Raw genomic sequence first — 98,228 nt, 5'->3', positions numbered from 1 at the left:
GCTGGCCGCAACCTCGACGCCCTTCTTGCAGCGCTGGCGATTGGCGAAACCGGCGACGAGAGCGCCCCTCTCCCCGTCACTATACGGGGAGAGGATGCCGGTAGGCAGGTGAGGGGCAGCGCGGACTTCGACAATTGACGGTCCAAAGCAATTGCCCTCCAATGCCTCATGCGCCGCGCTTTGCCGCGACGCCTTGGACCAGCGCCATGCCGACCGCCAGCGACGCGGCCAGCGAGCGGAAGCCGGCGAAGTCGGATTCCACCACTTCCAGCCAACTGTCCGACAGCGGGATCAGCGGGCTGAACGTGCTGTCGGTGATGGTGACGATGCGGGCCTTGCGCTCATGCGCCACCGCGACCAGGTCGGGCGTGATCGAATTGTAGGGGCTGAAGGAGACGGCCAGCACCGCGTCCCGGCTGCCGATGCAGCCGACCTGATCGAGCGCCGAGGAGCCGACATTGTCGACCAGCACGTTGCGCACGCCCTGCTGCGAGAGCGTCAGCGACAGATAGGTGGTGACGGGAAAGGCGCGCTTGGAGCCGATGACGTAGATCAGGTCGGCGCCGGCCAGCAGCGCCACCATGTTTTCGAAACTCTCGACGTCGAAGCCGGCCTCGATGCGGCCAAGCGAAGCCTGCGAGGCGCCGACCATGCCGTGCAGGAAATGCATGGCGGCGTTCGGTTCGGTCTCGGCCCGCGGCTCGCCCCGCCCTTCCGGCCACGATCCCTTGACGTGATCCTTGAACAGGCTCTGGAAATCGGAAAAGCCGGAATAGCCGAAGATCTGGGCGAAGCGCACCAGCGTCGAAGGCTGCACGCCGGCCTGTGCCGCCACCTGCGCGATGGTGCCGAGCGCCACATCGCTCGGATGCTGCCACAGGAAGATCGCCACCTGGCGCAGCCGCTTGGGGAAATGCACCGTGCCGGACGACAGCACCGCGCGCAATTCCTCATAGGTCTGCGGCTGGGTATAGCCCAACGCCGCCAGCGAGCGCCCGCGCTTGCGCGTCGCCGCCTCGTCGGCACTGGATCGCCTGGATGATTTGCCCGCCCCACGCATGATTTCAGGCTAGCGCGATACGATCGTTTTACAATATGGAAATTGGAAATCCTGTTCGATGGTGGTATCCCCCCAACGTCGTCATCCTAGGGCGAAGCAGGAGCGGAGCTCCGTCGCGAAGACCCTAGGATCCATGCCGTGGCGGTTGTCGAGGAATGCAGCGGAAGGGAAGATTCGGCACCGTCGCAACGCCTTGAAGTCACGGCATGGATCCTGGGGTCTGCGCCGCGTCGCTGCGCTCCTTGCTCCGCCCCAGGATGACGAAACCGCTCGGAGGAGACGAACATGGTCTATGCAACATCGGATGAGACGGCGGGCAAGCGGCTGAGGGTCGGCATGGTCGGCGGCGGCCGCAATGCCTTCATTGGCGCCGTGCATCGGCTGGCCATGCGCCTCGACGACCAGATCGTTCTGGTGGCCGGCGCGCTGTCGTCGGATCCGGAGAACGCCGCCGCCTCCGCCACCGAGATCGGCATCGCGCCTGAGCGCAGCTATGCCGATTATCACTCCATGGCAAAAGCGGAAGCCGCCCGGCCTGACGGTATCGAGGCGGTCGTCATCGTCACGCCCAACCATCTGCATGCACCGATCGCCACCGCCTTCCTCGATGCCGGCATCGACGTGATCTGCGACAAGCCGCTGTCGACGACGCTGGCTGACGCCGAAGCGCTGGTGGCGCTGGCGAAGGCGAAAAAGCGCCGCTTCGTCGTCACGCTCAACAACACCGGCTATGCCATGGTGCGCCAGGCGCGCGAGATGGTGGCGGCCGGCGAACTCGGCCGGATCGTGTCGGTGCACGGCGCCTACATCCAGGATTGGCTGACGAAGCCGATCGACGCCGAGGGCCAGAAACAGGCGGAATGGCGCACCGATCCGGCGCGCGCTGGGCAGTCTGCGGTGCTGGCCGATATCGGCGTGCATGCCTTCAATCTCGCGAGCTATATTTCGGGCTGCGAGGCCGAAGCGGTGTCGGCCGACCTGTTCACCGCCGTGCCTGGACGGCGGCTCGACGACAATGCGCATGTGATGATGCGCTGGACAGGCGGAGCGCGCGGCACGATCCTGGCCAGCCAGACCTCGCCCGGCCACTACAATGACCTCTCCGTGCGCATCTACGGCGACAGAGCCGGGCTCGAATGGTCGGGCGGCCGGCCGGAGGAACTGCGCTTCTCCCGCTATGGCGAGGAAACCCGCACGCTGGTGCGCGGCGGTCATGGTTCGACGGCAGAAAGCCGGCGTGTGTCGCGCATGCCGGCGGCCCACCCCGAAGGCTATATCGAGGCCTTCGCCAATTTCTACCGCGACGCCGCCGACATCATCCGCGCGCATCGCTCGGGCGGCCCGGTCGATCCGGCACGGGCTGCGCAGGTGCCTGACGTGGTCGACGGCGCGCGCGGCGTGAAGTTCGTCGCCGCGGCGGTGGACTCCAATGCGGCGGGCGGCGCGTGGACGGCGGCAAGGTTCGAGGGATGACAGCCAATCTCCCCCCTCGTGGGGGAGATGCCCGGCAGGGCAGAGGGGGCGCGAAGGAACGCCAGCCTTTCGGCATGATCCGCTTACGCGAAGACCTTCGACGGACACAGCTGATTTGGCTGAGAGGTTGGCGGGACAGCGCCCCCCTCTGGCCTGCCGGCCATCTCCCCCTCAAGGGGGGAGATCACTGGATTTCCAGCTGCCTCGTCAGATCCGCCAGCATCGGACGCTGCCCGACAAGGATCTTGACTTCGGCCTCGGGCAAGGTGAACCAGCCCGCTCTGTCGACCTCGGGAAACGCCTTCATCGATCCCGACCGCGGCGGCCATTCCATGGTGAAACTGTTGCTCTTGATGGCCGCCACATCGATCTCGGCCCTGGCCTCGACCGACCAGGCGCTGACGATCTTGCCGCCCGGCTGCTTGTAATCGCCGAGGCGCGCGTAGCGGCCGTCGATCTTGAAGCCGAGTTCTTCTTCGGTCTCGCGTTGTGCTGCCACAAGTTCGTCCTCGTTCTCGTCGACGAGGCCCTTGGGGATCGACCAGGCGCCATCGTCCTTCTTCGCCCAGAACGGGCCGCCGGGATGAACCAGCAGCACGCTGATGTCGCCATCGATTCGACGATAGACCAGCAGGCCGGCACTGCGTTTTGCCATTTTTGCATGTCCATTCGTGGCGCTGGTGCGAGGTGGCCGATTCCCAGTCGATCACGGATGCCGATCTTGCACCGGCAAATTGCGACGCTATGTCAAACGCGTCCGCATTGCACCTCATGGGCGAGTCCGGCAATCTGGCAGTATCATTTTTCGGGGCGGCGTCGAAGGTCAGGTGAGGCGTCCGAATGCAACTGGGTCTGATCGGCTACTACAGCGACTTCGTGGTCTATCCGCTGGTGATCGCCGTGTTGGGCATAGCCGGGTTGATCGAGGCTGGCGAAGAGAGCGCGCCGGAGTGGATCGGCACGGTGCTGTTCTGTCTCGGCCTCTGGACGCTGATCGAATACGTCCTGCACCGCTTCGTGCTTCATCACATCCCTTACATCAGGGATCTGCACGACCGTCACCATGTCGAGGAGCGCAGTTCGGTGGGCACGCCGACCTGGCTCAGCCTCGGCGTTCATGCGCTGATCGCATTGCCGGTTTGGATGGTTTCCGATTTCGCGACCGCCAGCGCGGTCAGCTGCGGGCTGATGCTGGGCTATCTCTGGTACATCAGCGTCCACCACATGATCCATCACTGGCACCCCAGCCATCCGAGTTATCTCTACACGCTCAAGCGCCGGCACGCGGTGCATCACCATATCGACGACACCGCCAATTTCGGCGTGACGTCGATATTCTGGGACCGGATTTTCGGCACGGCGCGGCTCTGAACCGATTCGGGCGTGTCTCGGCCTGGCCAGCAACCCGGGGATTGTCCGCCGGACGGAAACACGGCCCGATTCCCGGGCTCGAACCGCGGTTTCGCATCGGCTTGACAAAGCCGCGCTTGCCGGTTGTTACTGCTGCCAGCCGTTTGGGCGTAGGGGACCTTTGCCGTGAAGAAGACATATGAGAAGCCGGTGCTGGTAAAGCGCGAACTGCTGTCCGTGACCGTCGCGTCGGTTATATCCCGTTGATCCGGAAGCCGTGAGGCGAGGGGCCAACTCTCCCGCGCGCTCACAGCTCCTTCTCCGCCAGTTCCCTGAATTCGTCTGGCACGGAGCGCGCTGCTTCCAGCGCCACCGTGCCGTAGCCGACCGCCTGTTTGCCGAAGCGCTCACGGATCTTGTCGATCGCGCGGTCGGCGCCGAAGCGGGCGAGGCCTTTTTGGCTGCCCGGGCGGCGTTTCTCGTCGGCAAGGCCGAGCGGCAAGTCGAGCTGCAGCTCCGCGCTTTCTTCCAGGTGCGAGACCGAGATCGCCAGCAGCGAGATCGTTTTCTCCTGGGGATGGTCGGCAAGCACACCGCGCACCAGGTCGCCCGCGATCTCGGCCAGCATGGTGGTCGCCGAGATCGGCTGTTCCAGCGTGATCGAGCGGGTGACGGCGCTGAGGTCGGCAAAGCGCACGCGCACCGTGACCGTACGCCCGGGCCGCGCCTTGGCGCGCAGCCGGCTGGCGACGCGGTCGGCCAGATGCAGCAAGGTGGGCACGATAACGCGCGCCACGGCCGGCTTCTGGCCAAGCGCTGACTGGGCGCCGGCCGAATGCGCCCGGCGCTTCGTCTCCAGCTTGCGCGGGTCGCGGTTCCACGACAGGGCGGCGAGCTTTTCGCCGACGGCCGGGCCGAGCAGCCGCGTCAGTGCTCCGCTGTGCGTCCTGGCCAGTTCGCCGATGGTCTCGATGCCGATCTCGGCCAGCCGCGCTTTGGTCGCCGGGCCGACGCCCCACATCAGGGAAACCGGCAAATCGTGCAGGAAAGCAAGTTCGGTGCCGGGGTCGACCACCACCAGCCCATCGGGCTTGGCGACCTGCGAGGCGATCTTGGCCAAGTGCTTGGTGCGGGCGACGCCGATCGAGATCGGCAGGCCAAGTTCCGCCCTCACGCGGCGGCGGATCGTCTGGGCGATCTCTTCTGGTGAGCCGAACAGATGGGTGCAGCCGGCGACATCGGCGAAGGCCTCGTCAATCGAAATGCGCTCGACCACCGGCGTGAAATCGTCAAGCACCTTGATCGCCGCGTCGCCAAGCCGCTGGTAGTGGCTGAAATTGCCGCCGACGAAGATCAGCTTCGGGCAAAGCTCGCGCGCCTTGCGCCCCGGCATGCCGCCACGCACGCCGAAGGCGCGCGCTTCATAGGAGGCGGCGAGCACGACACCGCCGCCGACCGCGATCGGCTTGCCGCGCAGCGAGGGGTCAAGCAGCTGCTCGACCGAGGCATAGAAGGCATCGAGATCGGCATGCAGGATGGTGGCTGTCGTTTCCATCCGACCGCTCATCCGCAGTTGCTGATAGATGTGAACATATAGAGAACAAAGGGTGATTGTTGTCAAGGAGGGGCGGTGGAATGCATTCAATGGCAATTGCTTCCGAATCGAAATGCTCGCTTAAACCTTCCGGGATTGGCGCTGCCCCTCATCTGGCTGCCGCCATCTTCTCCCCGTAAACGGGGAGAAGGACGCTGTCGCCGTTGGTTTCGCCAATCGCGAACGTTGCAAGGGAAGCGGTGGCGCTGCGGCCAGCTTCTTTCTCCCCGTTTACGGGGAGAAATGCCCGGCAGGGCAATGAGGGGCGGCGCCGACCTTGCAGACGAGAAGAGCGGTTCCGCTTCTCCTCCAACAGCCCCCTCAAACAATATGCTCCGCCCGCAGCGCCGCCTTCATCCGTTCCAGCGCCGGCTCGCCGCCGGCCGCCAGCTCGTCAGCGATCCGCGCCAGCTTATCGTCGGCCTTGCGATGCCTGCTGCCCCAGGCGCCGAGCGTGGCCAGCACCGGCAGAAGGTCGATGCCGGCCTCGGTGAGCCGGTAGATCGCCTTCAGCCCGTGGGTCGGGTCGTCGCTGCGGGTGAGGATGCCCTCGTCTTGAAGCGTCTGCAGCCGCTCGGCCAGCGTACGCGAGGAGATGCCTTCGTCGGACTGCAGGAATTCGCGAAAATGCTTTTTCCCGGCGAAGACCAGGTCGCGGATGATGAGCAGCGTCCAGCGATCGCCCAGCAGTTCGAGCGACAGGCTGATCGGACAGCCGGATCTTTCGCGCGTCGACATCTCAAAGGTTCCATTTTTAAATCACTTTACTATTGACATCATTTTCCTCTGATATCAATGGTTCCAAATGTAAACCAATTAATGCCGGGGCTGGCCGGACACGGGATTTCGCGGCGCCCTTCGATCACAACCGGAGAACGATGATGAAGAAGCTCATCCTTCAGATGCAGATGTCGGTCGATGGTTTTGTCGGCGCCAATGCCGACCATCACTGGCAGCTCTGGGAATGGGGTGACGACAGCCAGTGGGACGACGAGTTGAAGCGCGATTTCAACGCCGTCTTTGCCGGCATCGACACCATCCTGCTCAGCCGCAAGATGGCCGAGGAGGGCTATCTCAGCCATTGGGGCAATGCGGCGAAGAAACATCGGGCCGATCCGTTCTACGCTTTCGCCCAGCGCATCGTTGAGGCACGGAAGGTGGTGCTGAGCGACCGGCTCAAGGTTTCGCGGTGGGAACGCACGAGGGTGGCCAGCGGCGACCTGCCCCGCGAAGTCAAGGCGCTGAAGTCCGAAGGTGGCGGCGACATGGCCGTGTTCGGCGGCGCCGGCTTCGCGTCGGCGCTGATCGCGGCAGGGCTGGTCGACGAGTTCCAGCTGTTCATCAACCCGGCGGTGCTGGGCGCGGGGCGCCGCATCTTCGACCAGGGCGGCTTCCGAAACCTGCTTCTGCTCGGTTCGAAAGCCTATGCCTGCGGCATGGTGGTCAATCGCTACGCGCCGGCCGGCTGAGGCCTCGCGTTGATAAAAAGATGTTTGGGCAGAATCCTTTGCCCTGGTCTCTTCGTCTTCAAGGTGCGGTTGCCCGGCGTGGCAGCCGCGGCAATCCAGACGGAGAAAAAGCTGATGATCCTGGTGACGGGCGCCACGGGCCTGAATGGAAAAGCGATCGTGCGCGAGTTCGCGCGGCAGAAGCATGCGGTGCGGGCGCTGGTGCGCGATCTGGACCAGGCTTCGGCTGCGGGACTGGGCGAGCTGGCCGGAGTCGACCTGGTCGAGGGCGACATGAGCCGGGCGGAAACGCTGAGCTCGGCACTCGACGGCATCGATCGCGTGCTGATGATTTCGACCGCGGCCGACGACATGACGGAAACGCAGTGCCGTTTCATCGACGCCTGCAGAACGGCCGGCGTCGAGCATGTGGTGAAATTTTCCGGCGCCGAATCCAACATTGGCTACGACGCGACGAAGTTCCGCTTCACGCGCATGCATGAAGAGGTCGAGCGCTATCTGGAAGCGGCCGGCATGGCGTGGACGCATCTGCGCCCCAGCCAGTTCATGCAGGTCTATCTGCGCGACGCGCCGACCATCGCCGCCGAGGGTGCCTTCTATCTCGCGCTCGGCGAGACCGAGCTGTCGCCGGTCGATGTCGAGGACATCGCCAAGGTAGCTTTTCGCCTGCTGAGCGATGGCGGCCACGAAGGCGAGAGCCTCGACATGACCGGACCTGAGGCGCTGACGATGACCGACATCGCCGCGCGAATATCGCAAGCGATCGGCAAGCCGGTCCGCTATGTCGACATCAGCCCCGAACAGCGGCGGCGCAACCTGCTGGCCGCCGGCATTCCGGCCGGCTTCGCCGACGCGCTGGACGAGCAACTGGCGGAGCGGCGGCGGCGGCCGAAATCGCGGGTGCATCTGGCGACGCACGAGATGTTCGGCGTCAAGCCGACGCCGTTCGTCGAGTTCGCCCAGCGCCATGCGGCGATGTTCGGCGGCGTGGCCTGAGCACTCGGAAGAAAAGCGAGCGCTGCGACGTATCCTTTTTGCCCGCCCGTCCGTCCTTGGCTTTGAAGGATCGCGCAGCCTGCGATCCGCAACCAAGGGAGACCATGATGGCGAGCACCGAGAGCGAGGCAAACAAGATCCACTACGAGACGATCGCTGCCAATGCCGGCAAGCTGACCAGCCCGCAAGCGATGATCGACTTCAACGACACCCACTGGACGGCGCTGACCGGCGAACCGCGCGGCGTCGACTATATCGAGGTGGATGCCGGCGGTGTGCCGGCGATGTGGATCGCGCCGAAGGGCGCCGACGAGCAGCGGGTGTTGTTCTACGCCCATGGCGGCGGCTTCATCGGCGGCTCGATCTACACGCACCGCAAGCTGGCCGGCCATCTCGCCAAGGCCGTCGGCTGCCGGGCGCTGCTCTACGATTATCCGCTGGCGCATCAGGCGAAGCATCCGGCCCAGCTCGAGGCGGCGATGACCGCCTGGAACTGGCTCATTGACCAGGGTTTCGACCCCGGGAGCATCGTGATCGCCGGCGATTCCTGCGGCGCGGTCTTGGCCTATGGCGTCCTGCAGCGGCTGCGTGCGCAGGGGAGGTCGCTGCCCGTCGCCACGCTGATCATCTCCGGCTGGTTCGATATGGCGTTGACCGCCGCCAGCTTCGAGACCAACCGCGACAAGGACCCGGGCTTCGCCAAGGCCGGCGTCGACTGGCTGGCGGCCAATTTCATCGGCGATGCCGACCGGCGCGATCCTGAGGTCAGCCCGCTCTATGCCGACCTCTCCGGCTTTCCGCCTGTCTTCCTGCAGGCTGGCGCCGACGAGACGCTGGTCGACGAAAGCCGCATGTTCGCCGAGCGTGCGCGGCAGGCCGGCGTCGAGACGCGGCTGGATGTCTTTGACGGCATGCTGCACTCCTTCCAGATGATGGCCGGCCGGGCGCCCGAAGCCGACGATGCGATCGCTCGCCTCGCCGCCTGGGTGCGGCCGAAGCTTGGGCTCCCGGATGCCCGCAACACGACTGCGGGCGCCAAGGCGGCGTGACATGCGGCGGCTGATCGTGTCGAGTTTCGTGCTTGTGGAAGCGGTGTGCTTGCGCGATGCTGCGGTGACGCTGAGCGACGTGCCGCTATGAACCAGCAGATCCGCAGATCTCGTGAAATGGGGCAAGGCATGCAGCCGCGCCTTGACCCCGAAGGCCTGTTCGACCTGCGTTACGCCGCCTTCCTGGAGACGGTTTCGCATCTGCGCGTGCGGCTGCATCGTTATTGCGCCCGCATGACCGGTTCGGCTCTCGATGGCGAGGACGTCATGCAGGAGGCGCTGTTCGAGGCCTATCGCAAGATCGAACAGCTCGACGATGCACAGGCGTTGCGGCCCTGGCTGTTCCGCATCGCCCATAACAGGTGCATCGACTTCATCAGAAGCCGCCGCGCGCGAATGCAGGCCGAGGCCGGCTATGCCGGCGACGATATCGTGCTGCCGGTCGAGCCTGCCGGGCCGGGCGCCGGCCGCGCCATCGAGCGGCTGGTCGTGCACCTGCCGCCGAAGGAGCGCGCCTGCGTGCTGCTCAAGGATGTCTTCGACCATTCGCTGGAGGAGATCGCCGAGCTTGTCGGCTCGACGACAGGCGGCGTCAAGTCGGCGCTCAACCGCGGCCGCGCCAAGCTCGCCGCCCTGCCGGCGCAACCTGTCGCGGCGCCCGCGCACGACCCCGAACTGGAGCGGCTGCTCGGCCGCTATGTCGAACTCTTCAATGTCAGGGATTGGGACGGGGTGCGCGCGCTGACCAGCGCCGATGCGCGCCTGCGCGTCTCGGATTGCTACAACGGCCTGCTCTCCAGCTCGCCCTATTTCGTCGAGTACGAGCGCAGCGAACTGCCCTGGCGGATGCGGCCGGATGCGATCGATGGAGAGATCGTGCTGGTCGTCGACAGGCTGTATGGCGATGTCTGGCGGCCTGCCTATCTGGTGCGGATCCATGCCGATGGCGGGGTGATCGACCGCATCGCCGATTACTATGCATGTCCGTGGATCCTGGAGATGGTAGCTGCCGATGCGGAACCACCCCACCACACTCACTTGGCATCGTGAAAAATAATGCCGACGGTGTGGCGCATGCCTGAGCGTAGGCGGCTGACGCCGTGGCGCAAATTGACGCGGTAATTGCCTTTCGTTCCCTGCACCGGCCGGTTGTGGACGGCGAAGGCGGCGGCGTCGCCCTGGCGCAGCGGCACCACTTCGACCCGGCTCTGCATGCGCGGCCGCTGTTCGGTCAACGCAAACTCGCCGCCGGTGAAATCCTTGCCAGGTTCGGAGAGCAGGATTGCCACCTGCAGCGGGAAGGCGAGGTCGCCGTAGAGATCCTGGTGCAGGCAGTTGAAGTCGCCGGGGACATATTGCAGCAGCAGCGGCGTCGGCCGGGTCTGGCCGGCAGCATGGCATTGTTCGAGAAACTCGCCATGCGTGGCGGGATAACGCATGGCGAGCCCCATGCGCTCGTTCCACCGGTTGGCGACCTCGGCCAGCCTGGGGTAGAGCGCGCTGCGCAGGCCACCGATGAGATCGGGCAAGGGATAGCGGAAGTAGCGGTACTCGCCCTTGCCGAAACCGTGCCTGGCCATGTGGATGTGACTGCGGAAATGTTGTTCGTCGGGGTAGAGGCCGGCGATCTGCCGGCATTCCTGCGGCGAGAGCAGCTTTTCCATCACCGCGCAGCCGAAGCCGTCGAGTTCGGCGGTCAGAGCTGGCCAGTCGTAAGCGGCGACGCGTCTCTCGGCGGCTTCCACCGCCGATGCGGCAACCTTGGCGTGGGCGTTCATTACAGGGCCTCCTTGTCGAGCAGTGCGCGCTTGCATTCGATGCCCCAGCGGTAGCCCGACAGCGTGCCATCGGCGCGGACAACCCGGTGGCAGGGAATGCCGAGCGCGATGGCGTTGGCGGCGCAGGCCGTCGCCACGGCGCGGGCGCCGCCGGGCTGGCCGAGGCGCCGGGCAAGCGCGGTGTAGGTGATGGTGGCGCCGCGCGGGATGGCGCGCAGCACCCCCCACACCCGTTGCTGGAACGGCGTGCCATGGCTGACGTCGAGCGGCAGGTCGAGGCCGGCGGCGGGTGTTTCGACGAAGCGCTCGATCGCGGCGAGATCGTCGCTCAAAGCAGGTTCGTCTTCGATCAGAATCCTGCCGGGGAAGCGGTCGGCGAGATCCTGCTCCAAAGTTCCGGTGTCGGAGCCGATCAGGATGGCGCAGACGCCAACGAGGCTGCGCGCCGCCAGGATGTTGCCGATCGCGGATTTGCCGACGGCATAGGTGATGGTATCGAAGGCGGCAGCTCTGGAGGCTGACGCCGGCACTTGGGTTTGCATGAGGTTCATTGGCTTTCTCCTTCTGTGTGCCTGAACGCTAGTTCCCTGCCTTTGGTCCCTCACTCCGATGCTTGCTTTCAAATTCAAATCTCCTGAACAGGCGAAGTAAGCGCTCTACGGCGCCCCCCTCTGTCCTGCCGGACATCTCCCCCACGGGTGGGGAGATTGGCTGTCATCGCGGCCTTCGCCAATTTCCAACGTTGCAAGAATAAATGGGGCGCCGAAGTTGCCAATCTCCCCCCTTGAGGGGGAGATGTCCGGCAGGACAGAGGGGGGCGTCGCAGGGTGCTGATTTTTCAATGGTAGCCCGGGATGATGCTCATCCAACACGCGTCACGGACACCTCGCCCAGCACGAACACCTCGCCGGTCAGCATCCGCAGTTCGATCTCGCCGGTGGCGGCGTGGTTCCACTCAGCTTTACCCTCATCGACAAGCTCGCTCATGGCGGCCATAACCCAGGACTTCGCCTCTTGAGCGCGGTTGCCGGCGGCGGACGTGCGGGCTGTCCCATCAGTAGTGACATGAGACCTTGCCATCGCGCGCATGCTGGTGCCCGTCAGCTCCGCGCGGATTGATAAGCGCTGTCGGGCGCGTTCGATCCACCCGCCTCGCGGTCGAGCAGCGCGCGCTTGCGCTCGGCACCCCAGGCGTAGCCGGACAGCGCGCCGTCCTTGCGGATCACGCGGTGGCAAGGAATGGCGATGGCGAGATTGTTGGCGGCGCAGGCGGCGGCGACGGCGCGGGTCGCCTTCGGCGCGCCGATGCGTTGCGCGATTTCGGCATAGGAAACCGTGCCGCCGACCGGGATGTCCCGCAAGGCCTGCCAGACGCGCTGCTGGAACGCCGTTCCGCGCACGTCGAGCGGGAGGTCGAGGCCGAGCCGTGGGGCCTCGACGAAGCCGACCACGCGGGCGACCAGCGCCTCGTAATCGCGGTCGCCGCCGATCAGCCGCGCCTTGGGGAAACGGTCCTGCAGGTCACGCACCAGCGCGTCGGGGTCGTCGCCAAGCAGGATCGAGGCAACGCCCTTCCGGCTCGACGCCACCAGAATAGTGCCGAGCGAGGATTCGCCGACGGCGAAGCGGATTTCTTCACTGGCACCGCCGGCGCGGTAGCGCGTCGGCGTCATGCCGAGCATGCCGGTGGACTTCTCGTAGAACCGCCCGCTCGAATTGAAGCCGGCGTCGTAGATGGCGGACGTCACGCTGGCGCCGTCCTCAAGGCCCTGGCGGACCTTGGCGGCGCGGTGCGCGGTGGCATAGTCCTTCGGCGTCAGTCCGGTGATCGCCTTGAAGATACGATGGAAATAGCCGGCGCTGCGGCCGGCGGCGTCAGCCAGCTCGGCGAGCGACGGCTCTTCCTCACTCTGCTCGATCCTGCGGCAGGCATCGGCGACCATGGCGGCATTGCCGGCCTCGAGCGAGGGGCCGTCCGGATTGCAGCGCCGGCACGGGCGGAAACCGGTCGCTCTGGCGTGATCCAGCGTGTCGTGCAACTGCACATTCCCGGGATTGGCGCGGCGCGACGGACAGGATGGCCGGCAATAGACGCCGGTCGTCGCCACAGAATACCAGAATTCTCCATCGGCCGATTTGTCGCGTGCGACGATGCGCGCCCAGCGCGGATCATCGGTGACCGGCAGCGGCGTGGATTTCAGATTTTTGGCCAGAGTGATGAACATGGCCGCATTGAAGCCGCTAGAAGCCGGTCCCGCCACCCGTTTCCTGCCAAGTGTCAGGAGGGGGAAGCTTGACCTACGTTCGAGATGGTAAACCAGCGCGGGCTGAGAATGGCTCTGCGCGTTCTTTTCCCAATTTGGGAATTGCCTCTTGTTCCCAATTTGGGAAGTTGTTATATCTGGCCATGCAGATAATTGCCAAGAAAGCGCTGAAGGACTTTTGGGCCAAGCACAATCAGGCCGAAGCTCCTTTGACGGCTTGGTATGTGGCTGTCGGTAATGCCGATTGGAAGACTCCGACCGACATCAAGGACGCATTTGGAGCGACCGTCGATTTCGTGGGCGACAATCGCGTCATTTTCGATATTGGCGGCAATAAGTACCGCTTGATTGTCCATGTCGCGTACAAATTTCACCGCGTTCTGATCAAATTCGTCGGGACACACAAAGAGTATGACAAGATTGATCCGGAGAAAGTGTGATGGAAAACATTCGACCCATTAAGACCGAAGCCGATTACGATTGGGCGATTGCCGAAATCACCAGATATTTCGAGAATGAGCCGGAGGTCGGCTCTCTCGACGGTGACCGCTTCGACGTTCTCGCAACTCTGATCGAGGCTTATGAGGATAAGCACTATCCCATTGAAGCACCCGATCCCGTTGAAGCCATTCATTCGCACATGCAACTGTTCAACCTGTCGCGAAAGGCCCTGGCGGAGGTGATCGGGTCGTCGCCCCGGGCGACCGAGGTGCTGAACAGAAAGCGGGCTCTCACCCTCGATATGGTCTTCAAACTGAACAAGGAATGGCACATCCCTGCCGACATCCTCGTGCAGCCCTATCACCTCGCAAATGACGGGAGCCGCAAGCGGGCCTGAGCCGTTTCGCAGCGACGGGGAAAGCTGCGCGCTTTGGCGACATGCACGGGCTCTCCTACGCCGCGCGTTTAGGCTCCACCGCGAACGGGCTGAGGCCGAGCCAGGTCTGCATCTTCCTGCCGATCGCCTGGTCGCCGGTCAGGGTGACCTTCGCGCCGGCCTTCTCGACCGTCAGCACCCCCATCCAGATCGCCGTCATCGTGTGCAGGTCGGTCGAGACGTAGAGGTCGACGTCGAAGCCCGGATCGTACCAGCACAGATCGACCTCGCCGTGCTTCTCGACGATCAGCCACCACGAACGTTTGGACACCGGAAGCTCCTGATACAGGAATTGTATCACCGTGCGGCCCTCGGGTAGTGGCGAGGGGTTCAGATTGCGCCGCATGTCCCACATCAACAGCGACGGATCGAGGTTCTTGAGCGACAGCCGGGATTCGACCCATTTCTGCCCCCAGAAGCCCATCGCCTCGACCACGGGGCGCAAATCGCGGCCGGCCTCGGTCAGCTGGTAGTCGAAAATCCCCCGCTCGCCCGGCACTTCCTTGCGTTCGACGATGCCGGCCAATTCAAGCTCCTTCAGCCGTTGCGACAGAAGGCTTGGTGACATTTTGGGGACGCCGCGGCGCAGGTCGTTGAAGCGGGTCGAGCCGGCCACAAGCTCGCGCATCAGCACCATCGTCCAGCGGGTGCACAGCACCTCGGCGGCCATCGATAGCGGGCAGAACTGTTTGTATCCGTGCTGGGCCATGATCGGTGTCTCTCCCTCGAAGCTGGGGCGAACATTAGCCCTTCGCGAATGAAGCGGCGAGTACAGAAACTGTACCGGCCCAGTACAGATCGCGGACTGGTTGGCGGAAGCCGTGTCGTGCGAGCCCTTTGGCCGGACGCACCGGGACACCTCGGTGCGCCGCAACCAGGAGACTCCCTATGACCGCATACGTCATCGCAGACATCAAGATAAACGACCCGCAATGGGTGCCGGCCTACGCCGCTTCGGTGCATGACCTCGTCCACAAGCATGGCGGCAGATATCTGTCGCGCAGCGGCAATGTGAAGACGCTTGAGGGCAAGCCGCTCGACACCACGCTGATCGCCTTGATGGCGTTCCCGTCGGAAGCCGAGGCGCGCGCCTTCACCAACGATCCGGCCTACGCGCCTTTCGTCTCGGCCCGTCAGGACGGCAGCGACAGCCGTTTCCAGCTGATCGACAACACCGATCTGGCCGGAACGATCCCATATCTGCCGAAGGGATGACCCGTCCCGGCATTCGTCGCATCGGGATTTTCGAGCAACAACAGCCACAGCCCTTGCCTGCAGGGCCTCCGTGTTTTCGGCGGCCTGCCAGCTGTGCCTTTTCAAGAAGAATGGAATCGATATGACATCAAACTTTCGCAACAGGCTCCTCATGGCGGGGGCCATGCTTGCCGCCTGCGCCACCTTCGCGCAGGCGCACCAGGAAGCGGCCGACGCCGCGTCCGGTCCCAATCCACTGGCCGACAAGGTGCGGGCCGCCAACAGCCGGTTTCTCGACGTCAAGGCGGCGACAGCCGAGGGCTATGCGCCCATTCCCTGCGCCAGCGGCATCACCGGCGGCGCCATGGGCATCCACTACGTCAACGGCCAGTATCTGAAGGACGACAAGATCGACATCGCCCGTCCCGAAGCGGTGATGTACGAGCCGATGGCCGACGGCACGCTGAAGCTGGTGGCGGTCGAATACATCACCTCGAAGGGGCCGGCATCGCTGGATGGCCAGCTGTTCAACTTCAACAGCGCGCCCAACCGCTATGGCCTGGGTGAATTCTACGAGCTGCACGTCTGGGCCTGGAAGGGCAACCCGACCGGCACCTTTGCCGACATGAACCCGAAAGTGTCGTGCGAGCACACGATGGCGCCGAGCCAGTAGGCAATGTGGCCAGGCGGCGCCAAGGCCGCCTGGCCATCTCCGAAGATTGCCGGACGCGGGCTCTCGGCCCCCGGCGTCAGTCGGATACGGTCATGCTGCGGTCGGGTCGGGAAGCGTCTGGCCGGCATCGACGGGATCCCGGCTCTCCCGCGGCAGGACGAAACGCCCGGTCAGATACCAGAGCGCGGACACGACGAGGATCGAGAGGTAGCCGTCCACGGCATAATGCCAGCCGGTATAGACCGAGCCGAACAGGATGAGCGCGGCAAAGGACCAGCCGGCGACGGCCCACCGGCGCCCGAAGCCGGCGAGGAAGAGGGCGTTGAGCGTGACGAAGGCGACATGCATGCTTGGCATGGCCGAGATGCCGCCGCCCAGTTCGGGGCGGCCGCTTTCGTAGGCCGCGAGCAGATAGGTGGCATAGAGATGGACCGGCGCGGCGAAGCCGTTCCGCGCCAGTGCGGCTTGCAGTGCCGCAAAGCGGTCGCCGCCGTAGAGCTGGTCGTGGAAGATCGGGCCGGCGGACGACAGCGCCGTGGCCAGAACGGTTCCGCACAGGATCGTGGTCAGTGCGAATGCCCAGAGATAGCGCAAACGCCTTGCCTTGTCGTTCCAGAAGGCGACGAACAGCAAAGTGCCGAACCATTGCAGGTGCCAGCCATACCCATAGCCGATGAAAATGAGGGCCGAGACCGGTCCGGGAACGATGCTGTGCGTCCATGTCCAGGGATCGGCGCCATGCAGCCGAAGATCAAGCTCCGCCAGCATGCGGTCGGCATAGAACGGGACGATCTCCGGGATGGCGATCTTGAAGGCGGTGAAGGCGGTGAGGCCGAGAAAGAACAGGAGGATCACCGGGGCGGCGCCCAGCCAGCGCTGCCTGAACATATCGAGCATGAACCTGGTCGGGCTATGCCTGGCAAATGTCAGCGCCACCAGGCCGAGGCCGGCGCCAAAAAGCGTGGGCAGGAAGAAGACGAACGGCTGGGCGTAGGATTGCGCCAGGTGCAGATAGCGGCCCGGCTGCAGGCAAAGCGCGGCCAGGGCATAGGCCAGGCACAGAGCAGTCAGCAGCCAGCCGCTCCTGGTCGCGGCGATGTCCAGGTCAAAAACCGCAAGCGAGCGGCGATCGCCACCCCGCTGCCCCGCGCGCACACTCATCGAACGACATCCCGCCCATAGGACTACTAGGGGTATTTCGCAGATGGAGTATTACTTTTCAGTTACATTTCTAGGAGGCAAAGTTTTTTGAAATATTAGACGTTTTTAATTCTTCCTTTTTCATCAAGGAATCGTTGACGAAGATGTCATCGTGCAATGCATAGGTATTGACAAGGCGGTTGCCTATCTCGAACCCGAAAGGCCGCCAGGCTTCGGCGAAGCGGGCCACCGCCTGGACGGCGATGGCCCTGCAAATCAGCCGGCCTTGATCAGGCCGAGCTGGGTGAGGGCGGCGACGCCGTCATCGAGGCCGATCTCCTCGACGATCCTGCCGTCGATCACCTTCAGCACGGTGGTGCCGGTGAAGCGCATGGCCCGGCCGGTGGCGGCTGGCAGCGAACCGGCGAGGAAATCGCCGAAGGCCGGACCGGTATGCGTGCCGCCGCCTTCCCACTGGCCGACGACATAATCGCCCTCGGCGATGAGATCGGCTGTGGCCCAGAAGTTGAGGTCCGGGAAAGCGGCGCGGAAATCGGTCATGAAGGCCTTGATGTCGTCGCGGCCCCGGCGCGGCTCATGCAAGGAATATTTGAGCAGCATGTCGGGTGCCGCGATGTCGTCGACCACCGACAGGTCGCAGGTCTCACCCCAGAAGTCGGTGAACCATCTGACGACGACGGCCTTGTTGTCTTCCTGTTTGGTCATTGCGAGGTTCCTTTTGTGTTTGCCAAGGTGCGCCGGATTGACAGGCGACCTGGGGCAATCACTAGGACGATAGGCGGCGCGCAAAACTCCGGTTCTTGCCGGCCAATCGAAAGACGGGAGGAAAGTGGCCGGCGCGGGCATTTCCCCTTGCCGGCTATTCGCCCAGGGCGATCGCATATGACTGGCTGGCGCTCTATGATTACCCCCACCCCAACCCCTCCCCAGAAGGGGGAGGGAGACTTAGGTAGGCGCTGATTTCCGTGGCAGCGTTCCCTCCCCCTTGTGGGGAGGGTTAGGGTGGGGGTCCTCTTCGTAAAAAGAGCCCATATGCGATCCTCCCTGTTGGCCCATCACGCTACCTTTCAGCACAACGCAGCTTGTTCGCGGTCGAACCTCAGGATTGGCGTGCCTTTTCGATGCCGAAGGCAGTCATGCTGCCGCCGATCAATTCGTCACCCTGCTTCCGCAGCGTCTCACCCGCCTCCAGTATATCGCGCGCCTCGCGGTTCTGGCTCAGCTTGAATTTGCCTGTCAGGCGGGTGATCTCGATTTCGATGCCGACGATCGCCTTCAGCATCTTGTCGATGTAATCCTTGGGACTATCGGTCATTTTCCACGGGGCCGCCTGCGTCGCCTCATGCGTGCGGGTGAGGCGGGCGACCAGGCCCCGCACGTATCGCTCGTCGTCCCGGATCGTGGCCCGGCCATGCGCATGGACCACAAGGTAGTTCCATGTGGGAACCTGCTTCTTGAACTCGCGCTTGCTCGGATACCAGTTGGGAGAGATGTATGCGTCGGCGGCGCGGAACACCACGAGCACCTCATCGCCGGTCGACACGTCTTGCCAGACAGGGTTGGCGCGCGCGACATGGCAGTGAAGAATCCCATTTTCCCCCTCGGCCCTGTTCGTCTCGAACGGAAGGTGGTTGGCGTCGAGGCCGGACTGGCCGTTGGTTACGAGCATGCCGAGCGGGTTCTTCTCGATCAGATCGAAAAGAACCTCTGGACGGTTTTCGGCAAAGTGTGGGGGTACGTACATGTGAACTCCTGGCGGCAAGTATGGTGGATCTTATGGGGCGAAGGCGTGTTCAGATCTCGGCCATCTGGAAATCGGCTTTGGCGGCACCGCAGTCAGGGCAGCCCCAGTCCTCCGGCACGTCTTCCCAGCGCGTTCCCGGCGGTATGCCGTCGTCGGGCCAGCCCTCTCGCTCGCTGTAGACGAGACCGCATAGGACGCAGAGCCACGTCTTGTAGGGCGCGTTTTCGTTGACGAATTTTTCAAGCGTCTGACTGGTTCTGTAGCTCATGGGGTGCTCCATTTCTCGGAACCGCAAATGGGCTCGCTCGATTTCCGGGGCACCCTGTATCCGGATTGGTCCAGTTCACAGGACCAGTATTCGTCATTTTCGCTGAACCACCTCATGGCAATCTGTCGCCGATGCGGGATCGTGTCAGGCCTCAGCCGAAAGATGTGTGGTAAGCGGACCACGTATCGCTCCGGCGAGAACGTCCTTGAGCCGCCGCACCGCTGCGCGGAGTTCGGCGGGGGTGAAGCCGCCAAAGCCCAGCATCAGGCCGGACCGGGCAGGGGGATTGGCAAACATCGGCGAAATCGGCCTGACGACCAGGCCGGCGCTGCGTGCCTCTTCGGCAACCTTCACATCATCGATACCGAGGGGCAACCAAAGCACGAGATGCATGCCTTGATCCGAGGGCTGCAGTGTCGCCCACGAGGGAAGCTCCTGTTCGATTGCCTCGATCAGGGCTGCCCGCCTCTCTGCGTACACGCCGCGAATCCGGCGCACATGCGCCTCGAAAAGGCCCTCGCGCATGTAACTCGCCAGGACATGCTGATCGGGCGTGGGGGAATGGCGGTCGATCATCGCGCGCGCGCCCGCGAAAGCATCGATCAGGGGCACCGGCACGATCGCATAGCCAAGACGCAGCGATGAGAACAGCATCTTGCTCATCGTGCCGAGGTAGACGACCCGGGACGGGTCGAGCCCTTGCAAGGAGGGGAATGGATATCCCGCGTATCGAAGTTCGCTGTCATAATCATCTTCCACCACCCAGGCATTGTTGTTGCGTGCCCATGAAAGCAGCGACGTACGTCTTGGCATGCTCATGGGCATGCCGAGGGGATATTGGTGGGACGGCGTGACGAAGGCGGCGCGGGCGCCCGGACATCGAAGAATCGCTTCCTTGACGTCGATGCCTTGGCCATCGACGGGGACCCGACAGGCCGTGATGCTAAAGTTGCCGAGCACGGCCTCAATCCCCGGATAGGCCGGATCCTCGGCCCAGACCGCATCGCCGCTCGCCAGCAGCACCGTTGCCGCAAGGAACAGACCCTGTTGCGTTCCCGCGGTGATGATGACCTGTTCGGCGCTGCACTTCACCGCCCGCGCCTTGCGGACATATTCGGCTATCGCCGAGCGCAGTTCCGGCAATCCTCTTGGATCGATATACCCCGAAGGTGCCGCGGGGCGGGTTGCCCGCACCCGGTTGCCCAAACGCCGCCATTTGTCGTCAGGCGCAACATCGCCGCCTGGATGTGCGATCGCGAAAGGTTGGGTTCCCTGCGGGGTCAGTGCCTTTGAAACGGCAGCGAGACGGGCAACATTTGTCGGTAGGGGCAATTCCCCGGCCAGCGTGTCAGGCGTCAACTCCCGTGAAAGCGCTTCCGGGGCGGCCTCATGGACACTCGCGACAACCGTGCCGCTTCTTGCCCGGGCTTGAATATATCCTTCCGCATAGAGCTGGTCGAAGGCTTCAACAATGGTGCCCCGGGCCATTCCAAGAGCAGCGGACAGCGCCCTGGTCGAGGGCAGGCGCTGCCCCGGCTTCAATTCGCCCTTCGCAATCGCATCCCGAAGTGCTTGCGTGAATTGCTGACCAATGCGGCCGCTCGTCCGATCGAAGGACCGTAGCGACGCAATAGTGATGAGGTCTTGCCGCCGCGCCATGCCTTTCTGGACCACTCTCTTTTAAATTTTCTGGTCAGAATAGTAGGCCAAACAAATCGGAAGATGAAGATCGCTCGTAACGGAGGAAGATGAGGGTGCCTGGCTCGGCAAGGCCTGCCGCGTATGACGGCCGCCGCAACGATCCTGCTGAGCCGCGCCGGTAACGGTTTCTTCTCTGGTTCTGACGCAGATTGCGCGGGGTGGGGTGGACGAAACAGAATATGGCGCGTCAGGACAGGAAAAGTCGCAACGGAGAGTTTTGGGCGCTGGCGCTCGAACGCGCTCATCTCGGCGTCTGGGACTGGGATATTGCGAACGGCAGCTGCTACTATTCGCCGACATGGTGGCGCATGCTCGGCTATGAGGAGGGCGAGCTTGCCAACACGGCTGATCTCTGGCTGCAGCTGACGCATCCCGATGACCGCGAGCGGGCACTGGCCACCGGCGACGCCCACATTGCCGGCCTGACCGCGTCGATCGACACCGAACTCAGACTGAGGCACAAGCAGGGCCACTGGGTATGGGTGCTCGACCGCGGCGGCATCGTCGAGCGCGACGCGTCCGGAAAGCCCATCAGGCTGATGGGCGTGCAAACCGACATTTCCAAGCAGAAGGCGGCCGAGGCCGAAATCGAAAAGGTCAATGTCCGCTTCCGCCTGGCGCTCGCGGCCAGCGGCACCGGCATCTGGCACTACGACATCGCCACCAACAAGAGCTATTGGGACGCCCGCACCAGGGACATGTTCGGCTTCGTCGCCGATACCGATGAGGTGACGGCCGACCTCTGGCACAGCTATCTGCACCCCGACGACAAGGAAGCCACCGAGCGCGCGCACCTGCCGCCACCCGGCTCGGACGGCGTCACCGCCTCGCAATACCGCATCATCAGGCGCGACGGCGAGATCCGCCATGTCGAATCGCTGGTGCGTTTCGTCGCCGCGGCGGGCGCTGCCGGCCAGATCCTCGGCACGGTGCGCGACATCACCGAGGACAAGCTGCGCGAACAGGAGCTTGCCTTCGCCGCCCGCCACGACGCGCTGACAGGCCTGTGGAACCGCGCCGCCTTCGACAGGCTGCTTGCCGACCATATCGCCACGGGCGTGCCGATGGCGGTGTTCTATGTCGATCTCGACTACTTCAAGGCGCTCAATGATTTCGCCGGCCACGCCGCCGGCGACCTGGCGCTGAAGAGCGTCGCCGCCGGCATCCGCGGCTGCCTGCCGGCATCGGCGCATGCGGCGCGGCTGGGCGGCGATGAATTCGCGCTGCTGGCGCCGCATTGTGACGCCTCCCAGGCCGAGCGGATCGCCACCGCCATCCTCGCCGCCGTGCGCGAGGCAGATCTTGGCCAGGCCGTGTCGTCGCGCAAGCTGGCGGCCTCGATCGGCATCGCTTTCATCGATGACGCCAACACCACGGTGGCCGATGCGCTGGCCTGCGCCGACGACGCCTGCTATGCGGCGAAGGCCGCCGGACGAAACCGTTTCTCGGTGTTCTCGGCCGAGGCGAGATCAGGGTCCGGCGGCCTCAACGCGGCGCGCGTCGCCGCCGACACCGTCGATGCGATGGACGATGGGCGGCTGAAGCTGTTCGGCCAGGAGATCCACCGGCTGGGTCGGCCCTGGCGAGAGAGCCGCCACGTCGAAGTGCTGGCCAGGCTCGTCGGGCGCGACGGCCGGCTGGTGCCGCCGGGCGCGTTCATTCCGGTGGCAGAGCGGTTCGGCATCGCCTCCCGGCTCGATCGCTGGATCATCCGCACCGCGCTGTCGCGCCACGGCGCCGCGATGCGCTCGGGCGCGCTGACGCTCGGCTTCAACCTGTCGGCGCAGACGCTGAGCGACCCAGGGCTGTGGGACTTCGTCGACAGCATCATCGAGGAAACCGGGGCGCCGCATTCCGGCATCGGCTTCGAGATCACCGAAACCGCCGCCGTCACCAATTTCGACGCCGCCGAGACGTTCGTGCGCAAGGCGCGCGAGCGGCGCTGCAAGGTCAGCCTCGACGATTTCGGCGCCGGCATGAGTTCGTTCGAATATCTCAGGCGCTTTCCGGTCGATGCCATCAAGATCGACGGCTCCTTCATCGAGCACATCGCCGAGAGCCGCTTCGACCGCGAGATCGTGTCGGCCATATCGGGCATTGCCCGCAGCGTCGGCTGCGCCGTGGTGGCCGAGAAGATCGAGCAAGCGGAGACGCTCGGCATCCTGCAGGCGATGGGCGTCGATTTCGGCCAGGGCTTCCTGCTGCACCGGCCTGAACCGCTGGAGCAGATCGTCACCCGCGCGATCGGGCCGGCACACGCGGCACCGGCCCGCAAGGCATCCTAGAGCAATTCCGGACGGAAAACCGTTTCACACTTTTCCTGGAATTGCTCCAAGTCCCGTTTATGCATGTCGCGTCCCAACCGGGGCCGCTTCGGGGCGCGATGCATTGGTCAGAAGGATTGCCGCGCCGTGGCTCGCGGAAATTCCACCACTCCAGCCTCCGGCCGCCTGTGCTGTGCTTCCGCAACCGTCTCGATCAGCAGGTCGAGGGCCTCGCACGCCAGGCGGCTCGTCTCGTCATTGCCGCGCAGATAGTGATAGGCGCGTTCGAGGTGGATACGGGCGGCTGAAAAATCGCTGGTCAATGGTCCCTCCATGATCCCGCCCCGATGTATTTTGGGCGGCCCGGCGGAACGCGGGGTAAATATCCACAGGCGGGTTTTATTCAAATGCGGTTGGATCTTGTGAGGAAAGGCGCGGCGGTGAAGCGGCTGATCTCCCCCCTCGTGGGGGAGATCGGCGGTTTCACGGCCGCGCTGTCAGGAGTGAGGCCGCCCAACTCTTTGCCAGGCCGTGCGGCGTGGCTAGAGTGGATCTTCCTGTTCAAGGTGACGTCCATGATCGTCCAGGCCTGCATCAATGGCGCGCGTCCACGCGATTTCCATCCAAAGCTGCCCTTGACGGCGGAGGCGATGGCTGGCGACGCCGCGGCCTGCGTCGCTGCGGGTGCCGCCGAACTGCACATCCATCCGCGCGGTGCGGACGGGCGCGAAAGTCTGGCCGCTGTCGACGAAACGGTCCTCGCGGTGCGCCGGTCCTGTCCGGGCACATTGATAGGCGTGTCGACCGGTGCCTGGATCGAGAATGATATCGAGCGGACCCGTGCGGCGATCGCCGGGTGGCGCGAGCTGCCCGACTACGCCTCGGTCAACCTGTCGGAGGCCGACGCGCCCGCCGTGATGGAACTGTTGCGCCAGCGCGGCGTCGGCATCGAGGCGGGGCTTGCCACGACAGAAGATGCAGAGCGCTTCGTGGCGCTTGCCGACCACGAGCGGGTGCTGCGCATCCTGATCGAGATCGACATCCCGGACTTGCCCGCAGCACTCGACGAGGCGCATAGCATCGCCGCCGTGCTCGAGCGCGCGGAAATGCGGCGGCCGATCCTGCTGCACGGCGCCGACGTCACCGTCTGGCGGTTCGTGGAGCTTGCGCGTCAAAAGCGCTGGTCGACGCGGGTCGGGCTGGAAGACGGCAAGACGCTCGCCGACGGAACGATGGCAAAGGACAATGCGGCAATTGTTGCCGCGGCCGCGGCGATTTTTCGCTAAACGGAAATTTGTCCATGGTTGAAGACCGATGCCGGCAGCAGGCGTGCCGGTCAAGCTCCCGGCATCGCGCCAACGATAGTATCCTGGTACATTCGCATAAGCGTTTGTTAGTCATCTGAAATCACATTTCAGTATTGTTTGTTTGTTATTGGGTGAGGTGCGCAGGGGGGCGATGGCTTGACCGGAAGCAATGTAACGACACCGGCCACATGGCGGGAAATCGCCCGTTACGCGGTCAGTTGTCCCAGCCCTCACAACACGCAACCTTTCCGGCTGCGCATCCGCAGCGACAGTGAGGCGGACATCATCTTTCTGCCGCGACGCGGTTTGTGGGTCGCCGACCCGCATGGCCGCTTTACGTGGCTGACCGCCGGCATCTTCGCCGAGATATGCGCCATCGCCGCCCATGGCCTGGGATACGAGCTCGATTGCAGCACGGATTTCTCCGGGATGTATCCCGGCGGCGATACCGAGACGCCGCAAATCATCTCGCGCCTGACGCTGATGCAGGTGGCGGGGCCTGTCGCCGATTTCGATCCGCAATTGATGCTCGATCGCCACACCTCCCGCCTCCCCTACGACGGGCATGCGATCCCCGAGGCGCTGCTTTTGGACATGCAGGCTGAAGCGCAGCGCACCGGCCACCGCTTCGAGGCGCGCAGCGATGGCCAGGCGATCGACCGGGTGATCGAGCTCAACCGCCAGGCGCTGTTCCACCACATGATGAACGCGCCGATCCGCAACGAGCTGGTGCGCTGGCTGCGCTTCGGCACGCGCGAGGAAGACATCACCGGCGACGGCCTGTCGGCGCGCTGCCTCGGTTTTTCCGCCCGGCTGCTGAAGAGCTTCTTCACCAGCCCGGGATTCTGGACCTTGCCCGGCATTAAAAGCCTGGTCGGGTTCGTCTATGGCCGCAGCATGAGGGGCGTCGGCACCATCGGCTGGCTGCGCGGCCCTTACGTGACCATGGAGGACTGGTTCAACGCCGGCACCACCATGTTCCGTCTCTGGCTGATCGTTACCCGCCACGGCTATTACTGGCAGCCCTATGGTTCGGTGATCACCTCGGACGAGGCGCGCACCAACATGATCAGCTATTTCGGCATGCCGGATGAAAAAGGCGGAGCCGACATGGTCTGGCTGCTGCTGCGGCTCGGCAAGAGCGAGACCCCACCCCTGAGCTGCCGGCTCCCGTTCGAGGACATCATCCTATGCGGCTGATCAAGCAAGCGGTGCGGCCTTTCTTCCTGGCGCTGGTGGCGCTCGTCAACGTCGTCGAGCGCGCCTTCGCGTCTTCGCGACACGCTTACAAGATCCTGCTCGTCCCAGGTTTCGAGCGGTTGCGCTGGGGCGTCGGCGCCTGGCGTGCCTGGGCGAATTTCTATCATGCCTACAGGCGGGTGCCGGCCTATCGCGACTATATCGACAGGTTGGGCGGCAAGCCCGAAATCATGCTCGACCACGTCACCAAGCCGGACCTGACCTCGATTCCCGAAATGGACAAGGAGAGTTATGTCAAGAAATACAAGCAGGAAGAGCGGCTGCTGGACGGCAAGCTGCCGTCGATGGGGGTAATGGTCGATGAATCCTCCGGCAGCAGCGGCACGCCGACAAGCTGGGTGCGCGGCAAGACCGAACGGCTGATCACCAAGCAGATGATGCAGATGACGTTCCTGCGCATCACCGGCGAGAACGAGACCCTGTTCATCCTCAACGCCTTCGCGCTCGGCGCCTGGGCGACCGGCATGAACGTAGCGATCTCCTTGACTGATACGACGATCCTGAAGTCGACGGGCCCGAACCTCGACAAGATCGTCAACACGATCCACGAGTTCGGTCCGCGCTTCCGCTATGTGGTGATGGGTTATCCGCCGTTCCTGAAGACGCTGGTCGACGATCCGCGGCTCGACTGGTCGCAGTACACGATCGATGCGGCCTTTGGCGGGGAGGGCATTTCGGAAAGCCTGCGCGACTATCTCCTGAAAAAATTCCGCCGTGTCGTCGGCAGCTACGGCGCCTCCGATCTCGAGGTCAATCTCGCGCTCGAGAGCGAACTCACCATCAACCTGCGCCGGGCGCTGCTCAGCGACGAGCGGTTGCGCGAGGCCATCATCCGCGTCGGCTACGGCGTCACGCCAATGATCTTCCAGTATAATCCGCTGGCCTATTATCTGGAGGAGAACGCCAAGGGTGAACTGGTGGCGACGATTTCGCGGCCCTACAACATCTCGCCCAAGATCCGCTACAACATCCACGATCGCGGCCATGTGCTGCGCTTCGGCGAATTGAAGCGCATCCTGCGCGACACCGGGCATGGCGACATGCTGAAAAACAGCGGCCGTATCCTCGATCTGCCGCTTTTGTTCATCTACGGCCGCTCCGACATGTCGATCGAATATTACGGCGCCAAGGTCACGCCGGACAGTTTGCGTGAGATCCTGTTCGGCCTCGACGTGCTGGCGCCGGTGCTGTCGACCTTCCGCCTCATCTCCTATGAGGACGCCGCCCACAACAAGCGCATGGAAGTGGCTGTCGAACTGGTCGAGGGTGCGACGCTGCCGCTGCCAGTCGAAACCTTGCAGGAGACGGTTTTCGAAAAGCTTGCCGCCATGAACGGCGATTTCCTCAACGCCTGGAAGCGCACCGCAACGCCGGATAACATGCCGGAACTCAAGGTATTTGCCTTCAACACCGGACCGTTCGAAGGCGGCCAGCGGCGGCTGAAGAACGAGTATGTCGCCTCGAACATCAAATACGACAAGCTTTAGCTGGATCTTCCAGCAGGAGGCCCCAACCAGGGCTCGTGCCTTACCCGTAGAGCGGCCTGGTCAAGCAATGGACGCCGCCGGTCGCCTTCGCGATCTCGGTGCCCTTGACGAGCTGGATGGTTACGCCGGCGGCCTCTTCCAGGGTAGCCTTCAGTTCGGCCGGAAGATCGAAGGCAAGATAGCGGCGATCGCCCAGCGGCAACAAGTTGCAGCGTTCATGGGCGATGGCGTCGGCCTTGTCGCATCGAACGATCGAACAGCCCAGCGCCTCTGCATAGGCAAGCGGGTTCACTGGGCTGAGCCGGCGATCCTCGTCGATGAGGAAGCCGGCGCCGAACATGCCGGCCGCGGCCAGGATGACCTTGTTGGGCAGCACGGTGAAGCCGGTGTCGAGATGCAGCAATTCGGGGTCGTGCGAGAGGCCGATAATGTAGTCGACATGGTCGGGGATAAGGTCGAGCGCCAGCTTGATCGCGGCCGCCTTGGTGGTGCGCACGCCAAAGCCGACAAGCAGCACACGCCGGCCATCGAAGGTCACCGGCAGAACATCGCCGCCCTCCAGATATTCGTCATGCTCCAGGCGGGTGAGCGGCGTCATGCCCAGTCTTTGCAGGGCAGCGGTGACGATTTCAGCCTCGCGGGCGCGGCTCGGCAGTGCCGGCCGGGTCGGAATGAATGTCGACGGTGACCACGGCAAGGTCACCGAACTGTCACGCATGAAAATCAGGTTCGGATTGCCGGCGGCTTCCAGCCGGTAAGGCTCGTGGTCGGCAAGCACATCATCGAGATAGAGCGTGTCGACATGGCTTCCGATCAGGCCGGCGAAGGCGTCATATTCGGCGTAGAGTTCGTCGACATGTGGAAGGTCGAGGAAATTGAGCGCCGCCAACCGTTCCCTGGACAGGTTCTCCAATGACGAACCGTGCCTGGGATGATGCATGAGAATGCGTCTGGGCGGCACATGGTATTCGGAGAAATCGTCCTCGGTGACGGTGAGCAAGGAAACCCCTCCGTTGGCGTCGCGCAAACCCTAGCGTCGATATCCTCATAAATGGTTAGGCGAGCGCCGTGGCGATCTTGCGACAGAGCGCCGGCGGCATGGTGGTGCGGCGTCAGGCCTGCCCGTCGGCACTACCAGCCGCGCAGAATGTGTTTCTGGAGCTTGCCGGAGGCGGTGCGGGGCAGGGCCTGCGTAAACACGAACTCCTTCGGCACCTTGTAGCGGGCGATGCGGGCGGCGCAATGGCTTGTCAGGCCGGCCGGATCGAGAACCCGACCGGGCTTCACCACGACGAAGGCGCGGCCGACTTCGCCCCAGCGCTCGTCGGCGACGCCGATCACGGCCGCCTCGGCGATGTCGGGATGGTCGAGCAGCACCATCTCGATTTCGACGGGATAGACGTTCTCGCCGCCGGAAATGAACATGTCCCCGCGGCGGTCGACGAGGGTGACGAAGCCTTCGTCGTCCTGCCTCGCGATGTCACCGGTGCGGAACCAGCCATCGGCGGTGAAGGCGCTGGCCGTCTCTTGCGGCCGGTTCCAATAGCCCGGCGTGATCGAAGGGCCGGACAGCCATAGCTCGCCTGGCTCTCCGGCTGCCACGTCGCGGCCGGTGTCATCGACGATGCGCAGACCGATGGTGGGCGCCGGCAGGCCGGCCGAGCCCGCCTTGCCTGCGATCCGCTCTGCCTCGACCGGCATGCCAAGCACGGTGCCTGCTTCGGTCATTCCGAAGCCGTCGGCCATGCGGATGCCCTGCGCCAGCCACCAGTTGATGTCGGCGGCCGGGTTGGGCGCGCCGCCGGTGAAGATGGCGGTGAGCGAGGTCCAGCGCGCCGGGGCAAAGTCGGGGTGGTCGCGCAGCATCCTGGCCATCTGCGGGACGCAGAAATAGTGGGTGACGCCAAGTGCCGGATCGGCCAGGCGACGGTTGGTGGCGCCGGCGTCGAAGCCGGGCGAGATCAGCACCGTGCCGCCCTGCAGCAGCGGCGGACGCAGGCTGGTGAGGAGACCGATGACATGGAACATCGGCGCGTCGCAGAGGAAGACGCTGGCATTGCCGACCCGCCCCAGCACGCCGAAATTGACCGCGGTGGCAAAGGCATTGCGTTCCGTGACGATGACGCCCTTTGGCCGGCCCGACGTGCCCGACGTGTAGAGGATGACCGACGGCGCGTCGCCGGCAGGCAGAGGACGGCGCGGCGCCGGTGCCTGCGCCGCGACTGCTTCAGCGAAGGCCGGGACTTCGACCGGTAGGCAGCCCTTGGGCAACGCCATCCCGGGGGCGGCGTCATGCAGCAGCAGAACCGGGTCGCAATCCTCAAGGATTGCCTGCCGTTCCGCGCCGGCGAGCCGCCAGTTGAGCGGCACGAAGATGGCGCCGAGCCGCATGGCGGCCTGCTGCAGGATCAGGAGATCGGCGCTGTTGCGGGCAAGCGTGGCGATGCGTTGCCCCGGTTCGACGCCATGGCCGCGTTCGAGAATGGCGACGGCGCACTGGATGGCCTCATCGAAGGCGCGGTAGGTCCAGCGCCGGCCGGATGCCAGGTCGACACAGGCAAGACGATCCGGCTGGGCGCTGGCGTGCAGGGCCACGGGATCCGACGTCGTCCAGTCCGGCATTCGCGTCTCCTCCCCAGGACAAGCGTTGTGTCTACTGGATCACCTTGCCTTGTCGTAGGCGCCAAGGCCGGGCTTGTAGCTCTTGTCGTCGATGAACTGGCGGATGCCTTCCTTGCGGCCTTCATTGTCGTGGAAGTTCGCGGCCTCCTGCGCCCGGACCAAATAATCCTCGGCATTGTCGTAGGTCATCTCGGCGACGCGGCGGATGGCGTCCTTGGTCGCTTTCAGCGCAATCGGGTTCTTCTTCAGCAAGGTGTTGGCGACCTCGGTGACGCGCGCCTTCAGGTCGGCCAGCGGCAGGCTTTCATTGACCAGCTTCCAGGCGGCGGCCTTCCTGCCGTCGATGAGTTCGCCGGTCAGCGCGTGGTACATGGCATCGCGCATCGACAGGAGGTCGACCACGACCTTGGTGGCGCCGCCGCCGGGCAGGATGCCCCAATTGATCTCGGACAGGGCAAATTGCGCCTCATCGGCGGCAAAGGCGAGGTCGCAGGCAAAGAGCGGACCGTAGCCGCCGCCGAAACACCAGCCATTGACCATGGCGATCGTCGGCTTGCCGTACCAGCGCAGGCGCCGCCACCAGCCATAGGCTTCGGATTGCGCCTTGCGGATGGCGCCGAGACCCTTGGCCTCGGTGTCGCGAAAATACTCCTTGAGGTCCATGCCCGCCGACCAGGCGCTGCCTTCGCCCGACAGCACGAGCACGCCGACATCGTCGCGGAACTCGAGCCCGTCGAGGACTTCCATCATTTGCCGGTTGAGCGCCGGATTCATGCAATTGCGCTTGTCGGGACGGTTGAAGCGCACCCAGGCGATGCCGTTCTCGACATCGAAGGCAACGGTCTCTTCGGTCATGGTCGGCGTCCTCCCGCTTCAGCATCGGTATCGGAAATTGCTATGCAGCATAGCGATCACGAATGCTATGTCGCATAGTCTTTTTCACTTGACAAGGGCCGGGATCGCGGCGATCGGTTGCGGCATGGACGAGACCCAGCTTCACCGCGGCCGAGCCGCGAAAGACGCAATGTCCGACGACGCGCTCGATGCGCAGATCGGCTACAATCTGAAGCGTGCCTCGGCTTTCGCGCTCAATGATTTCGCGATCGAACTGGCCGACGTGGACCTGCGCCCGGTCACCTACGGCATGCTGGCTTTGATCGATGAGAGGCCCGGCATCCGGGCGGCAGAGCTGTGCCGCCGGCTCGGCATGAAAAGCGCCAACATGGCGCCGCTGCTCGCCGAACTGGAAGAGCGCGGGCTGGTCGAGCGCGACGATCATGCCGAGGACAAGCGGGTGCGGGTGCTGACCCTGACGCAGGCGGCGAGAGAGGCCATGCCGCCATGGCGGCAACAGGTTCGCCGGCACGAGGACCGGTTCCTGCAGCGGCTGACGAAGAAGGAGCGGGCGATGCTGCTGCGCCTGCTGCGCCTGATCTGGACGGGCGAAGGCTGAGGGGGCCTGCCTGGCTGTCTCGGGGCTCGCGATGCGGAAATTTTCTGCAACAGGCGCGCTCCTTATTTCTGAAACCGGGTCAGAAACTGAAATAACATCGACCCAGTCGTCACAAGAGCGGGTCACACGATCGGCACCGCCGCAACCCCACATGTTACTTGAGCAGCGGCTGAAATGAGGGCACGTTCAGGCACGTCGCGGAGGATTGTGTCCAACTGTTTCGGAGCTCTTTCATGTCGCTGTCCGGTACGACAACCCGGTACGGAAGCCTTGCTCAGGCACTTCACTGGCTGACGGCACTGCTTGTGCTCATCGCTTTCCTGGTCTCGGCAGGGGGACCTCCCGAGCGGGTTTATTCGGCGGCCAGGGCCCCGACGCTGCTGCTCCACGAATCGCTCGGCTTCGCCGTTTTCTGGCTGCTGGTCCTGCGTCTGGTGTGGCGCCCATTCGACCGCATTCCGGACTCCCCGCCGATGCCGGGTTGGATGGAGCTTGCCTCGAAGGCAACGCATTGGGCTCTCTACGCGCTGCTGTTCGCGGTTCCGATGACCGCGATGCTCGGCGCCTGGTTCGGCGGCCACCCGGTGACGGTCTACGGCCTGGGAGCGATCGGTCCGTTTTCCGGCAGCTGGGGCGCTCCGCTGGCGGAAATCCATGGCACGCTTGGCGATATCATGATGTGGCTCGCCGGCCTGCATGCGGCCGCGGCCATCTTCCATCACGTCTTTCTTCGCGATCGCGTGCTGAGCCAGATGCTGCCGGGCCTGCCCGATCCGTCCTCCGGTTTGGAGCGCCAGGCGCGGCCCTGATGCGCCTGAACGTCATGGCGCCGCCGCCGGAGTAAGGAAACGGTCGGGCGCCAGCGCCGCCGCGGTGACGCCGAGTGCCGTGACATCCCCAGGCAGAGGCTGGCCGCGCATCAGCGCCGAACTCAGCCTGGCCAAAGTCAGCGACACCTGGAAGCCGTAGCCGCCCTGGCCGGCGAGCCAGAAGAAGCCGGGCAGGCGCGGGTCGAAGCCGGCAACCGGGGTGCGGTCCGGCGCGAAGGTGCGCAGGCCCGCCCACGGCGTCGATGGACGGCCAATGCGCATCGACGTCGCCTGCTCGATGCGGTCGACGGCGATCGCGACGTCGATGTCTTCCGGATATGCGTCGCAAGGCTCGGAGTCGGTTTCGTCGGCGAGCGAGCCGATCAGCCTGCCGGCATCCGGCTTGAAGTAGAACTGTTCGTGCAGGTCGACGACCAGCGGCCAGCCGGCAATATCCGTGCCGGCGGGCGGATCGAACAGGAAGGCGGTGCGCCGCTTCGGCTGGAAGCCAAGGCCGGAGAGCCCCGCCATGGCGGCGACGACATCGACCCAGGCGCCGGCAGCGTTGACGACGATGTCGGCCGAATAAGCACCGACGCTCGTTTCGACCCGCAAGCCGCCGCCGAAGGCAGAGATGGCGCGGACCTCCTCGCCGGTGCGGATGATGCCGCCGCTGGCCTTCAGCGCGGAGGCGCTAGACCCCAGCATCTTGCCGGTGTCTACGTCCACCGCGTCCGGCTCATGGACGCCGCCGCAGGTGGCTTCAGTGGCAATGACCGGGACCAGCGCGTTGAGCTCGGCGGCCGACAGGCGGCGCACGCTGGGCACCAGCGCCTGCAATTCACCGGCCAGCCGGTCGATGGCGGCGCCGTCACCGCTCCAGCCGACATGCAGCGCGCCGCGCCGATGGGCGACGAAACCGCCCTCGACTATTGCCTGCCGGCTGGCCAGCGTCAGCCCGCGCACCAGCCGGTTGCCGTAGGTCTCTGTGAACAAAGCGGCGGAGCGGCCGCTGGCATGATAGCCGAGATGCGGCTCGCGCTCGATGACGGTGACTTCAGCCCAATCCCGGACGGCGGCGGCCAGTGACAGGCCGGCAATGCCGCCGCCGATGATGACGATCTTTTGGGGAGAATTCGACTGCATCCATCAGTCGTAAAAATAATCAGCGACGACCGCAAGCGGGAGGCGTCACGCACCCGCCGCTCGGTAAGCTCGCAGTCCAACACGCTGCGCCAGCTGGCTCTCTGAATTCCCAGGGACACGCTTCGAGTTTTTCTGCATGCTGGTTCAGTCTTTCTGGTTCGAACCGGCCGACGAAAACGGCTATACGACCGACGTAGCCGCAAGTCGCGCCAACCCGATGAGGAAAATCCAATGAGTTTTGAAAAAGTAGCTGTCATCGTGGCAGGCGGCAGCGGCATGGGGGCGGCGGCGGCCAAGCGCCTGGCGGCGGACGGGTTCAAGGTCGCCATCCTGTCTTCCTCCGGCAAGGGCGAGGCGCTGGCCAAGGAGCTGGGCGGCATCGGCGTCACCGGCTCCAACCAGTCGAATGACGATCTGCAGCGCCTCTGCGACCTGACGCTGGAGCGCTATGGCCGCATCGACGTGCTGGTCAACAGCGGCGGCCACGGACCGCGCGCGCCGATCCTGGAGATCACCGACGAGCAGTGGCATACCGGCATGGATGTCTATCTGCTGAACGTCGTCCGCCCGGTGCGCATCGTGGCGCCGCAGATGGTCAAGCAGAAGGGCGGCGCCATCATCAACATCTCGACAGCCTGGGTGGTCGAGCCGAGCCCGATGTTCCCGACATCGGCCGTGTTCCGCGCCGGCCTTGCCGCCTACACCAAGGTCTTCGCCAACACTTATGCCGCCGACAATGTGCGCATGAACAATGTGCTGCCGGGCTGGATCGACAGCCTGCCGGCCACCGAGGAGCGCCGCGACTCGGTGCCGATGCAGCGCTACGGCACGTCGGAAGAGATCGCCGCGACCATCGCCTTCCTGGCTTCGGAAGGCGCCGGCTACATCACCGGCCAGAACATCCGCGTCGACGGCGGCATCATCCGCGCTATTTGACGCGTGGGCCGGGTGGGGGGCATCTCCGACACGCGCCGCTTCAGGGCGATCTCACAATACCTTTGAGACGAAGGGAGAAAAAATGCGGCTTCTGATACTCGGCACCGGCTGGATGGCGCAGGAACATGCAAGCCGCTTCAGCGCCATCGAGGGCGTCGACATCGTCGGCGCCGTCGATGTCGATCCGGCTCGGGTCGGCGAATTTGCCGACAGTTTCGGGATCCCCAACCGCTTCACCGGGCTGGAGGAGGCGCTGCGATGGGGTGCCTTCGACGCGGTGGCCAATGTCACGCCGGACCGCATACACCACCCGACCACAATGGCGCTGATCGCCGCCGGCAAGCCGGTGCTGTGCGAGAAGCCGCTGGCCGAGAACTTCGGCAAGGCCACCGAGATGGCCGACGCGGCTGAGGCCGCCGGCACCGTCAATATGGTGAACCTCACCTACCGCAATGTCGCCGCACTCCAGAGGGCGCGCCAGATGGTGCAGGCGGGCGAGATCGGCACGGTCCGGCATGTCGAGGCGTCCTATCTGCAAAGCTGGCTGGTGTCGAAATTCTGGGGCGACTGGCGCAGCGATCCGAAATGGCTCTGGCGCCTGTCGCGCGGCCACGGCTCGAACGGCGTGCTCGGCGATGTCGGCATCCACATCCTCGATTTCGCCAGCTATGGCGCGGCCCTCGGCATCGACCATGTGTTCTGCCGGCTGCGCACCTTCGACAAGGCGCCCGGCAACCGCATCGGCGAATACGGGCTGGACGCCAATGATAGCTTCGCCATGACGCTGGATTTTTCCAACGGCGCCTTCGGCGTGGTGCACGCCAGCCGCTGGGCGACCGGCCATCTCAACGAGCTGCGCCTGCGCATCTATGGCGACAAAGGCGGCATCGAGGTGGTGCACAATCTCGACGGCTCGGCGCTGAAGGCGTGCGTCGGCGAGAATGTCGACGATGGCAAATGGGAGGAGCTCGACGCCGGCACCGTGCCAACCAACTACCAGCGTTTCGCCGATGCGGTGCGAAGCGGCGTGCAAGCCGAACCGTCCTTCCGCCACGCGGCCGAATTGCAGAAGGTGCTGGATCTGGCGGTGGTGTCGGACGGGAAGCGGGCGGAGCTGACGGCAAACGCGGATACGCAGTAGGCCTGGGTTCCGTGAGGCGCCGCCAATCTCTCGGCCCCAGGCGCAATTCTTTCAATCATTTCTTGAAATGGAGGTCGGCCATTTCATGGTCTGATGGCGCCAGAGAACACGGGAGGCGTCATTGACCGACTTCATCGGATTGCCGAAAGCCGAAGTGCACATCCACGTCGAAGGCTGCTTCGAGGCCGACGATGTGATCAGCAATTGCGAGGAAGCCGGCATTCCGCTGCGCGCGCCGCGCGACAGGCTCTTCGAAGCGCATGATTTGAAGAGCTTCCTCGAGATGCTCGACTGGCTGTGCGGGACATTCCGGACGCGCGAGCAACTCTTCACCGCTGCCTACAAATTCGCGCAGCGCATGAGCCGAAGCGGCGTGCGTTATGCCGACGTCATCGTCAATCCAACGCACTGGCCGCATTGGCACAGCAACATCGCCGGGATGATCGACGCGTTCGACGCGGGTTTCGCGGCCGCCGAGCAGGACGGACACCCGCCGGTCGGGCTTTGCGTCAGTCTCCTCCGCACCCAGTCGGCGGCGGAAGCGATCGAACTGGTGGAACTGCTGAGCGCGATCAGGCACAAGCGCGTCGTTGCGTTATCCATCGATGGAAATGAAGCGGCTGCCGGCCGCACCGGACCACGCTTCGCCGAGGCATTCCGCCGCGCCGGCGCCGCGGGTTTGCGGCGCACCGTTCATGCGGGCGAGTCGAGCGGCCCGGAAGGAGTGCGTGACGCGATCGAACTGCTTGGCGCCGACCGCATCGACCACGGCGTGCGGGCGATCGAAGAACCGGAACTCGTCGAGTTGCTGGCGCGAAGGCAGATTCCGCTGGGCACATGTCCGATCTCCAACGTGGCGCTCGGCGTGTATCCTTCGCTTGCCGAGCATCCGCTCGATACCCTGCGCAAGGCCGGTGTCCCGGTCTCGATCAACACCGACGACCCGTCGCTGCTCGACACCACGCTCGAAGCATCCTACGCCGCCTGCGCCGAAGCCTTCGCCTGGGACGACGAGACCATCCGCCATCTCGCCGCGACATCGGTGCATGCGAGCTACGCCGACCCTGCGCTGAAGGCGCGGATCCTGGCCGATCTGGCGTCGTGGCGGGGCTAAGCCGAACTCCATTTTTGCGGGCGCGCAGGCCAGGACTGGGCAAGCCGCCGAGGTCAGTTCGCCGGCGCTAACTGATCCGCATCCGTCAGCGTTTGTAAAAACGCGACGATGTCGTCGATCTCGGCGTCGTCAAGCGCCGGTCTGTCGCCGGGCTTTTTGCCGTCGAAGGGCGGGTCCTGGTTGAGGTTTGCCCAGTAAGCCTTTGGCAGATCGTCATATTGCCTGACCGTGCCGTCGGCATTTCTGGGATACCAATGGCCGGGATCCGTATCGCGGCTGGCGTAGAAGGCGACCGCGTCGCGCAGGGTGTGGACAATGCCGTTGTGGAAGAAGCTCTTGCGCAGCGCGACATTGCGCAGCGTCGGCGTCTTGAACAGGCCGCAATAGTCGGCCCGGCCACGAAGATCGGTGCGCAGCGGGCCGCACAGGCCGAGATCGGCATAGGCGGGATCGGCATTGGCCGGTATGGCCGGGTTGCGCGGCACGGCGATGGCGATCAGGCCGAAATCGGTGAATTGCGGCGGCTCGCCGTCATTGGCGGGTTCGCTGAGATGACAGCTGGCGCAATTGCCCTTCGTCTCGTCCTCGAACAGCGCACGGCCGCGCAATTCCTGCGCCGTGAGCTGCGCCTTGCCGGCGAGGAAGGCGTCGTATCGGCTGGAATAGGGATAGAAATCAGGTGCGCTCTGCTCGAAGGTGCCGAGCGCCTCGGTGGCGGCGTCGAAGGCTTCGCCGGGGTGGTCGAACACGTCGTCGCCGAAGGTGGTCTTGAACGCACCGGCATAAGCCGCCTTGCGCAAGGCGGCGGTGACGGCGGCCGCATCCTTGTTGGCCATCTCGAAAGGCGAGAGCAGGGGGATTTTCGCCTGGTCCTGGCCGTGGTCGGCGCGGCCGTCCCAGGTCAGGCCGCCGGTCGGGCCATTGTCGATGCTCTCATCGCCCTCGTCCTCGGAATCGTAGAAATGCTCGGTGAAAGCGGGGGAGGCCTGCAGATAGCGCAGCGAGGGCACGGCGCGCACGCCGGGCCGGTCGAGATTGGGGCCGCCCATTTCCACCGGCGAGGCCGAGGCCGGACCGAAAGCATGGTGAGGATCATGGCAGGACGAGCAGGATTGCTTGCCCGAGGCCGACAGCGCCGGATCGAAGAACATTTTCTTGCCAAGCGCAGTCAGTGCGGCGGCCCGCGCGAACGCGTCCGCGCGTGATAGCGGTCCGGGGTGGACGCTGCCGGCTGGCAGTCCGGCGGCAGGCCAGAGGATTGCGATGCCGGCAAAGGCTGCAATGGCAGCGGATTTCCATCGTCTCATGGCAGTGCGGTCCGTTTGCCTTGGCGTAAAAGCGTATTGCTACGGATTGATGACCGTTGGTGAGGTTCAATTCTGCCTGCGTCGTGTTCCTTCGCGCCCCCCTCTGTCCTGCCGGCGGTTCCTACTATCCACACGCGCCCGCCGGGATGCCACAAAGCTGACAAGCACCAGTTCTAGCGTCCAAAAGTTCCTCCAGCCACGAGGCATCTTCCCATGACCAGGTCGTTTCTCTCCCTTTGCCTCGCCTCGACGGCGCTGGCATCGTTCGCCTCTGCGGCCAACGCCGCCCCTCCCGGCTACGACAAGATCGACACCGTCGTCGTCATCTATGCCGAGAATCGCAGCTTCGATAACCTCTATGGCGGCTTCCCCGGCGCCAATGGGCTGGCCAATCTCTCGGCCGACCAGGCGCGCCAGCTCGACCGTGACGGCAAGCCGCTCACCGAACTGCCGCCGGCCTGGGGCGGGCTGACCGGCAAGGGGGTGACGCCTGTGGTGACCGAGGCGCAGTCGGCGCATCTCGGCAATGCCAGCTTCGCCATCGATGATGCCAGCGGATTCAACGAGAAAACGTCTGTCATCACGCGCGACCTCTGGCATCGTTTCTATCAGGAGCAGATGCAGATCGACGGCGGCCGGAATGACAAGTTCGCCGCCTGGGCCGATTCCGGCGGGCTGGTGATGGGCCATTATGACGGCTCCGGCCTGCCGATGTGGGCGGTGGCGAAGAAATATGTGCTCGCCGACAATTTCTTCCAGGGCGCCTTCGGCGGCTCCTTCCTCAACCACATCATGCTCGCCTGCGCCTGCGTGCCGGTCTATCCCAATGCCGACACCAGCCCTGTGAAGGGGCAGATCGCCGTCGTAGAACCGGACGGCGTGACGCTCAAGGTGGCCGACAACTCGCCGCAATCGGCGCTTGGCGGCGCGCCGAAATTCGTCAATGACGGCGCCATCACGCCCGACTTCCATGTCGTCAACACCATGCAGCCGCCCTATCAGCCGAGCGCCAACAAGCCGGCCGAGGGCGGCGACAAGGCACTGGCCGACCCGGCGGCGCCGACGACGCTGCCGCCGCAGCACGACATCACCATCGGCGACCTGCTGTCGCTGAAAGGCATCGACTGGGCCTGGTATGCCGGCGCCTGGCAGGCAACGCTCGACGGCAAGAACGCGACGCCGGTGCCGAACTTCCAATTCCACCACCAGCCGTTCAACTATTTCGCGGCTTACGCGCCGGGCACGGCCGCGCGGGCCGAGCATCTCAGGGACGGCGGCCTGGATGGGGCTGAATTCATCAAGGCGATCGACGACGGCAAGCTGCCTTCGGTGAGCTTCTACAAGCCGCAGGGCAACCTCAACGAGCACAGCGGCTATGCCGATGTGACATCGGGCGACCAGCACCTGGCCGAAATCGTTGCGCATCTGGAGAAGAGCCCGCAATGGAGCCACATGCTGGTGGTCGTCACCTATGACGAGAATGGCGGCTTCTGGGACCATGTCGCGCCGCCCAAGGCCGACCGCTGGGGCCCGGGCAACCGCGTCCCGGCCATCATCATCTCGCCCTATGCCAGGATGGGTACCGTCGACCACACGCAATACGACACGACCTCGATCCTGCGCTTCATCACCGCGCGCTACGACCTGCCGGTGCTGACCGGCATCGTCGCCCGCGACAAGGCGCTGCGCAACAACGACCAGCCGCCGATGGGCGACCTGAGCGCGGCGCTGGACCTGAGCCGATAAGGGCAGGGCCGGCGAAAAAGGGCCACGCGTCGCGCAGGCCCTTCTCAGCCGCCATTCACCAAGGCAAGGACGAGTTTCTGCAGATTGCCGCCCTGGCCGAACTCGACGCGGTCGAAATCGCGGCTTGCCTGGCGCTGCGCCAGCGAGAGCGCGGACAGGCGTTTGGTCATCTCGACCCGGATCTTGCTGCATTTGGGGTCATCGGCAACCGTCAGCCCAACGGTCGCCGCCTCGATCTTGCGCACCATGTCGACGATATCGGCGCCATGCACCTTTTCGTGGGCGCTGACGCCGGCAAGGAAAACCTCCCAGTTCTTCTGGATAGCTGATGGCAGCGGCGAGGAGGGGCTGGGCAAAGTATAGGTGATGATCAGCTTCGGCTTCGCCGAAACCAGCACGCAGGCTCCGGCACGCGCCTGGTAGTCCCTGGTCCAGGTCAACTTGAAATTGGTGTGGGCGATGGCACGAGCAATGCCGACATTCGGTCCGTTCTCGCCGATAGACCGGTAGAGCTCCGGTCCAGACTGGCCTGAAATGGCGTAGGTCTCGACCTTCTCGACCGGCTTCCATTGGGCATGGGCGGTGAGCGGCCAGGCGACCAGGGCGGACACCGAAAGACACAGACGAATGCAGGCTCGCAACACCGCTCTCCGCAAAACCAGGGCTGGCCCATCTCGCCGCGACGGCAATGCGACGGGATCGCTTTTCCTATAGGCTGGCGGCGTGTACCGCAATTGTCGGGTGCTGGTGGCCAGCAACAATCGGCAGGGTGCTGGCGCGGTGTGGCAAGGCCAAGCCAGCAACTGATGCGGATTGAGAGGCGGTTCCCGGAGCCTGGCCTCGAATGCCGGCGCTGCCCCTCATCTGCCTGCCGGCATCTTCTCCCCGTATAGTGACAGTATAGTGACGGGGAGAAGGACGCTGGCATCAATGATTTCGCCAATCGCCACCATTGCAGAAAGCGCGCCGGCGTCGCGGCTGCCCCTTTCTCCCCGTCACTATACGGGGAGAAATGTCCGGCAGGACAATGAGGGGCGGCGCCTGCCTGGGCCAGTTCGGGCCGGCGCCGACTGGCGCATGCGGGAATTCTTTCAGGCTCTATTCAAATTGCCGGCAAGAGCGGATATAGGTCAGCTAAGTTGACCTATATTGGAAACGTCTGGGGAGGCGTGACTTGACCCTTATGAACCTCCTGGCTTCGCGCTCCTCGCGTATGAAAGCCTCCGAAATCCGCGAACTCCTGAAGCTGCTCGACCAGCCCGACATCATCTCGTTCGCCGGCGGCATTCCCGATCCGTCGCTGTTTCCGGCCGACGCCATCCGCGACGCCTATGCCGATGTGCTCGGCGGCGCGGAGGCAGGCGCTGCCCTTCAGTATCAGGTCTCGGAAGGTTATCTGCCGCTGCGGCGGTGGATTGCCGGGCAGATGGGCAAGCTCGGCGTTGCCTGCGACGAGGCCAACATCTTCATCACCTCCGGCTCGCAGCAGGCGCTGGACTACCTCGGCAAACTGTTCCTGTCGCCTGATGACACCGCGCTGGTGACGTGGCCGACCTATCTCGGAGCGCTGCAGGCCTTCAACGCCTACGAGCCGCGCTATGACCGGCTGCGGACCGATGGCGGCAACATGACGCCGGATGCCTATCGCGCGGCGGCTGCCGCCCCCACAGCTTTTTCAAGAGGGGGCGGCAAGGTCAAGTTTGCCTATCTGGTGCCTGACTTCGCCAACCCGACCGGCGAGACGCTCACCCGCCAGCAGCGCGAAGCGGTGCTCGACCTTGCCCAAGAACTCGACATCGCCGTCATCGAGGACGCCGCCTATCGCGCGCTGCGCTATGACGGCGAAGGCGTGCCGCCGATCCTGGCGCTCGACTGCATCAGGTCGGGCGGCATCGACAAGGCACGCACGCTCTATTGCGGCTCGTTCTCGAAAATCCTGTCACCGGGCATGCGCGTCGGCTGGGTGTGCGCGCCGCGCCATGTGGTCGAAAAACTGGTGCTGATGAAGCAGGCGTCGGACCTGCACAGCCCGTCCATCAACCAACTGGTCATGCACCGTGTCGCCGAAGCCGTCTTCGACGGCCAGGTCGAGAAACTCATCGGCGCCTATCGCGAGCGTCGCGACGGCCTGCTCGCAGCGCTCGAGGCCAACATGCCGCAAGGCGTGACCTGGAGCCGCCCGGAAGGCGGCATGTTCGTCTGGATGACGCTGCCGGAGGCGTCGGATGCGACCGAATTGCTGACGCGATCGGTGAAGGAGGCGCGCGTCGCCTTCGTGCCCGGCAATGCCTTTCATGCCGACGGCACCGGGCGCAACACGCTGCGGCTGTCCTTCACGCTGGCCGACCGTCGCGCGGTGACCGAGGGCATTCCAAGACTGGCGGCCCTGCTGAGGGAATAGCATCGCCCGGCGCACTTGTTGGAGGGATCAACAGTTCCGTCGGCTGCCACCGGCGGTTCGCGCCAACTTGCCTAATTTCGGGCCGCTTTTGGGCTAAACTCATTGGCATCTTGGCTGGAAAGTGGAGGAAGCCATGACCTTGCGCCTCGCCTTTGCCGTGCTCGTGCTGTTCGGTCTCGCCAACGAGGCGGCGGCCTTCGAGATTTCCAGCCCGTCGGTCTCCGACGGCAAATGGGCCGAAAAATATCTCGGCGACAAGGCCGGCGGCTGCAGCGGCCAAAGCGTATCGATCGCCTTGAACTGGAAGAACCCTCCGGCTGGCACCAAGAGCTACACGCTCACCATGTTCGACCCCGACGCCGGCGGCGGCAAGGGTTTCTGGCACTGGCTGGCCTGGAACATCCCGGCAAGCGCCAAGGGCTTGGCCGAGGGTGCCGGCTCGAAGGGCGGCAAAAGCCTGCCCAAGGGCACGGTGCTCGGCAAGGGCGGCATCGGCCGCGCCGGCTATTTCGGGCCATGTCCGCCGCCCGGCAGCGGCACGCATCACTACGTCTTCACGCTCTATGCGCTCGGCGAGGCGAAGCTGCGCGCGCCGGAAAATCCTTCTCCGGAAATGGTCGCGGTCGCCGCGAAGAGCCAGGCGCTCGGCGAGACCAGCGTGACGTACACCTACGGGAGATAGGCAAGTCGCCGGCAACGTCCGGTCCACGCCCCCAAGGCCGAATTCAGCCAATCGTTCTGATCCACCCGCGCATTGACGGCGCCGGCCGCAAACCTAAATTCGAGGGTCTTTGCGAGGAGGAAGTTGGATGGAACTGCATCGCGGCCGGCTCATCGACCACATCCAGCTGGTGGTGAGGGATCTCGCCGCCAGCCGTCGTTTCTACGAGGCAGTGCTGGGCGTGATCGGCGTTCCGATCGGCGGCACCGGCGAGGATTATTTCTGGGCCGACGAACTGTTCATCTCCAGCGCCGACAGCCGGGCCGCGCAGGGAAAGCTCACCGGCCGCCACCATCTGGCCTTCCAGGCCAAGGACCACGCGACGGTCGATGCGTTCCACAAGGCCGGGCTTGCCGCCGGCGGCAAGGACAATGGCGCGCCGGGCGAGCGGACCTATCATCCCGGCTATTACGCCGCCTTCCTGCTCGATCCGGACGGCAACAACATCGAGGCCGTCCATCACGGTCCACACACGCGCAGTGTCGCTTCGGTGAAGATCACCTTCTAGGGAGTTTGGGAATTCTGCTCCGGCGAGGCGGCGTTTTCGGCGCGGCCTTTCCGACGCCGGGACAGCCAACCCGGCGTTGCCAGATCGGCGGCCTTGGTGGCCTGTCAGGGGATTTCGTCGTTCCCCCGGTGGAACATCGTTCGGGGTTGGCCGAAGCCTCCCAAGGTCGTCATCCCAGGGCGAAGCAGGAGCAAAGCTCCGTCGCGGAGACCCGGAGATCCATTCCGCGACCTAGCAGAGGAGTGCAGCGGAGCAGAATTCTGCACCGCAGTGGCGCTCGGGAGTCGCGGCATGGATCCTCGGGTCTGCGCCGCGTCGCTTCGCTCCTTGCTCCGCCCGTGGATGACGACACGGTTTAAGCCGCTTTTCATTCATCTCGTATCCTCGTATACGAGATGAATCCACCCGCATGAGGAGTCTACATGAATCCATTGCCTGAACTCGTGCCGTTTTTCAGCCAGTGGGCGATGCCTGATATGACGCTGGCGGTGCTCGCCGAAGGTGCTGAGGCCGCGCTCAGGCGCGATCCGCTGTGGCAGGGCTCAGGCGCGGCGAGCCTGGACGAATACGCGGTCTGGGCCGCCAACATCTGCGGCATGGCGTGTCTGAAGATGATCCTGGCGGCGCGCGGCGAGATCGTGCCGACGATCGAACTGGCAAGACGGTGCACTGGATATGGCGGCTATGTCGTCAATGAGGGCTCGATCAAGGGGCTGATCTATGCGCCCTTCGTTGCCTTCGTGCAGGCGGAATTCGGCCTGCGGGCCGAGGTGATGACCAATGTCGGGGCGGCGGACATTCCGGCGATCCTGGCCCGGTCGCGGTTCTTCATCGCGTCGGTCAGCAGCTTGATCCGCTGGCCCGAGCGCGAGCCGCCGTCGAAGGGCGGCCACCTGGTGCTGGTGACGGCGGCGTCGGACGAGGGTTTTCGCTTTCACAACCCGTCCGGCCACAACAGCGCCACACAGGCAAACGCAGTGTTGGCGCCAGCCGATTTCGACTGCTTCTTCGCCAATCGCGGCATTGCCGTAGCCATTTGATTTCCAGGGATTTCGATGAAGGACAGGGCATTTCAATGAAAGACAGGGCTTTTCAATGAAGGACAAAACCAGGGTTGCCATCCTCTATGGCGGGCGCTCGGCCGAACATGATGTGTCGCGGCTGTCGGCCGCCAATGTGCTGAAGGCGATCGACCGGACGCGCTACGAGGTGGTCCCGATCGCCATCTCCAGGGACGGCAGATGGCTGCTGCAACCGTCGTCCGAGGCTGGCGGCGACGGGGCAGGGGCGCCCGTATCGGAGGACGGTATCGAGGTCGCCCTGCTGCCCGGCGGCAAGGGCCGGCTGGTGGCCGTCACCAATGGTGGCGCGCAGCCCGACCCTATCGATGTGGTCTTTCCCGTCCTGCACGGTCCGTTCGGCGAGGACGGTTCGGTGCAGGGCTATGCCGAGGTCGCCGATGTCGCTTATGTGGGCTGCGGCATCCTCGCCTCGGCCGCCGCCATGGACAAGGATGTCGCCAAGCGGCTGCTGCGCGAGGCGGGACTTGCCGTCGCCCGCTCGGTCACCGTGCATCGCAACGATGTCGGTTCGTTCCAGGAGATCGCCGGGGCGCTCGGGCTGCCTTTCTTCGCCAAGCCGGCGCGCCAGGGCTCGTCCTTCGGGGTGAGCAAGGTGAATGACAGGGATGGCTTCGAGCAGGCCGTCGAAACGGCTTTCCGCTACGACGGCAAGGCGCTGATCGAGGAGTTCGTCGAAGGCCGCGAGATCGAATGCTCGGTGTTGCAGCGGGCCGACGGCTCACTCACGGTGTCGCTGCCCGGCGAGATCATCCCGGCCGGCAAGCATGGCTTCTACACCCATGAGGCCAAATATCTCGACGCCGACGGCGCGGTGGTCAAAGTGCCCGCCGATGTCCCGGCGGCGGTTGCCGACAAGGCAAAGGAGATGGCGCGCCAAGCTTTCCAGGCGCTTGGCTGCGAGGCCATGGCGCGCGTCGATTTCTTCCTGCGCGCCGACGGTTCGCTGCTGGTCAACGAGGTCAACACGCTGCCCGGCTTCACCGACATCTCAATGTACGCCAAGGCGCTGGCGGCGATCGGCATCGACTACATCAAGGTCATCGACGTGCTGATCGAGCACGCGCTGGCGCGGCATGGCGCGCGGTGATCCCCGGGAAGTCCGTCTCTGTTGGGACGCGCTTCCGGTGATCCCGCTCGGGAGCAAATCGCTCAATCCAAGTGTTGGTCCGGCCAAGTGTTGGTCCGGCGTCTGCACCTCAAACCACACGTAACCGACCGACACATGATTGGCTTTCGCGATACCGAGCCGGTCAGGAAAGCCGCTTGGTCAGCGTGATCAGCGCGTGCCAGGAAAACCGGCCGATATAGGGCATTTTCAGCACGACGGAATCGACCGTCCGACCGAGCACGAAGGCCGGTTCGCGCAATATCGACGGCAAAAGTGCGCTGGCTACCGAAAACAAGCCGAAATAGCGAACGTCCGCTTGCGCAAAATAGTGCCGCGCAAGTTCGAAATCCGACACGAGCAGCGGGTGCTCGTCCTCGGTGCGAATGCCGGGCGTGCTGGACCGATAGGCGTTCAGGAGCGGATTGTGGCCCATCGGCTCGTAGAACAGGGCCTTTCCTCCCGGGCGCAGCACGCGCGAGACTTCCGTGTAGCATTTGACGAGGTCGAGGTGATGGATGATGCCCCGGCCGTAGACTAGATCGAAGCTGCCGTCCGGAAACGTCATTGCCTCCGCGTTCATCGCCAGAAATTCGGTGTTTGAAGCCTCAAGCTCCCTGGCACGCTCCTCGGCGCGCCGCACTGCGACGTCTGAAATGTCGATGCCCACCAGGGACCGGCACACCGTGGGCAAATGCAGATCGTCGAGGCTCCATCCGCCGGTCGAGCAGCCATATTCCAGCAGGTCCGCATCGGTGGCCAGACGCCTGATTAGCGCGTCCTGCTGCATCGCGCCATGGCGGATCGCCCAGTACCACTTGTCCAGATGTTTGCGGGGATCTTCCGCCTGCGCGAAACGCGCGTTGTGAAACTCCCGCTCGCGGGCAATTATGTCCTTTTGCTCTGTGACCATGTCTCTCTCCCGGTGTCGAGCAACGGCTTCGATTAGAACATAGGCTCAGTTACAATGATATATTAGTGCAACGATCAGATTGTCCTTGATCACTGCTGTGTTTTGTTATGAGCTTTGCCTTATAGGAGGCAGGGTCTTCTGTCCATAACATACTCATCTTGAAGGTTCCCGATCAGGGCCGTATCCATGACGCGCGCGCCGAGGCCGAGGCGCTCTCGCTGTCGCGAGCGCTCGGCTTCGAGACGACTGATGCCGTGGTCGTGCCTTTCGGCGCTTCGCCGATCTCATCTCCTCGAACATCGGAGTGCTGACGGCGGCGTTCGGGCTGGGCGCGCCGGCGGCGGTCGAGCAGCGCGATACGTTCCTCGACCGGGCAGGGGGCTGGCTGATGAGTTGAACCGGCGCCTGATGCTGCCGCCATCAAGCGGCGCTTGCATCAGGTCGCCGTTATTGGATCGGGGCCGGCTGCGAAAATGCGGGCGTGTCGATCGCAGGCTCGTCACCATCAACGGCGTCGTTTCCAGACAAAGCCAGGCCGTTGCTCAATGCATCGAATTCGATCGCCGCGCCAATCAGTTGGGCTGCCTGCAGGACCAGATGTTCAACGTCCTCGAGGGCGACATTCTCGGCCAGGTTCCTGACCCTGATCCTTTCCGCCACCACCGTGACGTTGACGATGCCTGCCGTTTTGAATGCGGTGCAGACCGTCGAACTGACGTCATCGCGCAACCGTGTGGAATAATCGTATCGCATCGAAACCTCCCAAAGGGATCTGGTTTCCGTTAAGACCGCAGCATGCGCCGAATGCTGGTTCGTGGCAAGTCAAATCTTGAAAATATATATGTAAATCATATAGTTAGCATAGTTACGCAAACGCTCGATCTGTGTCTGATCATCATCATGCGAGAGGTGCAGCATTCACGGCCTCCGCTCATTGGCGGCACTTGACGTGGTATGAAGCTATTCCTAACTATGAGACAAGTGAGGCAAATACTAACTCGGCGCATTTTGGTCCTGCGCAAGGAGGCGCACATGGCTGAACTGGAACGACCGGAACGACTGCAGATCATGCTCACCCATGATGAACTCGCGGCCCTGGAAAACTGGCGTTTCGACAAGCGCATGCCCAGCCGCTCGGCCGCGGTGCGGGAACTGCTTCGCCGCGGTCTAGCCTCGGAAGGCTTCCTGACGGCGGAGCTTGGTGCGAAATCGCAGGAGTTCGGGGTGATCATGCCCGACGGCAACGGCAAGAAATCGCCTGACCGACCGGAGTGAACCGTTCGCCCGGCGCCGTAATCTTCACACCGGCGATTGCCTTGAACCGCTTGCGCCTTATCTGATTGGGAAACTGGAATTACGAGCGGCGATGATCGACATAGACGGCGGTGACAAACATGGGGCAACCGCCGACGCGCGCCTCGCTGCAATCGTCGATTCCTCTTTCGACGCCATCATCAGCAAGGACCTGAACAGCATCATCCAAAGCTGGAACCAGGCGGCGGAACGCATGTTCGGCTACAGCGCCGAGGAGGCTATCGGCCAGTCCATCCTCATGCTCATTCCCGATCACCTCAAGAGCGAGGAGACCGAGATCATCACCAAGGTTCGCAGCGGCGACCGAGTGGCGAGCTATGAGACGACGCGAAAGCGTAAGGATGGCATGCTCATTTCCGTCTCGCTTACGGTCTCACCGATCAAGAGCGAAGGTGGCGAGATCATCGGCGCGTCGCAGATAGCCCGCGATATTTCCGCCGCCAAGGAAAGCGAGCGGCGGATCAGGCTGCTGATGAGGGAGGTCAACCATCGCGTCAAGAACCAGTTCGCGGTCATCCTGTCGATGGTCAGGGAGACGAGCAAGCGCTCGAGCGATCCCTATGAGTTCGAGGAACTGATCCGCGCCCGCATCATGGCGCTGTCGCGGTCGCACGATCTGCTTGTCACCTCGGAGTGGGCGGGGGCCAGCCTCTTCGACCTGATCCAGGAACATTTGAAGCCGTTCGGCCGTGAGGAGCAGATCCTGCTTTCGGGTCCTGTCCTGACGCTGCAGTCGAATGCGGTGCAGAACCTCGGCATGGCCTTCCACGAGCTCGGCACGAACTCGTCCAAATATGGCGCGCTCGCCAGCGACGCCGGCCGGGTCGAGATCACTTGGAAAATCGGTTCGGGTGCCGTCGGCGGGCGTGAATTCCAGCTGCTTTGGGAGGAGACATCATTGCCCCGTCCTGGCGACAAGGGCGAGCAGATCGCGCGCAAGGGTTTCGGCACCGTCGTCCTGCAGCGCGTGGCGCCGCAGTCGCTGGGCGGCTCAGCCGTCCTGGAACGGTCGCCCGGTCATCTCAGCTGGCGCCTCGACGCGCCGCTGGCATCGATCATCGTGCCGCAAGCCGGTGGCGAAGACGATGGCGCGGCTTTGGGCTTCGGCAGTTAGAGCAATTCCAGGAAAAGTGTGAAACGGTTTTCCCGGGAAAGCGCATAGCGCTTTCCCTTGGGAATTGCGTCAAAACAAAAGAGATCTGGAGCGCATCCGTCGAAGGATCCGACCCTTATACTGAGGCGGGGCGGCGGGCTTTCCGCCGCCCCGGTTAACGATCACGAATGATGACGGAGATGCCTTTCGGCATCGACTTCTCCAACCGTCAAGCTCTGGAAGCCCGGCATCAGCTGCCATATGGCTGCAAGACCGATGATCACATAGGCAAGGCGAGCCGGGGTGGCTCCCCCAAAGACCGTGCCGATCACGTCGAGGCCTATCAAGCCCATGGCCAGCCAGTTCAAGCCGCCAAGGATGATAAGCGCCAAGGTGACCAGGTTCATGATGCGCATAAAACGCCTCCTGATGTTGCCTTACAAACGTCCGCAAAAACGGCGTCTGCAGAAAAAACGCCTGTGGTTTCAGGCGGTTCCATTAGTCACGAAATTGTGAACAACGGCAACAGTCCGTGACCAACCTTGCGAAGGCTGGTTGGAAGGAGCGAAGCTGGGCCGGCATTGCGCGCCCGGAGACCGCGACGGCTGCGCCGAACGATGTTTCGGAGCCGGGAGAACTCACTCCACCAGGATATGCGCCTCGCGCGCGGCCTCGACAAAAGCCTCCCTGGCGGTATCGGGAGAGACGTCGCCGCTCGTCGCCCGACGGCAGGCGCGCAGCGCGGACTGGTGCTTCGGGCTGCCGGCGTCACGCCAATGTGTCGTCAGCAATTCGATGGCCTCCTGTGTGTTGGTCAAATTGCGGGTGGCACCGGCCACGCCGACCGAAACCATGACGGGCCTTGAAAACCATGCAGTTTGCATCGGAGCCTCTACAACATTGCGAACATAGAACGCTTGTGGCGGCGCATGGTTTCAAAAGCCATCGGGCCGGATCATGGTTCGATGCACCAGAATCTAGTCGGGCTGTTCATCTGCTCGGCATGCGAGGCCGCTGGACGCGACCGCCGGCCGGTGTTCTTCACATGCATCCCGGATTACGAAGGTCATCAGCGGGAGCGCAATCGTGACTGGAACCCGACTTTCGACCGTGACAAGCCAGAGCCGATTTGCAAACCAGAGCCGACTTGACGGAACATTAGCGGCTCTAAAGATTGATGCATGCGGCAGGTGGTGCCCTCCATCGCCTGCCGAAGATCGGACCTTCGATCGGCCCGCGTCCTCCGCCAGAGGCGCGGGCTTTCAAATCTTTCCTCTGGGGAAGAGATGGCCGACAAGCCGGCCACAACCTACATCGTGAGCGTGTTCGAGGCGGTGTTCAAAGACTGCGGCGATACCACGCTCAACAAGTCGCATGCAGAATTCTGCGCGATGGCGAAGAAGATGGGTGGCTGACCAACGCCCGAATTATCCTTTCCCTGTCTCCTGGCCCGCTACACCGTAACGGGCCATTTTTTGCACCCGGTCAGATCACGGAACGGCTAGCGCGCCGACTGTTTCTTGGCCTGTGCGGCAATGGCACAGAGGAACGCCAGTGCGGCGGCATCGCATGCCTCCCGAGACGGACCCTTGGCGAAAAGAACCGCGTCCGCAGCCGGTATCGTCAGGCCATGCTTTCTTGCGAATGAAGTGACTTCGTAAGGCTGATTTTCTGGTTGAGTGCCGGCGTCGAAATCGTAATCCATGGTCGAATTCCTCCCAGTTCGCGACCTTTTCCCTCTCCGCCTGAGGTAAAATTAGATGCCGGCTGCCGCGCGAGTCTAGCAACTGGGGATTGCGTAAAACGATATAACGCCGAACCTACCTACATCTTGTTGTTTCGACAGCATCTAAGGATGCGGGATCCTGCTACAATCCCCTATGGCCATTCGAATAGCGGTTGTCCTGGCGCTTCTTTTCGCCTTCGCCTACGGATTCGCAAAACTCGTGGAACGGTATGGCGGCGTGGGCGATCGGCCCTCTCCGTGTGCCGAAAAGCCTGATTGCCCACACCCGAACGTGCCACCTCCTGAGCCTAAGCCTTCCTAAGCCTCACGCCAGCGCCGCCGCCATTCTCGGGGATGAACTCGACACCGGCCGCTTCGAGGGTTCGTCGCACCGCCGCTACATTATTGGTAAGCCCAACAGCGGCAGACTCGCTCGCTTCCATCCGTCGAAGCGTCGCGACTGATATCGACGCAGCTATGGCCAACTCGCTTTGCCAAAGCCCGAGCAAAGCCCTGGCGGCACGCCTGACAAGCGAAAGGCGTTCCTTGCGGTGCTTCATCTGCTGGTGCCGCTAGGCTGATCAAGTGCTATCTCTGTGGCAGAAAAGTCACACAACTCGAATATGCAGTGCTTCAACCGGCGCGCGCTTATTATCCAGTTAAGCGAGGCGTACCGTTGTCAACGGGGCAAAGGGGACGCCCCCTTGACCGCATTTCCTCCCGAACTAGCGCCCGCTGCCTCACGGTGGCGGGCTTTTCATTCTGCGGCTGTCGTCTCCCGAGCGTCCGACACCTCTCCAAGCATTCCGAGCGTCTTAAGCCGATACTCCATTGCCAATTTCGAGACGTCAAACTTCAGGGCAAGAGCTTGGATCGTGTTGATCCCCTCATGCAGCAGCCGCTTTATGGTGGCTTTCGGCATTAGCAAGCTGGACGCAAATTGATTGGCCTGTACCTCGTGATGGTAATCAAGTGGGCGAGCAGTATTACGATTGGCGGCCTCGTCGAAGAGACGGTCCAAATGCCGGTGTTCCTTGAGTAGGTCACGATGCATCATGAAGTGCCCAAGCTCATGAGCGGCAGTGAAACGTTTGCGTTGGGGGCCTTCATGTGCGTTGACTGCTATAGTGCAATGCCACCCGTCGTATTCGATGTAGCCAGACTCGCCTTCAGGCATATCGCGCTCAACATAGGTAAGCCCGATTTCACTGATGATTGCCTTCACATCGACCGGAGCGACCAGAGCGTATTTTTGAACGATAGCGTTCACGTCTCCATAGTTAATCATGCCGTTTTGTCTCCATCGAGACTATCTACCGCCGCCTGCGCGTCACCACTTGTGGTCCCTAGCGTATTTTTCAAGGTCACTAGATCCGCAACCTCACGGCTCACCATTGCGGATAGCTCTGACTTTACCAGATTCTCGGCGGTCGCGCGCGCGACTTCGCTCGATGTGGCTCTCAGCGACTGATACCCCCAGATCGCAAGCATTGCGATAAAAATCCCAAGCGCAGTCAACATTACGCCGAGCGCAGCCAGAACGATCGTCACGACCTCGACTGAGGTGAAGCCTGAAACGACATAGTACCCTCGGCCGATGAAGAGGTAGAGTAGGCACACGAAAAGCGCGATATTGATCGTGAACATCAAGCCGAAAATCAATCGGCGCATTACCCGCATGCCAAGCCCCCCAAAGCATTAAGTCGCAGATAGTCGCAGGAATGCCACCGAAAGCAATCAAGCGCCGTTCAGGCAAATTCGCAGGCGTTTATTCGACCGATATTCGACATTTTCAGCCGCCTTATACCTAAGCTGTTGATTTTTCTGGTTCCCGCTCATGGGCTCGAACCACGATTCACGCCTTCAAAGGGCGCTGTCCTACCATTAGACGAAGCGGGAGAAGCTGGGATGGTTATGGGGCCGGTGCGGCGGCCCGTCAATTCGGAATAAGCCGCTTGGCTCTTTCGCGAGTTCCCTACGCTTTGACGCTTTCCTTTATATTCGCCAATGCTAATATACATATGACGTGACGTCATGTGCGTACGTCTGGGGACGCTGCGATGGAGGGTGTTCCAATGAAAATAGTCATGTTTTGCGCCGCGGTCATGATCGCGGCGAGTGGTGTCGCCGTTGCCAAGGAGAAGAAGGTGGCAGTCAGTAACGCCGCTACCTTGTGCTCTACCAAACATTCGGCCAAGAAGCCGAAGCCGGTTCCAAAGTTGGACTGCGGTTTGACGGGAACTGCCACGTCGCCAGACCACAACGCGCAGCCGGTAAAGCCGCGTCTCGGATATGACACCAACCCGTGGATCACATTGGGCTTTTGATTTCCACGCCTTGGATGGACATTTCGGGGCATGGATGGCGCGCTGCCGGCAGGCTGCCTTCGATATGGCGAAAGAGATCGGCGACAAGGTTTGCGTGAGGAGATCACGCTAATTCGCCCCTGATGGCATTCACCTCAAGCTGGGTGTCGCGAACCAGAGATGGTGTGGCCCGGTGCGGCGGCTCGTCAATTCGGGAAGTTGTCGACCGGCTCTTCGCAGCGATAGACCGGGCAGTGCCCGTCGCGAGCCGGTATATAGGCAGACATCGGCACTTCCGGCCAGTCGCACTCGTTGCCGAACTGCCTGACGTAACGGTCATAGGTGTTCGGGCCGGTGGTCAGCACCACGGCGCGACGGCTCTGGATCATGGCCCGGATATCGGCGCAACTCATGGCGCGGCTGTCGGGCCGGGCCTCGGCCAGGCCGGTCGCCGCGAGCACGGCGCCCAAGGCCATCGACAGGATTCGAAGTCGAGTGGACATAACGGTTCTCTTGGTTTCGATGGCATGCATTGTTCCACAAAACCCATCATCTGTCCGCCGGTTCCACGACAGGCAGCGCATCGCACGTGGCGGCCAGCATTACTCCAAAGGGGCTTCCGCCGCCTCGCCGAAGAAGGCGGCCAGTGCCTGCGCGGTCGGTTGCGGCGCCTCCTCGGGAAAGAAATGTCCTCCCGGCATTGCCTGGCCGCTCACATTCGCAGCCCAGCCTCGCCAGAGCGCCAGCGGTCCACCTTCGCCGGCGTACCACTGCGCAAGCGCGCCTTGCCCGCTCCACAAAGCGAGCACGGGACAATGGATGGTCCGTCCGGCTTTCCTGTCGGCCTGGTCGTGTGCGCGGTCAAGCGTGGCGGCGGCGCGATATTCCTCGCAGATGGCATGGATATGGGCAGGGTCGCGCAACGCGTCGACATAGGCCTGGCGCACGCTTTCGGGGAACACCGAGGCCGACGACCCCCAGCCGCTCAGGGCGTTTTCGACGATGGCCTCGGCGGCCGTCGCCAGGATCCGTTCCGGCAGCGGCTCCGGCTGCGCCAGCAAGGACCAGGGCCAATAGCCGAGCGCCAGCCTGGCATCGGCACGATCCCAGGCGTCCCCCGTGGGGATAATGTCCAGAACGGCGAGTTTTTCGACGCTGTCGGGATGATCGAGCGCCATGCGATAGGCCACCCGCCCGCCGCGATCGTGGCCCGCGGCCATGAAGCTGCCAAAGCCCAGTTTCGACATCAGGGCCACCATGTCGGCGGCCATGGCGCGCTTGGCATAGGGTGCGTGATCGGGGCTCGAAGCCGGGCTGGAACTGGCGCCGTAGCCGCGCAGATCGGCGCATACGACTGTGAAGCGCTTCGCCAGGATCGGCGCCACGTCGCGCCACATCAAATGGGTTTGGGGAAAGCCGTGCAGGAGCAGCACCGCCGGACCAGCGCCGGCGCTGCGAATGAATATGACGGCATCGCCGCAGTCGACCTCGAGCGCCTGAAAATCCGCGAACATTCCTGGCAACGGCCAAGGTAGAGGAATGGTTGCCACGCGGCAGGGCAAAACCGCCAACCTTTTCAACCGCCGGGCGTTGTCCTTGGGAAGGCAGGGTCGCAGCGGCGGCCGTGCAGGAGAAGGAGGCCGAGATGAAACCTCTCATCATCGCGTCTTGCGCCCTGGTGCTGGCGATGCCGGCGGCGGCACAGACGGATCAGCAGCAGAACCTCGTCCAGCAGTCCGACAAATGCCGGGCCCAGACGGATCCGGGCACCAAGCAGCAGCCCGGCAGCGGCAATTTGACGGAGAAGCTTAACGAGTGTGGCGGCGTGCTGAAGCCGCCGCCTACGGGTGACCAAGGCATGGCCGCCCCGGCACCGGACGACGGCAAGACACCCGTAATCAAGCCTGGCGAAATCCCGGTGCAGCCGCCGGCGAAATAATGCGGTGCAATTTGTATTCGAGTGGCCGGGAGGAACTCGGCCACCACTTCTTCGAGATTCTAGCGGACCAGAAGGCCGGCGTGCCACTCCGGCATTGCTGTCCAGCGCCGCCTCGATCTTTTCGCGCGCGGGCTGATAGAAGGGAAGGGACCGCGGCTGGCATGCGGCCAGTCGCTCAGGATTTCATTGGCGTCCTGAATGGTCGCCACCTCCGGATCGTGTCCGAACCATCAAGCCGGCCATCACCTGTGCAGCTCTTGCAGGACCCGCGCTTCGCGCGCGGCGTCGATCATCGCCCGCATCGCTTTTTCCGGCGGCGTCCAGCCGTCCAGTGCGTCGCGGCAGCTGCGCAGCGCCGCGCGGTATCGCCGGCCTTGGCCGGCCGGCCAGTCGCGGAGGCATTCCAGGCCTTCCCAGGCGCTGCGCACCACGCGCTCGCGCTCCGGCGCAAATTTCAGGCGGATCGGTCGGGGAAACATCTTGTCGTTCAACGGTCATCTCCGTGAAGGCATGTCGTGCGCCCCAAGAAAAGGGGCGCCCGATAACGTCGCCGACCACGTAGGGTTCCAGGCCCGAAAGATCAATTTTCAGTCGGGCGCGACGGCGTCCGACAAAGGCCTCGGCGTCGGCGGAGCGGCATTTTCCGCTGTCGGCCGGTCATGGTCGAACTGTTCGGCGCCGGGCAAGGCATGCAGCCAGGTCTCGCGCCGGCCGATCCACAATTCGTATTCGGGGGCAAGGTCGGTCGGCGCGACGTCGAGGCTGCCGAGCATCACCTCGGCCTCGGTGTCGCCGACCCAGGCGACGCGGCTGCCGCAGGTCGGGCAGAAGCTGCGCGTGCCGTAGCTGGCGACTTCGCCCGATGTCTCGAAGGCGTCGCGTGGCCAGATGGCAAAGGCCGAATAGACAGAGCCGCTCGCCTTGCGGCAGTCCTTGCAATGGCAAAGGCCGACCCGCAATGGCTCGCCGGTGACGACGAAATGCACGCCGCCGCACAGGCAGCTGCCTGTCCTGCGTATGGTGGTGTCGGACATGGTCGTGGCCTCCGCTTCGCCAGTCTTAGATCGCTAGTCTGGCATGCCACGGGCCGGGCGGGACAGGTGCTCGTCTGCCATTTCGCCGGCCAGGATGAGAAACCGGGAAAAAGACATCCTGTTCACCGTACCGCCGGGCCCGGTTGGTACCACCAACCGGTTGGTAGCTACCAACCGGTTTGACGCGGCCCGCAGCATCCTTCAACGCCATGCCGGCGAAATGGTTGCCGCACAGGCTAAAGCGCGTCGCTGCGAAACGGATTCATGCGGCGCGCCGTAGGTCTTTGTTTCATGCATGTCGTTCTCCCAAACCGAGGTCACTTTTGGGCGACATGCATCAGCCGCGCGCGGCCATGTGGTTGTCGAGCTTCTTGCGCGAAGGGCCGTAGCGCTTGATGATGGTCTGGGCCTCGCTCAGCGGAATGCCGTATTTGCGCGCGAATGCGGCAACCTCGTAGGTGTCCTCGCTCGAAACCAGCTTGCGGTCCTGCTTGATCTTTGATTTGTCGTCGGGCATGCCGGGCCTCACTTTCTGTCAACCGCATGGTCGCCTTGCATCGGTATTCGATGCCGGGTCAGCAATAACAGCGAGCGGCGCCGCTGGTTCCATGGCAGGCGTACGGCTTGCGAGCTCTCAATTCAGGCCGATGGTTGGGCCGGGCCGGCGCTGCGGTAGTCGGTGTCGCAGCATTCGGCGCAAGGCGCGCTGGCGCCAGGACAGCCACGGTGGTGCGTGCCGGCGGGGCAGCAAAGGCCGTTGGAACTTGTCCAGCGCGGGCATTGGAAAACCTGTCCGGTGCCGCCACAGCCGCTGCATTCCAGCACCGGTGACCGGACCAGATGGGACGTCGTCCCCAACCTGACGCTCGCGCTCAAAACTCAACCCGCCCAAATAGCTGCACCGGACATGCCTGTGCATTAGCCCCAACTAACGATATCACGTTGCTGGTTACGGACAAGTTTCAGCATCGTTAATTGTTCGTGAACGCCGGCCGGGCTGGGCGCCGTGGCTTGGGCTCGGCCGGCTTCAGACGCTGGGCCGCGAGATATTTGAGGGCAGACAGGGCTTGAAAATCTCCCTGAAGCTCCCGTGAGTGCTGCGTAACCATAATACCGGCCGCCTTAGCCGAAATATTGCGAGGTCACTGGCGCGGAAGGCAGAACTGTCCCACATCTTGGCAATCTTGCCGCCATGATTGCGGGGAATTCTTGGAATCGGGCAAGACAATGGGGGTGGCAATGACTGACACACAAGGCAATTCGAACCGTCTTCAGCATGCTGGGGCCGGGTCCCGCTCCATCGGCACAGGCGTCATCGCGCTGGCCATCGTGCTGGCGCTGATCGCCGCCATCATGGGCTCCTGGTACACGATCGACCAGGGCGACCGTGGCGTGCTGTTGACCAATGGCGCGCTGAGTTCGGTCGTCGATCCCGGCCTGCATTTCAAGCTGCCCTGGCTGCAGCGGGTCGAAAAGATCAGCCTGCGCCAGCAGGTGCTGAAATGGGGCTGCGAGAACCAGAGCGACTGCGGCAACCTGCCGGCCATGCAGGCCTATTCGCGCGACCAGCAACCGGCCGACATGCGCGTCACCGTCAATTTCCATGTGCCGGCGGCCGAGGTCAGCAACGTCTACACCAATTACGGGTCGATCGAGGCGCTGGCCGACCGGATCATCGCCCGAAAGGCACCGCAGGAGATCAAGACCGTGTTCGGCCAATATGACGCGGTGTCGGTGATCCAGAACCGCGCCAAGTTCAACAAGGATGTCGCCGACGCGATCTCGGCGGTGACCGACGGGCCGGTGATGATCGACAGCGTCCAGGTCGAAAACATCGATTTCTCCGATGCCTATGAACAAGCGGTCGAGGCGAGGATGACGGCGCAGGTGGAAGTGCAGAAGCAGGAGCAGAACCTGCAGCAGGAAAAGATCAAGGCCGACATCGCGGTGACCCAGGCCAAGGGCCGCGCCGACAGCGTCAAGGCGGAAGCCGAGGCCAGCGCCTACAAGACCAAGATCGAAGGCGAGGCAACGGCCGAGGCGATCAAGGCGCGCGCTGCCGCACTTGCGAACAATCCGCTGCTTGTCGAACTGACCAAGGCCGAGAAGTGGGATGGGGAGCTGCCGAAGTCGATGATCCCGGGCTCGACGGTGCCATTTCTCGAGCTCAGCACGCCGGCGCCGGTGGCGAATTGAGGCCGGCCGATCGGCGCACGGAGGGCTTCTCTGGCTGCCTGGGCGCTTGCCCCGCGGCCTCGCGCGAAAAAATTTGCAAGGGCGTGTCGGATGTGGCGCCGCGGGTGCGTCCTTGGGAGCGAAACCGGATTTAATCCAGGAGGACATGCATGCCGTCGCAAATCACTCAATCGCCGTGGCAGACCGCAGCTCTTCTCATTGCCCGCCTGATCTTTGCCGCCGTCTTCCTCATGGCGGTGACGTTCAAATTCATGGGCATGGAGGCCACCGCCGGCTACATCGCCGCCGCCGGCTTTCCGTTCCCGCTGTTCCTCGCCTGGTGCGCGGCGATACTGGAGGTGGCGCTGGTGCTGTGTTTCCTGAGCGGCGCCTTCTTCACGCTGGCGGCCCTGATCGCCGGAGCCTATGTGGTGTTCCTGGCCTTTGCCTTCCATGGCCCCAGCCACTGGGCCGGCAACCAGGCCGAGTTCGGTTTCTTCGTCGACCATTTTTCCTTCCTGGCCGGGCTGCTGTTTGCCGCCGTGCATGGGCCGGGACGGGTGCTTTCCGTGAACCTGGGCTGGCCGGGCCGGGCGTGAGCGGGCTCACAACTGATCGTTGTAGGGTTCCTTCATCTGGCCGACCATGCGGGCCAGTTGCGAAAAGGACGGCATGTCCGCCTCCGGCTGGCATTGATTGGCGAGCTCCAGCAGCCGGATCGGAAAGTTGACGGCATCGCGGCTCGAAGCCGACATGCCTTCGGACCGCTCCTGGCCGGTTTCGCTGGCCTCGGCCTTGCGCAGGGCAATGTCGATCTCCTCCGACGTCAGCACCCCCTTTCGAACCAGGACCTGGTTGATCGACGCGACGGCCATCAGCAGGCCTTCGAGTTGCAGATTGGCGACGTTCATGGTGCTCCCTCCATTGATCTACGTTCAAACGCGCGAGCGGCGTTTCCGATCCGGAGGGCGGCGGGCCATGCGAAGCGGCCGAGGCGTCTATTCCTGCGTGAGGCGCTCGCCATATTCGCGCCACAGCGCCCTGACCTCCAGGCTGCCGAGGCGCGGGATCGCAGGATCGCCGCAGACGATGGCAACGGCGCTGACGTCGTAGTTGAGATAAGCGTTGGCGACGAAGCGGATCGCCTCGCCAAGCGAATGCACCCGGATCACCGGATCGGCCTGGCCCTGGCCGGTGCTGCGCACACCGGACACCGAGGCTGGAGCATGCCGCATCCTGAACACGGATGCCATGGCTGGCCTGTCCATCGTCCTCTCCCACAAGGCCGTGCGACGCGAATCATTCCATGAGCTTCAGCTGATGATCCCACAGCTGTCGGCCGGTGAAAAGCCGACTGGGCAATGCAGGCATCCGCGGCCGTGCGGCGATCCGACTGTCCGGTGAGGCGGGTCTTGTTTTGAACTACCGCGGTCGGCGATGCTTCGCATGAGCCGAAAAGGAAAATAGGAATTTTTTCTCAGAAAGTCGTTGTCCGGCTGAGGGCAGCTATGCTACATATCTGTCCATGGTGCTGATTTGCGCCAGCGACCCGCCGCCGAGGCGGGTTTTGCTTTTCAGCTTGTCCCTCAAGTGAATGCCGGCTGTGTCTTCGAACTGGCGCCAAAAGTTGCTATCGCTTACTATCGGCGGATTGGTGAAGCCAGTCACGCTTAAGCAGAAGGCAAGACGACTCCTATTTCTTAGGAAAAGGAAGTAATCTTCCTACGGGGGATCTTTTCTGCCTGCTATATCAGCTTGCGACCGATTAAGGCGATTTTGAATGTGCTTTCGCCTTTAGGCGGATCCGCATTCATTCATCCTAAATTCAGGAATTGGAACGTATGGTGTTGACAACCGTTAACAGCTGCATCATTTTAGGCGCACTGAAATGAGCAGCCGCCCCCGACACCCGAGCAAGGAGATCGAGGCTGCAATTTCTCATTTGGAATCTCTTGGATGGACATGGAAGGCACCCGGGAAAAGCGCCCATTGTTGGGGCAGGATGATGTGCGAGCAACATGACCGCACCGGTTGCATAGTGTCTGTTTGGTCAACACCGCGATCCGCTCAAAACCACGCAAATCAATTGCGCGGCCATGGAAAGAATTGCGCTCACAAGGCAGGAAAGGAGGCTAAAAATGAGGACGTTTGAGTTCACGATTGTTGCCTCTGGGGTCGACCACGAGGATGACCATTTCGAAGACCGCTTCTTTGAAGCAGGCTGTGATGACGCCACTATTGCGGTGGCACGAGGTGCCATCATTCTTCAGTTTGCCCGCGAGGCCGAAGACCTTAGTTCCGCTATCAATTCCGCCATTGAGGCCGTGAAGGCGGCGGGGGCAACGGTCGAAAGGATCGAACCAGATTATCTGGTTAGCCTTTCCGAAATTGCCGAGCGCGCAAACCTGACAAGGGCAGCAGTAAGCCTATATTCCAAGGGCGAGCGAGGTGCTGACTTTCCATTGCCTGTAGCAAGGGTAAGCACCCCGAATCCGCTCTGGGATTGGACGGATGTAGCCATATGGCTGTTTGAACGCGGCCAAGTGACAACAGAGACTGCCCTAGAAGCGCTTATTCTCCGCCAGACAAACGCTCACCTTGAGGAAAGCCACAAGGCGGCGCACGAAAAGGAGCGAGAGAGGGAGCGAGAACGCCTTTACGCTTGACCGCTGTCAGCCCGCCGCTTGGCGGGCTTTTTCTTGTCTGATCGGAGGCGCTCTCGGTACCCGGCCTGTCGCGGCTCGGATGACAATTAAACCGTCGCAGGTCAAGCATGTCTCAAGGAATTTTTTCCTAATTATATACGTGACAAAAGTCACAGTTAGGAGTATTCCGTGGCTGACAGGCCGGCAACAGGCGGGGAACCGCCAACGAATCAGGAATTGGAAGTGACGCCAGAGATGGTGAATGCCCTCGCAAATATCTTGCGAGAAGCAGTTGGGCTGGGCTTGGATGCGAATGACCCTCAACGAAAATTCGAGGCCATAGCGAAAGAGCTATGGGCTAGCCCACTATTGGCGCGAATCCGCTCACGATCCTGAACTGAAGGTTGAATATGGTGTTCGATAAATGCTCGAACATCTCAGCGGCCTTATCGAGTTCTGATTTGTCGAAAAGGAATTTTCCTAGCAAAGCCTTTCGCTCTTGTTCCGTGCTGTAGGTGGGACCAAATATCTGCTCAGCGGAAAAGGTGCGGATCAATTCAGTGTGCTGATATTCCGCGCCATTAAAGCAATGGGTTTCGTTCCATCGCCCGTGAATTATGCGGTTCCTGATTGTCGCCTTCTTGCCGATTTTTTCGGTTGTGCGTTCTACGTCCTTCAGAAGATCGGGATCTTTGCGAAGATGGGACCGCGCCGCTGCTTCAATGACGCGAAGCTGCGCTTGAATGCCGATGATTGATAGGAGGATCGAGCCAGACTTGTTAAGATCGGTTGGAGTGCTGACGGAATTGAACAGAAACATCATTTGCCATTCGACCTTTGACCAAGAATCGACGGCAGCGGCAAACGCGATGTAGGTTTCGTCGCGCGTTGGACGGAAGATCAGGTCTTCCTTATCGGGAATTTTCGCCATGGCTGACACCGAAAAAAACAAAGACCTGGATGAAACGAAGCGCATCATGGAGCGCTTGGTGAAGACCCCTCCCGATCCGAAGACCGGGAAGGAAGGAACAAAGCCCAAAGAGGACAAGCCCAATGAGCTTCATCCGAAGAGAGATTGACCGCATCCGCGAATCTCTAGTGGCCAGCGGTCCGCGCTACGATGAGCTTTACGCCGCTCAGCAAGCCCTAGAGTGGGCATTGGAGCCGAGCGGCACAAAGTCCCCTTACGCCATGATCACGGGCATTCAGGAAGGCTCAGGAGATTATCCCGCACCGTCAAATCCCGCGTCGTGCGGATATGCTTCCGCCGGCCAACGGGACTAACGACGATAACGTTCGCTTCCGACTGACCGACCTTGACGAAGAAATCTTCGTGATCCGGGCCGGTACGCTCGATCCGCGCTATCACATCTTCTACAGTCAACTTCCACTGGCTCGTTCCGAAACCGCCGACATGGGTTATATGCTCGACAGAGCTGTCGCGGTTCGGCTTGTTTATGCACTTGATTTGGAAACGTCCTGCCATTTCAAAAAGTCCTTGTGTGTGGCCACAGGACGGCTTGACGGAATCACCGGTAAGTTTAGTTTGGTGTTCGTTCTCATGTGCCTAGCCGTCCTGTGGCTTGGTTGCATTGACGGCGGTGATTCGGGAAAATCACCGCCGTTTGCAATCGGACAGATAGAGAACAAATCTAGCAAGCCCTAAACGTCGCTATACCCGGTTTTCACAGGGCTTTTTTCTTTCGCCTCAAAAGAAATTTGCGCGCCTTTTGGCGCAATGTCTTTGGCTTAGTGAGCGCTTCGATAGGTCAAACGCTTGCCGTCGATGCCTTCCATGATGGCGTCAACACGCATCTGGTCAGTAAAGCCGAGCTTGGTGCGGCGATTGTAGCGGAAATCGAACTCGGCCAAGTAGCGGTGAAGATGGGCTTCGCCGCAATGCTGATAAACGCCGACCATGCCGCGCTTGAAGACTGAGAACACGTTCTCAATCGTATTGGTGTGGACGATGCGGTCGGCCTCATAGCGAACGTATTCGCCGCCAGTGTGCTTGACGGTAGCGTGGTCCGCGAACTCCCGTCCGGTGATCGGATAGAAGTTGGACTCGTCGGTCATCAACGTCGATTTGCGGTCGGCATTGCGGACTAGCACGTCGCGGACAGACGCCTTTGTAGCGCGCTCAACATGGAAGGAACGAACAGAGCCGCCGCGCTCGACAAGCGCCACGATAGAACGTTTGGACGAGTTGGACGGCTTGCCGCGAATGGTGCGCTTCTTGATCGTGTCCTTAGGTCCGAAATAGGTCTCGTCGGCTTCCACGATCTTGCCTTCGCCGCCAAGCGGGCCGGACGACTTGACGTCTTCCTTCATCGCCTCACGAATGCGGTGCGCCATGAACCAAGCGGTCTTGTAGGTGACGCCAAGCATGCGGTGGAGCTGGTGCGCGGACATGCCCTTCTTCGATGCGCCAAGCAGATGCGTTGCCAGCCACCACTTGGTCAGCGGGATCTTTGAACGCTCAAACACGGTGCCCACAGTTACGGTGAACTGGCCCTTGCATTCGTTGCAGTAGCGCAGGCCGGGACGGTGCGACTGCTTCTTGCCTTCGATCAGGGCGATCTTGTCCGGGTTGGCGTTACCGCAATGAGGGCAATAGGGACCATGCGGCCAACGGATAGCCTCTAGGGCTTCGCGGGCTTTGTCCTCGTCGTGGAAGATCGGGTTCTGAAGGTCGGCCATGTGGGTAACTCCTTGGATTCATTCATACCCCAAGGCGCTACTTTTGTCACGTATATAATTAGGAATTTTTTCCTAGAAAGTCGTTGACCGGGTGAGGGCAGCTATGCTACATATTTGTCCATGGTGCTGATTTGCGCCGACGACCCGCCGCCGAGGCGGGTTTTTTGTTTCTGGAGACCCCGGCGGATCGGCTCCGGTCAGCCAATCTTCGAGACGATCACGGCCAGCGATGCGAGCTTGCCGTCACTCAGGCTGCGAATGTAGTTCTTGCGTCGCTGCACGAATTCGGTGCCGAGCACGATCTCATTGGCCTGCTGCTGGGCGGGTGAGGGCAAGATGCCGGAACTGGCCCTTTTGAGTGCCAGTTCGACATGTTCGCCAGTTTCGTCGATGATTTCGTCAACCCGGAAGCCGGCGTCGGCGAACAGGGTTTTCAGGGCATCGCGATCAAGAAGATGGCTCGTCGCCGGTGAGACCGCCCAGGGTAGGGGATAATATGGCTCTCCGCCGGCCACTACCGCCTCGGTCCAGATCAACTTGGCCGCAGGCTTGAGCACGCGAAAAGCCTGGCCGATGACCGCGGGCTTATCGGCAATGTTCATGCCGACATAAAAACAGATCGCCGCATCGAACGTATCGTCGGCGAAAGGCAGTCTGGTCGCGTCCGCCTCGTGGAAGCGAACCTTCTCGCTCAGCCCGCTGAGCCTGGTCAGTTGGGTGGATGCGTCGACAAAAGCTTTTGTCAGGTCAACGCCGTCGACGGCGCAGCCATACGTAGAGGCCAGGAACCGCGCCGGACCGCCAATGCCGCTGCCGATATCCAGGATGCGGTCGGAGGATGAAGGCGACAGGCGGGCGGCATGGTCCTGTGTGGCTATCAGTTCGCGGCCGTGAAGCTGGTCGAACGGATAGAGTTGCCTGGCATCGAGAGCGTCGATTTTGGCATCGGGGATGGCGGCTAATATGCGCTCGACGATGCCATTGCTGGCGTAGTGACTGGTCACGTTATTCATGGCGCTCTCCCGGTTGAGGCAACATCCCATCATTGCACCCGTTACGCAACGCGCGGACGATCCAGGAGACATTCCAATGTCCCAACGCTACGCAACCATCATCACCGACGATGACGGCCGCGAGGTGGTCAGCGCCATTGGCGAATTCGAGGGCGCGGCGCCGCAGGCGCGTCTCGGCCGTATCGAGCAGGTCGCGCCCGGCGTTCTGATCGGCATGGTGCGGGACGCGGCCGGTGGCTTTTGTTTTCCGGAAGCAGGCGCCGATGTCCGCGCCGGTCTCGCCATGGCGCGCCTCAAGGCGCGGGCCGGCACGGCGAAGCCTGTCGGGATAGCAAAGCCGAAGCGCGCCAAAAGGGCCAGGAAGAAAGTCGCCCGCCCAAAGAAGCCGGCCAGGCAGGCCAAACCGGTGCCGAAAGCCGGCACGATGGCGCCCGCCGGCGACGCCCAAACAAACGCCGTGGCACCGGCCAATGACTGACGAAGCCAACGCCGGGCCGAAGCGCGGCAAGGCACGGTCGACCAGGCGCAGGCCATCCATCGCTCCGTCCGCTTCCGCGCCACGTCCGAGGCGGACAAAGAAGACGCTGGGCGACGATTTTCTCGCCGCCGTGCGCGCCGATTTTCGCACCCACGGCGCCGGCGTCATTGCCGAGGTGCGGGCCGACAAGCCGGACCAGTATCTGAAGATCGTGCTGTCGGTGCTGCCCAAGGATTTGCCCGGGCTTGTCTCGATCAACCAACTGGACGCACTGAGCGATGAGGAGATCCGCAACCGCATCCTTAGCCTCGAAGCCGTCCTCCGGCCGTTCCTCGAAGAACCCGCTGACGGCGGCGAGAGCGGAATATCTGGCGCTGCTGGCGGAGCTTGACCGCAGGCGCCGGACAAACCAGTTGGCCTCCTACATTCCTTATCTGACGCTGCCCGTGGTCCAATATTCCCGCGCCACCGGCCTGCCGCTGGCCAATGACGACACCACGACTCTGGCCGCGGCCTTTCTCATCGGCATCTGCGCCATGTGGATATCGGATATCCTGTTCGAAGTGATCGTGCGCAAGTTCAGGCCAGCTCCGGAGGAATAACTCCGGGCTTTCCCCGGCGTCGGGAACCGCACCTGACGGTTCGATCGAGCAAAGCCCGCCTTGGCTCCCGCCGGGGCGGGCTTTTTGCATTTTGGCTCCTGATCGGGCGCTGCTATATCCCGGCGCGACGCTGCCGGACTCGCGGCGGCATTGATCCAGCACAGGCTTGCGAATGCACATTGAACGATATGACGGGGACCGCGACGCGCTGCTGCCGCTGTTTGCCCTTGCCGACGATTCTCCCACCCAGATCGTCAGTTACATCAGGGTGGGCGAGGTGCTGGTCGCTTGTGAAGGCGGTGAGGTCATCGGCCATGCGCAGATCGTCGAGACCGGCGATGCCGGCACCTTCGAACTCAAGAGCGTTGCGGTCACCCAGGCACTACAGGGCGAGGGGGTGGGTCGAGCCCTTGTCGCCGCGGTCATCAGGCGTTGCCGCGAGCGCAACGGCCGGCGCCTGATTGTCTCGACCGCAACCGCCGACATCGGCAATCTGCGCTTCTACCAGCGGCAGGGGTTTCGTATGTGCCGTATCGTGCAGGATGCATTCGGGCCATCGACCGGTTATCCCGAAGGCTTGCTCGTGGACGGCATTCCGCTGCGCGACCAGGTGGTCTTCGAACGAGATCTCGGCGCGGATTGAGGGTGTTGGATCGACGTCGCTCTCCGGCCGTGGATCTCGCGTTTCGTTTCACGCTTTTCATTGCTTTAGCACGGCATTGCGACCGTCGAAGACAACCAAATAGCCCGCTCCGGTTCGCCGGGCGGGCTATTTCGTGTTTCTGGGCCTAGGCGAGAATGTTGACGGCGCGGGCGGCGACCAGCGCGATGGTCAGCAGCGAGATTATCGCCTCGGCCATCATCAGCAGCTTGGCGCGCTGGGAGAGCGGCAAGGTGTCGGTCGGCGAAAACGCGGTCGCATTGGTGAAGGCGAGGAAGAAATAATCGACGAAGCCAGGCAGCCAGTCGCGGATCTCGCGGTCGTTCAAGGTCATTTGCGGGAACAGGAAATCGGAATGGGCGCGTTTGACGAGGCCGCAGGTCGGCGGGCCGCCCCGGTCGGTGCTCCAGAACCACAACGCAAAGACGATGACATTGGTCACCCAGATGTTGAGCGCGTCGACCAGCAGCGTCTCGCCGCTGGAGCCGGCATGGCCCGCCAGCAGGGCACGCACCAGGAACACCAGCGATCCGCAGTTCATGACGCTGACGACGCCGGTCATCACCAGGGCCGTCCTGCGGATCATGACGCGAAAGCGGCCGACCAGATACCAGTGCTCCTCCTCGACCGCTTTCTGGGTGGCGACCTGTGTCCAGGCAGTCACCACCGACAAAGGCACGAGCAGGGCGGCTTCCAGCGCCGGCGCCAGCCAGCGGGGCCCGAACGAAAGATCGTTGATCACCAAGAGCTGCAGGCAGATGATGACTAGGACAGCCGCACGCGCCAGCCAGAAGTCGAGCGCGCGGTGGTGGATGACGGCATGCTGGTGACGCATCGAATATCCGGAATGATCAAGCAGGATCGGAGGTTGGGCCTGTTCGGCCCGCGGAGGGCAGGGTGGCGCCGAAATTCATGCTCAATCTTGGTATTGCGATGGCGCACAAGTATACTTTTTGGTAAGCTTTGGTGATTGGGGCTGTTCGGCAAACCGAACGGTGTGGTTTAAGCGCCGCATGGCGGGAATAGATGACTCCGTGGATAATTGGGTGCCGGCGGGGCTGACTGCCACGGGCCTTGATTCGTCAACGGTATGGCCTGGCCTGCTCCGTCATCCCTGGTATTTTCTGGCGCTTTTGTGCCTGGTGCAGATCCTGTGCTGGACGATAGTGCCCGCACTGATCGATCCCGCGCCACCCGGCGATGTCGTGGAAGGCTTCATGTGGGGCCGCGAATGGGTGCTTTTGACCTACAAGCACCCGCAGCTTCCCGGCTGGCTGCTCGAAACCAGCCATCTCCTGACCGGATCGTTCCGCTGGCCGCAATACATGCTCTCCCAGTTGACGGTCTCGGCGACCTTCGTTCTGGTCTACCTGCTGGCCCGCGACATGCTCGGGCAACGCCGTGCGCTGGCTGCCGTGCTTTTGATGCCGTCGGTCTATTTCTTCGGTTGGCCGACCCCGCAATTCAATCATGACTATGCGCAGATGCCGTTCTGGGCGGCCATCTGCTGGCTGCTCTGGCGCGCCGGGCGCGGTGGCGGGCCGGGCTGGTGGCTGGCGCTTGGACTGGTCTCCGGCGTCGGGCTCTATGCCAAGTTCTCCACCGGCCTGCTGCTTGCCTTTGGCGCTCTCTGGCTGCTGTCCGACGCGCGCGCGCGCGGCCGACTGGCGACGCCTTGGCCATGGCTCGGCCTTGCCGTTTTTCTTGCCGTCGTCGCGCCGCTGGCCCTCGAACTCTACCGCATCGATTTCCTGCCGCTGACCTATTTCGCCGGCCGTGACGAATGGGTGATCGCGCACCGTGCGCGCCTCTACTATATCGGCGTCCAGATGGCCGGGCTCTCGGGCTTTCTCCTGGTGTTGGCAATATCAGGGCTGCTGCGGCGCTCGACCGCCCCTGAAGTGCCCGTCGAACGCGGCATCCTAGTCTATCTCGTATGGATGGGGCTTGGTCCGGCGACCCTGATCATGGTGGCCTCGCTGTTTGCCGGAACCGGCGAAGCCTGGGGCGCGCCGATGTATAATCTTGTCGGCGTCGTGACGCTCGCCTTCCTCGGCCACCGGCTCGGCGCCATCGAGATGCGAAGGCTGGCGATTTGCGCGTTCATCTGCATCGTCACCATGTCAGGCGCCTATGCGGCCATCCGCTGGACGGGCTGCAATGTGCGGGGGCGTATGGACGCCGTCTGCTGGCCAGCGCAGCCGATCTCGGACGAGGCCGAGGCGGTCTGGCACGCGGCTGCGCCCGGCCGGCTCGACATTGTCGGCGGCGATACCCATCTGGCCATGCTGGCGGGCCTCAATGCCTATGACAAGCCGTCGATCTTCACCGACCTCGACACGCGGTTCGCGCCCTGGATCACAAGGCAGCGGCTGCGCGACCACGGCATGCTGATGGTCTGGGCGGGCCATGGCGTGCCGCCACGGCTGCGGGTATGGTTGGGCAACGTCCCGGTCAAAACCGTTCTTTTCAACTGGTCGCGCATGGCGCCGCCGGTGCCAATCAGCTTTGCCGCCATTCCACCTGGCACGCGTTATCTGCCGGTTGCCGTCGACAGCCGGACCCGGCATCCGCGCAGCTAAAGCTTGTTGCGCGGTCGATCCATCGCCCGCGTCGTGATGTCGTTCGCGCATGGCGGTGTTCGCTTCCACGCGACTGGACGAAGCAAACGGCAATGCCCATTTATTGGGAAATCCAATTTTTTGCGCAATTCCGGACGGGAAATCGCTACACAGCTGGAATTGCTTGTTGAGGAGACGTGACATGGCGACTTCGACCGAACGCGCAGTGCTTGCCGGTGGCTGTTTCTGGGGGATGCAGGATCTGATACGGCGCTACCCCGGCGTCATCTCCACTCGTGTCGGCTATAGCGGTGGCGACGTCCCCAACGCCACCTACCGCAACCACGGCACCCATGCCGAAGCCATCGAGATCAATTTCGATCCGGCCGTGATCAGCTATCGCACGCTGCTGGAGCGCTTTTTCCAGATCCACGATCCGACGACGCGCAACCGCCAGGGTAACGATGTCGGGATGAGCTACCGTTCGGCGATCTACTACACCAGCGACGAGCAAAAGCGCGTTGCCGAAGACACCATCGCCGACGTCGATGCCTCCGGGCTGTGGCCGGGCAAGGTCGTCACCGAAGTCGCGCCGGCCGGTGCCTTCTGGGAGGCCGAGCCCGAGCATCAGGATTATCTGGAGAAATATCCAAACGGCTACACCTGCCATTTCGTCAGGCCAGGCTGGAAGCTGCCGGTTCGAGAAAAGGCCGCCTCATAAAAGTCGTGCCCTGAAATAACGCTTTTAGGCAAAGCGGAAAACGGCCCGACGGGAACTTGCCGACAGCCAGTCGTCTTGATAATCGAGAGCGGTGGAACGCGGAAAGTCGCGGACGTTACGCTCCACGACTTTCCGTGCTGCTATAGAAAACTACTTGCCGCAGTTTTTGTCGTTCACGCTCGGCGCCGTCGCATTGCCGTTGGCATCAGGCTGTGCACCCTGCGGGTTGGTCGGGCAATTCTTGTCCGCGTTGGAATTCATGTCGCCTGGTGTGCCAGTCGTGCTGTTGGTCACCGCCGGGTCGACTGTGTTCGGCGAAGCCGGCGTATTCGGGTCGACGGTGACTGACCTGCCGCTGCCGTCGGTGCCGTTTGCGCTATTGCTTTGCGCCATGGCCGACGTGGCCAGACCAATGGCGAGGGCCGAAGCTGCGAGGATTTTCATGAACATGGTTGGTCTCCATTTCTGTGAACTCGTCGCGTAGCGACAGTTGGGACAACCGCTCGGTTTGGCGAAGGTTCCGGATAAAATTGTCGCGCCGACAGTGCCAACGAGGGCCCGCTCTGGCGCAATGCTTTTGGCGCAGCGTGATGAAAAAAATGACTTCCCCAATCGAGCGAATGGTGCTTTAACGCGCCCATCCACAGGGGTGCTCCGTACGGTCGGGGCTGAGACGGGGGCGGCAAGCCCACAGACCCTAGATGTTTGATCCCTGGCTTTAATGGTGCGATCTCTTCTACACGGCCGCGCCACGACGACAGATGCGATCCGTCGAGCAATACAAAAAATAGTCAAGAGAGCCTGAAGAAGCTCGCCAAGCGCTATGGCATCGATCCCAAGACGGTCGCGAAGTGGCGCAGCCGGACCTCGACCGCCGATCTTCCGACCGGTCCCAGAGAGCCGCGCTCGACGGTGCTGTCGCTCGAAGAGGAAGCCGCCATCGTCGCCTTTCGCAAGCACACGCTCTTGCCGCTCGATGATTGCCTCTATGCCCTTCAGCCGACGATCCCGCATCTGATGCGCTCGTCTTCCCCCACACAGGTTCAGCGGATCCCGGCTAGTTCCTGGCGATCTCATAAAGAAGAGTGGTTTTAATGTGCCGCCCGGGTTCACCCTGCAGCGACAGGGCTGCTGCGTAAAGTTTCGCGATGGCTGGGCAGAGGCCTTCGAATTCCGGGCTGACGTTGGCAATGGCATCCATCTCGGCCTGAGTGCCGCCAGAGCTGATGAAAGCCTCGGCCAGCAGCGACCAGTCTTCGTCGCGGGCGGCAACGGCTGGCAAACCGACATTCTTCGCTGCGCCGAAGGCGTGGAACAGGGTGGCGCCGATCTTGTCCATGTCGGGCAGGAAATCCTGGTCCGGCGTGCTGAGCGCGCCAGGCCCCTGGCGAAGGTAGTTGTTGCAGGTGGCTGCGGTTTCTCGCGCCATGACATGGTTGAGCATGGCCAATTGTGCACCCAGCGCCTCGGCGGCTTTGCTGGCTGGAGCCGAGGAAAGCAGAGATGCATATCTCTGCCTGAGGCCGGCGACTGCCATCCTGCTCGCGTTTCGCACTTGCTCGACATTTCCAAGTCTGGCCACGGTCGCGATCTTTTCCACGACGGCCTCATAGTCATCTGGAAATTCCTGCTTGATTGCGAGGAATACCTGGCTTCCCTGACGATCAATCTGTTCGCTCACCTGAGTTGTGGTCAGCGTCTGCGCATCGGGCGAACCCGCCACCGTCTGATAAAGATATTTGCCGCTGGCAAAGCCCAACGCCCAAGGCAACACCTTTACAGCAACGAACGACAAGGCAGCGATCGCCGCCACGCCCAAACCTCTCCAACGCGCCATCTGACAGACCTCTCAACTCCCCTGTTATTTCCCCTGCAGGCTGCGTGCCTTCTCGCGGTCGACCTCGGCGCGCTTGTGGTTGCCCTTGGCGTCCCAAGCCCTGCTTCGCGCCTTGTAGGCGGCGGCGAAATCCGGCTTGAGCTTTATCGTCTGGCTGAAATCGGCGATGGCCCCGTCATAGTCCGCCTTGCTGATCCGGACCACGCCCCGGCCCAAATAGGCAAAGGGGTTCTTGCGGTCGAGGCTAAGTGCCTTTTCGAAATCGCGCAGCGCTGCGGCGTCCTCATGTCTGCCCATCCAAATGAGGCCCCGATCGGCATAGACTCCTGCGTCCTTGGTATTGAGACTGATGGCCTTTCCGTAATCCGCAAGCGCCCCGTCGTAATCTCCTTGGGAACTGCGGTTCTGACCACGGTCGTAATAGGTATCCGCAAGATCCGGATTGAGTTTGATCGCCTGGCTGTAATCGGCGACCGCATGCGCGTAATCGCTCTTGGCCTCCCAAGCCATCGCGCGGGCCAGATAGGCGTCGTGGAACGCCGGAAAGAATGCAATCGCCTTGTCGTACAGGGCAATGGCGCCATAGTCGTCCTTTCCATACAGCGCTTGACCCTTATTGAAGGTCTGCGCAGCGAGCGAAGTCCAAATCGGCCTGGTCGCTTGCTCGCCAGCCCGGCCAGCGGCTTGGCCTGGCATCTTCGATGCGTTCGCTTCGTCTCTTGCAACCATCGCCAACTTGCGGCCCTTGCGGGCGAGGGCCATCTTCGGATTGAGCTTCAGTGCCTGGTCGAAGTCGGCAATCGCCGGGTCGTAGTCGCCCTTGGTGAACCAAACGGTGCCACGCGCAAAATAAGCCGGCGCATATTGCGGGTTGAGTTCGATCACGCGGCTGTAGTCGGCGATGGCGCGATCCAGTTCGTTCTTGTTCGTCCACGCGACAGCGCGGCCGATGTAGGCGTCTGAATAGCTGGGATAGAGCTTTATCACCTCGCCGAAGTCGGTGATGGCCGCGTCGTACATGCCTTTCTCGATAAGCGATATACCGCGGCCGACATAAGCCGAGGCTTTTCTTGGATCGAGCGCAATCGCCTTGCTGTATTCGGCGATGGCGCGATCGAATTTGCCTTTGTCGTAGAGCGCATCGCCGCGATCCATGAAGGCCTTGAGGTTCATGGGATCCGAGCCGACGGCACCCGGCGCGGCGCCGCCTTTCTTCAAGGCGGCCACGGCTGCCTTGCGGGCGAGCGCGTAGTCGCGATTGTCCGGGTCGAGCTTGAGCGCTTGGCCGAAGTCGGCGATGGCCTCGTCATAGTCCTTCCCGTCGGCCCGCGCCATGCCGCGTCCATAGTAGCTGGCGTCGTCCTTCGGATCGATCTCGATGGCTACCGAATAGGCGGCGATCGCGCGCCCCGGCTCGCCTTTGGCGTGCCAGGCCATGCCCTCGCAGAAGTAAGCGTCGCGCGCCTTCGGATCGAGTGTCGAAGCTCGGCCGCAGTCGGCGAGGGCGCCCTCGGCATCGCCTGACGTTACCTTGGCGAGACCGCGGCGAGAATGCGCCGACGACATATTAGGGGCAAGTTGGATGACCTTGTCGTAGTCGGAGATCGCCTGCTCGTAGACGCGTTTGGCGGCCCAGGCCTTGCCGCGGCCGAAATAGGCGAACCGGTTGTTGGCATCGAGCGCGATCGCCTGGTCGTAGGCGCCGATCGCCTGGTCGTACTTGCCCATGTCCAAGAAAGCATCGCCGCCCAGGATCGCCTCCTGCACGCGCGGATCTGCTACTTCCAGGACCATTGCGGCGAACGTGTTTTCCGTGGCTGCCATATTTGGAGCGGCGGCCTGGGGCCTCGGCTGTTGTTTGTCTGGCGGCGGAGCCGACTTGCTCTCGTTGCCCGCAACCTTTTCACCGCAACTTCCCGCCCATTTTGGATCGAGTTCGGCGGCGCGACGGCAATCCGCCGCCGCACCCGCCATATCGCCCTTCAGTGTCCAGGCGCCGGCCCGGCGGAAATAAGCCTCGGCGCTGTCTGGATCGAGGCTGATTGCCTTGTCGAGATCGAGAAGTGCGCCTTCGACACCATATTTTGCAAATCGCATCTCGGCGCGTTCAAGCAGGGCTTTTGCGGCTGCCGGATCCCTTGTCTCGGCGGCCGCTAATGGAGCTGTTTCGCCCGGGGGGCGTTCGCTGCAAGAGCCCGCGCGCTTCGGGTCGAGTTGGATGGCGCGCCGGCAGTCGGTGGCGGCAATGGCGTAGTCTCCCCGGGATGCCTCGGCGAGCGCCCGGTCGTAAAAGGCTTCGGCGCTGTAAGGATCCAGCTGAATCGCAAAGCTGAATGAGACTATCGCGTCCTCGACGTAGCCTTGCACCTGCTGTTCAACCCCCCGTTTGAGATTCCAGGCAACGAGCTCGGAGTGATCCTCCTTGGGGTATAGCTGGAACGGTTCGTAAGCAGGGGTTGCGGCAGGCTTGGGCGACCGTGGCACAGCCGGCGCATTCGCGCGGACCGGTCCTGCGTTGCAACCACCCGCCTTTTTCGGGTCGAGCTCGATGGCTTTCCGGCAATCGGCGGCCGCACCGGCCGCGTCGCCAGTGCGTATCAACGCCAGCGCGCGGCCGAAATAGGCGGCGGCGTCCTTGGCATCGAGGCCGATCACCTTGCCGAAATCAGCTATGGCGCGATCATTGTCGCCTTTGTTTGTCCAGGCGACCGCTCTGTTGTAGTAGCCGTCCACGCTGTGAGGGTCGAGCCCGATCGCCCGATTGGCATCGGCAAGCGCGCGCGGCCAGTCGCTCTTTCCAATCCAGGCAGCGCTGCGATTGGCATAGGCGTCGACGCTTTTCGGATCGAGGCCGATAGCCTGGCCGAAATCAGCGATCGCAAGGTCGTAGTCGCCCTTGGAAGCGCGGGCGATGCCTCTGTTGACATACACAGTGGCGTCTTGCGGATCGAGACGGATGGCCTCGTCATATTCGGCGATGGCCCGGCCATGGTCGCCCTTGCGTTGCCAGGTGGCGCCGAGACTGTTGTGCGCATTGTGATTTTGAGGATCGGCCGCGATCGCCTGCTCGAAATCGATGATGGCCGCGTCGGTCTTGCCTTTGCGAAAGAAGGCGAGGCCGCGGCTATAATAGGCATCGCTGGAGCCCGACTCGAGGCTGATGGCGAGGTTGAAGTCAGCGATGGCGCGGTCGTTTTCCCCCTTGTTGTACCAAGCAGCGCCGCGATTGAAGTAGGCCGAGGCCTCCTTGGCATCGAGCGTGATCGCCTCGCTGTAGTCGGCGATCGACCGGTCGTGATCGTGCTTGTCGTCCCAGGCGAGGCCACGATGGAAATAGGCCATGAGACGGTTCCGCGAGGGTTCGGTCTTGTCCTCGGCAATCGGTGTGCAGGCGGCGATGAGCTGGTCGGCGCCGACCCGGCCGTCGCTGAAGCAGACGGCGTAGTCCTTGCCCGCGGCCAGCGCGGCGGTGCTCAGGGCAAGAACAACCACAAGACCAGAAGCCCTCACGAGCAAGCATGATCCGACCGCGGCTGCAACCAGCCGCGCACCTTTGCTCGTCATCTCGCCGGTCCTTCCCCCGAAACCTTGGCCCGCTTCAGCGGCAATCCGTCTATTGTTCCTTATTTGTTCCAAAATGCAAGCATAAATTGCAATGGAATGGCGACAATCGGCACACTGCAATGCCCCTGCAACTTGCAGCCCTTCTGACGTAGCCCCGTTTGATGCCGATCCGATCTTGCCGGTTAACCGCCCGGCAATGGTTGCATGCAATGGTCACTTTGAGGGGACTATCGGGGTGCTTGCCTTGCTCACGTCAAAAAGTGAAGCGTTTTCGCAAAGCAGTGAGGGCGGATTTTTCTCCGCTGCGCGAAGGCGCGACATACTGGTCGACCTGCGTGAAGGTTTCTTTCGCACATGTGCCCTGGCCTGCGCGGGGCTGTTCGTCTATCGCGGCGCGTATCAGGTGGTGGAAGATCCGACCCGGCTCAACGTCGCGCTGGTGGCGATTTCCGAAATACTCACCTTCACCTGGTTGCTGTTGTCGCGGCGCCCGGTGACGCGTGACTGGAGCCCGCTTACCGTTATCGTCTCCGTGACCGCCAGTTTCGGGGTTGCGTTGATCACCCTCGAACCTGGCATCGCGCTTGTCCCGGTCTACATCGCCGCGCCGCTGCAGTTCCTCGCGCTGTTTTTTGTCATCTGGGGCAAGATATCGCTTGGCCGTTCCTTTGCCATCCTGCCTGCCAATCGCGGCGTGATGACGGGCGGCGCCTACCGGCTTGTCCGGCACCCGATCTATGCCGGTTACCTTGCCGGCCATGTGCTCTATCTGCTGTCGGCGTTTTCCTTTCACAACCTCGCGGTCTATGCGGTCATCACCTATCTGCAGCTGTATCGTATCCTGCGAGAGGAGGCCCTGCTGGCCGCCGTGCCTGAGTATCGCGCTTACATGGAACGCGTGCGCTACAGGCTGTTCTACCGCATATTCTGAAGGCAAATACTCGCGATGAAAGTGCCAGCCCATGCCGTCTGGCTTTGGGATTGGCTAACAGAATAGACCGCCGCCGACGCGAGGAATGCCGGGATCGGAAGTGCGGAACCAGCCGTGAGGCTTTGATCGCACTCTCCTGGCCTCCGGCCGATCGGAAAGCCCGCCATTCAGGCGGGCTTCCCGCGTTGCGGGCCGGAGTGCTCCGTGGCCGCGAGTGTCCGGCGGAACGCCAGCGCCCGTAAAACGTTCATACCTTGCACATCGGAATGGTGCGAAGTTGAACCAGCGCAAAAGCGCATTCAGGAGCATGGAAAGCCATGGGCCTCGGAACGATACTTATCATTATTCTAATCCTCGCGCTGCTCGGCGGCTTCAGCGGTCTCGGCGGCGGCCCGTTCTACGGAACCGGCTATTATGGTGGTAGCGGTCTCGGTCTTGTGTTGCTTATAGTCATCATCCTTGTCTTGCTCGGGCGCATCTAGCCCGCGTCTCTGCTGTCGGTGTCGCAATCTCGTGAGCAAACCCCGTGCCGGCGTGCACTGGAATGTGATGGAGGCAGGCCGGCTTGTGATCCTGCGCTCCACCAGACCGCTGTATGGTGGTTGCGGTCCACACCCCCCGTGGAAACAAGAGGAGAGGGTCCCACCCTTCATCCTCCTCCAAGGCCCGCCCCGGTTTCCCGGAGCGGGCTTTCTTTTTGAAGCCAACTGACTGTCGCCCGCGCCTCCATGGCCGTCTGATCAAGGGCGAGGACCTATCGATCGTTGACAGAGCTGTCGCATCCGGATATTGAACAGGGTTATACAGGTTCACTGAACAGGTACGCATATGAAACGGCGCTCGGCTCAACTGTCTCCCGGCACGGGCAAGCCCGAGCAGATCGCCACAGTGCTGGAACATGAAATCCGCTCCGGCGTTCTCGGCTTCGGCGACCGCCTGCAGAGCGAGAGCGAACTCGTCCAGCGCTTCTCCGTCAGCCGCAACACGGTCCGCAAGGGCCTCGAGGAGCTGTCCAGCCGTGGGCTGATCACCACCAAGGTCGGCATCGGTTCCTTCGTCACCTTCGACGGCAAGCCGGTCGACGATTCCATCGGCTGGTCGCGGGCGCTCGCCAATGCCGGTGCCAACGCCGAGACGCGGACGCTGCGGCTGGAAGTGATCGAGGACGCCGACCTTGCAATGTTGCTCGGCATCGAAAGCCCTTTCTTCATCGCCGTCGACCGGGTGCGCACCAATGCCAGCGATGGCCATGCGATCTCCATTGAGCGCAGCCGCTTGCCATTGTCGCCTGAACTTGAGGATGTGCCGCTGCGTGGCCTGCGCGAAGGTTCGCTGCACCAGACCCTGCGTGGCGCGGGCCTCATTCCCGATCATGGCGAGGAATGGGTCGGCATCGAGATGCTCAACGGCGACGATGCCGCCATCCTCGGTTGCCCGCAAGGCACGCCCTTCCTGCGCGGCCGCCGGCTGACCCGCGCCGCCGATGACCGGCCGATCGAATATGTCACCAGCCTGCTCAATCCGGCGCATTTCGCGCTGCATATGAGGTTCTGAGCGATGCCGGACACGATCACGCTTGATCGCGCCTTGGGCGCGCTTGTCGGCGGAGCGCTGGGAGACGCGCTCGGCATGCCGACGCAGCTTCTGTCGCCGGCGCGGATTGCCGAGCTTTACGGTCATGTCGAGGATTTCATCACGCCTTTCGCCGATCATCCGGTGTCGAAGGGGCTGGTGGCCGGGACCATTACCGACGATACCGAACAGGCGCTGCTGCTCGGCCGCATTCTCGTCGAATCGGGCGAGCGCTTCGACCATGCGCGCTGGGTCAACGCGCTGCTCGACTGGGAGCGCGAGGTCAAGGCGCGGGGCAGCTATGATCTCCTTGGGCCATCGACCAAGCGCGCCATCGACGCCATCAACAATGGCGTGCCGGCGGAAGAGGCGGGGCGCGGCGGCGACACCAATGGGGCGGCCATGCGCATCGCACCGGTCGGCATCATGAAGCCGCTGGAGCCGCTCGATGTGTTCGTCGCCAAGGTGGCGGAGACCTGCCGGGCGACGCACAACACGTCGATCGCCATAGCATCGGCCGCGGCCGTCGCGGCCGCCGTCAGCCGTGGCGTCTCCGGCGACGACTGGCGCGCCGCCTCCGATAGCGCCGTCGCGGCCGCGAGGCGAGGGGCGACGCTTGGCCATTGGGTGACCGGCGGCGACATCGCCGCGCGGATCGTCTGGGCTCAGGATCTGGTGCGCGGCAAGGCGATAAGCGATGCAATCCGACTGATCACCGATCTGGTCGGCACGGGGGTCGCCAGCCAGGAATCCGTTCCGGCTGCGTTCGCGGTGCTGGAAGTCGCCGGCGGCGATCCCTGGCAAGCGGCGGTCATCAGCGCCAATCTCGGCGGCGACACCGACACGATCGGTGCCATCGCCGCCGGCATGGCCGGCGCCTGCACCGGCTTTTCGCGATTGCCGCAGGACCGGGTCGCCGGCCTCAAGGGCATTGACATGGTGGGTGTCCGGGCGTTGGCCGCCGACCTTGTCGCGGCGCGAACGTCCAAGGACCGCGCGGACAAGCCCGGCCCAGACAAGGACGCAGCGGCATGAGCGGGCGCCTCGTCCATATCGGCAGCGCCGTGGTCGACTACGTCTACCGCATCGACGCCTTGCCGGCGCCGGGCACGGAGAAGACGGCGTCGAGCTATGCGCAGGTCGCCGGCGGCGGCTTCAACATGATGGTCGCCGCCACCCGCACCGGCATGACAGTGGTGTTCGGCGGACAGCTCGGCAGCGGGCCGAACGGCGACTTCCTGCGCGCCGCCTTCGCCGCCGAGGGCATCGAGACGCTGACACCGCCATCGCCTCTGATGGACAGTGGCAATTGCGTCGCCATGATTTCGAGCGATGCCGAACGCACCTTCGTGTCATGGCCGGGCGCGGAGAGCGTGCTCCGCCTCGACATGATGGCACCAGTATCGGTGACGCCGGAAGATTGGGTGTTCGCGTCCGGATATACGCTGAGTTATCCCGGCAGCCGCGACGCGCTCACCGACTGGATCGAGGCGCTGCCGGCAAACGTTCCGTTTGTCTTTGACCCGACGCCTGTTATCTCAGACATTCCGCGCCCCATCCTGTCACGTGTGCTTGCCCGAACCACGTGGCTGAGCTGCAACATGATGGAGGCCGCCGACATTACCGGTCCGGGCGATGTCGAGGCGCTTGCGGCACGGCTTCTTGCCGATCATTGCCCGCAGGCGGCCGGTGTCGTCATCCGCTCCGCCGCCAAGGGGTGCCATATCAGGCTGGCCGACGGCTCGGCGCAAACCATTTCCGGCTTCAAAGTGGCGGCCATCGACACCAACGGCGCCGGCGACGCCCATATCGGCGCTTTCGTCAGTGCGTTGGCGCGCGGCATGCACCCCTTCGAGGCGGCGCGTTATGCCAATGCGGCGGCGGCCATTTCGGTGACCCGACATGGCGGATCGTCCGCGCCGACCGACGCGGAAGTCCAGACTTTCCTGAGCCAGGCCGCGACCGGCGCGCCGGGCCAGACACAGAAGGCCCAACAGACAGCCTGACAAGCCCGGGAAGCGGGCAAACCAAAGAGAGGAACAAACCATGCGCATGCCCGACTTGACTGCTCTCTTGACGGCGACCGCCGTCTTCACCTCCGCACTCGCCTTCGCGGCCCAGGCCGATGAAGTGCATGTGCTCAACTGGAAAGGCTACGGCGCCGACGAACCATGGGCCGTCGCCGCCTTCGAGAAGGCGACCGGCAACAAGGTCGTCAACGATTTCTTCAATTCCGAACAGGAAATGCTGACCAAGATCCGGACCAATCCGGGCCTTTATGACGTGGTCATGATCAATGCCGCCTTCAACGACCAGGCGATGGCGGAAAAGCTGATCCAACCGATCGATACCTCGAAGCTGCCGAACTATGCCGACATCAGCAAGGACAAGGCCAGTTCTCCAATGCTCGACCATGACGGCAAGGTCTATGGCGTGCCGTGGGTGTGGGGCCTGACGGCGCTCGCCATCAACGAAAAATCCTTCGACAAGCCGCCGACAAGCATCGCCGAAATGTGGAATCCCGCACATAAGGGCCGCGTCGTCATCCGCGACGACGCCGTCGAGGCGGTACAGTTCGGTGCCATCGCCACCGGCCAGAACATCAACGACATCAAGGATATGGATGCCGTCAAGACGAAGCTGACCTCGCTGATGCCGCAGATCAAGACCTTCTGGAGCTCCGAGAACGACTGGAACCAGATGGTCGCCTCCAACCAGATCGACATCGGCACCTACTGGAGCGGCTCGGCCGACCGCGCCAAGACGCATTTCAAGCTGCCGGTCTCGCTGGTCATTCCGCAGGAGGGCGCCGTTGCCTGGCTCGATGCCTTCTCCATTCCGGTTGGCTCCAAGAATGTCGCAGGCGCACAAGCCTTCATCAACTACATGATCGACCCGAAATTCTACGTCGAATGGGTCACCAAGGTCGGCGCTCCCGTCTCCGCCAACACCAAGGCGGTGGAAGCATTGCCCGAGGATGCCTTCAACCGCAAGGTGATGGGTGATCCCGAGGTTGCCAAGCGCATCCAGTTCCAGGCGCCGATCACCGACAAACAGCGCGAAGCCTATCTGGCGCTCTGGCAGCAGCTCAAGGTCGACGTGAAGTAAAGTTCACGTCCGGACCAGCCGGCGGCTCGCGCCGGCTGGCCCTTCAATCCTGGGGAGAAGGGTTCTCATGGCAGCGCAGACTGCGTCGCGCAGCGGGCTGAAATCGGCGCTGCCGCTGCTGGCGCCGGCCTATCTCTGGCTGACGGTAGCGATCTTCCTGCCGCTCTCGGCCATGGTCTTCTTCTCGTTCATGACCGAGCTGCCGCTGTCGGGGAAACCGTGGGCGTTCACGCTTGGCAACTATGCCGCCTTCTTCTCGCAGAGCCTTTATCTAACACTGCTGCTCGCCTCGCTGCGCCTCGGCCTCGAAGTGACGTTGTGGTGCATCGTCATCGGCTATCCCGCGGCCTATGTGCTGGCCAAGGTGCTGAAGGGCCGCAGCCGCGAGGCGATCTTCCTGCTCGTCATCCTGCCGTTCTGGTCGAACGGGCTGGTGCGCATCTTTTCCTGGGCGATGGTTTTGCGCGAGGGCGGCATCCTCGACACGGCGCTCAATGCGGTGCTGCCGTTCAAGATCAACATCGATCTCATGTATTCCTATCCAGCCGTCATCATCGGGCTGGTGCACTCCTACGTGCCCTATATGGTGCTGACCTGTTATCTCACCCTGCAGGCCATCGACGACTCGCTTATCGAGGCCGGGCGCTCGCTCGGCGCCTCGCGGCTGCAGGTGCTGAAGCGGGTGATCATCCCGCTGTCGATGCCGGGACTGGTGGCAGGCGCCGCACTCATCTTCGTGCCGGTCGTCGGCTCGTTCATGGAGCCGCGCATCCTCGGCGGCCGCACCGGCACCTTCTACGGCACCATCATCGAGGACCAGTTCGTCGCCGTCTTCAACTGGCCGCTGGGCGCAGCGCTCTCCTTCATCCTGCTGGCCGTCGTGCTGGTCATCCTGGCGATTGCTTCGCCGGTGCTGAAGAGGGCTGCGTGATGATGACGACGCGTATCCTGGAAGGACTTGGCCGCCTCTATGTCGGGCTGCTGCTCGCCTTCCTCTATCTGCCCATCATCATCATGGCGCTGATGTCGTTCAACGCCTCGCCCTTCTACCAATTGCCTTTCGAATGGACGACCGAATGGTATGCCTCGCTGTGGCAGAACGACCAGCTGATCTCGGCCACCTGGAACAGCCTCGAGATCGCCGTCATCACCACCATCGTCAGCGTAGTGCTCGGCTCGGCGGCTTCACTGGCGCTTTATCGGTACGAATTCCGCGGCAAGAAATTGCTGCAGGCGCTGCTGTTTCCGCCGATCGCCATTCCGTGGCTGATCACCGGCACCGCGATGCTGATCTTCTTCTTCGGCGTCGGCATCGGACGCGGCCTGTTCGCCATCCTGCTCGGCCATGTCGCGCTGGCGCTGCCCTATGTCATCGTCGTCGTCTCGGCGCGGCTGCAGACCTTCGCCCCGGAACTGGAAGAGGCGGCGCGCTCGCTCGGGGCCAACCAGTGGCAGGTGACGAACCGCGTGGCGCTGCCCTGGATCATGCCGGGCGTCATTGCCGGCGGGCTGTTCGCCTTCGCGGTGTCGTTCGACCAGTTCGTGGTCTCCTACTTCCTGTCGACGCCTGGGCAGACGACGCTGCCGGTCGAGATCTACGCCGCGATCCGCAAGGGGTTCACGCCCGAGATCAATGCGGTCTCGACCATCATCATTGTCGTGTCCATGGCGCTGATGCTGCTCACGGCGCGCTTCTTCAAATTCGGCGGAGAGAAATAATGGCCGGCGTGCAGGTATCAAACGTGTCGCGCAGCTTTGGCGCGCACAAGGCGCTGGACGACGTCTCCATCGATTTCGCCGATGGCGGTTTCTACGCGCTGCTTGGGCCCTCCGGCAGCGGCAAGACCACGCTGCTGCGCCAGATCGCCGGTTTCGATTTCCCTGACAGCGGCCGTATTTCCATCGGCGGCGAAAGTGTGGAACGCGTGCCGGTCGAAAAGCGGCGCATCGGCATGGTGTTCCAGAATTATGCGCTGTTTCCCAATATGAGCGTCGCCGATAATGTCGCCTTCGGCTTGTCGGTGCGCGGCGAGGCCAAGGCGGTGATTGCCGCCGAGGTGCAGCGGGCCCTCGATCTCGTGCAGCTCGGGACGCTCGGTGGCCGCCGGCCGCACCAGCTCTCTGGCGCCAGCGCCAGCGGGTGGCGCTGGCGCGGGCGATCGTCACCAAGCCGCGCGTGCTGTTGCTCGACGAGCCGCTCGGCGCGCTCGACAAGGCGCTGCGCGTCGACATGCAGATCGAACTGAAACGCATCCAGCGCGAGATCGGCATCACCACCATCTTCGTCACCCACGACCAGGAAGAAGCGCTGACGATGAGCGACCGCATCGGCATCTTGCGCGACGGCAGGCTGGTGCAAGAGGGGCCGCCAGAGGAGATATACGATCGCCCAAAGAGCGAATTCGCCGCCACCTTCCTCGGTGACGCCAATATCTTTCGCGGCGACTCGACCGGCAATGGCATCCGGCTGCCGGACGGCACGGCGATCGCTGCCGGCGCGGGCGCCACGCTTGCCGCCGGCGCCAAGGCGAGTTGCGCCGTGCGCCCAGAGCGCATTCGGATTGCCATCGATGGCGGAGCTCCGGATGCCGCCAATGCGAACATGCTGCGGGGGCAAGTGTCGAAGCGCATCTTCGCCGGCAACAACAGCACCTATTTCGTCGAGCGCGCTGGCCAGACGTTGAAGGTGATCGTGCAGAATACCGGTGCCGACAGGCTGGCGGAAGGTCAGGATGTCGTGCTGCGCTGGTCGCCGGAAAGCACGGTGTTGATCGCGGCGGGGTAGGGTCCAACTGGGGAGGTTGGCGCTCCGTCACACCCCCCTCTGCCCTGCCGGGCATCTCCCCCGCAAGGGGGGAGATCAGCAGCGTAAGCGCCGCAGCTCTTCCTGCAACGTTGAAAATTTGCGAAAGCAGAAATGACGGCCAATCTCCCCCCTTGCGGGGGAGATGCCCGGCAGGGCAGAGGGGGGCTGTCCCGCCATGCGATCGAAGTAAGCGGCTGGAATACTGATGACGCTGGAATTGACCGCACAGGACAAGTCCATGCTCGACGGCGAGCAAGGCCCATCCGCGGCCGCCGCGATGAAGATCCTGGTCGCGTTCTCCAAAGCCATCGGCGCGCGCAGTCTGCTCGACATATCAGGCGCTCATATCGACGGTTGCCTCTATCATGGCAAGGCGGGGCTCGATTTCGTCGAACGGCTGGTCGAGGGCGGCGGCCGCGTCCAGGTCCAGACGACGCTGAATGTCGGGTCGTTCGACCTGATCCATCCCGGCATGGTGAAGATGCCGGCAGCGGAGGAAGTGCCGGCGCGGCGGCTGATGAAGGCGCATCTGGAGCTTGGCTGCCAGGCGACCTTCACCTGCGCGCCCTATCAGACGCGGTTCCGGCCTGAATCCGGCCAGCAGATCGCCTGGGGCGAATCCAACGCCATCGTCTTCGCCAATTCGGTGATCGGCGCGCGCACCAACCGCTATGGCGATTTCATCGATCTGTGCTGCGCCATGACCGGACGCGCGCCGGCCTGGGGCCTGCATCTCAGCGAAAACCGGCGTGGCCGGATCTTGTTTGAATTGGACGTTCCCGACCCGGAGCCGAGCGACAGCCTGTTCGTCGGTGTCGGGCTGATCATCGGGCAAGCCAGCAGCGACCGCATTCCTGTCATTGCAGGTCTGCCGCAGCCGCGCGACGAGGATCAACTGAAGGCGCTGGGGGCGGCGGCTGCGACAGCCGGCGCGGTGGCGTTGTTCCATGCGGTCGGTATCACGCCGGAGGCTGGAACGCTCGACCAGGCGTTTCAAGGCATGGCGCCGGAAGAGACGATCCGCATCAGCCGTTCCGATATCGATCATGCGCTGGCAAGGCTGTCTGGCGTGCCTGACGGCGCACCTTTGGCGGCCGTGTCGCTCGGCACGCCACACTTCTCGCATGAGGAGTGGATGCGCCTGCTGCCGCTTCTGCGCGAGGCAGCACCAGGCAGGGGCATCCCGATCTATGTCAACACCGGGCGCGCCACGCTGGCACGATTGCAGGAGGAGGGCGCGCTTGATGGCATGGAAGCCTTCGGCCTGATCCCGGTCGCCGACACCTGCACCTACGTCACCTCCATCCTCAAGCGCCTCGACGGCGTGGTGATGACCAACTCCGGCAAATGGGCGCATTATGCGCCGGGCAATATCGGCGTGACCGTCGCCTTCGCCGAGATGAGGGATTGCATCCGCTCCGCAGCAGTCGGGCATGTCCTGCGAAGCGGCACATGACGCGATCGATGGAAACCTTTGAAAGAACAGGCACCTTCCAGCTGGCCGGTGAGGCCGAAGGACTGGCGCTGGTGTTTTCGCAACCGCTCAGCTTCTGGGGCGGGATCGATCCGGAGACCGGGGACATTATCGACCACTCGCATCCGGGCCTCGGCCAGAATGTCATCGGCAAGATCCTGGTGATGCCGAGCGGGCGCGGATCCTCGTCGTCATCCTCGGTCCTGGCCGAAGCGATCCGCCGGGGCACGGCGCCGGCCGGCATTCTTCTGCAGCGGCCGGATCCGATCCTGGCGGTCGGCGCCATCGTTGCCGAGTTTCTCTACGACATCCGCATGCCGCTGGTGGTGTGCGATATTTCCAGCATTGCGACTGGTGACAGGATCGCGATCGGCATTGGGGCAGATGGCCGGGCGATCATCGGCATTCAGCCAGTCATCGCAGAGCCTCGCCATCTCTAGGCCACGGCCGGGGGGAGCAACATTGTTGCCGGCGGAGCGGCAGCGCCCGCCAAGTCACAGCCCCATGATTTCTCCGGATTTGCTCCTGCTCGAACAAACTTGCCGGCTCGGCTCGAAACATTGGCACGATATTCTAAGCCGACCGGTTGACCGTGAACGCGCTCTCCAGCCTATAATTCTACTAAATTCATAGACTAACTGCGAGCGTTTGAAATGCTTGCGGCCTGGCCTGTGAGAACCGGCTGCAAGGGGAGCGTATCGATGCCGAAGACAGAATCCAATCCGATCGAGCTTGGCACCAAAGCGGCGGATTTCCTGTTGCCCGACGCGCATGGCGTGCTGCACCGGCTCGCCGATTTCGATGCCAGGCCGGCCTTGCTTGTCGCCTTCATTTCCAATCGCTGTCCGTTCGTCATGCTGATCCGCGATGAGCTTGCCGCCTTCGCTCGCGACTATGCAGCCAAGGGGCTGCAGGTGGTGGCGATCAACGCCAACGACCATAAGGCGCATCCGGAAGAGACGCTCGCCCGCATCGGCGAGGAGGTGGAGAAATTCGGCTACTCCTTCTCTTATCTCAAGGACGCCTCGCAGCGGACGGCGAAGGCCTATGGCGCGGCCTGCACGCCAGACTTTTTCCTGTTCGGCGCCGATCGGCGCCTCGCCTATCACGGCCAGTTCGACGATGCGCGGCCGGGCAATGGCAAACCGGTGACCGGCGCCGATCTGCGCGCGGCGGTCGATACGGTGCTGGAGGGCGGCCGGCCCGCCGCAAGCCAAGTGCCGTCGATCGGCTGCAACATCAAATGGAGCGCCGGCAATGAACCGGTGTGGTTCGCAAGCGCCGCCCGCGCCGCATAGCGCCGTCGCCCTGCAGCGCATTCACACCGAGTCTCCATGCCCAAGTTCCAGCGATCCTCATCCGACAGCTTGCACCTTCAGGCCGATGTGCTGGTGCTGGGCGGTGGCCCGTCGGCCGCCTGGGCGGCTGTTGCCGCGGCCGAAAGCGGTGCCAAGGTGGTTCTGGCCGACAAGGGTTATCTCGGCACCAGCGGCGCCACCGCGCCTTCGAACACCGGCACCTGGTGCGTGCCGCCGGGCGACAACAGGCATGCCGTCGTCGAGCGGCGCTGGCAGCGCACCGGCGAACTCGCTGACCCGCGCTGGATGCTGCGCTGCGTCGACACCGCCTACCGCAACTTGCTGAAACTTTCGGAATGGGGTTATCCCTTCCCGAGCGAGGATGACGGTCGGCTCTACATCGCCAATCTGCGTGGTCCCGACTATATGCGCTTCATGCGCCGCCGCGTGCTCATGGCCGGCGTCACCGTGCTCGACCATCATCCGGCACTCGAACTTCTGTCGGACGGCGACGCCATCGTCGGCGCCGCCGGTGCCGCCCGGCAGGCGGGCCATGACTGGCGTGTCGATGCCCGGGCCGTGGTGCTGGCGACCGGCGGCTGCGCTTTCCGGGAGCGCATCCTCGGCGGGACCGGGCTGACCGGGGACGGCTATCTGATGGCGGCGGAGGCCGGGGCCAGCCTGTCGGGCATGGAATTCACCGGCAAGTACACGCTGGCGCCATACGGCTCCTCACTGAACAAGGGGCTGCCGTTCCGCTGGGCCTCGTTCCATCGCGAGGACGGCTCACCGATCCTCGGGCCGACCGGTGAGCCGTTGCGCAACGGCATTGGCGTCCGCGAGGAAGAAGTGGCGCGCGCGTTGATCGAAGGTCCGGTCTATGCGCGGCTCGACCAGGCCGAGCCGACGCTGCAGGGCTGGCTGCGCCAGGGCCAGCCGAACTGTTTCGTTCCCTATGACCGCGCCGGCATCGATCCGTTCACCGAGCTGTTCCGCATCACGCTGCGCGCCGAAGGCACGGTGCGCGGCACCGGCGGCATCGACATCGTCTCCGACGACTGCGCCACCGGCGTGCCGGGCCTCTACGTCGCCGGCGACGCCGCCAGCCGCGAGATCATGACCGGTGCCGTATCGGGTGGCGGCGCCGTCAATTCGTCCTGGGCACTGGCCAGCGGCTGGTGGGCCGGCAAGGGCGCCTCGGTCCATGCGAAGCGCCGCGGCGGCAAGGCTTTCCGCAGCACGGTGCGGCCGCTCGGCCAAGCCGGCTTAAGGCCTGCGGCGTCGCCGCGCGATGACATCGGGGCCAGCGAGGTCATCGACGCCGTGCGCAACGAGGTGACGCCGCTCGACGGGAATTTCTTTCGCAGCGGTGTGGGCCTCGAGAAAAGCCGGGAGCGCCTGGAGAGCGTCTGGCGCGAGGTGCGCGACCATCTGCGGGGCGAGGGGCCGGACCGGGTTCGTGCGCGCGAGGCCGCGTCGATCGCCGCCGCCGGGCGCTGGTCCGTGGCGGCAGCACTGCGTCGCACCGAGAGCCGTGGCATGCATCGCCGCACGGACCTGCCGGGCAAGAGCCCGGCCCTGGCGCACCGGCTGGTGATCACCGGCGTCGACCAATTCCGCATTGCCGGCGCGCCCGAGCGGCTGGCGGAGCTGGCGTCATGATCGAGATCGTCTCGGCCACGCGCTGCATCGAATGCGACATCTGCGTCAAGGTCTGCCCGACCAATGTCTTCGACGCGACCGAGGGCGGCGTGCCTGTCATCGCCCGCCAGGACGACTGCCAGACCTGCTTCCTGTGCGAGATCTACTGCCCGACCGACGCGCTTTACGTCGCCGAGTTCGCCGAGGGGCCGACCGGCATCAGCGAGGCGGAAGTCGAGGAGCGCCATCTGTTCGGCGGCTATGCCCGCGCGCTCGGCTGGAAGCGCGGCAAGGCCGGAGGCTCGGAGTTCGATCCCACGCATCGCATCCGCGTGGCGCAATAGGAGGGGAGAGGATCATGGATCGCATCGTCGTCAGCGACATCAAAAAGACCTTTCAGCTCAAGCCGGGGCAGTTCGTCACCGTCGACGGGGAGGCGACCGACCGCGTCACGGTGCTTGACGGTGTCGATCTCTCGATCCGCAAAGGCGAGTTCATCACGCTGGTTGGTCCCAGCGGTTCGGGCAAATCGGTGCTGCTCGACATCATCGGCGGGCTGACGCAGGCGACAGGCGGCGATGTGCAACTCGACGGCCGGCGCATCACCAGGCCTGACCCCAAGACCGGCTATGTGTTCCAGCAATATGCGCTGTTTCCCTGGCGCACCGCGCTCGCCAACATCGAATATGCGCTGGAAGTGCGCGGTGTCGGCAAGGCGGAGCGCACGGCGACGGCCCGCCACCTGTTGTCGCTGTTCGGCCTTGCCGGCTTCGAGGACCGTTTCCCAAACCAGCTCTCAGGCGGCATGCAGCAGCGTGTGGCGATCGCGCGGGCGCTGGCCAGCAACCCGGAAGTGCTTTTGATGGACGAGCCGTTCGCGGCACTCGACCAGCAGACGCGCGAGCTTCTGCAAGGCGAACTTTTGCGGATCTGGGGCAAGATCAAGACGACCGTCATCTTCGTCACCCATTCGATCGACGAGGCGATCTTCCTCGCCGACCGGGTGGTGGTGATGACGGCGCGCCCGGGCGCGGTGAAGGAAATCATCGACATCGATCTGCCGCGCCCACGCGACGGCGACATCCGCGCCAGTGCGGCGTTCAACGATTACCGCGCCCGCGTCTGGGACGTGCTGCGCGACGAGGTCAACAAGGCGCAGAAGGACTGGACGCTGTCGCCAGCCTTCAGCCATTGAGGAGCTGGATACATGGCTTACCTGACCGAAAAATTTGGCCCCGCCATCGGCTTTCACAGCGTTGCCGGTGAGGTCGCTGGTCCGGCAAAAGTTCCGGCGGTCAAGGCGCGCGGCGTCGTCCAGGGGGCCAAAGCCCGAAAGAGGATGGCGCAAGCCGGCACCTTCCTCTATGGCCTGCCGCTGCTCGGCCTGTTTTTCCTGCTGTGGGAGATCGCGCCGCGGCTCGGCTGGCTGAACCGTATCTTCTTTCCGCCGCTGAGCGAGGTGCTTGTCGCCTGGTGGGATCTGCTCGCCTCGGGCGTCCTGATCGAGCATATCGGCATCAGCCTGCAGCGTGCGGCGATTGGCTTCGCGCTCGGCGTGGTGGTGGCCATTCCGCTCGGTCTCCTGATGGGTCGCTATGCGCTGTTCGAGAAGGTCAGCGACCTGCTCGTCCAGACGCTGCGCAACACCTCGCAATTCGCGCTGCTGCCGGTGTTCATCCTGCTGCTCGGTATCGGTGAGGAATCGAAGGTGGCGATCACTTTCTACTCCTCGGTCTTTTTTCTCCTCGTCAACACGATCAGCGGTGTCAAATCGGTCGATCCGCTGCTGATCAAGGCGGCGCGCTCGATGGGTACATCCGACTTCGATCTGTTCCGAAAGGTCATCCTGCCGGCCAGCATTCCCTCGATCGTCGCCGGCGCGCGGCTGGCGGTGAAATCCTCGCTGTTCGCGGTCATCGGCGCCGAGATGCTGGCGGCGAAGTCCGGCCTCGGCTTCCTCATCCAGAACTCGCAGCTGATGATGGAAACGGCCGACATGTATGCCGGCATCCTGACGCTCACCGTCATCGGCCTGACCGTCAATTACCTGCTCGTCTGGTTCGAGCGCTGGGCGACCGCCTGGAAGGGCCAGTCCGAGACCTCGCTCATTTGAGCCGTTCATTCAGCCAATCAGGAAGGATTTTTCCATGTCCAGTATCGCATTCGATGGATTTCGCCGGCTGCTCCTGAAGGGCGCGATTGCCGTCGCCATCGGCCTTGGCGGCATGCCGGCCTTCGCGCAGGACAAGCCCGATGTCATCCGCATCGGCAGCACCGCGCCCGGGCACCTCAAATTCGTTCTCGCCCAGAAGGACGGCTGGTGGGAGAAGGAATTCGCCAAGGACGGCATCAAGGTCGAGCTGGTGACGTTCAATGGCGGCTCTGAGGCGACGACGGCTTTGGCCACCGGCGCCATCGAGTTCACCTATACCGGCAACAATCCGGCGCTGCGTGTCGCCGCGTCCGGCGCCGACGTCAAACTGATCGGCCTGTCGAACTATGTCAAAGCGGGCGGCTCCTACATCGTCGTCAAGGCGGACTCGCCGCTGAAGGCGCTGCAGGACCTCAAGGGCAAGAAGGTCGCCTATCTCACCGGCACGGTCCGGCATTCGAATTTCAGCAAGGCGCTGAACAGCGTCGGCCTGACGACGAGTGATGTCGAAGGATTGAACCTGCCATTCGAGGCGTCCGGCCCGGCGCTGCTGCGCGGCGACATCGACGCCATCGTCGAGACGGACTCGACGGCGGCCAAGCTGGTCGATACCGGCGAGGCGCGCGTCCTCTTTGACACCAGTACCCATCCGGAATGGAACGTGCCCAACGTCATCTCGGTCAATGGCGCCTTCGCAGCCAAATATCCCGATCTGGTCAAGCGGCTGCTGAAAGTCGACATCGAAATCTCGCGCTGGGCCGACGCGCATCCCGAGGAGACGATCAAGACTTTTGTAGAGGCGACCAAGTCGTCGGAAAAATCCGTCCGCAAGACCTATGCCGACGGCGTCTTCCACCAGGATCCGAAACTCACCGACGATGCGATCGAAGCGCTCAAGAGCGAAGAAAAATTCATGGCGAGCGCCGGGCTGTTGAAAGGATCGATCGACTATGGCAAATGGGTCGACAAGAGCTTTGTCGATGCAGCCGCAGCGCAAGTCGCTGCCGTCCAGTAGGCCAGAATCATCGGGCAGTGCGCGTTTGCGGCGCTGCCCGATCACCCGGCTCCGTCAAATCTCCGGGATGTTTTCCTTGAAGATCACCTGCAGCCTCGGCTGGTGCAATTCATAGGGCAAGCCCTGGACCGCATGGGTCAAGGTGTTGAGCGCCTCGCGGGCCTCGACGCGCGGGTTCTGGTCGATGACCGCGTCGAGCGTGCCGTCGAGCAGCAGGTCCTTGGTGCCATCCGTCACCTCATGCCCGAGGAAGACCATGGATTGCGCGCGGCCGCGCTCCTTGAGCGCACGGGCTATGCCAGTGTTGCCGGCGCCGACATTGTAGATCGCGGCAAGATCGGGGTGCCGTTCCAGGAGTGCTGATGCCTCTGAATAGGCCTTCTCGCGGTCATCGAGCATTTCGCGCATCTCGACGATCTCGAGATTGGGTGATTCCTCGGTCAGGATATGGCGGAACCCCATTTCGCGCTCCTCGTGGCCGCGATAGGACAGCGACCCGGCGAACAGCGCCACCTTGCCGGGGCGTTCCGATCCCATGAAACGGTTGAGCAGATAGCCGGCCAGCCGCCCGGCGGCGCGGTTGTCGATGCCGATATAGGCGACCCTCGGCACATGCAGGATGTCGGAGGCGATGGTCACCACCTTGACGTCGTTGGCCGATAGCGAGCGGATCGCCTCGCGTACCGTCGGATGGTCGAGGGCGATGACGCCGACGCCTTGCGTCTGCCCTCGCAAATCCTGCAGCAGGCGGGCGAGCCGGTCGGGATTGAAGCCTTCTATGGTGGCGATGTGGACGTCGAGATCGGGGCGCGCCAGGGCCTGCGCCTCGATGTGGCGGTGCAGCACCTTGATGAAGGAGTTGGTGCCGGCCGGCAGCGCGAAGTCGAGCCTGATGATCTCGCCGGGCGCGGGCCGCAGCGGCGCGCCGTTCGGGCTGTCGGCGATGTAGCCGAGACGCTGCGCCATCTCGAGCACGATCTCGCGCGTGCGCGCTCGCACGCCGGGACGGTTGTTGAGCACGCGGTCGACAGTGGCGGCGGAAACGCCGGCTTCCCGGGCAATGTCAGTCAGGGTGGAACGCACCGTCTTTCATCTCCTCAACGCATCAAGATCACGCAATGCCGGCAACCGGCCTGATGGCAACGGCTCCTCTGTATCCGCGATTCTGATGGGAAATGATGTATCCGGCCTTGGCCGATGCGCAAGCCGCTGGGCTAAATCAAGTCGCCCGACACGATCGCGCCGGGCAGAGAGAGCACATTTCCCATCAAATCGAGGCATGGGGAGCGCTAATTGAACCTTGGTATGACGCATTTCCTGGCCTCATTGCGATGTTGTGAGGTGTTTTGATTATTTATGATGTTGACAGCCTTCCGATCCTGCCGTCAATATCCCTCATGGGCTCGTGGAGGAAACATTGGCCCTGAGGGAGGAATTCCAATGTCTGATCTGATCCGCATGTCGCGGCGCCGATTGCTGGCGTCCGGAGGAAAGGCGGCGGTATTCGTAGCCGCGGCAGGTATCGCACCCCAATTCATTCGTCCTGGCCGCGCCTACGCCGCCGACGCCTTGGCGCCGGGCATGATCGGCGGCCCGACCGGCTTCGAGGGCGCCGAGCGTTATCAATATGGAGCCGACACGCCCGAAGGCCGCGCCATCGAGGCGGCCAAGGCGCTGAAGGGCGCCGGCAAGGCGCCGGCCAAAATCGTGCTCGGCCTGTCGGATGGCTCTATCGGCCAGCTCACGCAGCCTTTCCCGGCCGGCGCGCCGTCGATCAAGGAACTGTGGGAGAAAGAGACCGGCATTCCGATCGAAATCGTCGGCCTGCCGAACGGCCAGGAATTCACCAAGACGATGCAGGATATCTCCACCAAGGGTGGGGCCTATGACATCTACTCCACCGAATGGAACCGCCTCGGCGACCTCGCCGAAACCGGCGGCATCGCCAAGCTCGACGATTTCGTCGCCCAGTACAAGCCCGAATGGGACGATCCCAAGACCGGCTATGTCGACGGCGCCAAGGGCGTGTCGCTGCTCAACAAATATCGCGGCTCCAACTATGGCGTGTCGCTCGACGGCGACTTCCAGACCTGGGTCTACCGCAGCGACCTGTTCGGCGACGAAGCCGAAAAGAAGGCCTTCAAGGACAAATACGGCTACGATCTGGCGCCGCCGAAGACCTGGAAGCAGCACGGCGACATCGCCGCCTTCTTCCAGCGCCCGGACAAGGGCCTGTTCGGCTCGACCGACCTGCGCAACCAGGGCTGGGGCTACACCAACTGGTACCAGCGCTATGTCTCGATGGCCTCGCCCAACCAGTTCCTGTTCGGTGACGACGGCAAGCCGCTGATCAATTCCGAGCACGGTATCGCCGCCACCAACGAATATGTCGCTTCGCTCGCTCATCACTCGCCGGACGCGATCTCGTGGGGCTGGCCGGAGCAGTACGGTAATTTCGCCAAGGGCGGCACGGCGATGACCTGCGCCTTCTCCAACCTGCCAAAATTCCTCGACAATGCCGGCAACAAGGATTCGGCTGTCACCGGCAAGATCGGCTCGATGCTGCCGCCCGGCCGCGAGATCGACGGCAAGCTGATCAGCCGCTCGGTGCTGTGGTTCTCGCTGACCGGCATGGTCTCGTCGCAGTCGAAAAACCAGGAGGCCGCCTATCTCCTGCTGCAATGGCTGGGTTCGGCCCGCATCTACGCCTGGATGAGCGCCAACCCCGGCGGCTATCTCGATCCGTTCCGGCTTTCGGATTTCTCCGATCCGCTGGTGCGCCAGACCTATCACGCCTACCACATGGACGTGGTGCGCGAGACGGTCGCCCGCACGGTGCCGACCATCAACTATCCCGGCGCCACCGCCTTCCATAACGCGCTGGACGAAAATCTCATGGCCTCGCTGACCAAGGCCAAAACGCCTGAGCAGGCGATGGCCGACACCGAGGCCGAGTGGAAGAAGATCGCCCGGCGCATCGGCGAGGACAAACTGCTCGAAGCCATCAGGACCAACAAGGAGGCCTGGCCGACCGTTCTCGATCCGATCAGCTGATCCGTCTCCCTGGATCAGAGCCGGAGGGGAGGGGCGAAAGCTCTTCCCCTCCGCAGTCAACGCCACCAGCAAAAGCAGCCAGATGAAGCGTTCCGTCCCCTTCGAGATATTCCGCTATGCCGCGATCCTCGCGGCGATGGCGGTGACGCTGGTGCCGATCCTGTGGATGGTATCGATGGCCTTCAAACCGATCGCCGAATGGTCGGCGACGGGCGCCGACCTGACATGGTGGCCGAAGAACCCGACGCTCAGCAATTTCCGGTTCGTCTTCGGCGAGTCCACCAACAGCCTGATCGTGGCGCTCGACCGCACCGCGCTGAAGCCGATCCTGTCGTCGCTGCTGTCGGCGGTGTTCGGCACCGCGATCGCCATGTCGGCGGGCACGGCGGCCGCCTACGGGCTGTCGCGCTTCGGCTCGGGCCAGAACCTGCCGCTGGCGCTGATCCAGCTCAGGCTGTTTCCGCCGATGGCGGTGATGATCCCGGTGATGATCATGTGGGCGTTCCTGAATTTCACCGACAGCTGGTGGGGCCTGGCGCTGATCTACGGCATCGTCACCTTGCCGTTCGCCTTCTGGCTGATGAAGACCTTCTTCGACGACATGCCGCGTGAGATCGAGGAGGCAGCGCTGGTCGAGGGCTGTTCGCGGCTGCGTGTCTTCACCCGCATCACGCTGCCGATGATGCGTGCGCCGCTGGCGAGTGCGGCGCTGTTCGTCTTCATCCTCAACTGGTCGGACTATCTGATCGCGCTGCTTCTGACGACGCGCGAATGGGTGACCATCCCTGTCTACATGGCCTCGCTGTCGTCCTCGATGACCGGTCAGCTCTATGGCGCCAAGGCAGCGCTTGGACTCATCGCCGCCGTGCCGCCCGTCATCATGGGCATTGCCATCCAGCGCCATTTGGTGCGCGGGCTGACCTTTGGGGCGCTCAAGCAATGAGCGCGGTGACCGTGGCTGTTTCGGAGGACGAAATGGGCGCCGCGCGCGCGAAGCCGGCTCCTCGAGACGAGGGGGCGCGGCTGGGCTTCCGGCTGACCTTGCCGGCGCAGATCCTGGTGCTGTTCATCTCAGCCTTTCCGCTCTTGATGCAGCTCTACATCAGCGTCACCGACTGGTCGCCGCTCTCGGGCATCGGCTGGTGGAATGCGTGGGAGATGTGGAACAGCTTCGCCAACTACACCGACCTTGCCGCCGATGCGCGCTTCTGGAGCGCGCTTAAGCGCACGGCCATCGTCATGATCGTCTGCGTGCCAGCCGAGTTCCTGCTCGGGCTGGCGCTGGCGACGCTGTTCGCCGACGATTTTCCGGGCAAGCGCATCTTCTATTCGATCCTGCTGATGCCGATGATGGTGGTGCCCGCGGTGGCCGGCTACATGTTCTTCATGCTGTTCCAGTCCGGCGGCCCGGTGAACGACATCCTGTCCACCGTCACGGGTACACGCGTCACCATCGCCTGGCTGTCGGACCCGGCGCTGGCGCTGATCGCGGTGATGATCGCCGATATCTGGCAATGGACGCCGCTGATGTTCCTCATCCTGCTTGCCGGGCTGGTCGGGGTACCGGAGGACCAGATCAAGGCGGCGACACTTTTAGGTGCCAATCCGTGGCAGCGTTTCGTCACCATCGTGCTGCCGAAGATGAAGACGATCATCATCATCGCGCTGGCGATCCGCGTGATCGAGAACTTCAAGATCTTCGACACGCTCTACATCATGACCGGCGGCGGACCCGGCGTCGCCACGGAAACGATCTCGGTCTACATCTACAAGGTCACCACGCAGGACCTGATCTGGGGCTATGTGGCGGCGATCGCGCTCGCCATCCTGATCGTGCTCTCGATCGTCGCGGTGTTCGCCATGAAGCGCATGGCGCGGGCAAGGCAGGTGGCGGCATGAGCGCGATCCAGCTGCGCAACCTCACCAAGACATTCGGCGACTTCACCGCGCTGAAGACCATGGACCTCGAAATCGCGGACGGCGAGTTCATGGCGCTGCTCGGGCCCTCGGGCTGCGGCAAGTCGACGACGATGAACATGATCGCCGGCATGGAGGAGCCGACCAGCGGCAAGATCCTGTTTGGCGAGCGCGACATGGCCGGCGTGCCGATGGGTCGGCGCGGCGTCGGCTTCGTGTTCCAGAACTACGCCATCTTCACCCATATGACGGTGCGCCAGAACTTGGCCTATGGGCCGAGGATGCGCGGTGCGGCGAAAGCCGAGATCGACCGGCGTGTCGGCGCCATAGCCGAGTTGCTGCAGCTGACGCCGCTGCTGGAGCGTAACGCCGATCGGCTATCGGTCAATATCTTGCAGCGCGTGGCGATCGGCCGCTCGGCGATCATGGAGCCGGCGATCTTCTTGCTGGACGAGCCACTGTCCAATGTCGATGCGGCCTTCCGGGCGGTCATGCGCACCGAGCTCAAGCAACTGCAGCGCCAGTTCAGGCAGACCATGGTCTATGTAACGCATGATCAGCTCGAAGCGATGACCATGGCCGACCGTATCGCCGTGATGGACCGTGGCGTGCTGCAGCAGGTCGGCACGCCGCTCGAGGTCTACAACAATCCGGCCAATGTCTTCGTCGCCCGCTTCATCGGCGCGCCGGGCATGAACCTGCTCAGAGGCCGGCCGGCGGAGAGTGATCGCGGCCTGGTCGTCGATCTCGGGCCGCTGGGCATCACGCCGCCATTGCCGGATGAGTTGGCGGCCACCTTGCGTGGTGCACGTGGTGACGTGCTCTACGGCTTCCGGCCGGAGCAGGTGGCGTTGGCGCAGGATGGGCGCGGGCTCGCCATGCCTGTCACCTTCGTCGAGCGGATCGGCGCGCGCACCATCGTTCATCTCGGCCAGGGCGAGGGCGCCGTGAAGGCGGTGTTCGACAATGATGTCGGGCTGTCAATCGGGCAGACAGCTGTCGTCGCGCCGCTGTCTTCATCGGTGCGCGTCTTCGACGCCGCCAGCGGACTTGCCGTGAGGGTGGGCTGAAACCATGGCCGATATCGTTTTCCGCAATGTCACGAAAAGCTACGGAACAACGCTTGCTGTCGACGACGCCTCGTTCACGGTCAACGATAACGAGTTCTTCTGCTTCTTCGGGCCGCCGCTGTCGGGCAAGTCGACAATCCTGCGCCTGGTGCTCGGGCTGGAGAGCCCGGACGCCGGAGAAATCCTGATCGGCGGCAGACCGGTCAACACGGTGTCGCCGGCCGAACGCAACGTCGCGATGGTGTTCCAGAACCTGGCGCTGTTCCCGCATATGAGCGCGGGCGACAATGTCCGCTTCCCGCTTGTGGAACGCAAAGTCGCCGAGGCCGAGATCGAAAGGCGCGCTGCCGACGTCGCGGCCAAGCTGCATATCGGGCATATCCTGCACAAGCCGCCGGCGCAGCTTTCGGGCGGCGAGCGGCAGCGCGTGGCGATTGCGCGCGCGCTGGTGCGCGACCCCAATGCCTATCTGATGGATGACCCGATCTCGGCGCTCGACGCCAGGCTGCGCGAGGAGACGCGTGTCGAGCTGAAGCGCATCCAGCGCGAGCTCGGCAAAACACTGATCTATGTCACCCACGACCAGGAAGAGGCGATGTCGATCGCCGACCGCATCGCGATCCTGGACAATGGCAGGATCAGGCAGATCGGCGCGCCGGCCGAGATCTATGATCGCCCGGCGAGCACCTATGTGGCGCGGCTGCTCGGTTCGCCTGTCATGAACATCCTCAAAGCCGTTCGCGGCGAGAGCGGCGTCGAGGCCGCCGAAGGCACGCTCAGCATCGCTGATCGCGCGGCTCCGGCCGACGCCGTCGAGATCGGGCTGAGGCCGGAGGACATCAAGGTCAGACCGTGGCCCAACGAGGTAAAAGGTGATGGGGCTCCGGGCCGTCCGGCGCGGGTGTTCGAGGTCGAGCCGCTGGGCGGCTATACCGTGGTGACGCTCGCCGCTGGGCAGGCGCGGCTGAAGGCGCTGTTGCGCGGCCAGCCTGACATCAGGCCCGATGCGATGGTGGTGATATCCTGCGAGCCGGCCCGCGTGCATTATTTCGGGCAAGGTGGAGGCGCATTGGTGAGATGATTGCCGCCGCGAAGAGGGAATTTCGGGAGGAAGACATGGCAGGCAAGGATTTCGAGCCGGACGTGAAGGTCCGCACGAAAGAATACAGGATCGGCTGCGTCGGCGCCGGCATGATCATGGCCGAGTGCCATCTGGCTGCCTACAAGGAGGCCGGGTTTCCGGTGGTGGCGATCGCTTCGCGCACCAAGGCAAGCGCCGAGAAGGTGGCGAAACGCTGGGGCATCCCGACAGTCCACGACACGCCGGAACAGCTGATCGAGGACACTGATGTCGAGATCATCGACTTGGCCTTCCCGCCGGACCAGCAGCCAGCGCTGATCCGCCATGCGCTGAAGCAGAAGCACATCAAGGCGATCCTGGCGCAGAAGCCGCTGGCCCTGTCTGTCGAGGAAGCCGTCAAGCTGCGCGACGAGGCGGCGAAGACCGGCAAGATCCTCTCGGTCAACCAGAACATGCGCTACGACCAGTCGATGCGTGTGCTGAAGCAGATCATCGACAGCGGCGCGCTGGGCGACATCGTCTTCGCGCAGATCGACATGCACGCCATCCCGCACTGGCAGACCTTCCTCGAGGATTACGACCGGCTGACGCTCGCCAATATGAGCGTGCATCATCTCGACGTGCTGCGCTTCCTGTTCGGCGATCCCGATGAAATCACCACGCTGACGCGCAAGGATCCACGCACGAAATTCGACCATTCCGACGGCATCACCGTCTCGACGCTGCGCTTCCCGTCCGGCGTGCTTGCCGTGTCGCTGGAGGATGTC

107 protein-coding genes, 1 tRNA gene and 2 pseudogenes (1 of these 110 cut by a window edge) are annotated in these 98,228 nt (G+C 63.3%); 65 read left to right on the top strand and 45 right to left on the bottom strand.

Annotation, left to right across the window (positions count from 1 at the left end; translation table 11 throughout):
• Positions 1-166: 166 nt before the first annotated feature.
• The gene (locus tag JT360_RS03255) at positions 167-1,060 is read right to left on the bottom strand and encodes a MurR/RpiR family transcriptional regulator (protein ID WP_214470097.1); all 894 of its coding nucleotides are present in this window, start codon (positions 1,058-1,060) and stop codon (positions 167-169) included.
• 285 nt (positions 1,061-1,345) lie between these two features.
• On the opposite strand from JT360_RS03255, the gene JT360_RS03250 reads away from it, so the two are divergent.
• Positions 1,346-2,533, top strand: a complete 1,188-nt coding sequence (locus JT360_RS03250; RefSeq protein WP_214470096.1) for a Gfo/Idh/MocA family protein — start codon at positions 1,346-1,348, stop codon at positions 2,531-2,533.
• A 184-nt stretch (positions 2,534-2,717) separates the two neighbouring features.
• On the opposite strand, the gene JT360_RS03245 is transcribed toward JT360_RS03250, so the two are convergent.
• Positions 2,718-3,188 (bottom strand): NUDIX hydrolase, encoded by a 471-nt coding sequence (locus JT360_RS03245; protein ID WP_214470095.1) that lies wholly within the window; start codon positions 3,186-3,188, stop codon positions 2,718-2,720.
• 185 nt (positions 3,189-3,373) lie between these two features.
• Here JT360_RS03245 and JT360_RS03240 point away from each other — a divergent pair, with 185 nt between their 5' ends.
• Entirely contained in the window at positions 3,374-3,904 is a 531-nt protein-coding gene (locus JT360_RS03240) for a sterol desaturase family protein (protein ID WP_214470094.1), read from the top strand.
• Positions 3,905-4,190: 286 nt separating this feature from the next.
• Here JT360_RS03240 and dinB read toward each other — a convergent pair whose 3' ends face one another.
• Together dinB and JT360_RS03230 are read right to left on the bottom strand one after the other, a co-directional pair.
• Complete coding sequence (dinB, locus tag JT360_RS03235; protein ID WP_214470093.1) at positions 4,191-5,438, bottom strand: DNA polymerase IV; 1,248 nt, start codon at positions 5,436-5,438, stop codon at positions 4,191-4,193.
• A gap of 360 nt (positions 5,439-5,798) precedes the next feature.
• Positions 5,799-6,215: a winged helix-turn-helix transcriptional regulator gene (locus JT360_RS03230; protein ID WP_214470092.1), complete on the bottom strand. Its 417-nt coding sequence runs from the start codon at positions 6,213-6,215 to the stop codon at positions 5,799-5,801.
• Between the two features lie 143 nt (positions 6,216-6,358).
• On the opposite strand from JT360_RS03230, the gene JT360_RS03225 reads away from it, so the two are divergent.
• From JT360_RS03225 to JT360_RS03210, 4 genes are all read left to right on the top strand, one after another.
• The gene (locus JT360_RS03225) at positions 6,359-6,946 is read left to right on the top strand and encodes a dihydrofolate reductase family protein (protein ID WP_214470091.1); all 588 of its coding nucleotides are present in this window, start codon (positions 6,359-6,361) and stop codon (positions 6,944-6,946) included.
• Between the two features lie 114 nt (positions 6,947-7,060).
• Complete coding sequence (locus tag JT360_RS03220; protein WP_214470090.1) at positions 7,061-7,942, top strand: SDR family oxidoreductase; 882 nt, start codon at positions 7,061-7,063, stop codon at positions 7,940-7,942.
• A 107-nt stretch (positions 7,943-8,049) separates the two neighbouring features.
• On the top strand, positions 8,050-8,991 hold the full coding sequence (locus tag JT360_RS03215) for an alpha/beta hydrolase (protein ID WP_214470089.1): 942 nt from the start codon (positions 8,050-8,052) through the stop codon (positions 8,989-8,991).
• 129 nt (positions 8,992-9,120) lie between these two features.
• Positions 9,121-10,041, top strand: coding sequence for a sigma-70 family RNA polymerase sigma factor (locus JT360_RS03210; protein ID WP_250888580.1), 921 nt, complete (start codon positions 9,121-9,123; stop codon positions 10,039-10,041).
• Here JT360_RS03210 and JT360_RS03205 read toward each other — a convergent pair.
• The 4 genes from JT360_RS03205 to ada all read right to left on the bottom strand — a co-directional run bounded on the left by JT360_RS03205 (position 10,026) and on the right by ada (position 12,994).
• Complete coding sequence (locus tag JT360_RS03205; protein ID WP_214470087.1) at positions 10,026-10,769, bottom strand: 2OG-Fe(II) oxygenase; 744 nt, start codon at positions 10,767-10,769, stop codon at positions 10,026-10,028. The two genes, JT360_RS03210 and JT360_RS03205, sit on opposite strands and share 16 nt — an antisense overlap.
• Entirely contained in the window at positions 10,769-11,320 is a 552-nt protein-coding gene (locus JT360_RS03200; protein ID WP_214470086.1) for a methylated-DNA--[protein]-cysteine S-methyltransferase, read from the bottom strand. Before JT360_RS03200 ends, JT360_RS03205 begins: the two co-directional genes overlap by 1 nt.
• A gap of 310 nt (positions 11,321-11,630) precedes the next feature.
• Complete coding sequence (locus JT360_RS33945; RefSeq protein ID WP_284731527.1) at positions 11,631-11,756, bottom strand: hypothetical protein; 126 nt, start codon at positions 11,754-11,756, stop codon at positions 11,631-11,633.
• A gap of 113 nt (positions 11,757-11,869) precedes the next feature.
• Positions 11,870-12,994, bottom strand: coding sequence for a bifunctional DNA-binding transcriptional regulator/O6-methylguanine-DNA methyltransferase Ada (gene ada, locus JT360_RS03190; protein ID WP_214470084.1), 1,125 nt, complete (start codon positions 12,992-12,994; stop codon positions 11,870-11,872).
• Between the two features lie 182 nt (positions 12,995-13,176).
• Between ada and JT360_RS03185 the strand changes: the two genes are divergently transcribed.
• Both JT360_RS03185 and JT360_RS03180 read left to right on the top strand, forming a co-directional pair.
• Complete coding sequence (locus JT360_RS03185) at positions 13,177-13,473, top strand: type II toxin-antitoxin system HigB family toxin (protein ID WP_214470114.1); 297 nt, start codon at positions 13,177-13,179, stop codon at positions 13,471-13,473.
• Positions 13,473-13,871 carry a helix-turn-helix domain-containing protein gene (locus tag JT360_RS03180; RefSeq protein WP_214470083.1) on the top strand — a complete coding sequence of 133 codons (399 nt, stop codon included), beginning with the start codon at positions 13,473-13,475 and terminating at the stop codon, positions 13,869-13,871. Before JT360_RS03185 ends, JT360_RS03180 begins: the two co-directional genes overlap by 1 nt.
• Positions 13,872-13,926: 55 nt before the next feature.
• On the opposite strand, the gene JT360_RS03175 is transcribed toward JT360_RS03180, so the two are convergent.
• On the bottom strand, positions 13,927-14,619 hold the full coding sequence (locus JT360_RS03175) for a winged helix-turn-helix transcriptional regulator (protein WP_214470082.1): 693 nt from the start codon (positions 14,617-14,619) through the stop codon (positions 13,927-13,929).
• A 179-nt stretch (positions 14,620-14,798) separates the two neighbouring features.
• On the opposite strand from JT360_RS03175, the gene JT360_RS03170 reads away from it, so the two are divergent.
• Both JT360_RS03170 and JT360_RS03165 read left to right on the top strand, forming a co-directional pair.
• A complete protein-coding gene (locus JT360_RS03170; RefSeq protein ID WP_214470081.1) occupies positions 14,799-15,125 on the top strand; it encodes a DUF1330 domain-containing protein in 327 nt (108 codons plus the stop codon).
• A 121-nt stretch (positions 15,126-15,246) separates the two neighbouring features.
• A complete protein-coding gene (locus JT360_RS03165) occupies positions 15,247-15,777 on the top strand; it encodes a hypothetical protein (RefSeq protein ID WP_250888579.1) in 531 nt (176 codons plus the stop codon).
• A gap of 90 nt (positions 15,778-15,867) precedes the next feature.
• Here JT360_RS03165 and JT360_RS03160 read toward each other — a convergent pair whose 3' ends face one another.
• From JT360_RS03160 to pdxR, 5 genes are all read right to left on the bottom strand, one after another.
• Positions 15,868-16,938, bottom strand: coding sequence for a phosphatase PAP2 family protein (locus JT360_RS03160; RefSeq protein ID WP_214470080.1), 1,071 nt, complete (start codon positions 16,936-16,938; stop codon positions 15,868-15,870).
• 255 nt (positions 16,939-17,193) lie between these two features.
• Entirely contained in the window at positions 17,194-17,643 is a 450-nt protein-coding gene (locus tag JT360_RS03155) for an ester cyclase (protein ID WP_214470079.1), read from the bottom strand.
• A gap of 394 nt (positions 17,644-18,037) precedes the next feature.
• Positions 18,038-18,682, bottom strand: coding sequence for an FMN-binding negative transcriptional regulator (locus tag JT360_RS03150; protein WP_214470078.1), 645 nt, complete (start codon positions 18,680-18,682; stop codon positions 18,038-18,040).
• Between the two features lie 49 nt (positions 18,683-18,731).
• Positions 18,732-18,950: a rubredoxin gene (locus tag JT360_RS03145; protein ID WP_214470077.1), complete on the bottom strand. Its 219-nt coding sequence runs from the start codon at positions 18,948-18,950 to the stop codon at positions 18,732-18,734.
• A gap of 144 nt (positions 18,951-19,094) precedes the next feature.
• Complete coding sequence (gene pdxR, locus JT360_RS03140; protein WP_214470076.1) at positions 19,095-20,609, bottom strand: MocR-like pyridoxine biosynthesis transcription factor PdxR; 1,515 nt, start codon at positions 20,607-20,609, stop codon at positions 19,095-19,097.
• A gap of 221 nt (positions 20,610-20,830) precedes the next feature.
• Between pdxR and JT360_RS03135 the strand changes: the two genes are divergently transcribed.
• Positions 20,831-22,936, top strand: coding sequence for an EAL domain-containing protein (locus JT360_RS03135; protein ID WP_214470075.1), 2,106 nt, complete (start codon positions 20,831-20,833; stop codon positions 22,934-22,936).
• A 107-nt stretch (positions 22,937-23,043) separates the two neighbouring features.
• Here the strand turns inward: JT360_RS03135 and JT360_RS03130 are convergent, their stop codons facing one another.
• Positions 23,044-23,238, bottom strand: a complete 195-nt coding sequence (locus JT360_RS03130) for a hypothetical protein (protein ID WP_214470074.1) — start codon at positions 23,236-23,238, stop codon at positions 23,044-23,046.
• 252 nt (positions 23,239-23,490) lie between these two features.
• Between JT360_RS03130 and JT360_RS03125 the strand changes: the two genes are divergently transcribed.
• The 3 genes from JT360_RS03125 (at position 23,491) to JT360_RS03115 (ending at position 26,969) form a co-directional block, all read left to right on the top strand.
• Positions 23,491-24,201, top strand: coding sequence for a 3-keto-5-aminohexanoate cleavage protein (locus JT360_RS03125; RefSeq protein WP_214470112.1), 711 nt, complete (start codon positions 23,491-23,493; stop codon positions 24,199-24,201).
• A 177-nt stretch (positions 24,202-24,378) separates the two neighbouring features.
• A complete protein-coding gene (locus JT360_RS03120; protein ID WP_214470073.1) occupies positions 24,379-25,422 on the top strand; it encodes a nitroreductase family protein in 1,044 nt (347 codons plus the stop codon).
• Complete coding sequence (locus JT360_RS03115; RefSeq protein WP_214470072.1) at positions 25,413-26,969, top strand: phenylacetate--CoA ligase family protein; 1,557 nt, start codon at positions 25,413-25,415, stop codon at positions 26,967-26,969. The genes JT360_RS03120 and JT360_RS03115 overlap by 10 nt, the downstream gene beginning before the upstream one ends.
• Before the next feature lie 40 nt (positions 26,970-27,009).
• Here the strand turns inward: JT360_RS03115 and JT360_RS03110 are convergent, their stop codons facing one another.
• From JT360_RS03110 to JT360_RS03100, 3 genes are all read right to left on the bottom strand, one after another.
• Positions 27,010-27,969, bottom strand: coding sequence for a dimethylarginine dimethylaminohydrolase family protein (locus JT360_RS03110; protein ID WP_214470071.1), 960 nt, complete (start codon positions 27,967-27,969; stop codon positions 27,010-27,012).
• Positions 27,970-28,100: 131 nt separating this feature from the next.
• Positions 28,101-29,591 carry an AMP-binding protein gene (locus JT360_RS03105; protein WP_214470070.1) on the bottom strand — a complete coding sequence of 497 codons (1,491 nt, stop codon included), beginning with the start codon at positions 29,589-29,591 and terminating at the stop codon, positions 28,101-28,103.
• 39 nt (positions 29,592-29,630) lie between these two features.
• The gene (locus JT360_RS03100; RefSeq protein WP_214470069.1) at positions 29,631-30,446 is read right to left on the bottom strand and encodes a p-hydroxycinnamoyl CoA hydratase/lyase; all 816 of its coding nucleotides are present in this window, start codon (positions 30,444-30,446) and stop codon (positions 29,631-29,633) included.
• Positions 30,447-30,570: 124 nt separating this feature from the next.
• Between JT360_RS03100 and JT360_RS03095 the strand changes: the two genes are divergently transcribed.
• Both JT360_RS03095 and JT360_RS03090 read left to right on the top strand, forming a co-directional pair.
• Entirely contained in the window at positions 30,571-31,044 is a 474-nt protein-coding gene (locus JT360_RS03095) for a MarR family winged helix-turn-helix transcriptional regulator (RefSeq protein ID WP_214470068.1), read from the top strand.
• Positions 31,045-31,277: 233 nt separating this feature from the next.
• Positions 31,278-31,853, top strand: a complete 576-nt coding sequence (locus JT360_RS03090) for a cytochrome b (protein ID WP_214470067.1) — start codon at positions 31,278-31,280, stop codon at positions 31,851-31,853.
• A 12-nt stretch (positions 31,854-31,865) separates the two neighbouring features.
• Here JT360_RS03090 and JT360_RS03085 read toward each other — a convergent pair whose 3' ends face one another.
• Complete coding sequence (locus JT360_RS03085) at positions 31,866-32,999, bottom strand: NAD(P)/FAD-dependent oxidoreductase (RefSeq protein ID WP_214470066.1); 1,134 nt, start codon at positions 32,997-32,999, stop codon at positions 31,866-31,868.
• Between the two features lie 231 nt (positions 33,000-33,230).
• On the opposite strand from JT360_RS03085, the gene JT360_RS03080 reads away from it, so the two are divergent.
• From JT360_RS03080 to add, 3 genes are all read left to right on the top strand, one after another.
• Positions 33,231-33,935 (top strand): SDR family oxidoreductase, encoded by a 705-nt coding sequence (locus JT360_RS03080; RefSeq protein WP_214470065.1) that lies wholly within the window; start codon positions 33,231-33,233, stop codon positions 33,933-33,935.
• Positions 33,936-34,017: 82 nt separating this feature from the next.
• Entirely contained in the window at positions 34,018-35,076 is a 1,059-nt protein-coding gene (locus tag JT360_RS03075; RefSeq protein ID WP_214470064.1) for a Gfo/Idh/MocA family protein, read from the top strand.
• Positions 35,077-35,197: 121 nt separating this feature from the next.
• A complete protein-coding gene (gene add / locus JT360_RS03070; RefSeq protein WP_214470063.1) occupies positions 35,198-36,190 on the top strand; it encodes an adenosine deaminase in 993 nt (330 codons plus the stop codon).
• Positions 36,191-36,243: 53 nt separating this feature from the next.
• On the opposite strand, the gene JT360_RS03065 is transcribed toward add, so the two are convergent.
• Entirely contained in the window at positions 36,244-37,497 is a 1,254-nt protein-coding gene (locus JT360_RS03065) for a cytochrome-c peroxidase (RefSeq protein ID WP_214470062.1), read from the bottom strand.
• Positions 37,498-37,710: 213 nt separating this feature from the next.
• On the opposite strand from JT360_RS03065, the gene JT360_RS03060 reads away from it, so the two are divergent.
• Positions 37,711-39,243, top strand: coding sequence for an acid phosphatase (locus JT360_RS03060; RefSeq protein ID WP_214470061.1), 1,533 nt, complete (start codon positions 37,711-37,713; stop codon positions 39,241-39,243).
• Between the two features lie 44 nt (positions 39,244-39,287).
• Here JT360_RS03060 and JT360_RS03055 read toward each other — a convergent pair whose 3' ends face one another.
• Positions 39,288-39,884 carry a DUF922 domain-containing Zn-dependent protease gene (locus JT360_RS03055; RefSeq protein ID WP_214470060.1) on the bottom strand — a complete coding sequence of 199 codons (597 nt, stop codon included), beginning with the start codon at positions 39,882-39,884 and terminating at the stop codon, positions 39,288-39,290.
• Positions 39,885-40,426: 542 nt separating this feature from the next.
• Here JT360_RS03055 and JT360_RS03050 point away from each other — a divergent pair.
• The 5 genes from JT360_RS03050 (at position 40,427) to JT360_RS03030 (ending at position 45,042) form a co-directional block, all read left to right on the top strand.
• Positions 40,427-41,644: an aminotransferase-like domain-containing protein gene (locus JT360_RS03050; RefSeq protein ID WP_214470111.1), complete on the top strand. Its 1,218-nt coding sequence runs from the start codon at positions 40,427-40,429 to the stop codon at positions 41,642-41,644.
• Between the two features lie 133 nt (positions 41,645-41,777).
• The gene (locus JT360_RS03045) at positions 41,778-42,326 is read left to right on the top strand and encodes a YbhB/YbcL family Raf kinase inhibitor-like protein (protein WP_214470059.1); all 549 of its coding nucleotides are present in this window, start codon (positions 41,778-41,780) and stop codon (positions 42,324-42,326) included.
• Positions 42,327-42,453: 127 nt separating this feature from the next.
• On the top strand, positions 42,454-42,873 hold the full coding sequence (locus JT360_RS03040) for a VOC family protein (protein WP_214470058.1): 420 nt from the start codon (positions 42,454-42,456) through the stop codon (positions 42,871-42,873).
• A gap of 422 nt (positions 42,874-43,295) precedes the next feature.
• Positions 43,296-43,913 carry a cysteine peptidase family C39 domain-containing protein gene (locus JT360_RS03035; RefSeq protein WP_214470057.1) on the top strand — a complete coding sequence of 206 codons (618 nt, stop codon included), beginning with the start codon at positions 43,296-43,298 and terminating at the stop codon, positions 43,911-43,913.
• A gap of 55 nt (positions 43,914-43,968) precedes the next feature.
• On the top strand, positions 43,969-45,042 hold the full coding sequence (locus JT360_RS03030; protein ID WP_214470056.1) for a D-alanine--D-alanine ligase family protein: 1,074 nt from the start codon (positions 43,969-43,971) through the stop codon (positions 45,040-45,042).
• Between the two features lie 163 nt (positions 45,043-45,205).
• On the opposite strand, the gene JT360_RS03025 is transcribed toward JT360_RS03030, so the two are convergent.
• A complete protein-coding gene (locus JT360_RS03025; RefSeq protein ID WP_214470055.1) occupies positions 45,206-45,973 on the bottom strand; it encodes a class I SAM-dependent methyltransferase in 768 nt (255 codons plus the stop codon).
• Between the two features lie 158 nt (positions 45,974-46,131).
• Here JT360_RS03025 and JT360_RS03020 point away from each other — a divergent pair, with 158 nt between their 5' ends.
• Complete coding sequence (locus JT360_RS03020) at positions 46,132-46,284, top strand: hypothetical protein (protein ID WP_214470054.1); 153 nt, start codon at positions 46,132-46,134, stop codon at positions 46,282-46,284.
• 136 nt (positions 46,285-46,420) lie between these two features.
• Here JT360_RS03020 and JT360_RS03015 read toward each other — a convergent pair whose 3' ends face one another.
• The gene (locus JT360_RS03015) at positions 46,421-46,702 is read right to left on the bottom strand and encodes a hypothetical protein (RefSeq protein ID WP_250888578.1); all 282 of its coding nucleotides are present in this window, start codon (positions 46,700-46,702) and stop codon (positions 46,421-46,423) included.
• A gap of 303 nt (positions 46,703-47,005) precedes the next feature.
• Here JT360_RS03015 and JT360_RS03010 point away from each other — a divergent pair, with 303 nt between their 5' ends.
• Together JT360_RS03010 and JT360_RS03005 are read left to right on the top strand one after the other, a co-directional pair.
• Positions 47,006-47,248: a DUF3604 domain-containing protein gene (locus JT360_RS03010; protein ID WP_214470052.1), complete on the top strand. Its 243-nt coding sequence runs from the start codon at positions 47,006-47,008 to the stop codon at positions 47,246-47,248.
• A 91-nt stretch (positions 47,249-47,339) separates the two neighbouring features.
• The gene (locus JT360_RS03005) at positions 47,340-48,401 is read left to right on the top strand and encodes a PAS domain S-box protein (RefSeq protein WP_214470051.1); all 1,062 of its coding nucleotides are present in this window, start codon (positions 47,340-47,342) and stop codon (positions 48,399-48,401) included.
• A gap of 161 nt (positions 48,402-48,562) precedes the next feature.
• Here JT360_RS03005 and JT360_RS03000 read toward each other — a convergent pair whose 3' ends face one another.
• Both JT360_RS03000 and JT360_RS02995 read right to left on the bottom strand, forming a co-directional pair.
• A complete protein-coding gene (locus JT360_RS03000) occupies positions 48,563-48,733 on the bottom strand; it encodes a DUF378 domain-containing protein (protein WP_250888595.1) in 171 nt (56 codons plus the stop codon).
• A gap of 285 nt (positions 48,734-49,018) precedes the next feature.
• A complete protein-coding gene (locus JT360_RS02995) occupies positions 49,019-49,264 on the bottom strand; it encodes a DUF982 domain-containing protein (RefSeq protein WP_214470049.1) in 246 nt (81 codons plus the stop codon).
• Positions 49,265-49,570: 306 nt separating this feature from the next.
• On the opposite strand from JT360_RS02995, the gene JT360_RS34025 reads away from it, so the two are divergent.
• Entirely contained in the window at positions 49,571-49,795 is a 225-nt protein-coding gene (locus tag JT360_RS34025) for a hypothetical protein (protein ID WP_352126988.1), read from the top strand.
• 86 nt (positions 49,796-49,881) lie between these two features.
• Here JT360_RS34025 and JT360_RS02990 read toward each other — a convergent pair whose 3' ends face one another.
• The 4 genes from JT360_RS02990 to JT360_RS02975 form a co-directional block, all read right to left on the bottom strand.
• The gene (locus JT360_RS02990; RefSeq protein WP_214470048.1) at positions 49,882-50,085 is read right to left on the bottom strand and encodes a hypothetical protein; all 204 of its coding nucleotides are present in this window, start codon (positions 50,083-50,085) and stop codon (positions 49,882-49,884) included.
• A 778-nt stretch (positions 50,086-50,863) separates the two neighbouring features.
• The gene (locus JT360_RS02985; RefSeq protein WP_214470047.1) at positions 50,864-51,394 is read right to left on the bottom strand and encodes an ImmA/IrrE family metallo-endopeptidase; all 531 of its coding nucleotides are present in this window, start codon (positions 51,392-51,394) and stop codon (positions 50,864-50,866) included.
• Positions 51,391-51,786, bottom strand: coding sequence for a hypothetical protein (locus JT360_RS02980; protein WP_214470046.1), 396 nt, complete (start codon positions 51,784-51,786; stop codon positions 51,391-51,393). Before JT360_RS02980 ends, JT360_RS02985 begins: the two co-directional genes overlap by 4 nt.
• 145 nt (positions 51,787-51,931) lie before the next feature.
• A tRNA-Gln gene (locus tag JT360_RS02975) sits at positions 51,932-52,005 on the bottom strand.
• A 176-nt stretch (positions 52,006-52,181) separates the two neighbouring features.
• On the opposite strand from JT360_RS02975, the gene JT360_RS02970 reads away from it, so the two are divergent.
• The gene (locus tag JT360_RS02970; protein WP_214470045.1) at positions 52,182-52,433 is read left to right on the top strand and encodes a hypothetical protein; all 252 of its coding nucleotides are present in this window, start codon (positions 52,182-52,184) and stop codon (positions 52,431-52,433) included.
• Positions 52,434-52,618: 185 nt separating this feature from the next.
• Here JT360_RS02970 and JT360_RS02965 read toward each other — a convergent pair whose 3' ends face one another.
• Positions 52,619-52,915, bottom strand: coding sequence for a hypothetical protein (locus JT360_RS02965; protein WP_214470044.1), 297 nt, complete (start codon positions 52,913-52,915; stop codon positions 52,619-52,621).
• Between the two features lie 99 nt (positions 52,916-53,014).
• Positions 53,015-53,926 (bottom strand): alpha/beta hydrolase, encoded by a 912-nt coding sequence (locus JT360_RS02960; protein WP_214470043.1) that lies wholly within the window; start codon positions 53,924-53,926, stop codon positions 53,015-53,017.
• Between the two features lie 131 nt (positions 53,927-54,057).
• Here JT360_RS02960 and JT360_RS02955 point away from each other — a divergent pair, with 131 nt between their 5' ends.
• Positions 54,058-54,351 (top strand): hypothetical protein, encoded by a 294-nt coding sequence (locus JT360_RS02955; RefSeq protein ID WP_214470042.1) that lies wholly within the window; start codon positions 54,058-54,060, stop codon positions 54,349-54,351.
• A 242-nt stretch (positions 54,352-54,593) separates the two neighbouring features.
• On the opposite strand, the gene JT360_RS02950 is transcribed toward JT360_RS02955, so the two are convergent.
• From JT360_RS02950 to JT360_RS02940, 3 genes are all read right to left on the bottom strand, one after another.
• Complete coding sequence (locus JT360_RS02950; protein WP_214470040.1) at positions 54,594-54,842, bottom strand: DUF982 domain-containing protein; 249 nt, start codon at positions 54,840-54,842, stop codon at positions 54,594-54,596.
• Positions 54,843-54,938: 96 nt separating this feature from the next.
• On the bottom strand, positions 54,939-55,385 hold the full coding sequence (locus JT360_RS02945) for a GFA family protein (protein WP_214470038.1): 447 nt from the start codon (positions 55,383-55,385) through the stop codon (positions 54,939-54,941).
• Positions 55,386-55,722: 337 nt separating this feature from the next.
• Positions 55,723-55,902, bottom strand: a complete 180-nt coding sequence (locus tag JT360_RS02940; protein ID WP_214470036.1) for a DUF3606 domain-containing protein — start codon at positions 55,900-55,902, stop codon at positions 55,723-55,725.
• A 722-nt stretch (positions 55,903-56,624) separates the two neighbouring features.
• On the opposite strand from JT360_RS02940, the gene JT360_RS02935 reads away from it, so the two are divergent.
• Positions 56,625-57,581: a prohibitin family protein gene (locus JT360_RS02935; protein WP_214470034.1), complete on the top strand. Its 957-nt coding sequence runs from the start codon at positions 56,625-56,627 to the stop codon at positions 57,579-57,581.
• A gap of 149 nt (positions 57,582-57,730) precedes the next feature.
• The gene (locus tag JT360_RS02930) at positions 57,731-58,159 is read left to right on the top strand and encodes a DoxX family protein (protein ID WP_214470033.1); all 429 of its coding nucleotides are present in this window, start codon (positions 57,731-57,733) and stop codon (positions 58,157-58,159) included.
• A 6-nt stretch (positions 58,160-58,165) separates the two neighbouring features.
• On the opposite strand, the gene JT360_RS02925 is transcribed toward JT360_RS02930, so the two are convergent.
• Together JT360_RS02925 and JT360_RS02920 are read right to left on the bottom strand one after the other, a co-directional pair.
• Positions 58,166-58,471, bottom strand: coding sequence for a hypothetical protein (locus tag JT360_RS02925; protein ID WP_214470031.1), 306 nt, complete (start codon positions 58,469-58,471; stop codon positions 58,166-58,168).
• Between the two features lie 87 nt (positions 58,472-58,558).
• Positions 58,559-58,828: a hypothetical protein gene (locus JT360_RS02920; protein WP_214470029.1), complete on the bottom strand. Its 270-nt coding sequence runs from the start codon at positions 58,826-58,828 to the stop codon at positions 58,559-58,561.
• A gap of 870 nt (positions 58,829-59,698) precedes the next feature.
• Here JT360_RS02920 and JT360_RS02915 point away from each other — a divergent pair.
• Positions 59,699-60,226 (top strand): hypothetical protein, encoded by a 528-nt coding sequence (locus tag JT360_RS02915; protein WP_214470026.1) that lies wholly within the window; start codon positions 59,699-59,701, stop codon positions 60,224-60,226.
• Between the two features lie 337 nt (positions 60,227-60,563).
• On the opposite strand, the gene JT360_RS02910 is transcribed toward JT360_RS02915, so the two are convergent.
• Positions 60,564-61,136 (bottom strand): hypothetical protein, encoded by a 573-nt coding sequence (locus JT360_RS02910; protein WP_214470024.1) that lies wholly within the window; start codon positions 61,134-61,136, stop codon positions 60,564-60,566.
• On the opposite strand from JT360_RS02910, the gene JT360_RS02905 reads away from it, so the two are divergent.
• Positions 61,135-61,284, top strand: coding sequence for a hypothetical protein (locus JT360_RS02905; protein WP_214470022.1), 150 nt, complete (start codon positions 61,135-61,137; stop codon positions 61,282-61,284). The two genes, JT360_RS02910 and JT360_RS02905, sit on opposite strands and share 2 nt — an antisense overlap.
• A gap of 116 nt (positions 61,285-61,400) precedes the next feature.
• Here JT360_RS02905 and JT360_RS02900 read toward each other — a convergent pair whose 3' ends face one another.
• From JT360_RS02900 to JT360_RS02890, 3 genes are all read right to left on the bottom strand, one after another.
• Positions 61,401-61,691 (bottom strand): DUF3892 domain-containing protein, encoded by a 291-nt coding sequence (locus tag JT360_RS02900; protein ID WP_214470020.1) that lies wholly within the window; start codon positions 61,689-61,691, stop codon positions 61,401-61,403.
• A 263-nt stretch (positions 61,692-61,954) separates the two neighbouring features.
• Positions 61,955-62,905 (bottom strand): IS1595 family transposase, encoded by a 951-nt coding sequence (locus tag JT360_RS02895; RefSeq protein WP_214470018.1) that lies wholly within the window; start codon positions 62,903-62,905, stop codon positions 61,955-61,957.
• Positions 62,906-63,102: 197 nt separating this feature from the next.
• The gene (locus JT360_RS02890) at positions 63,103-63,918 is read right to left on the bottom strand and encodes a class I SAM-dependent methyltransferase (RefSeq protein ID WP_214470017.1); all 816 of its coding nucleotides are present in this window, start codon (positions 63,916-63,918) and stop codon (positions 63,103-63,105) included.
• Between the two features lie 76 nt (positions 63,919-63,994).
• On the opposite strand from JT360_RS02890, the gene JT360_RS02885 reads away from it, so the two are divergent.
• From JT360_RS02885 to JT360_RS02870, 4 genes are all read left to right on the top strand, one after another.
• Positions 63,995-64,396, top strand: a complete 402-nt coding sequence (locus tag JT360_RS02885; protein WP_214470015.1) for a hypothetical protein — start codon at positions 63,995-63,997, stop codon at positions 64,394-64,396.
• On the top strand, positions 64,389-64,787 hold the full coding sequence (locus JT360_RS02880; protein WP_214470013.1) for a hypothetical protein: 399 nt from the start codon (positions 64,389-64,391) through the stop codon (positions 64,785-64,787). The genes JT360_RS02885 and JT360_RS02880 overlap by 8 nt, the downstream gene beginning before the upstream one ends.
• A complete protein-coding gene (locus JT360_RS34205) occupies positions 64,675-64,998 on the top strand; it encodes a hypothetical protein (RefSeq protein ID WP_502845451.1) in 324 nt (107 codons plus the stop codon). The genes JT360_RS02880 and JT360_RS34205 overlap by 113 nt, the downstream gene beginning before the upstream one ends.
• A gap of 172 nt (positions 64,999-65,170) precedes the next feature.
• On the top strand, positions 65,171-65,641 hold the full coding sequence (locus JT360_RS02870) for a GNAT family N-acetyltransferase (RefSeq protein ID WP_214470011.1): 471 nt from the start codon (positions 65,171-65,173) through the stop codon (positions 65,639-65,641).
• A gap of 145 nt (positions 65,642-65,786) precedes the next feature.
• Here the strand turns inward: JT360_RS02870 and JT360_RS02865 are convergent, their stop codons facing one another.
• Positions 65,787-66,494 (bottom strand): hypothetical protein, encoded by a 708-nt coding sequence (locus JT360_RS02865; protein ID WP_214470009.1) that lies wholly within the window; start codon positions 66,492-66,494, stop codon positions 65,787-65,789.
• Between the two features lie 199 nt (positions 66,495-66,693).
• Here JT360_RS02865 and JT360_RS02860 point away from each other — a divergent pair, with 199 nt between their 5' ends.
• Both JT360_RS02860 and msrA read left to right on the top strand, forming a co-directional pair.
• Positions 66,694-68,241, top strand: coding sequence for a glycosyltransferase family 39 protein (locus JT360_RS02860; protein WP_352126987.1), 1,548 nt, complete (start codon positions 66,694-66,696; stop codon positions 68,239-68,241).
• Positions 68,242-68,422: 181 nt separating this feature from the next.
• A complete protein-coding gene (msrA, locus tag JT360_RS02855) occupies positions 68,423-68,941 on the top strand; it encodes a peptide-methionine (S)-S-oxide reductase MsrA (RefSeq protein ID WP_214470006.1) in 519 nt (172 codons plus the stop codon).
• Between the two features lie 150 nt (positions 68,942-69,091).
• Here msrA and JT360_RS02850 read toward each other — a convergent pair whose 3' ends face one another.
• Positions 69,092-69,391, bottom strand: a complete 300-nt coding sequence (locus tag JT360_RS02850) for a hypothetical protein (RefSeq protein ID WP_214470004.1) — start codon at positions 69,389-69,391, stop codon at positions 69,092-69,094.
• 274 nt (positions 69,392-69,665) lie between these two features.
• Here JT360_RS02850 and JT360_RS02845 point away from each other — a divergent pair.
• Positions 69,666-69,991 (top strand): annotated as a pseudogene (locus tag JT360_RS02845) (IS481 family transposase); the annotation flags it as partial.
• Positions 69,992-69,998: 7 nt separating this feature from the next.
• Here the strand turns inward: JT360_RS02845 and JT360_RS02840 are convergent.
• Complete coding sequence (locus tag JT360_RS02840; protein ID WP_352126986.1) at positions 69,999-70,754, bottom strand: hypothetical protein; 756 nt, start codon at positions 70,752-70,754, stop codon at positions 69,999-70,001.
• A gap of 48 nt (positions 70,755-70,802) precedes the next feature.
• Positions 70,803-74,270: a tetratricopeptide repeat protein gene (locus JT360_RS02835; RefSeq protein ID WP_352126985.1), complete on the bottom strand. Its 3,468-nt coding sequence runs from the start codon at positions 74,268-74,270 to the stop codon at positions 70,803-70,805.
• A 163-nt stretch (positions 74,271-74,433) separates the two neighbouring features.
• Between JT360_RS02835 and JT360_RS02830 the strand changes: the two genes are divergently transcribed.
• The 17 genes and pseudogenes from JT360_RS02830 to JT360_RS02750 all read left to right on the top strand — a co-directional run bounded on the left by JT360_RS02830 (position 74,434) and on the right by JT360_RS02750 (position 90,339).
• Complete coding sequence (locus JT360_RS02830) at positions 74,434-75,273, top strand: methyltransferase family protein (protein WP_250888576.1); 840 nt, start codon at positions 74,434-74,436, stop codon at positions 75,271-75,273.
• Positions 75,274-75,590: 317 nt separating this feature from the next.
• Positions 75,591-75,755 (top strand): DUF3309 family protein, encoded by a 165-nt coding sequence (locus tag JT360_RS02825; protein WP_214469999.1) that lies wholly within the window; start codon positions 75,591-75,593, stop codon positions 75,753-75,755.
• A 346-nt stretch (positions 75,756-76,101) separates the two neighbouring features.
• Complete coding sequence (locus tag JT360_RS02820) at positions 76,102-76,827, top strand: GntR family transcriptional regulator (RefSeq protein WP_214469997.1); 726 nt, start codon at positions 76,102-76,104, stop codon at positions 76,825-76,827.
• Positions 76,828-76,830: 3 nt separating this feature from the next.
• Positions 76,831-77,880, top strand: coding sequence for an ADP-ribosylglycohydrolase family protein (locus JT360_RS02815; RefSeq protein WP_214469996.1), 1,050 nt, complete (start codon positions 76,831-76,833; stop codon positions 77,878-77,880).
• Positions 77,877-78,851: a PfkB family carbohydrate kinase gene (locus JT360_RS02810; protein WP_214469994.1), complete on the top strand. Its 975-nt coding sequence runs from the start codon at positions 77,877-77,879 to the stop codon at positions 78,849-78,851. Before JT360_RS02815 ends, JT360_RS02810 begins: the two co-directional genes overlap by 4 nt.
• A gap of 40 nt (positions 78,852-78,891) precedes the next feature.
• The gene (locus JT360_RS02805; RefSeq protein ID WP_214469992.1) at positions 78,892-79,953 is read left to right on the top strand and encodes an ABC transporter substrate-binding protein; all 1,062 of its coding nucleotides are present in this window, start codon (positions 78,892-78,894) and stop codon (positions 79,951-79,953) included.
• A 67-nt stretch (positions 79,954-80,020) separates the two neighbouring features.
• Positions 80,021-80,884 (top strand): ABC transporter permease, encoded by an 864-nt coding sequence (locus JT360_RS02800; protein ID WP_214469990.1) that lies wholly within the window; start codon positions 80,021-80,023, stop codon positions 80,882-80,884.
• Positions 80,884-81,672 (top strand): ABC transporter permease, encoded by a 789-nt coding sequence (locus JT360_RS02795; RefSeq protein ID WP_214469989.1) that lies wholly within the window; start codon positions 80,884-80,886, stop codon positions 81,670-81,672. Before JT360_RS02800 ends, JT360_RS02795 begins: the two co-directional genes overlap by 1 nt.
• Positions 81,672-82,738, top strand: a pseudogene (locus JT360_RS02790) (ABC transporter ATP-binding protein). The gene JT360_RS02795 and the pseudogene JT360_RS02790 overlap by 1 nt, the downstream one beginning before the upstream one ends.
• Before the next feature lie 226 nt (positions 82,739-82,964).
• Positions 82,965-84,215, top strand: a complete 1,251-nt coding sequence (locus JT360_RS02785; protein ID WP_214469987.1) for an aconitase X — start codon at positions 82,965-82,967, stop codon at positions 84,213-84,215.
• Positions 84,212-84,673 carry an aconitase X swivel domain-containing protein gene (locus tag JT360_RS02780; RefSeq protein WP_214469986.1) on the top strand — a complete coding sequence of 154 codons (462 nt, stop codon included), beginning with the start codon at positions 84,212-84,214 and terminating at the stop codon, positions 84,671-84,673. Before JT360_RS02785 ends, JT360_RS02780 begins: the two co-directional genes overlap by 4 nt.
• A 261-nt stretch (positions 84,674-84,934) precedes the next feature.
• Positions 84,935-85,531: a thioredoxin family protein gene (locus tag JT360_RS02775; protein ID WP_214469984.1), complete on the top strand. Its 597-nt coding sequence runs from the start codon at positions 84,935-84,937 to the stop codon at positions 85,529-85,531.
• 36 nt (positions 85,532-85,567) lie between these two features.
• Positions 85,568-87,193 (top strand): FAD-dependent oxidoreductase, encoded by a 1,626-nt coding sequence (locus JT360_RS02770; RefSeq protein WP_214469982.1) that lies wholly within the window; start codon positions 85,568-85,570, stop codon positions 87,191-87,193.
• Positions 87,190-87,516: a 4Fe-4S dicluster domain-containing protein gene (locus tag JT360_RS02765; protein WP_214469980.1), complete on the top strand. Its 327-nt coding sequence runs from the start codon at positions 87,190-87,192 to the stop codon at positions 87,514-87,516. Before JT360_RS02770 ends, JT360_RS02765 begins: the two co-directional genes overlap by 4 nt.
• Before the next feature lie 14 nt (positions 87,517-87,530).
• Positions 87,531-88,367 (top strand): ABC transporter ATP-binding protein, encoded by an 837-nt coding sequence (locus JT360_RS02760; protein ID WP_214469979.1) that lies wholly within the window; start codon positions 87,531-87,533, stop codon positions 88,365-88,367.
• A gap of 12 nt (positions 88,368-88,379) precedes the next feature.
• Positions 88,380-89,285, top strand: coding sequence for an ABC transporter permease (locus JT360_RS02755; RefSeq protein WP_214469977.1), 906 nt, complete (start codon positions 88,380-88,382; stop codon positions 89,283-89,285).
• A gap of 34 nt (positions 89,286-89,319) precedes the next feature.
• Positions 89,320-90,339 carry an aliphatic sulfonate ABC transporter substrate-binding protein gene (locus JT360_RS02750; RefSeq protein ID WP_214469976.1) on the top strand — a complete coding sequence of 340 codons (1,020 nt, stop codon included), beginning with the start codon at positions 89,320-89,322 and terminating at the stop codon, positions 90,337-90,339.
• 54 nt (positions 90,340-90,393) lie between these two features.
• On the opposite strand, the gene JT360_RS02745 is transcribed toward JT360_RS02750, so the two are convergent.
• Positions 90,394-91,422 carry a LacI family DNA-binding transcriptional regulator gene (locus JT360_RS02745; protein ID WP_214469974.1) on the bottom strand — a complete coding sequence of 343 codons (1,029 nt, stop codon included), beginning with the start codon at positions 91,420-91,422 and terminating at the stop codon, positions 90,394-90,396.
• Positions 91,423-91,779: 357 nt separating this feature from the next.
• On the opposite strand from JT360_RS02745, the gene JT360_RS02740 reads away from it, so the two are divergent.
• The 6 genes from JT360_RS02740 to JT360_RS02715 all read left to right on the top strand — a co-directional run.
• A complete protein-coding gene (locus JT360_RS02740; protein WP_214469972.1) occupies positions 91,780-93,393 on the top strand; it encodes an extracellular solute-binding protein in 1,614 nt (537 codons plus the stop codon).
• Between the two features lie 82 nt (positions 93,394-93,475).
• Positions 93,476-94,336, top strand: coding sequence for a carbohydrate ABC transporter permease (locus JT360_RS02735; protein ID WP_023769530.1), 861 nt, complete (start codon positions 93,476-93,478; stop codon positions 94,334-94,336).
• The gene (locus tag JT360_RS02730) at positions 94,333-95,292 is read left to right on the top strand and encodes a carbohydrate ABC transporter permease (protein ID WP_214469971.1); all 960 of its coding nucleotides are present in this window, start codon (positions 94,333-94,335) and stop codon (positions 95,290-95,292) included. The genes JT360_RS02735 and JT360_RS02730 overlap by 4 nt, the downstream gene beginning before the upstream one ends.
• Positions 95,289-96,380 carry an ABC transporter ATP-binding protein gene (locus JT360_RS02725; protein WP_214469969.1) on the top strand — a complete coding sequence of 364 codons (1,092 nt, stop codon included), beginning with the start codon at positions 95,289-95,291 and terminating at the stop codon, positions 96,378-96,380. The genes JT360_RS02730 and JT360_RS02725 overlap by 4 nt, the downstream gene beginning before the upstream one ends.
• A gap of 4 nt (positions 96,381-96,384) precedes the next feature.
• On the top strand, positions 96,385-97,461 hold the full coding sequence (locus JT360_RS02720; RefSeq protein ID WP_214469967.1) for an ABC transporter ATP-binding protein: 1,077 nt from the start codon (positions 96,385-96,387) through the stop codon (positions 97,459-97,461).
• Between the two features lie 35 nt (positions 97,462-97,496).
• A protein-coding gene (locus tag JT360_RS02715) for a Gfo/Idh/MocA family protein (protein WP_214469965.1) crosses the window boundary here: on the top strand, positions 97,497-98,228 show its 5' portion. It continues 357 nt past the right edge of the window; the window shows 732 of its 1,089 coding nt (coding positions 1-732); the start codon lies at positions 97,497-97,499; its stop codon lies off the right edge, out of view.

This window comes from Mesorhizobium sp. dw_380, assembly GCF_018588885.1.
Taxonomy (GTDB): domain Bacteria; phylum Pseudomonadota; class Alphaproteobacteria; order Rhizobiales; family Rhizobiaceae; genus Mesorhizobium.
The sequence above is the reverse complement of the archived record's forward strand: the minus strand, read 5'-3'. Positions and strand labels throughout refer to the sequence as shown.

Excerpts from the sequence above, each read along its gene's own strand:
- JT360_RS03255 (WP_214470097.1), bottom strand. The coding sequence starts at position 1,060 with ATGCGTGGGGCGGGCAAATCATCCAGGCGATCCAGTGCCGACGAGGCG.
- JT360_RS03250 (WP_214470096.1), top strand. The coding sequence starts at position 1,346 with ATGGTCTATGCAACATCGGATGAGACGGCGGGCAAGCGGCTGAGGGTC.
- JT360_RS03245 (WP_214470095.1), bottom strand. The coding sequence starts at position 3,188 with ATGGCAAAACGCAGTGCCGGCCTGCTGGTCTATCGTCGAATCGATGGC.
- JT360_RS03240 (WP_214470094.1), top strand. The coding sequence starts at position 3,374 with ATGCAACTGGGTCTGATCGGCTACTACAGCGACTTCGTGGTCTATCCG.
- dinB (WP_214470093.1), bottom strand. The coding sequence starts at position 5,438 with ATGGAAACGACAGCCACCATCCTGCATGCCGATCTCGATGCCTTCTAT.
- JT360_RS03230 (WP_214470092.1), bottom strand. The coding sequence starts at position 6,215 with ATGTCGACGCGCGAAAGATCCGGCTGTCCGATCAGCCTGTCGCTCGAA.
- JT360_RS03225 (WP_214470091.1), top strand. The coding sequence starts at position 6,359 with ATGAAGAAGCTCATCCTTCAGATGCAGATGTCGGTCGATGGTTTTGTC.
- JT360_RS03220 (WP_214470090.1), top strand. The coding sequence starts at position 7,061 with ATGATCCTGGTGACGGGCGCCACGGGCCTGAATGGAAAAGCGATCGTG.
- JT360_RS03215 (WP_214470089.1), top strand. The coding sequence starts at position 8,050 with ATGGCGAGCACCGAGAGCGAGGCAAACAAGATCCACTACGAGACGATC.
- JT360_RS03210 (WP_250888580.1), top strand. The coding sequence starts at position 9,121 with ATGCAGCCGCGCCTTGACCCCGAAGGCCTGTTCGACCTGCGTTACGCC.
- JT360_RS03205 (WP_214470087.1), bottom strand. The coding sequence starts at position 10,769 with ATGAACGCCCACGCCAAGGTTGCCGCATCGGCGGTGGAAGCCGCCGAG.
- JT360_RS03200 (WP_214470086.1), bottom strand. The coding sequence starts at position 11,320 with ATGAACCTCATGCAAACCCAAGTGCCGGCGTCAGCCTCCAGAGCTGCC.
- JT360_RS33945 (WP_284731527.1), bottom strand. The coding sequence starts at position 11,756 with ATGAGCGAGCTTGTCGATGAGGGTAAAGCTGAGTGGAACCACGCCGCC.
- ada (WP_214470084.1), bottom strand. The coding sequence starts at position 12,994 with ATGTTCATCACTCTGGCCAAAAATCTGAAATCCACGCCGCTGCCGGTC.
- JT360_RS03185 (WP_214470114.1), top strand. The coding sequence starts at position 13,177 with ATGCAGATAATTGCCAAGAAAGCGCTGAAGGACTTTTGGGCCAAGCAC.
- JT360_RS03180 (WP_214470083.1), top strand. The coding sequence starts at position 13,473 with ATGGAAAACATTCGACCCATTAAGACCGAAGCCGATTACGATTGGGCG.
- JT360_RS03175 (WP_214470082.1), bottom strand. The coding sequence starts at position 14,619 with ATGGCCCAGCACGGATACAAACAGTTCTGCCCGCTATCGATGGCCGCC.
- JT360_RS03170 (WP_214470081.1), top strand. The coding sequence starts at position 14,799 with ATGACCGCATACGTCATCGCAGACATCAAGATAAACGACCCGCAATGG.
- JT360_RS03165 (WP_250888579.1), top strand. The coding sequence starts at position 15,247 with ATGACATCAAACTTTCGCAACAGGCTCCTCATGGCGGGGGCCATGCTT.
- JT360_RS03160 (WP_214470080.1), bottom strand. The coding sequence starts at position 16,938 with ATGAGTGTGCGCGCGGGGCAGCGGGGTGGCGATCGCCGCTCGCTTGCG.
- JT360_RS03155 (WP_214470079.1), bottom strand. The coding sequence starts at position 17,643 with ATGACCAAACAGGAAGACAACAAGGCCGTCGTCGTCAGATGGTTCACC.
- JT360_RS03150 (WP_214470078.1), bottom strand. The coding sequence starts at position 18,682 with ATGTACGTACCCCCACACTTTGCCGAAAACCGTCCAGAGGTTCTTTTC.
- JT360_RS03145 (WP_214470077.1), bottom strand. The coding sequence starts at position 18,950 with ATGAGCTACAGAACCAGTCAGACGCTTGAAAAATTCGTCAACGAAAAC.
- pdxR (WP_214470076.1), bottom strand. The coding sequence starts at position 20,609 with ATGGCGCGGCGGCAAGACCTCATCACTATTGCGTCGCTACGGTCCTTC.
- JT360_RS03135 (WP_214470075.1), top strand. The coding sequence starts at position 20,831 with ATGGCGCGTCAGGACAGGAAAAGTCGCAACGGAGAGTTTTGGGCGCTG.
- JT360_RS03125 (WP_214470112.1), top strand. The coding sequence starts at position 23,491 with ATGATCGTCCAGGCCTGCATCAATGGCGCGCGTCCACGCGATTTCCAT.
- JT360_RS03115 (WP_214470072.1), top strand. The coding sequence starts at position 25,413 with ATGCGGCTGATCAAGCAAGCGGTGCGGCCTTTCTTCCTGGCGCTGGTG.
- JT360_RS03105 (WP_214470070.1), bottom strand. The coding sequence starts at position 29,591 with ATGCCGGACTGGACGACGTCGGATCCCGTGGCCCTGCACGCCAGCGCC.
- JT360_RS03100 (WP_214470069.1), bottom strand. The coding sequence starts at position 30,446 with ATGACCGAAGAGACCGTTGCCTTCGATGTCGAGAACGGCATCGCCTGG.
- JT360_RS03095 (WP_214470068.1), top strand. The coding sequence starts at position 30,571 with ATGGACGAGACCCAGCTTCACCGCGGCCGAGCCGCGAAAGACGCAATG.
- JT360_RS03090 (WP_214470067.1), top strand. The coding sequence starts at position 31,278 with ATGTCGCTGTCCGGTACGACAACCCGGTACGGAAGCCTTGCTCAGGCA.
- JT360_RS03085 (WP_214470066.1), bottom strand. The coding sequence starts at position 32,999 with ATGCAGTCGAATTCTCCCCAAAAGATCGTCATCATCGGCGGCGGCATT.
- JT360_RS03080 (WP_214470065.1), top strand. The coding sequence starts at position 33,231 with ATGAGTTTTGAAAAAGTAGCTGTCATCGTGGCAGGCGGCAGCGGCATG.
- JT360_RS03075 (WP_214470064.1), top strand. The coding sequence starts at position 34,018 with ATGCGGCTTCTGATACTCGGCACCGGCTGGATGGCGCAGGAACATGCA.
- JT360_RS03065 (WP_214470062.1), bottom strand. The coding sequence starts at position 37,497 with ATGAGACGATGGAAATCCGCTGCCATTGCAGCCTTTGCCGGCATCGCA.
- JT360_RS03060 (WP_214470061.1), top strand. The coding sequence starts at position 37,711 with ATGACCAGGTCGTTTCTCTCCCTTTGCCTCGCCTCGACGGCGCTGGCA.
- JT360_RS03050 (WP_214470111.1), top strand. The coding sequence starts at position 40,427 with ATGAACCTCCTGGCTTCGCGCTCCTCGCGTATGAAAGCCTCCGAAATC.
- JT360_RS03045 (WP_214470059.1), top strand. The coding sequence starts at position 41,778 with ATGACCTTGCGCCTCGCCTTTGCCGTGCTCGTGCTGTTCGGTCTCGCC.
- JT360_RS03040 (WP_214470058.1), top strand. The coding sequence starts at position 42,454 with ATGGAACTGCATCGCGGCCGGCTCATCGACCACATCCAGCTGGTGGTG.
- JT360_RS03035 (WP_214470057.1), top strand. The coding sequence starts at position 43,296 with ATGAATCCATTGCCTGAACTCGTGCCGTTTTTCAGCCAGTGGGCGATG.
- JT360_RS03030 (WP_214470056.1), top strand. The coding sequence starts at position 43,969 with ATGAAGGACAAAACCAGGGTTGCCATCCTCTATGGCGGGCGCTCGGCC.
- JT360_RS03025 (WP_214470055.1), bottom strand. The coding sequence starts at position 45,973 with ATGGTCACAGAGCAAAAGGACATAATTGCCCGCGAGCGGGAGTTTCAC.
- JT360_RS03010 (WP_214470052.1), top strand. The coding sequence starts at position 47,006 with ATGGCTGAACTGGAACGACCGGAACGACTGCAGATCATGCTCACCCAT.
- JT360_RS03005 (WP_214470051.1), top strand. The coding sequence starts at position 47,340 with ATGATCGACATAGACGGCGGTGACAAACATGGGGCAACCGCCGACGCG.
- JT360_RS03000 (WP_250888595.1), bottom strand. The coding sequence starts at position 48,733 with ATGGGCTTGATAGGCCTCGACGTGATCGGCACGGTCTTTGGGGGAGCC.
- JT360_RS02995 (WP_214470049.1), bottom strand. The coding sequence starts at position 49,264 with ATGCAAACTGCATGGTTTTCAAGGCCCGTCATGGTTTCGGTCGGCGTG.
- JT360_RS02990 (WP_214470048.1), bottom strand. The coding sequence starts at position 50,085 with ATGGATTACGATTTCGACGCCGGCACTCAACCAGAAAATCAGCCTTAC.
- JT360_RS02985 (WP_214470047.1), bottom strand. The coding sequence starts at position 51,394 with ATGATTAACTATGGAGACGTGAACGCTATCGTTCAAAAATACGCTCTG.
- JT360_RS02980 (WP_214470046.1), bottom strand. The coding sequence starts at position 51,786 with ATGCGGGTAATGCGCCGATTGATTTTCGGCTTGATGTTCACGATCAAT.
- JT360_RS02970 (WP_214470045.1), top strand. The coding sequence starts at position 52,182 with ATGAAAATAGTCATGTTTTGCGCCGCGGTCATGATCGCGGCGAGTGGT.
- JT360_RS02965 (WP_214470044.1), bottom strand. The coding sequence starts at position 52,915 with ATGTCCACTCGACTTCGAATCCTGTCGATGGCCTTGGGCGCCGTGCTC.
- JT360_RS02960 (WP_214470043.1), bottom strand. The coding sequence starts at position 53,926 with ATGTTCGCGGATTTTCAGGCGCTCGAGGTCGACTGCGGCGATGCCGTC.
- JT360_RS02955 (WP_214470042.1), top strand. The coding sequence starts at position 54,058 with ATGAAACCTCTCATCATCGCGTCTTGCGCCCTGGTGCTGGCGATGCCG.
- JT360_RS02945 (WP_214470038.1), bottom strand. The coding sequence starts at position 55,385 with ATGTCCGACACCACCATACGCAGGACAGGCAGCTGCCTGTGCGGCGGC.
- JT360_RS02940 (WP_214470036.1), bottom strand. The coding sequence starts at position 55,902 with ATGCCCGACGACAAATCAAAGATCAAGCAGGACCGCAAGCTGGTTTCG.
- JT360_RS02935 (WP_214470034.1), top strand. The coding sequence starts at position 56,625 with ATGACTGACACACAAGGCAATTCGAACCGTCTTCAGCATGCTGGGGCC.
- JT360_RS02930 (WP_214470033.1), top strand. The coding sequence starts at position 57,731 with ATGCCGTCGCAAATCACTCAATCGCCGTGGCAGACCGCAGCTCTTCTC.
- JT360_RS02925 (WP_214470031.1), bottom strand. The coding sequence starts at position 58,471 with ATGAACGTCGCCAATCTGCAACTCGAAGGCCTGCTGATGGCCGTCGCG.
- JT360_RS02920 (WP_214470029.1), bottom strand. The coding sequence starts at position 58,828 with ATGGACAGGCCAGCCATGGCATCCGTGTTCAGGATGCGGCATGCTCCA.
- JT360_RS02915 (WP_214470026.1), top strand. The coding sequence starts at position 59,699 with ATGAGGACGTTTGAGTTCACGATTGTTGCCTCTGGGGTCGACCACGAG.
- JT360_RS02905 (WP_214470022.1), top strand. The coding sequence starts at position 61,135 with ATGGCTGACACCGAAAAAAACAAAGACCTGGATGAAACGAAGCGCATC.
- JT360_RS02910 (WP_214470024.1), bottom strand. The coding sequence starts at position 61,136 with ATGGCGAAAATTCCCGATAAGGAAGACCTGATCTTCCGTCCAACGCGC.
- JT360_RS02900 (WP_214470020.1), bottom strand. The coding sequence starts at position 61,691 with ATGGCAGGACGTTTCCAAATCAAGTGCATAAACAAGCCGAACCGCGAC.
- JT360_RS02895 (WP_214470018.1), bottom strand. The coding sequence starts at position 62,905 with ATGGCCGACCTTCAGAACCCGATCTTCCACGACGAGGACAAAGCCCGC.
- JT360_RS02890 (WP_214470017.1), bottom strand. The coding sequence starts at position 63,918 with ATGAATAACGTGACCAGTCACTACGCCAGCAATGGCATCGTCGAGCGC.
- JT360_RS02885 (WP_214470015.1), top strand. The coding sequence starts at position 63,995 with ATGTCCCAACGCTACGCAACCATCATCACCGACGATGACGGCCGCGAG.
- JT360_RS02880 (WP_214470013.1), top strand. The coding sequence starts at position 64,389 with ATGACTGACGAAGCCAACGCCGGGCCGAAGCGCGGCAAGGCACGGTCG.
- JT360_RS34205 (WP_502845451.1), top strand. The coding sequence starts at position 64,675 with ATGAGGAGATCCGCAACCGCATCCTTAGCCTCGAAGCCGTCCTCCGGC.
- JT360_RS02870 (WP_214470011.1), top strand. The coding sequence starts at position 65,171 with ATGCACATTGAACGATATGACGGGGACCGCGACGCGCTGCTGCCGCTG.
- JT360_RS02865 (WP_214470009.1), bottom strand. The coding sequence starts at position 66,494 with ATGCGTCACCAGCATGCCGTCATCCACCACCGCGCGCTCGACTTCTGG.
- msrA (WP_214470006.1), top strand. The coding sequence starts at position 68,423 with ATGGCGACTTCGACCGAACGCGCAGTGCTTGCCGGTGGCTGTTTCTGG.
- JT360_RS02850 (WP_214470004.1), bottom strand. The coding sequence starts at position 69,391 with ATGTTCATGAAAATCCTCGCAGCTTCGGCCCTCGCCATTGGTCTGGCC.
- JT360_RS02830 (WP_250888576.1), top strand. The coding sequence starts at position 74,434 with ATGGAATGGCGACAATCGGCACACTGCAATGCCCCTGCAACTTGCAGC.
- JT360_RS02825 (WP_214469999.1), top strand. The coding sequence starts at position 75,591 with ATGGGCCTCGGAACGATACTTATCATTATTCTAATCCTCGCGCTGCTC.
- JT360_RS02820 (WP_214469997.1), top strand. The coding sequence starts at position 76,102 with ATGAAACGGCGCTCGGCTCAACTGTCTCCCGGCACGGGCAAGCCCGAG.
- JT360_RS02815 (WP_214469996.1), top strand. The coding sequence starts at position 76,831 with ATGCCGGACACGATCACGCTTGATCGCGCCTTGGGCGCGCTTGTCGGC.
- JT360_RS02810 (WP_214469994.1), top strand. The coding sequence starts at position 77,877 with ATGAGCGGGCGCCTCGTCCATATCGGCAGCGCCGTGGTCGACTACGTC.
- JT360_RS02805 (WP_214469992.1), top strand. The coding sequence starts at position 78,892 with ATGCGCATGCCCGACTTGACTGCTCTCTTGACGGCGACCGCCGTCTTC.
- JT360_RS02800 (WP_214469990.1), top strand. The coding sequence starts at position 80,021 with ATGGCAGCGCAGACTGCGTCGCGCAGCGGGCTGAAATCGGCGCTGCCG.
- JT360_RS02795 (WP_214469989.1), top strand. The coding sequence starts at position 80,884 with ATGATGACGACGCGTATCCTGGAAGGACTTGGCCGCCTCTATGTCGGG.
- JT360_RS02785 (WP_214469987.1), top strand. The coding sequence starts at position 82,965 with ATGACGCTGGAATTGACCGCACAGGACAAGTCCATGCTCGACGGCGAG.
- JT360_RS02780 (WP_214469986.1), top strand. The coding sequence starts at position 84,212 with ATGACGCGATCGATGGAAACCTTTGAAAGAACAGGCACCTTCCAGCTG.
- JT360_RS02775 (WP_214469984.1), top strand. The coding sequence starts at position 84,935 with ATGCCGAAGACAGAATCCAATCCGATCGAGCTTGGCACCAAAGCGGCG.
- JT360_RS02770 (WP_214469982.1), top strand. The coding sequence starts at position 85,568 with ATGCCCAAGTTCCAGCGATCCTCATCCGACAGCTTGCACCTTCAGGCC.
- JT360_RS02765 (WP_214469980.1), top strand. The coding sequence starts at position 87,190 with ATGATCGAGATCGTCTCGGCCACGCGCTGCATCGAATGCGACATCTGC.
- JT360_RS02760 (WP_214469979.1), top strand. The coding sequence starts at position 87,531 with ATGGATCGCATCGTCGTCAGCGACATCAAAAAGACCTTTCAGCTCAAG.
- JT360_RS02755 (WP_214469977.1), top strand. The coding sequence starts at position 88,380 with ATGGCTTACCTGACCGAAAAATTTGGCCCCGCCATCGGCTTTCACAGC.
- JT360_RS02750 (WP_214469976.1), top strand. The coding sequence starts at position 89,320 with ATGTCCAGTATCGCATTCGATGGATTTCGCCGGCTGCTCCTGAAGGGC.
- JT360_RS02740 (WP_214469972.1), top strand. The coding sequence starts at position 91,780 with ATGTCTGATCTGATCCGCATGTCGCGGCGCCGATTGCTGGCGTCCGGA.
- JT360_RS02735 (WP_023769530.1), top strand. The coding sequence starts at position 93,476 with ATGAAGCGTTCCGTCCCCTTCGAGATATTCCGCTATGCCGCGATCCTC.
- JT360_RS02730 (WP_214469971.1), top strand. The coding sequence starts at position 94,333 with ATGAGCGCGGTGACCGTGGCTGTTTCGGAGGACGAAATGGGCGCCGCG.
- JT360_RS02725 (WP_214469969.1), top strand. The coding sequence starts at position 95,289 with ATGAGCGCGATCCAGCTGCGCAACCTCACCAAGACATTCGGCGACTTC.
- JT360_RS02720 (WP_214469967.1), top strand. The coding sequence starts at position 96,385 with ATGGCCGATATCGTTTTCCGCAATGTCACGAAAAGCTACGGAACAACG.